Annotated in this window: 98 protein-coding genes and 2 pseudogenes (2 of these 100 cut by a window edge); 44 read left to right on the top strand and 56 right to left on the bottom strand. The window is 63.1% G+C overall.

Annotated features, from left to right (window positions below):
* Both C5F70_RS07645 and poxB read left to right on the top strand, forming a co-directional pair.
* Positions 1–693, top strand: partial view of an NADH:flavin oxidoreductase/NADH oxidase family protein gene (locus tag C5F70_RS07645; protein WP_104903033.1) — the 3' portion only. The gene continues 531 nt to the left of window position 1, outside the view; the window shows 693 of its 1,224 coding nt (coding positions 532–1,224); its start codon lies off the left edge, out of view; its stop codon occupies positions 691–693.
* A 77-nt stretch (positions 694–770) separates the two neighbouring features.
* Complete coding sequence (gene poxB / locus C5F70_RS07640) at positions 771–2,495, top strand: ubiquinone-dependent pyruvate dehydrogenase (RefSeq protein ID WP_104903032.1); 1,725 nt, start codon at positions 771–773, stop codon at positions 2,493–2,495.
* Positions 2,496–2,599: 104 nt separating this feature from the next.
* Here poxB and C5F70_RS07635 read toward each other — a convergent pair whose 3' ends face one another.
* Complete coding sequence (locus C5F70_RS07635; RefSeq protein ID WP_017846611.1) at positions 2,600–3,157, bottom strand: NADPH-dependent FMN reductase; 558 nt, start codon at positions 3,155–3,157, stop codon at positions 2,600–2,602.
* Between the two features lie 227 nt (positions 3,158–3,384).
* Between C5F70_RS07635 and C5F70_RS07630 the strand changes: the two genes are divergently transcribed.
* Entirely contained in the window at positions 3,385–3,621 is a 237-nt protein-coding gene (locus C5F70_RS07630; protein WP_046383133.1) for a hypothetical protein, read from the top strand.
* Positions 3,622–3,684: 63 nt separating this feature from the next.
* Here the strand turns inward: C5F70_RS07630 and C5F70_RS07625 are convergent, their stop codons facing one another.
* Both C5F70_RS07625 and gspG read right to left on the bottom strand, forming a co-directional pair.
* Entirely contained in the window at positions 3,685–4,029 is a 345-nt protein-coding gene (locus C5F70_RS07625) for a hypothetical protein (RefSeq protein ID WP_017846613.1), read from the bottom strand.
* Between the two features lie 103 nt (positions 4,030–4,132).
* On the bottom strand, positions 4,133–4,579 hold the full coding sequence (gspG, locus tag C5F70_RS07620) for a type II secretion system major pseudopilin GspG (RefSeq protein ID WP_104903031.1): 447 nt from the start codon (positions 4,577–4,579) through the stop codon (positions 4,133–4,135).
* A gap of 151 nt (positions 4,580–4,730) precedes the next feature.
* On the opposite strand from gspG, the gene C5F70_RS07615 reads away from it, so the two are divergent.
* Complete coding sequence (locus C5F70_RS07615; protein WP_017846615.1) at positions 4,731–5,624, top strand: LysR substrate-binding domain-containing protein; 894 nt, start codon at positions 4,731–4,733, stop codon at positions 5,622–5,624.
* A 5-nt stretch (positions 5,625–5,629) separates the two neighbouring features.
* Here the strand turns inward: C5F70_RS07615 and C5F70_RS07610 are convergent, their stop codons facing one another.
* The 5 genes from C5F70_RS07610 to C5F70_RS07590 form a co-directional block, all read right to left on the bottom strand.
* Positions 5,630–6,199: a GNAT family N-acetyltransferase gene (locus C5F70_RS07610; protein ID WP_102618072.1), complete on the bottom strand. Its 570-nt coding sequence runs from the start codon at positions 6,197–6,199 to the stop codon at positions 5,630–5,632.
* A 20-nt stretch (positions 6,200–6,219) separates the two neighbouring features.
* On the bottom strand, positions 6,220–8,475 hold the full coding sequence (locus C5F70_RS07605) for an Orn/Lys/Arg decarboxylase N-terminal domain-containing protein (RefSeq protein WP_017846617.1): 2,256 nt from the start codon (positions 8,473–8,475) through the stop codon (positions 6,220–6,222).
* A 202-nt stretch (positions 8,476–8,677) separates the two neighbouring features.
* Positions 8,678–9,418 carry a DNA polymerase III subunit epsilon gene (gene dnaQ, locus C5F70_RS07600; RefSeq protein WP_173677823.1) on the bottom strand — a complete coding sequence of 247 codons (741 nt, stop codon included), beginning with the start codon at positions 9,416–9,418 and terminating at the stop codon, positions 8,678–8,680.
* Between the two features lie 70 nt (positions 9,419–9,488).
* Complete coding sequence (gene rnhA, locus C5F70_RS07595; RefSeq protein ID WP_017846619.1) at positions 9,489–9,941, bottom strand: ribonuclease HI; 453 nt, start codon at positions 9,939–9,941, stop codon at positions 9,489–9,491.
* 87 nt (positions 9,942–10,028) lie between these two features.
* Entirely contained in the window at positions 10,029–10,787 is a 759-nt protein-coding gene (locus tag C5F70_RS07590) for a class I SAM-dependent methyltransferase (RefSeq protein ID WP_017846620.1), read from the bottom strand.
* Between the two features lie 65 nt (positions 10,788–10,852).
* Here C5F70_RS07590 and gloB point away from each other — a divergent pair, with 65 nt between their 5' ends.
* From gloB to C5F70_RS07555, 7 genes are all read left to right on the top strand, one after another.
* On the top strand, positions 10,853–11,620 hold the full coding sequence (gene gloB / locus C5F70_RS07585; RefSeq protein WP_017846621.1) for a hydroxyacylglutathione hydrolase: 768 nt from the start codon (positions 10,853–10,855) through the stop codon (positions 11,618–11,620).
* A gap of 98 nt (positions 11,621–11,718) precedes the next feature.
* Positions 11,719–13,131, top strand: a complete 1,413-nt coding sequence (locus C5F70_RS07580) for a lytic transglycosylase domain-containing protein (RefSeq protein ID WP_026139979.1) — start codon at positions 11,719–11,721, stop codon at positions 13,129–13,131.
* Positions 13,132–13,365: 234 nt separating this feature from the next.
* Positions 13,366–15,195, top strand: a complete 1,830-nt coding sequence (locus tag C5F70_RS07575; RefSeq protein WP_104903030.1) for an extracellular solute-binding protein — start codon at positions 13,366–13,368, stop codon at positions 15,193–15,195.
* The gene (locus C5F70_RS07570) at positions 15,192–17,024 is read left to right on the top strand and encodes an extracellular solute-binding protein (RefSeq protein WP_102618075.1); all 1,833 of its coding nucleotides are present in this window, start codon (positions 15,192–15,194) and stop codon (positions 17,022–17,024) included. The genes C5F70_RS07575 and C5F70_RS07570 overlap by 4 nt, the downstream gene beginning before the upstream one ends.
* Complete coding sequence (locus C5F70_RS07565; protein ID WP_017846625.1) at positions 17,025–18,098, top strand: microcin C ABC transporter permease YejB; 1,074 nt, start codon at positions 17,025–17,027, stop codon at positions 18,096–18,098.
* Position 18,099: 1 nt separating this feature from the next.
* On the top strand, positions 18,100–19,119 hold the full coding sequence (locus C5F70_RS07560; RefSeq protein ID WP_017846626.1) for an ABC transporter permease: 1,020 nt from the start codon (positions 18,100–18,102) through the stop codon (positions 19,117–19,119).
* Between the two features lies 1 nt (position 19,120).
* Entirely contained in the window at positions 19,121–20,725 is a 1,605-nt protein-coding gene (locus C5F70_RS07555; RefSeq protein WP_017846627.1) for an ABC transporter ATP-binding protein, read from the top strand.
* A 49-nt stretch (positions 20,726–20,774) separates the two neighbouring features.
* On the opposite strand, the gene C5F70_RS07550 is transcribed toward C5F70_RS07555, so the two are convergent.
* From C5F70_RS07550 to C5F70_RS07515, 8 genes are all read right to left on the bottom strand, one after another.
* Positions 20,775–21,242: an SCP2 domain-containing protein gene (locus tag C5F70_RS07550; RefSeq protein WP_017846628.1), complete on the bottom strand. Its 468-nt coding sequence runs from the start codon at positions 21,240–21,242 to the stop codon at positions 20,775–20,777.
* The gene (locus C5F70_RS07545; RefSeq protein ID WP_104903029.1) at positions 21,236–22,126 is read right to left on the bottom strand and encodes a U32 family peptidase; all 891 of its coding nucleotides are present in this window, start codon (positions 22,124–22,126) and stop codon (positions 21,236–21,238) included. Before C5F70_RS07545 ends, C5F70_RS07550 begins: the two co-directional genes overlap by 7 nt.
* 10 nt (positions 22,127–22,136) lie before the next feature.
* Positions 22,137–23,132 (bottom strand): peptidase U32 family protein, encoded by a 996-nt coding sequence (locus C5F70_RS07540; RefSeq protein ID WP_017846630.1) that lies wholly within the window; start codon positions 23,130–23,132, stop codon positions 22,137–22,139.
* Between the two features lie 9 nt (positions 23,133–23,141).
* Positions 23,142–24,374 carry a gephyrin-like molybdotransferase Glp gene (gene glp / locus C5F70_RS07535; RefSeq protein WP_046383124.1) on the bottom strand — a complete coding sequence of 411 codons (1,233 nt, stop codon included), beginning with the start codon at positions 24,372–24,374 and terminating at the stop codon, positions 23,142–23,144.
* On the bottom strand, positions 24,371–24,925 hold the full coding sequence (gene moaB, locus C5F70_RS07530; protein WP_046383123.1) for a molybdenum cofactor biosynthesis protein B: 555 nt from the start codon (positions 24,923–24,925) through the stop codon (positions 24,371–24,373). The genes glp and moaB overlap by 4 nt, the downstream gene beginning before the upstream one ends.
* Before the next feature lie 84 nt (positions 24,926–25,009).
* Entirely contained in the window at positions 25,010–25,657 is a 648-nt protein-coding gene (pdxH, locus tag C5F70_RS07525) for a pyridoxamine 5'-phosphate oxidase (RefSeq protein ID WP_102618078.1), read from the bottom strand.
* 100 nt (positions 25,658–25,757) lie between these two features.
* Positions 25,758–26,177, bottom strand: a complete 420-nt coding sequence (locus C5F70_RS07520; RefSeq protein ID WP_057005429.1) for a hypothetical protein — start codon at positions 26,175–26,177, stop codon at positions 25,758–25,760.
* A 9-nt stretch (positions 26,178–26,186) separates the two neighbouring features.
* Positions 26,187–27,377: an NnrS family protein gene (locus C5F70_RS07515; RefSeq protein ID WP_017846635.1), complete on the bottom strand. Its 1,191-nt coding sequence runs from the start codon at positions 27,375–27,377 to the stop codon at positions 26,187–26,189.
* A 161-nt stretch (positions 27,378–27,538) separates the two neighbouring features.
* On the opposite strand from C5F70_RS07515, the gene C5F70_RS07510 reads away from it, so the two are divergent.
* The 11 genes from C5F70_RS07510 to C5F70_RS07460 all read left to right on the top strand — a co-directional run bounded on the left by C5F70_RS07510 (position 27,539) and on the right by C5F70_RS07460 (position 41,833).
* Entirely contained in the window at positions 27,539–27,820 is a 282-nt protein-coding gene (locus C5F70_RS07510; protein WP_003208024.1) for a peptidylprolyl isomerase, read from the top strand.
* Between the two features lie 130 nt (positions 27,821–27,950).
* Complete coding sequence (locus C5F70_RS07505) at positions 27,951–29,810, top strand: extracellular solute-binding protein (RefSeq protein ID WP_104903028.1); 1,860 nt, start codon at positions 27,951–27,953, stop codon at positions 29,808–29,810.
* The gene (locus tag C5F70_RS07500; protein ID WP_104903027.1) at positions 29,810–30,871 is read left to right on the top strand and encodes a microcin C ABC transporter permease YejB; all 1,062 of its coding nucleotides are present in this window, start codon (positions 29,810–29,812) and stop codon (positions 30,869–30,871) included. Before C5F70_RS07505 ends, C5F70_RS07500 begins: the two co-directional genes overlap by 1 nt.
* The gene (locus C5F70_RS07495; RefSeq protein ID WP_017846638.1) at positions 30,871–31,893 is read left to right on the top strand and encodes an ABC transporter permease; all 1,023 of its coding nucleotides are present in this window, start codon (positions 30,871–30,873) and stop codon (positions 31,891–31,893) included. Before C5F70_RS07500 ends, C5F70_RS07495 begins: the two co-directional genes overlap by 1 nt.
* Before the next feature lie 10 nt (positions 31,894–31,903).
* A complete protein-coding gene (locus C5F70_RS07490) occupies positions 31,904–33,481 on the top strand; it encodes an ABC transporter ATP-binding protein (RefSeq protein ID WP_104903026.1) in 1,578 nt (525 codons plus the stop codon).
* A gap of 108 nt (positions 33,482–33,589) precedes the next feature.
* A complete protein-coding gene (locus C5F70_RS07485) occupies positions 33,590–35,005 on the top strand; it encodes a sigma-54-dependent Fis family transcriptional regulator (protein ID WP_104903025.1) in 1,416 nt (471 codons plus the stop codon).
* Between the two features lie 285 nt (positions 35,006–35,290).
* Positions 35,291–36,682 carry a GntP family permease gene (locus C5F70_RS07480; protein ID WP_017846641.1) on the top strand — a complete coding sequence of 464 codons (1,392 nt, stop codon included), beginning with the start codon at positions 35,291–35,293 and terminating at the stop codon, positions 36,680–36,682.
* 7 nt (positions 36,683–36,689) lie between these two features.
* Positions 36,690–37,463, top strand: coding sequence for a 3-hydroxybutyrate dehydrogenase (locus C5F70_RS07475; RefSeq protein WP_017846642.1), 774 nt, complete (start codon positions 36,690–36,692; stop codon positions 37,461–37,463).
* A gap of 158 nt (positions 37,464–37,621) precedes the next feature.
* A complete protein-coding gene (locus C5F70_RS07470) occupies positions 37,622–39,577 on the top strand; it encodes an acetoacetate--CoA ligase (RefSeq protein ID WP_104903024.1) in 1,956 nt (651 codons plus the stop codon).
* A 139-nt stretch (positions 39,578–39,716) separates the two neighbouring features.
* A complete protein-coding gene (locus C5F70_RS07465; RefSeq protein WP_104903023.1) occupies positions 39,717–41,525 on the top strand; it encodes an ATP-binding protein in 1,809 nt (602 codons plus the stop codon).
* A gap of 32 nt (positions 41,526–41,557) precedes the next feature.
* The gene (locus tag C5F70_RS07460; RefSeq protein WP_046383114.1) at positions 41,558–41,833 is read left to right on the top strand and encodes a peptidylprolyl isomerase; all 276 of its coding nucleotides are present in this window, start codon (positions 41,558–41,560) and stop codon (positions 41,831–41,833) included.
* Between the two features lie 105 nt (positions 41,834–41,938).
* On the opposite strand, the gene C5F70_RS07455 is transcribed toward C5F70_RS07460, so the two are convergent.
* The 8 genes from C5F70_RS07455 to C5F70_RS07420 form a co-directional block, all read right to left on the bottom strand.
* Positions 41,939–42,847, bottom strand: coding sequence for a sugar kinase (locus C5F70_RS07455; protein ID WP_104903022.1), 909 nt, complete (start codon positions 42,845–42,847; stop codon positions 41,939–41,941).
* Positions 42,848–42,964: 117 nt separating this feature from the next.
* Positions 42,965–44,173, bottom strand: a complete 1,209-nt coding sequence (locus C5F70_RS07450; protein ID WP_104903021.1) for an amino acid deaminase — start codon at positions 44,171–44,173, stop codon at positions 42,965–42,967.
* Between the two features lie 9 nt (positions 44,174–44,182).
* Positions 44,183–44,947 carry an IclR family transcriptional regulator gene (locus C5F70_RS07445; protein ID WP_026139982.1) on the bottom strand — a complete coding sequence of 255 codons (765 nt, stop codon included), beginning with the start codon at positions 44,945–44,947 and terminating at the stop codon, positions 44,183–44,185.
* Positions 44,948–45,113: 166 nt separating this feature from the next.
* Positions 45,114–45,503, bottom strand: coding sequence for a RidA family protein (locus tag C5F70_RS07440; protein ID WP_017846649.1), 390 nt, complete (start codon positions 45,501–45,503; stop codon positions 45,114–45,116).
* A 23-nt stretch (positions 45,504–45,526) separates the two neighbouring features.
* Positions 45,527–46,309, bottom strand: coding sequence for an amino acid ABC transporter ATP-binding protein (locus C5F70_RS07435; RefSeq protein ID WP_017846650.1), 783 nt, complete (start codon positions 46,307–46,309; stop codon positions 45,527–45,529).
* Positions 46,306–46,968 (bottom strand): amino acid ABC transporter permease, encoded by a 663-nt coding sequence (locus tag C5F70_RS07430; protein ID WP_079444097.1) that lies wholly within the window; start codon positions 46,966–46,968, stop codon positions 46,306–46,308. The genes C5F70_RS07435 and C5F70_RS07430 overlap by 4 nt, the downstream gene beginning before the upstream one ends.
* 11 nt (positions 46,969–46,979) lie before the next feature.
* Positions 46,980–47,642, bottom strand: coding sequence for an amino acid ABC transporter permease (locus tag C5F70_RS07425; protein WP_017846652.1), 663 nt, complete (start codon positions 47,640–47,642; stop codon positions 46,980–46,982).
* 52 nt (positions 47,643–47,694) lie between these two features.
* The gene (locus C5F70_RS07420; protein WP_017846653.1) at positions 47,695–48,543 is read right to left on the bottom strand and encodes a transporter substrate-binding domain-containing protein; all 849 of its coding nucleotides are present in this window, start codon (positions 48,541–48,543) and stop codon (positions 47,695–47,697) included.
* 372 nt (positions 48,544–48,915) lie between these two features.
* On the opposite strand from C5F70_RS07420, the gene C5F70_RS07415 reads away from it, so the two are divergent.
* On the top strand, positions 48,916–49,278 hold the full coding sequence (locus C5F70_RS07415; RefSeq protein WP_104903020.1) for a thioredoxin family protein: 363 nt from the start codon (positions 48,916–48,918) through the stop codon (positions 49,276–49,278).
* 5 nt (positions 49,279–49,283) lie between these two features.
* Here the strand turns inward: C5F70_RS07415 and C5F70_RS07410 are convergent.
* From C5F70_RS07410 to rpiB, 3 genes and pseudogenes are all read right to left on the bottom strand, one after another.
* A pseudogene (locus C5F70_RS07410) lies at positions 49,284–50,576 on the bottom strand (CBS domain-containing protein); the annotation flags it as partial.
* A 376-nt stretch (positions 50,577–50,952) separates the two neighbouring features.
* Complete coding sequence (locus C5F70_RS07405; protein WP_017846656.1) at positions 50,953–51,933, bottom strand: sugar-binding transcriptional regulator; 981 nt, start codon at positions 51,931–51,933, stop codon at positions 50,953–50,955.
* A gap of 63 nt (positions 51,934–51,996) precedes the next feature.
* The gene (rpiB, locus tag C5F70_RS07400; RefSeq protein ID WP_017846657.1) at positions 51,997–52,458 is read right to left on the bottom strand and encodes a ribose 5-phosphate isomerase B; all 462 of its coding nucleotides are present in this window, start codon (positions 52,456–52,458) and stop codon (positions 51,997–51,999) included.
* Positions 52,459–52,741: 283 nt separating this feature from the next.
* On the opposite strand from rpiB, the gene C5F70_RS07395 reads away from it, so the two are divergent.
* The 7 genes from C5F70_RS07395 (at position 52,742) to dhaL (ending at position 60,108) form a co-directional block, all read left to right on the top strand.
* Positions 52,742–54,229, top strand: a complete 1,488-nt coding sequence (locus tag C5F70_RS07395) for a sugar ABC transporter ATP-binding protein (protein ID WP_104903019.1) — start codon at positions 52,742–52,744, stop codon at positions 54,227–54,229.
* On the top strand, positions 54,226–55,212 hold the full coding sequence (locus C5F70_RS07390; RefSeq protein ID WP_017846659.1) for an ABC transporter permease: 987 nt from the start codon (positions 54,226–54,228) through the stop codon (positions 55,210–55,212). Before C5F70_RS07395 ends, C5F70_RS07390 begins: the two co-directional genes overlap by 4 nt.
* Positions 55,213–55,249: 37 nt before the next feature.
* Positions 55,250–56,257, top strand: coding sequence for a substrate-binding domain-containing protein (locus C5F70_RS07385; RefSeq protein WP_017846660.1), 1,008 nt, complete (start codon positions 55,250–55,252; stop codon positions 56,255–56,257).
* Positions 56,258–56,406: 149 nt separating this feature from the next.
* Positions 56,407–57,162, top strand: coding sequence for an SDR family oxidoreductase (locus tag C5F70_RS07380; RefSeq protein WP_046383107.1), 756 nt, complete (start codon positions 56,407–56,409; stop codon positions 57,160–57,162).
* A gap of 27 nt (positions 57,163–57,189) precedes the next feature.
* Positions 57,190–58,305 (top strand): alcohol dehydrogenase catalytic domain-containing protein, encoded by a 1,116-nt coding sequence (locus C5F70_RS07375; protein WP_046383106.1) that lies wholly within the window; start codon positions 57,190–57,192, stop codon positions 58,303–58,305.
* Positions 58,306–58,458: 153 nt separating this feature from the next.
* The gene (locus tag C5F70_RS07370; protein WP_104903018.1) at positions 58,459–59,460 is read left to right on the top strand and encodes a dihydroxyacetone kinase subunit DhaK; all 1,002 of its coding nucleotides are present in this window, start codon (positions 58,459–58,461) and stop codon (positions 59,458–59,460) included.
* A gap of 3 nt (positions 59,461–59,463) precedes the next feature.
* Complete coding sequence (dhaL, locus tag C5F70_RS07365; protein WP_104903017.1) at positions 59,464–60,108, top strand: dihydroxyacetone kinase subunit DhaL; 645 nt, start codon at positions 59,464–59,466, stop codon at positions 60,106–60,108.
* Between the two features lie 4 nt (positions 60,109–60,112).
* Here dhaL and C5F70_RS07360 read toward each other — a convergent pair whose 3' ends face one another.
* Entirely contained in the window at positions 60,113–60,985 is an 873-nt protein-coding gene (locus tag C5F70_RS07360; protein ID WP_104903016.1) for a LysR family transcriptional regulator, read from the bottom strand.
* Positions 60,986–61,135: 150 nt separating this feature from the next.
* On the opposite strand from C5F70_RS07360, the gene C5F70_RS07355 reads away from it, so the two are divergent.
* Positions 61,136–62,644 carry an MFS transporter gene (locus C5F70_RS07355; protein WP_104903015.1) on the top strand — a complete coding sequence of 503 codons (1,509 nt, stop codon included), beginning with the start codon at positions 61,136–61,138 and terminating at the stop codon, positions 62,642–62,644.
* Positions 62,645–62,698: 54 nt separating this feature from the next.
* Here the strand turns inward: C5F70_RS07355 and sohB are convergent, their stop codons facing one another.
* A complete protein-coding gene (gene sohB / locus C5F70_RS07350) occupies positions 62,699–63,724 on the bottom strand; it encodes a protease SohB (RefSeq protein WP_046383102.1) in 1,026 nt (341 codons plus the stop codon).
* A gap of 195 nt (positions 63,725–63,919) precedes the next feature.
* On the opposite strand from sohB, the gene C5F70_RS07345 reads away from it, so the two are divergent.
* A complete protein-coding gene (locus C5F70_RS07345; RefSeq protein ID WP_017846668.1) occupies positions 63,920–64,630 on the top strand; it encodes a histidine phosphatase family protein in 711 nt (236 codons plus the stop codon).
* 56 nt (positions 64,631–64,686) lie between these two features.
* Positions 64,687–65,001 (top strand): SCP2 sterol-binding domain-containing protein, encoded by a 315-nt coding sequence (locus C5F70_RS07340; protein ID WP_046487128.1) that lies wholly within the window; start codon positions 64,687–64,689, stop codon positions 64,999–65,001.
* Positions 65,002–65,180: 179 nt separating this feature from the next.
* Here the strand turns inward: C5F70_RS07340 and C5F70_RS07335 are convergent, their stop codons facing one another.
* Positions 65,181–67,811: a glucosidase gene (locus C5F70_RS07335; RefSeq protein ID WP_104903014.1), complete on the bottom strand. Its 2,631-nt coding sequence runs from the start codon at positions 67,809–67,811 to the stop codon at positions 65,181–65,183.
* 195 nt (positions 67,812–68,006) lie between these two features.
* Between C5F70_RS07335 and C5F70_RS07330 the strand changes: the two genes are divergently transcribed.
* Positions 68,007–69,383, top strand: a complete 1,377-nt coding sequence (locus C5F70_RS07330) for a VOC family protein (RefSeq protein WP_104903013.1) — start codon at positions 68,007–68,009, stop codon at positions 69,381–69,383.
* A 173-nt stretch (positions 69,384–69,556) separates the two neighbouring features.
* Here the strand turns inward: C5F70_RS07330 and C5F70_RS07325 are convergent, their stop codons facing one another.
* On the bottom strand, positions 69,557–69,781 hold the full coding sequence (locus tag C5F70_RS07325; protein ID WP_104903012.1) for a DUF465 domain-containing protein: 225 nt from the start codon (positions 69,779–69,781) through the stop codon (positions 69,557–69,559).
* 174 nt (positions 69,782–69,955) lie between these two features.
* Here C5F70_RS07325 and tkt point away from each other — a divergent pair, with 174 nt between their 5' ends.
* The gene (tkt, locus tag C5F70_RS07320) at positions 69,956–72,010 is read left to right on the top strand and encodes a transketolase (RefSeq protein ID WP_104903011.1); all 2,055 of its coding nucleotides are present in this window, start codon (positions 69,956–69,958) and stop codon (positions 72,008–72,010) included.
* A gap of 213 nt (positions 72,011–72,223) precedes the next feature.
* On the opposite strand, the gene C5F70_RS07315 is transcribed toward tkt, so the two are convergent.
* The 6 genes from C5F70_RS07315 to C5F70_RS07290 all read right to left on the bottom strand — a co-directional run bounded on the left by C5F70_RS07315 (position 72,224) and on the right by C5F70_RS07290 (position 82,095).
* Positions 72,224–74,743 carry an excinuclease ABC subunit UvrA gene (locus tag C5F70_RS07315; RefSeq protein WP_104903010.1) on the bottom strand — a complete coding sequence of 840 codons (2,520 nt, stop codon included), beginning with the start codon at positions 74,741–74,743 and terminating at the stop codon, positions 72,224–72,226.
* A gap of 249 nt (positions 74,744–74,992) precedes the next feature.
* Positions 74,993–78,085: an error-prone DNA polymerase gene (locus C5F70_RS07310; RefSeq protein WP_177410550.1), complete on the bottom strand. Its 3,093-nt coding sequence runs from the start codon at positions 78,083–78,085 to the stop codon at positions 74,993–74,995.
* Positions 78,061–79,476 (bottom strand): DNA polymerase Y family protein, encoded by a 1,416-nt coding sequence (locus C5F70_RS07305; protein WP_104903008.1) that lies wholly within the window; start codon positions 79,474–79,476, stop codon positions 78,061–78,063. The genes C5F70_RS07310 and C5F70_RS07305 overlap by 25 nt, the downstream gene beginning before the upstream one ends.
* A gap of 7 nt (positions 79,477–79,483) precedes the next feature.
* The gene (gene imuA / locus C5F70_RS07300; RefSeq protein ID WP_017846677.1) at positions 79,484–80,098 is read right to left on the bottom strand and encodes a translesion DNA synthesis-associated protein ImuA; all 615 of its coding nucleotides are present in this window, start codon (positions 80,096–80,098) and stop codon (positions 79,484–79,486) included.
* A complete protein-coding gene (lexA, locus tag C5F70_RS07295) occupies positions 80,098–80,715 on the bottom strand; it encodes a transcriptional repressor LexA (RefSeq protein WP_017846678.1) in 618 nt (205 codons plus the stop codon). Before lexA ends, imuA begins: the two co-directional genes overlap by 1 nt.
* A 792-nt stretch (positions 80,716–81,507) precedes the next feature.
* Positions 81,508–82,095 (bottom strand): NUDIX domain-containing protein, encoded by a 588-nt coding sequence (locus tag C5F70_RS07290; RefSeq protein ID WP_104903007.1) that lies wholly within the window; start codon positions 82,093–82,095, stop codon positions 81,508–81,510.
* 114 nt (positions 82,096–82,209) lie between these two features.
* Here C5F70_RS07290 and C5F70_RS07285 point away from each other — a divergent pair, with 114 nt between their 5' ends.
* Both C5F70_RS07285 and C5F70_RS07280 read left to right on the top strand, forming a co-directional pair.
* Positions 82,210–83,361 (top strand): GGDEF domain-containing protein, encoded by a 1,152-nt coding sequence (locus tag C5F70_RS07285; protein WP_104904540.1) that lies wholly within the window; start codon positions 82,210–82,212, stop codon positions 83,359–83,361.
* Positions 83,362–83,425: 64 nt separating this feature from the next.
* A pseudogene (locus C5F70_RS07280) lies at positions 83,426–83,764 on the top strand (alpha/beta hydrolase); the annotation flags it as partial.
* 193 nt (positions 83,765–83,957) lie between these two features.
* On the opposite strand, the gene C5F70_RS07275 reads toward C5F70_RS07280, so the two are convergent.
* Both C5F70_RS07275 and C5F70_RS07270 read right to left on the bottom strand, forming a co-directional pair.
* Positions 83,958–85,118: an alpha-hydroxy acid oxidase gene (locus C5F70_RS07275; protein WP_079444110.1), complete on the bottom strand. Its 1,161-nt coding sequence runs from the start codon at positions 85,116–85,118 to the stop codon at positions 83,958–83,960.
* A gap of 76 nt (positions 85,119–85,194) precedes the next feature.
* Entirely contained in the window at positions 85,195–85,404 is a 210-nt protein-coding gene (locus tag C5F70_RS07270; protein WP_017849308.1) for a DUF3079 domain-containing protein, read from the bottom strand.
* Between the two features lie 180 nt (positions 85,405–85,584).
* Between C5F70_RS07270 and C5F70_RS07265 the strand changes: the two genes are divergently transcribed.
* Genes C5F70_RS07265 through C5F70_RS07250 form a run of 4 tightly spaced genes read left to right on the top strand, consistent with a single transcriptional unit; the run spans position 85,585 to position 88,642 of the window.
* The gene (locus C5F70_RS07265; RefSeq protein WP_017849309.1) at positions 85,585–86,115 is read left to right on the top strand and encodes an iron transporter; all 531 of its coding nucleotides are present in this window, start codon (positions 85,585–85,587) and stop codon (positions 86,113–86,115) included.
* Complete coding sequence (locus tag C5F70_RS07260; RefSeq protein WP_017849310.1) at positions 86,115–86,438, top strand: cupredoxin domain-containing protein; 324 nt, start codon at positions 86,115–86,117, stop codon at positions 86,436–86,438. Before C5F70_RS07265 ends, C5F70_RS07260 begins: the two co-directional genes overlap by 1 nt.
* 15 nt (positions 86,439–86,453) lie before the next feature.
* A complete protein-coding gene (locus C5F70_RS07255) occupies positions 86,454–87,293 on the top strand; it encodes an FTR1 family protein (protein WP_046383091.1) in 840 nt (279 codons plus the stop codon).
* On the top strand, positions 87,290–88,642 hold the full coding sequence (locus C5F70_RS07250) for a 4Fe-4S binding protein (protein WP_104903006.1): 1,353 nt from the start codon (positions 87,290–87,292) through the stop codon (positions 88,640–88,642). Before C5F70_RS07255 ends, C5F70_RS07250 begins: the two co-directional genes overlap by 4 nt.
* 776 nt (positions 88,643–89,418) lie before the next feature.
* Here C5F70_RS07250 and C5F70_RS07245 read toward each other — a convergent pair.
* The 12 genes from C5F70_RS07245 to C5F70_RS07190 form a co-directional block, all read right to left on the bottom strand.
* Complete coding sequence (locus tag C5F70_RS07245) at positions 89,419–91,038, bottom strand: methyl-accepting chemotaxis protein (RefSeq protein WP_046383089.1); 1,620 nt, start codon at positions 91,036–91,038, stop codon at positions 89,419–89,421.
* Positions 91,039–91,108: 70 nt separating this feature from the next.
* Positions 91,109–91,804 carry an anaerobic ribonucleoside-triphosphate reductase activating protein gene (locus C5F70_RS07240; protein ID WP_169883988.1) on the bottom strand — a complete coding sequence of 232 codons (696 nt, stop codon included), beginning with the start codon at positions 91,802–91,804 and terminating at the stop codon, positions 91,109–91,111.
* Positions 91,801–91,956, bottom strand: coding sequence for an anaerobic ribonucleoside-triphosphate reductase (gene nrdD, locus C5F70_RS07235; RefSeq protein ID WP_017849317.1), 156 nt, complete (start codon positions 91,954–91,956; stop codon positions 91,801–91,803). The genes C5F70_RS07240 and nrdD overlap by 4 nt, the downstream gene beginning before the upstream one ends.
* 31 nt (positions 91,957–91,987) lie before the next feature.
* Positions 91,988–93,988: a ribonucleoside triphosphate reductase gene (locus tag C5F70_RS07230; RefSeq protein WP_046489186.1), complete on the bottom strand. Its 2,001-nt coding sequence runs from the start codon at positions 93,986–93,988 to the stop codon at positions 91,988–91,990.
* A gap of 260 nt (positions 93,989–94,248) precedes the next feature.
* Positions 94,249–95,235 (bottom strand): GTP 3',8-cyclase MoaA, encoded by a 987-nt coding sequence (gene moaA / locus C5F70_RS07225; protein ID WP_017849319.1) that lies wholly within the window; start codon positions 95,233–95,235, stop codon positions 94,249–94,251.
* A 1-nt stretch (position 95,236) separates the two neighbouring features.
* Positions 95,237–96,163 (bottom strand): peptidylprolyl isomerase, encoded by a 927-nt coding sequence (locus C5F70_RS07220; protein ID WP_104903004.1) that lies wholly within the window; start codon positions 96,161–96,163, stop codon positions 95,237–95,239.
* 10 nt (positions 96,164–96,173) lie between these two features.
* Positions 96,174–96,854, bottom strand: a complete 681-nt coding sequence (narI, locus tag C5F70_RS07215) for a respiratory nitrate reductase subunit gamma (protein ID WP_017849321.1) — start codon at positions 96,852–96,854, stop codon at positions 96,174–96,176.
* On the bottom strand, positions 96,847–97,602 hold the full coding sequence (gene narJ, locus C5F70_RS07210; RefSeq protein ID WP_017849322.1) for a nitrate reductase molybdenum cofactor assembly chaperone: 756 nt from the start codon (positions 97,600–97,602) through the stop codon (positions 96,847–96,849). The genes narI and narJ overlap by 8 nt, the downstream gene beginning before the upstream one ends.
* A 2-nt stretch (positions 97,603–97,604) precedes the next feature.
* Positions 97,605–99,143 carry a nitrate reductase subunit beta gene (gene narH / locus C5F70_RS07205; RefSeq protein WP_017849323.1) on the bottom strand — a complete coding sequence of 513 codons (1,539 nt, stop codon included), beginning with the start codon at positions 99,141–99,143 and terminating at the stop codon, positions 97,605–97,607.
* Position 99,144: 1 nt separating this feature from the next.
* The gene (locus C5F70_RS07200; protein WP_017849324.1) at positions 99,145–102,918 is read right to left on the bottom strand and encodes a nitrate reductase subunit alpha; all 3,774 of its coding nucleotides are present in this window, start codon (positions 102,916–102,918) and stop codon (positions 99,145–99,147) included.
* Between the two features lie 57 nt (positions 102,919–102,975).
* A complete protein-coding gene (locus C5F70_RS07195; protein ID WP_046489190.1) occupies positions 102,976–104,373 on the bottom strand; it encodes a NarK family nitrate/nitrite MFS transporter in 1,398 nt (465 codons plus the stop codon).
* Positions 104,374–104,375: 2 nt separating this feature from the next.
* A complete protein-coding gene (locus C5F70_RS07190) occupies positions 104,376–105,593 on the bottom strand; it encodes a nitrate/nitrite transporter (RefSeq protein WP_017849326.1) in 1,218 nt (405 codons plus the stop codon).
* 350 nt (positions 105,594–105,943) lie between these two features.
* Between C5F70_RS07190 and C5F70_RS07185 the strand changes: the two genes are divergently transcribed.
* The 3 genes from C5F70_RS07185 to C5F70_RS07175 all read left to right on the top strand — a co-directional run bounded on the left by C5F70_RS07185 (position 105,944) and on the right by C5F70_RS07175 (position 110,071).
* A complete protein-coding gene (locus C5F70_RS07185) occupies positions 105,944–107,746 on the top strand; it encodes a HAMP domain-containing protein (protein WP_017849327.1) in 1,803 nt (600 codons plus the stop codon).
* Entirely contained in the window at positions 107,743–108,390 is a 648-nt protein-coding gene (narL, locus tag C5F70_RS07180) for a two-component system response regulator NarL (protein ID WP_017849328.1), read from the top strand. The genes C5F70_RS07185 and narL overlap by 4 nt, the downstream gene beginning before the upstream one ends.
* Positions 108,391–109,390: 1,000 nt before the next feature.
* On the top strand, positions 109,391–110,071 hold the full coding sequence (locus C5F70_RS07175) for a Crp/Fnr family transcriptional regulator (RefSeq protein WP_046383082.1): 681 nt from the start codon (positions 109,391–109,393) through the stop codon (positions 110,069–110,071).
* A 13-nt stretch (positions 110,072–110,084) separates the two neighbouring features.
* Here the strand turns inward: C5F70_RS07175 and C5F70_RS07170 are convergent, their stop codons facing one another.
* The 5 genes from C5F70_RS07170 to nosZ form a co-directional block, all read right to left on the bottom strand.
* On the bottom strand, positions 110,085–110,600 hold the full coding sequence (locus C5F70_RS07170; protein WP_017849330.1) for a nitrous oxide reductase accessory protein NosL: 516 nt from the start codon (positions 110,598–110,600) through the stop codon (positions 110,085–110,087).
* A gap of 30 nt (positions 110,601–110,630) precedes the next feature.
* Positions 110,631–111,461 carry an ABC transporter permease gene (locus tag C5F70_RS07165; protein ID WP_046383080.1) on the bottom strand — a complete coding sequence of 277 codons (831 nt, stop codon included), beginning with the start codon at positions 111,459–111,461 and terminating at the stop codon, positions 110,631–110,633.
* On the bottom strand, positions 111,458–112,381 hold the full coding sequence (locus C5F70_RS07160) for an ABC transporter ATP-binding protein (RefSeq protein WP_104903003.1): 924 nt from the start codon (positions 112,379–112,381) through the stop codon (positions 111,458–111,460). Before C5F70_RS07160 ends, C5F70_RS07165 begins: the two co-directional genes overlap by 4 nt.
* A complete protein-coding gene (locus tag C5F70_RS07155; protein WP_017849333.1) occupies positions 112,381–113,619 on the bottom strand; it encodes a nitrous oxide reductase family maturation protein NosD in 1,239 nt (412 codons plus the stop codon). The genes C5F70_RS07160 and C5F70_RS07155 overlap by 1 nt, the downstream gene beginning before the upstream one ends.
* 208 nt (positions 113,620–113,827) lie before the next feature.
* Positions 113,828–115,343, bottom strand: the 3' portion of a protein-coding gene (nosZ, locus tag C5F70_RS07150; protein ID WP_046383078.1) for a TAT-dependent nitrous-oxide reductase. It continues 386 nt past the right edge of the window; the window shows 1,516 of its 1,902 coding nt (coding positions 387–1,902); its start codon lies beyond the right edge, outside the window; its stop codon occupies positions 113,828–113,830.

Here is a 115,343-nt window from a genome sequence, read left to right as displayed (position 1 = left end):
CAGTTTCTCTCGCCCTTGAGCAACCGGCGCACCGATCACTGGGGCGGCTCGCTGCCGAACCGCGCACGCTTGCTGATTGAAGTGATCAAGGCCGTTCGCGCCAGTGTCAGCCCCTCGTTTTGCGTGGGGGTGAAACTCAACTCGGCAGACTTCCAGCGCGGCGGCTTCGACGCGGACGATGCGCGTGCCGTGATTGAGCTGCTCAATGCCCTGCCCATCGACCTGCTGGAGCTGTCCGGCGGCAGCTACGAAGCACCGGCCATGCAGGGCGAAGCCCGGGACGGGCGGACCCTGGCCCGCGAAGCGTATTTCCTGGAAATGGCCCGCGAGCTGGCGACCCTCGCAAACATGCCGGTGATGGTCACCGGTGGCATTCGCCGCTTGCCGGTGGTGCAGCAAGTCCTCGACAGCGGCATCGCCATGGCCGGTATCGCCACCGCCCTGACCCTGGAACCGCAACTGATCAAACACTGGCGCGAAGGTCGCGACCCCAACCCGCAACTCACATCGATCAGTTGGCAGCGCAAGCCCCTCGCCGCCCTCGCCGTGGTGCGTCACCAGATGCGTTGCCTGAGCCGCGGCCATCGCCCCAATCCCAAGGTTGCGCCGTGCATGGCACTGGTCCGCGATCAATGGTTTATCGCCCGGCGCACTCGCCAATACCGCGCAACCATGACGCAATCTTCACATTAAGCACGGAGCATTCGCCGTGATCGAACTGTCCTCTATTGATCAGCCACTTTTAACCTCACTGACGATTGGAGTTCTTCATGGCGAAAATCAACCTGGCCCAGCAATTGGCAACCACCCTTGAACAGGCGGGCATCAAGCGCATCTGGGGCCTGACCGGCGACAGCCTCAATGGCCTCACCGACGCACTGCGCACCATGGACAGCATCGAGTGGATGCATGTGCGCCACGAAGAGGTCGCCGCGTTCGCCGCCGGTGCCGAAGCCGCCGCCACCGGCGAGTTGGCGGTGTGCGCCGGCAGTTGCGGGCCGGGGAATCTGCATTTGATCAACGGCCTGTTCGACTGCCATCGCAACCATGTACCGGTGTTGGCCATCGCCGCACAAATCCCGTCTTCCGAAATCGGTTTGAACTACTTCCAGGAAACCCATCCCCAGGAACTGTTCAAAGAGTGCAGCCACTTCATCGAACTGGTGACCAACCCCGAGCAGATGCCCCAAGTGCTGCATCGCGCCATGCGCGCAGCAATCCTCAATCGCGGCGTGGCGGTGGTGGTGATCCCCGGGGATGTGTCGCTGCTGGAAGTGGAAGACACGCTCAAACCCTGGCCGGCCCTGCATGCGCCGCGCACCCTGCCGGCGGAACAGGACCTGCAACGCCTCAGCGAAATCCTCGACAGCAGCCAGAAAGTCACCTTGCTGTGCGGCAGCGGTTGCGCCGGCGCCCATGCCCAAGTGGTGGCCCTGGCCGATGCCTTGGGCGCGCCAGTGGTACACGCCTTGCGCGGCAAAGAGCACGTGGAATGGGACAACCCGTTCGACGTGGGCATGACCGGCCTGATCGGTTTCAGCTCCGGTTACCACGCCATGCTCAATTGCGACACGCTGATCATGCTCGGCACCGACTTTCCGTACCGCCAGTTCTACCCCACCGACGCGAAGATCATCCAGATCGATCGCAACCCCCAGGCGCTGGGTCGACGTGCCACCCTGGACCTGGGCATCGCCGCTGACGTGAGCGAGACCATCGATGCACTGCTGCCGCGCCTGACCCGCAAGGCCGACCGCAGCTTCCTCGAAACGTCCTTGAAACACTACGAGAAAGCCCGCCAGGGCCTCGACGAGCTGGCGCAAGCGTCGAAGGCCAACCGGCCGATTCACCCGCAATACGTGGCGCGCCTGCTCAGCGAACTGGCCGACGACGATGCGATCTTCACCGCCGACGTCGGCTCGCCCACCGTGTGGGCGGCGCGCTACCTGAAAATGAATGGCAAACGGCGCCTGATCGGCTCGTTCAACCACGGCTCGATGGCCAACGCCATGCCCCAGGCCATCGGTGCCCAGGCAGCTTTCCCCGGGCGACAGGTGATCTCAATGTCCGGCGACGGCGGTTTTACCATGTTGATGGGGGATTTCATTTCGTTGGCGCAGTTGAAACTGCCGGTGAAGGTCATCGTGTTCGATAACGCATCACTCGGTTTTGTCGCCATGGAAATGAAAGCCGCCGGCTACCTTGAGGCCGGCACCGAGCTGAAAAACCCGGACTTCGCCGCCATGTCCAACGCCATGGGCATCCTGGGCATTCGCGTGGAGCAATCCGAAGACCTCGAACCGGCCCTGCGCCGCGCCCTGGCCCATGACGGCCCGGTGCTGGTGGACGTGGTGACGGCGACCCAGGAGCTGGTGATGCCACCCAGTATCAAGCTGGAACAGGCCAAGGGTTTCAGCCTGTACATGCTCAAGGCAGTGATGAGCGGGCGCGGGGATGAAGTGATCGAGCTGGCGCGCACCAACTGGTTACGCTGATGTGAACACAGACTGACGGGCTTGCTCGCGATTGCGCGGCTTCAGTGCATGCATCTTCAACTGATACATCGCCATCGCGAGCCAGCCCGTTTCCACATCGGCGATCAGCCGTGCTGTTTTTCTACCCACTTGCCGTAGGCATCGATAAACGCCTGCAGGAACGGCTTGGTTTTCTCCGACAGCTTGCCCGCCTCGTCGAACACACTGCCCGCGCCGCCCAGGTAGGCTTCCGGCTGCTGCATGCACGGCACGTCGAGGAACACCAGGGACTGGCGCAGATGGTGGTTGGCGCCAAAGCCGCCGACAGCCCCCGGCGACACACTGATAATCGCCCCCGGCTTGCCGCTCCAGGCGCTTTGCCCGTAAGGGCGCGAGCCCACATCGATGGCATTCTTCAGCGGGGCGGGCACGGAGCGGTTGTATTCGGGGGTCACGAACAGCACTGCGTCGGATGAACGCACTTGTTGACGGAAAGTACTGTAGGCTGCGGGCGGTGATGCCCCGTCGATGTCCTCGTTGTAGAGCGGCAAATCGCCAATTTCGACAATGTTCAATGTGAGGTTGGCGGGGGCCAGTTCGGCCAATGCCAGGGCGACCTTGCGGTTGATCGACTCTTTTCTCAAGCTGCCCACCAGGACGGCAATCGTGTAGACCTTGCTCATTGAGGTTTCCCGACGTCTGACTAAAGGAGCTTGTAGTTATAGAGCCTTCGCGACGCGTTCACCAGAAGGTTTTGATAATTCCCCCGGCGTCTGCCTCGCGACCACCCGCGTAGGAAGCGTCTGAAAACATCAACGAATAGTATTTTTTTTCCATAGGTAAACTACCCCGCTCCATGACGGTCTACAGAACCGCAAATCGAGTGTTTATCTCCAGAGGTTCTAAACAGATGGCAGCAGTACTTGTCGGACAGTTCCATGCCAGAGACGCAGAAGGACGCGTGTATTCGGTGCATGAGTTCCAGGAATCCACCCCGCCGCTAGACGGCCTGGCTGGCTCGGCGCCCACCACAACCTACAAGCTGGCCATTGGCGACCGTGTAGAAAAACTGGAAGGCGATGAATTCAAATTGATTCAGTCCGGGACCATTATCGTCCGCGAATCGGAAACCGTCCGCGCGCAATAAGCTTGAGCCCCCGAGCGTACCTGCTCAGTCCTGGCCATTGACGGCATTGACTGGGCCGGGCGATCACGGGCGGCGAACCTCCGTCACTTCAATCCCCGGGTCTCCCTCAACCTGTTTGAGCGTGACCATCAGTCGCCCCTTCTCGCCCTCGACGTCATACATCAAGCGCTTGTAGCCCGGCGTACCATACGCGGGATACGCCACCACCTGCCTGACCAGCGTGATGCCCAACACCGCACCCACCTGCGCGCCCACCTGTTCCTGGGAACGGATGAACGCATCGAGTGCGAGGTTTTCGGACGTAGTGTCGTCGGGATTGCTCAAGAGATAAGCGGCCACGCCTCCCACGGTCACCAGGACCAGCAGTTGCCTGGCCGTTACCCCGAAGAAGTTCGCGGGCATCGGCATTTGAGACCAGACCTGTTTTTGTTGTAAGTACCGGGTAACCGGCATTGGTCGTTGATGATCAGACCAACCATTCTAAACAGGTCGATGGGTAATGCCAGATGAATCAGTTGTCGCCGTAGGTAATATCCTTGTTATCCCCGACACCGCCCAACGTCCGATCCTTGCCGAAGGAGAACAGGTCGAACGGAACCTGAGGTTGGCTCGGCGGAAAGTGATACTGATAGGCAACACCCCACGGATCGGTCAGCAGCTCCTCGTTGACATAGGGGCCTTTCCAATTCGCGTCGGCGGCGGGCGGCTTGATCAACCCCTCCAGGCCTTCCTCATCGGTCGGATAGCGGCCAGTGTCTTGATGGAAGTGCTCGACGGCCTTGCCCAGCTCGGCGACCTGGGCCTTGGCCATAGCGATTTCCGTCAGGGTCATCTCGCCAAACAGCCGCGGCCACAATGCCAGGGCCAACACGCCGATGACGACGAGCACCACCAGCACCGCCCACCGCGTAAAGCCGCCGTGGGTGCGCCGGTTGCCGACTATGACTGGTGCAGACATTCTGAGCCCCCTTGTCGCTCGGTTGATACGCTCGTTATATGCCCTGCTTGTTGCAGTTGCGCAAGGCTAACGTAAGTCGATGCGAATCAACGCTCCCGCTGTTTTTTTCCAGGCCATTGAATCCCGGCCCTGCTGACCCTAGACTCCGGCCATGCGTTTACGTCATATCGAAGTGATTCAGGCCATCTTGCAGACCGGACACCTCGGCACGGCCGCCGAATGGTTGCAGCTTTCTGTGGGCGATGTGGACGCGACGCTCAAGGACGCCGAGCAGCAATTGGGCTTTATGTTGTTCGCCAGCGTGCGTGGACGCCTGCAGCCAACACGGGAAACCCTGGAGTTACAGGCGCAAATCGCCCATGTGTATGAAGCGCTGGAGCCGGTACAACGCTTGGCCAGCCGCCTGAAGCACCATCACGCGCCAACCCTGCGTGCCCTGTGTACGCCGCCCCTGGCCAATCAACTGCTGCCGCAAAGCATCGCCGTGCTGCGCCGACGCTTCCAGGACACGCCGTGCAACCTGTCGAGCCAGCCGACCCGCGAGATTGTCAGGAGCCTGTTGCTGCACGAGGCCGACGTGGGCCTGAGCCTGCATGACCCGGAACATCCGCAAATCCAAAGCAGCGTATTGGCCCAGGGCAAACTGCAACTGCTCGCGCCCCATGGCTGGCTCAAACCCAAGCAGAAGTACATCGCCCTGCAGGACCTGGCCGGGCAGTCGATGATCGGGCTGGAGGGCCAGGACCCGCTCAGTCGCCTGCTCGACGCCAAACTGCAAGCCCTGCGCCCGCTGCCGGTGGTGCAGACGCGGGTGCAGACTTACCAGATGATGCGCAGCATGGTGGAGGCCGGTGAAGGCCTGGCGATCGTCGATCCGTTCACCGCGTTCGGCGCCCGGGAGGCCGGGCTGGACGCGTGCCCGGTATCGCCGCCGATCATGGTCAGCCTGTATGCGCTGACCCTCCGGGAGGGCGTGACCTCACCGGCACTGAATGCACTGCTGGAGATTGTCACGCAGAAAGCCGAAGGCCTGCTCGCGAGCTGAACGCGTCAGACCGCTTCGACTTCCGCCTTGAACAAGCGATACCAGAAAATCGCCACCTCACGGGTTTGCGGGTCGATCCCGCGATAGCGCAGGTGGTCGATCCCGCCCACCACGTACCCACAACGCTCATACAGGCGGCAGGCGCCGAGGTTGTTGTTCTGGGTCTCCAACATCATGCCCGGCAGGTTTTTCTTGCGACTCCAGAACTGCGCCACGTCCAGCAGCGCCTTGGCCACGCCGTGACGGCGCGCGGGCAACGCCACGGCCAGCTCATCGACGTGCGCGAAGCCATTCCAATTGGTACTGACCACGACATGCCCGACCGGTCTGTCGTCCAGAAAGGCCATGAAGATCGCGCTGTCGGGCGCGTCGCGAAAGCTGGCGAACTCCTCCGGGTCGATGCCGTAACACTTGCGGTACGGCAGGATGCGCTCCACGAGCCACTGTTCGACCCGCTTGCCCAGCTCCGGCACGCCATAGGCGCTGACCTCAAAACTGAAATCATTGCCCCACACGTAGGCGTCGAAGCCTTCGTCGGCGACCCGCACACTGAGCCCTGGATACTTCGGGTTCATTACAGCTTGCATAAACATCCTTATCCCTTGATGCAATCGACGGTGTAACAACGACCACTGCCGTCGTCTTCGTGTTGCAACCCATGAACATCCGCGACAAAGCCGGGGAAACTGCTATCGAACGTGCGGGCAAAGGCCAGGTAGTCGATGATCGAACGCGTTGACTCGGTAAAGCGCTCACCCGGCATGATCAACGGAATGCCCGGCGGATAAGGCACCAGCATCACCGCGGCGATGCGCCCAGCCAAGGCATCGATGGACACCGCCTCGACGTCACCCCTGACCAATTGGTCATAGGCGTCGGCCGGTTTCATCGCGATTTCGGGTAACACGGTGTACATCCGCTTGAGGTGTTTGGCGGTGGCGTTGCTACGGTAACAGCTATGTAATTGGTCGCACAGGTCGCGCAGCCCCAGGCCTTGATAACGCACTGGGCCCTGGGCAAATACCGAAGGCAGGCAACTGGCAAGGCTGACATTGGCGTCGTAGTTGCGTTTGAATTCCAGCAATTCGGTGAGCAAGGTACTCCATTTGCCCTTGGTGATGCCCATGGAAAACAGCACGAGGAACGAATACAGGCCGGTTTTTTCCACCACCAGGCCACGCTCCCAGAGGAATTTGCTGACCACCGCAGCGGGAATCCCGCAGTCGCTCAACGCGCCGCCAGCAGTGAGCCCGGGCATCACCAACGTGACTTTGATGGGGTCCAGCAGCACGTAATCTTCGGCCACGTCGCCAAAGCCATGCCAGTCGTCCTCGGGCTGCAACAGCCAATCCGCCGTGGCGACCCGGTCGATGCCGGCCACGGACGGCGGCTGCCAGATGGAAAACCACCAGTCTTCGGCAGCGATGTGCTGGCGCAGGTTGGCCAGGGCACGGCGGAAGCTCAAGGCTTCGTCGAACATTTCCTGCAGCAGCGAGCGCCCCGCCGGGCCTTCCATCATCGCCGACGCCACGTCCAGCGAGGCGATGATGCTGTATTGCGGCGAGGTGGAGATATGCATCATGAACGCTTCGTTGAACCGATCGCGGTCCAACTGCCGCGCGCCGCCGTCCTGCACATGGATCATCGAGGCCTGGCTGAACGCCGCCAGCAACTTGTGCGTGGAATGCGTGGTGAACACCAGCGGGCTGTCCGGCGTGCGCGACGTGCCCATGCCATAGCGCCCGGCAAAGAACTCGTGGAACGCCGCGTAGGCGTACCAGGCCTCGTCGAAGTGCAGCACCTCGACACTGTTGCCCAATTGCTGCTTGATCAGCTCGGCGTTGTAGCACAGGCCGTCGTAGGTGGAGTTGGTGACCACCGCCAGCTTCACTTTCGCCGGCCGCCCGCGGGTCAATGGGCTGGCCTCGATCTTGGCGCGGATCGACGCGGGGCTGAATTCACTGAGGGGAATCGGGCCGATAATGCCCAGTTCGTTGCGCTCCGGGCACAAGTACAGCGGGATCGCGCCGGTCATGATGATCGAGTGCAACACCGATTTGTGGCAATTGCGGTCGACCAGCACCAGATCATCTCGAGCGACCATCGAGTGCCAGACGATCTTGTTGGCGGTCGAGGTGCCATTGATCACAAAGAAGGTGTGATCGGCACCGAAATTCCGCGCAGCACGCGCTTCGGCTTCGGCCAGCGGCCCGGTGTGATCGAGCAGCGAGCCCAGCTCCGGCACAGACACGGACAGATCGGAGCGCAGCGTGTTTTCCCCGAAGAACTGATGAAACGCCTGCCCCACCGGGCTTTTGCGATAGGCCACGCCGCCACCGTGACCGGGGGTGTGCCAGGAATAATTGGAGTCGGCGGTGTGTTGTACCAGGGCTTTGAAGAAGGGCGGCAGCAGGCCATCGAGGTACGTGCGCGCGGCGCGGGCGACTTGCCTGGCGAGAAACGGCACGGTGTCTTCGAACAGGTAAAGAATGCCGCGCAGTTGGTTGAGTTCGCTCATCGCATCAGCCGGGGCGTTTTCCAGGGTGACTTGTTCACCCAGGGCGAAAATCGGCAGGTTGGGCGCCCTCAGTCGCGCGAGGCGGATCAGTTCGACCATGTTTTGCAGCAGATGGGTGTTTTCCCCAGCACCTTCGGCGGCGATCAGCATGCAGGCCAGGCCATGGTGGGTCGAGGCCACCAGCCGGCCTTCGGCATAGTCCACCGCAGAAAAGATACTGAAGCCCTCTTGTTCCAACTCTTGAGCGATACCCCGAACCCGGTCGCCGGCAACGGTGTCGGCCTTGATGTCGCGATGCACGATAAGGATGGGGAACTTCAGGTCTTTGTACATGGGGGCTTTGAGTCCTGAGGATGATGCACTCAGGGTAGAAGCTGTGAGCGGATGTAGCGAATGAAGATTTTGAAAGCAGCGACTGACCAATGTGGGAGGGAGCTTGCTCCCGATAGTGGCGGGCCAGTCGACATTGATGCAACAGATCCACCGCTATCGGGAGCAAGCTCCCTCCCACATTGCTGGATTGCGCTCAGCCAGATTATTGCTGGGTCAGTTGGGTCCACAACGCCGGCGCACCCGCCGACTTGGCAATCGCTTCAAGCCGCGCCGCATGCTCGGCCAGGTCCTGCTCGCTGGCGCGGATGATCGGCGTCGGTTTGCGATCCGCCGGCAGGCGACGGATTTCCGAAGGGCGATTGCCCGAACCCTCCGCCGAACCGGCACCGTCGGAGGCATTGCCGGCCAGGGACAGGCTGGTCTGCCCGCCGGTCATGGTCAGGTAAACGTCGGCCAGGATCTCGGAGTCGAGCAACGCGCCGTGCAGCTCACGGCCGGAGTTGTCGACGCCATAGCGTTTGCACAAGGCATCCAGGCTGTTGCGCTGGCCCGGGTGACGCTCACGGGCCATCATCAGGGTGTCGAGGATCGAGCAGTGCCGGGAAATATCCGCGCGATCCGTCTGCCCCATCAGGGCAAATTCGTTATTGATGAAGCCGACGTCGAACGCCGCGTTATGGATGATCAACTGCGCGCCGTTGATGAACTCGAAGAACTCGTCGGCGACTTCCGCGAAGCGCGGTTTGCCTTTGAGGAATTCGTCGGTGATACCGTGGACGCCGATCGCGCCCTCGTCACTTTCGCGGTCCGGTTGCAGGTAGACGTGGAAGTGACGACCGGTGAGGCGACGGCCCATGAGTTCGACACAGCCGATTTCAATGATCCGGTGACCATCGGTCACCGGCATGCCGGTGGTTTCGGTATCGAGTACAACAGATCGGATGGCCATCAGGGTTCAGCTCTCAACGGTGTGGTGTATTTCAAGGGGCGCAATCTTAACACGTCAGCCGGCATCAGCCCTGCTTGTAGCCCCGCACTTCGTCGACGCCACGGTTGGCCAACTGGTCGGCACGCTCGTTGCCATGGTGGCCGATGTGCCCGCGCACCCATTTCCAGGTGATGTTATGGCGGTTGCATTGCTCATCAAGCAGTTGCCACAGGTCGGCGTTCTTGACCGGCTCTTTGGCCGCCGTCTTCCAGCCGCGTTTCTTCCAGTTGACCATCCACTCGTTGATGCCCTTCATCACATATTGCGAGTCGGTCACCAGCAGCACGTCGCAACGCCGCTTGAGCTCTTCGAGGCCGCGAATGGCGCCCATCAGCTCCATGCGGTTGTTGGTGGTGTTGGCTTCGCCGCCCCACAGTTCCTTCTCCACGCCCTTGCACACCAGCAAGGCGCCCCAGCCGCCGGGGCCAGGGTTGCCTTTACAGGCGCCATCGGTGAAGAGTTCAACGCTATCGGTCATCGGTTACATCCATCAAAACGGGTTGCCGGGCTTAGGCCGGCAGTATCCCGAGGCCGACTGATCCGGCCTGAAATCAAAAAGAGGGTTCTACGGTTGGCTTTGCTTGCGGTTGACCTTGGCCATCGGCATCGGCACCAGCTTGCCCATGGGTTGGCGTAGCACCTGACGCACCGGCCGCAGCCCGACCACGATCTTGCGTGCGACCAGTAAATAGAAGCCGCCACCCGACAGTTGCCAAGCCCCCGCCCGACGCTCCCAGCCGGCCAGACGGGCCTGCCACTTGGTCGACGCCAGCGGCGGACGATAGCACCCGAAGCGGCGTTTCTCCAGCGCGAAGCCCAGCAGGTTCAGCCAGTCCCCCACCCGCGACGGCGAAATGCAACGGGCCTGGCGCAGGCCGTCATGGGCGAACACATGGCGCAGGCCCCAGCTGCTCCAGGGGTTGATACCGACAATCAGCAAATGGCCACCTGGACGCACGCTGCTGGCGGCTTCGCGCAACAAACCATGGGGTGACAGGCAGAAATCCAGGCCATGCTGCAGCACCACCACATCGGCGGCGTGCTCGCTCAACGGCCAGGCCTGCTCTTCGCAGACGATCTCCACCCCCGGCAACGGCGCGCCCAGGCGCACATTGCGTTGCACCTGCGGCGCGGACGGCGGCGTCTGGGCCGACGGGCCGTAATGCACCAGGTAACCGCCAAAGAACCGGCCCAGCTCGTCTTCGAGCATGCGCCGTTCTTCATCCAGCAAAAATTGCCCGATCGGCCCGGACAGCCAGTCACGGGCCGCGCTGATCAGGGCCAGCCATTCAGGATCGGCCTGGGCGAACGCTTTATCAGTCATTGCATTCTCCAACTCGCCTAGACGTTCTAAGATGCACCAATGTGTTCAGCTTGGCGAATCGAAGAATGATACAGATCAGTGCCCTGCCCGCCTTCACCGATAACTACATCTGGTTGTTACAGGAACCCCAGTCCCGCCGCTGCGCCGTGGTCGACCCCGGCGATGCCGCCCCCGTGCTGGCCTGGCTCAAGCAGAACCCGGGGTGGACGCTCAGCGACATCCTCGTCACCCACCATCACCATGATCATGTGGGCGGCGTCGAAGCGCTGAAACGCGTGAGCGGCGCCACGGTCTACGGTCCGGCCCACGAAACGATCCCGGCGCGGGACGTTGCCCTGCAGGACAACCAGCGCATCAGCGTGCTCGGCTGGGACTTCGCGGTGTACGCCGTACCCGGCCACACCCTCGGCCATATCGCCTTTTACCACCCAGGCGTGCTGTTCTGCGGCGACACGCTCTTCGCCGGCGGTTGCGGCCGCCTGTTCGAAGGCACGCCGGCACAAATGCATGCCTCGCTGCAACGCCTGGCCGCCCTGCCCGCCGACACGCGGGTGTACTGCACCCATGAATATACACAGAGCAATCTCAGGTTTGCCCAGGCAGTGGAACCGGACAACGCCGATATCGCCGAACGGGTGGAAAACGTCAACCGACTGCGCGCCCGTGGCGAGATCACGCTGCCGTCCAACCTGGCCCTGGAAAAACGCACCAACCCGTTCCTGCGTACCGCTGAAACATCCGTTAAACAAAAAGCGGACGAACGGAACGGCCGCGACAACCGCTCTGGGGACGAGGTATTTGCTAGCTTGAGGGCTTGGAAAGATAAGTTCTAACGTGACGCAATCTGATACGTAATTTCTGAATGGTTGACCGGAACCAAAGCGCTTTCTAGAATCGCCCGACATTTTTGCCCGGAACTTACTTCCAGCCAATGTCGTCATCTACTCGTAAATCCAATCATTCAGACGCATTGACCCGCCTGGCTCAAGCCGTGGCGGTGGCTGTCTCCGCAACTCTGGCGGGCTGCCAATCAACAAATTTCGCTGCACAATCCACCGTGCAACCCAAACCGAATCTTGCTGCCAAGATCAAGCAAAAACCTATTTGGCTCTCAGAGAAGCCGAGCCCCGAAGCGCCCCAGGATGTCTGGGAACGCATGCGTCGGGGCTTTCAATTGCAAGACGGTCTCGGCGTCAACCCGCGTATCGAGCAACAACGCCTGTGGTTCGCCAGCAACCCGTCCTTCCTGGAGAACGCCGGCGAACGCGGCAGCCTCTACATTCATTACATCGTCGAACGCCTTGAAGAACGCAACATGCCCCTGGAGCTGGCGCTGCTGCCAGTGATTGAAAGTGCCTACAACCCAATGGCCTATTCGCGCAGCGATGCCGTCGGCTTGTGGCAGTTCATTCCCTCCACCGGGCGTTACTTCAACCTGCGCCAGACCCGCGCCTACGACGGTCGTCGCGATATCACCGCGTCCACCACCGCCGCCCTGGACTATCTGACACGTCTGCATGACATGTTCAACGGCGACTGGCTGCTGGCCCTGGCCGCGTATAACGCCGGCGAAGGCACGGTAAGCCGGGCGATCGAACGCAACGAGAAGCTCGGCCTGCCGACCGACTACTGGAACCTGCCCCTGCCCCAGGAAACCAAGGACTACGTGCCCAAGTTCCTGGCGCTGTCCCAGGTGGTGCTGGCCCCCGAGGCCTACGGCATCAACCTGAACCCGATTGCCAACACGCCGTACTTCAAAATGGTTGAAGTCAAGCAAAGCATGGACCTGTCACGGGTCGCCGCGCTGGCCGAGATCGACGAAGACGAACTGTTCCAGCTCAACCCGGCGCTGAAACAACGCACCACCCTGGACGGTCCCCAGCATTTGCTGGTGCCCAGCTCCAAGGCACAACTGCTGACCAGCAGCCTTTCGGCGATGAAGCCTGAAGAATTGCTGGCATTACGCCCTAAAAAGCCGGTTTTCGACGAAGTCGAGAGCAAATCCGTGGCCGGTCGCAGCCGTAGCTACAAAGTGCGCAACGGCGACAACCTGACGCTGATCGCCAAGGCCAACAAGGTCGACGTGCATGACCTGCAGCGCTGGAACAAGCTCAACGGCCAGGCACTCAAGGTCGGCCAGACCCTGGTGATGCAGGACACGCGCAAGCTGGTGGCCAAGGCCGACAGCAAGAAGCCGGTGCAGTACAAGGTCAAGAAAGGCGACTCGCTGTATATCGTCGCCAAGCGTTTCAACGTCGAGATGCAACATCTCAAGCGCTGGAACCCACGCACTGGCATGGCGCTCAAGCCTGGGCAGATGCTGGTGGTTTCCGGGCCAAGATAAACCGCAGGCAAGCGCGCTCCTGTGGGAGCTGGCTTGCCTGCGATGCAGACACCGAGGTGTATCAGTTACATCAGGGTGATGCCATCGCAGGCAAGCCAGCTCCCACATTTGATCTCTACGCCGCTCAATACCTCGCCAGCCTCCTGCCACCCTTCCCAACAGCCTTTTTCCAACGGGAACAAGCTGTTACTGTACCGATCATAAAGCCCAAGCTGCCTGGATCGGATCTCTGACTTGACGCGTCCCCTCCTTCTACTAATAAGTCTGGCCTTGAGCTTTGCTGCGCACGCGACGATTACCGAAAGCCACGGTTATGCGCAGTTCGGCACGCTCAAGTACCCGACCAAATTCACCCACTTCGATTGGGTAAACCCTGCAGCGCCGAAAGGCGGGACGTTGCGGGTCATGGCGTTTGGCACGTTCGACACCCTCAACCCTTATACCTTCAAGGGTTCGAGCCCGGTTTCCACACCGAACTTCCTGCAATACGGCGTCAATGAGCTGAACGAACCGTTGATGGTCGGCACCGGCCAGTACGCGCCGTCCGGCGATGAGCCGACCTCCAGCTACGGGCTGATTGCCCAATCGGTGGAGTACAGCGAGGACCGCAGCTGGGTGGTGTTCAACCTGCGCCCGGAAGCGCGCTTTCATGATGGCAAGCCGATCACCGCGTATGACGTGGCGTTTTCCTATCGCACCCTGCTGACCGAAGGTCATCCGCAGTACCGCACCAACCTGCAGGAAGTCGCGCGGGTCGACATCCTCAACCGCCACCGTATCCGTTTTGTGTTCAAGCGCGCCGGCAACCCGTTGCTGATCCTGCGCCTGGGCGAACTGCCGGTACTGCCCCAGCATTACTGGAAAAACCGCGACTTCAAGGCCACCACCTTCGAACCACCGCTGGGCAGCGGGCCCTATCGCCTCAGCAAGGTCACCCCAGGCCGGCAACTGGTGTTCGAGCGGGTCAAGGACTATTGGGGCAAGGACCTGCCGGTCAACCAGGGTTTCTATAACTACGACAAGGTCGAAGTGGAGTTCTACCGCGACAGCGACGTCGCCTTCGAAGCCTTCAAGGCCGGCGAGTTCGATATCTATATCGAGCATCAGGCCAAAAACTGGGCGAATGGTTATGACTTCCCGGCGGTCAGCCGCGGCGACGTGATCAAGGCGCAGATCGCCCACCAGATCCCGACCCAAAGCCAGGGCCTGTTCATGAACACGCGGCGCCCGACCTTCAGCCAGGCCAAGGTGCGTGAAGCCCTGGGGCTGATGTTCGACTTTGAATGGACCAACCGCACCCTGTTCAGCAACGCCTATAAACGCACCTTGAGCTATTACCCCAACAGCGAATTTTCGGCGACCGGCGTCCCGGTCGGCCATGAATGGTTGATGCTCTCGCCCTACCGCGACCAACTGCCGGCCAATCTCTATACCCGACCGTTCAGCCTGCCCCAGACCGACGGGCACGGCATCCCTCGCGAGACCTTGCGCCGTGCCCTGGCCCTGCTCGGCGAAGGCGGCTGGAAGCTGTCCGGGCAGCGCCTGCTCAACAAGGACGGGCAACCGCTGCGCTTCGAGATCCTGCTGGTCAACCCGAACCTGGAGCGCATCCTGCAGCCCTACGTGGAAAACCTGAACAGTGTCGGTATCGACGCGCGCCTGCGCACGGTCGACCGGGCGCAGTACAAACAACGCCTTGATCAGTTCGACTTCGACATGATCCTGATGACCCTCAACCAGACCCTCAGCCCCGGCCTTGAGCAGTGGCAGTACTTCCACTCCAGCCAGGCGGCGATCAAGGGCAGCAAGAACTACGCCGGCATCGCCAACCCGGTGGTCGACCGCCTGCTCGAACAACTGCTGGCGGCACACACCCGCGACGAACAACTGGCCGCCGGCCGGGCCCTGGACCGGGTCCTGCTGTGGCAGCATTACAGCATTCCCAACTGGTACCTCAACTATCATCGCCTGGCCTACCGCAACCGGTTCGCCTTTGTCACCACGCCGCCCTACAGCCTGGGCCTGAGCGCGTGGTGGCTGAAAGCTTCGGAGAAAGCCCAATGATGTCTTTGCGTACAGCACTGCTCGGCAGTCTGTTGCTCTGCACGGCGGCCAACGCCGCCCCGCAACATGCGCTGACCCTCTACGACGAGCCACCCAAGTACCCCGCCACCTTCAAGCACTTCGACTACGTCAACCCCGATGCCCCCAAGGGCGGCACCTTTCGCGAGTCGAGCATGGGCGGTTTCGACAGCCTCAACCCCTACATCAGCAAGGGCGTGCCGGCGGACAATATCAGCCTGATCTACGACACCCTGGCCATGCAAAGCCTGGACGAACCCATCACCGAATACGGCCTGGTGGCCGGCAAGATCGAAAAAGCCCCGGACAACAGCTGGGTGCGCTTCTACCTGCGCCCCGAAGCACGCTTCCACGATGGCCACCCGATCCACGCCGAAGACGTGGTGTTCACCTTCCAGATGCTGATGAAGGAAGGCTCGCCGCTCTACCGCACTTACTACGCCGACGTCGACGAAGTGGTCGCCGAAGACCCGCTGCGGGTGCTGTTCAAGTTCAAGCGCACCAACAACCGCGAATTGCCGCTGATCCTCGGGCAACTGCCGGTATTGCCCAAGCATTGGTGGGCCACCCGCGACTTCACCAAGGGCAACCTGGAAATCCCGCTGGGCAGCGGGCCGTACAAGGTCGCCGAGGTCAAGGCCGGGCGCATGATCCGCTACGAGCGGGTCAAGGACTACTGGGCCAAGGACCTGCCGGTCACCCAAGGTTTCTACAACTTCGATCAGCGCATCACCGACTATTACCGTGACAGCACGGTAGCCCTGGAAGCGTTGAAGGCCGGGCAGTTCGACTACTGGCTGGAATTCAGCGCAAAGAACTGGGCCAACGCCTACAACATTCCGGCGGTGGCCGAGGGGCGCCTGGTCAAGGAAGAGATCCCCAACGGCAACCCCACCGGCATGCAGGGTTTCGTGTTCAACACACGCAAGCCGATGTTCCAGGATGTGCGCGTGCGCAAGGCCATCAGCCTGTTGCTGGATTTTGAATGGAGCAACAAGCAGCTGTTCAACGGCGCCTACACCCGCACCCGCAGCTACTTCGAGAACTCGGAGATGGCCGCCACCGGCCTGCCCGGCCCGGACGAACTGGCGATCCTCGAACCGCTGCGCGACAAGATCCCCGCCGAAGTCTTCACCCAGGCCTTCGAACCGTCCAAGACCGACGGCAGCGGCATGATCCGCACCCAGCAGCGCGAGGCCTACCAACTGTTGCAGGAAGCCGGCTGGCGCATCGTCGACGACAAGATGGTCGACGCCACCGGCAAACCGGTGAGCATTGAATTTTTGCTGGCGCAGACCGAGTTCGAACGCATCCTGCTGCCCTTCAAGCGCAACCTGGCAGACCTGGGCATCGACCTGGTGATTCGCCGGGTCGACGTCTCGCAATTCGTCAATCGCCTGCGCTCGCGGGATTTCGACATGCTGGTGGGCAGCTTCCCGCAGTCCACCTCGCCGGGTAACGAACAACGCGAATTCTGGAAATCCTCCAGCGCCGACAAGCCCGGCAGCCGCAACTACATGGGCCTCAAGGACCCGGCCGTCGACCAATTGGTCGAAGAACTGATCGACGCCGACTCGCGCAAAAGCCTGATCGCCCATGCCAAGGCCCTGGATCGCGTGTTGCAATTTGGCTACTACGTGATCCCCAACTGGCACATCAAGACCTTCCGCGTGGCGTACTGGGACCATCTCGGTCATCCCAAAGTGCCACCGCGTTATGACGTCGGCACCGCCACCTGGTGGGCCAAACCCGACGTCAAACCTGCCACCACCCTGGACACGAGCGCCGACCCGGCGAGCGGAGGCGATTAAATGCTGGCCTATATCATTCGCCGCCTGTTGCTGATCATCCCCACGTTGTTCGGGATTCTGCTGATCAACTTCGTCATCATCCAGGCCGCCCCGGGTGGCCCGGTGGAGCAGATGATCGCCAAGCTCGAAGGCTTCGAAGGCGCCACCAGCCGCATTGCCGGCGGCGGCGCCGAAGTCGCAGTGGCCGGCTCCAGCTACCGTGGCGCCCAAGGCCTGGACCCGGCGCTGATCAAGGAAATCGAAACCATGTACGGTTTCGACAAGTCGGCACCGGAACGCTTGTGGATCATGGTCAAGAACTACGCCCGGCTGGATTTCGGCGACAGCTTCTTTCGCGACGCCAAGGTCATCGACCTGATCAAGGAAAAGATGCCGGTGTCGATCTCCCTCGGGCTGTGGAGCACGCTGATCATGTACCTGGTCTCGATCCCGCTGGGGATCGCCAAGGCCACGCGACACGGCAGCCACTTCGACGTATGGACCAGCTCGGCGATCATCGTCGGCTACGCGATCCCGGCGTTCCTGTTCGCGATCCTGCTGATCGTGGTGTTTGCCGGCGGCAGTTACTTCGACTGGTTCCCCTTGCGCGGGCTGACCTCCAACAATTTCGATGAGCTGAGCTGGGGCGGCAAGATCCTCGACTACTTCTGGCACCTGGCCTTGCCCATCACCGCGCTGGTGATCGGCAACTTCGCGACCATGACCCTGCTGACCAAAAACAGCTTTCTCGACGAGATCAACAAACAGTACGTGGTCACCGCCAAGGCCAAGGGCCTGACCAACCACCGCGTGCTCTACGGCCATGTGTTCCGCAACGCCATGCTGCTGGTGATCGCCGGTTTCCCCTCGGCGTTCATCGGGATCTTCTTCACCGGCTCGCTGCTGGTGGAAGTGATCTTCTCCCTCGACGGCCTCGGCCTGATGAGCTTTGAAGCCGCGATCAACCGCGACTACCCGGTGGTGTTCGGCACGCTGTTTATCTTCACCCTGCTCGGGCTGGTGGTGAAGCTGATCGGTGACCTCACCTACACCCTGGTCGATCCGCGTATCGACTTCGCCAGCCGGGAGCATTGAGATGAATCTATCCCCCCTCAATCGCCGCCGGTTCGAGCGGTTCAAGGCAAACAAACGTGGCTGGTGGTCGTTGTGGCTGTTCCTGATCCTGTTCGGCCTGAGCCTGGGCGCCGAGCTGATCGCCAACGACAAACCGCTGGTGGTGCATTACGACGGCGACTGGTATTTCCCGGCGCTCAAACGCTACCCGGAAACCACCTTCGGCGGCGAGTTCCCTCTGGAGGCCAACTACAAGAGCCCGTATATCCAGGAGCTGCTCAAGGCCAAGGGCGCGTGGACGCTGTGGGCGCCGATCCCGTTCAGCTATCAGAGCATCAACTACGACCTGAAGGTGCCAGCCCCCGCGCCGCCGTCTTCGGTCAACCTGCTGGGCACCGATGACCAGGGCCGCGACGTCTTGGCGCGGGTGATCTATGGCTTTCGCGTGTCGGTGCTGTTTGCCCTGACCCTGACCGTGCTCAGCTCGATCATCGGCGTGATCGCCGGGGCCCTGCAGGGCTTCTATGGCGGCTGGGTCGACCTGGCCGGGCAACGCTTCCTGGAGATCTGGTCGGGCTTGCCGGTGCTGTACCTGCTGATCATCCTCGCCAGTTTCGTGCAGCCCAACTTCTGGTGGCTGCTGGGGATCATGCTGCTGTTCTCGTGGATGAGCCTGGTGGACGTGGTCCGCGCCGAGTTCCTGCGCGGGCGCAACCTGGAATACGTGCGCGCGGCCAGGGCGCTGGGCATGCAGAACGGCGCGATCATGTTCCGCCATATCCTGCCCAATGCCATGGTCTCGACCATGACCTTCATGCCGTTCATCCTCACCGGCGCCATCGGCACCCTGACCGCCCTGGACTTCCTCGGCTTCGGCCTGCCGGCGGGTTCGCCGTCGCTGGGGGAACTGGTGGCCCAGGGCAAATCCAACCTGCAAGCGCCGTGGCTGGGCATGAGTGCCTTTGCCGTGCTGGCGATCATGTTGAGTTTGCTGGTGTTTATCGGCGAGTCCGCTCGCGATGCCTTCGACCCGAGGAAATGAGATGAATCAGGACAATCTGATCGAAGTCCGCGACCTCTGCGTCGAGTTCGTCACCGGCGAGCATCACCACCGCGTGGTGAACCACGTCAGCTTCGACATCAAGCGCGGCGAAACCCTGGCGCTGGTCGGCGAAAGCGGCTCCGGCAAATCGGTGACCGCCCACTCGATCCTGCGCCTGCTGCCCTACCCCTTGGCGCGGCACCCCGCCGGCACCATCGAATACGTCGGCCAGGACCTGCTGACCCTCAACGAAAAAACCATCCGGCATATTCGCGGCAACCGCATTGCGATGATCTTCCAGGAGCCGATGACCTCGTTGAACCCGCTGCACTGCATCGAGAAGCAGATCAACGAAGTGCTCGGCCTGCATAAAGGGCTGACCGGCAAAGTCGCGACCCGGCGCACCCTCGAGTTGCTCGAACTGGTGGGCATTCCCGAGCCGCATAAACGCCTCAAGGCGCTGCCCCACGAACTGTCCGGCGGCCAGCGCCAACGGGTGATGATCGCCATGGCCCTGGCCAACGAGCCGGAGCTGTTGATCGCCGACGAACCGACCACCGCCCTCGACGTGACGGTGCAGTTGAAGATCCTCGAGCTGCTCAAGGAACTGCAGGCGCGCCTGGGCATGGCGTTGCTGCTGATCAGCCACGACTTGAACCTGGTGCGGCGCATTGCCCACCGTGTGTGCGTGATGCAACAGGGTTGCATCGTCGAGCAAGCCGATTGCGAAACCTTGTTCCAGTCGCCGCAGCACCCTTACACTCAGGAGCTGCTCGCCGCCGAACCCAGCGGCGGGCCGGCCGCCACCGCCGTCGGGCCACCGTTGCTGGAAGTGGACGACTTGAAAGTCTGGTTTGCGATCAAGAAAGGCTTTTTGCGCAACACCGTCGATTACGTCAAGGCGGTGGACGGCATCAACTTCAGCCTGCCCCAGGGACAAACCCTGGGCATCGTCGGCGAAAGCGGCTCGGGCAAGTCCACCCTCGGCCTGGCGATCCTGCGCCTGATCGCGAGCAAAGGTGGGATTCGCTTCGAAGGCCAGCAACTCGACCGCCTGAGCCAGCAACAGGTGCGCCCGTTGCGCCGGGAAATGCAGGTGGTGTTCCAGGACCCGTTCGGCAGCCTCAGCCCGCGCATGTGCGTCAGTGAGATCGTCGGCGAAGGCCTGCGCATTCACAAGATGGGCAGCCCGGCGGAGCAGGAAGCGGCGATTATCGCAGCGCTCAAGGAAGTCGGCCTCGACCCGCAGTCGCGGCATCGCTACCCCCACGAGTTCTCCGGCGGCCAGCGCCAACGCATCGCCATTGCCCGCGCCCTGGTGCTCAAGCCACGCCTGATTCTGCTCGACGAACCGACCTCGGCGCTCGACCGCACGGTGCAGCGCCAAGTGGTGGAATTGCTGCGCGGTTTGCAGGCCAAGTACAACCTGACCTATCTGTTCATCAGCCATGACCTGGCGGTGGTCAAAGCGTTGAGTCACCAGTTGATGGTGGTCAAGCATGGGCAGGTGGTGGAACAGGGCGACGCGCCGGCGATTTTCGCCAACCCGCAGCATGCCTATACCCGGCAGTTGCTGGAGGCGGCGTTTCTGGTGCCGACGCCTTAGCCCAGGGCCGTGACCTATCCGTTCAGCGCGAAAGGATAGGTCGCTCGCCTCAGGCCGCCAGCCCGCGCCCGGCCCGCTCCAGGTTGCGCCACAACCAGCCCGGCAATACGTCCGGGTCCAGGCTGTCGATCAGGTTCTTCAAGCCCAGCCCCAACTCCGTGTCGCCTTCAATCACCAAGCGACGCCGGAAGAACAAGGTGTCTGGATCTTCCTGGCGACTGGCCAGCAACAAGAACTCGCGCCAGTTACCACTGATGGTCACCTGGGCCTCGGCTTTTTCAGCGATGCGCAAGCCATCCCGCGCCAGCGTCAGGTACCAGCACAGCCCAAGGTCGGGGATGCGCAGGCACATCCAGCGCCCGCGCAGCAGGTCGAAGCCACCGTCGCGCAACGGCTCGGCCAGGCAGCGGTTGAGGCCTTGCTGCAAGGCCAGGCGCTGCACCCGGAACGGCACGTGGCGCACCAGCGGCAACAAGCGATCGGCGCCCTTGAGCAGCCATTGTTTGCGACTCAACACAGGCCCACCTCCTCGACCCGCAGCATGCCGGCCTGGCCATGCCAGTAACCGTTGCAGCCGTCGACGCACAACGGCGGCATCGCGCCCTGGCGCACCTGGTCGAACGCCTGGACCACGCCGACCATCCCTTCGGCGCGTGGGCTCAGGCGCAACAGGTCAGCGCCACACGCGACCAGGCCGGGGTAATCGGCGAGCAGGTTGGTGACATCGGCCGACATCGTCTGAATCCCGTTCAAGGTGAACAACGGTTGCCCTTCCTGGCTGGTCAGGGCCATGCCGTCGGGGTAGTTGATGCAACAGAACTGGCAATCGTCCTTGGGCCGGTTTTCCGCGCGGGCGGTGAAGCAACGGGCCGAGTACGCCAGGGGCAAATGCCCATAGGCGAAGATCTCCACTTCGGGCAGCGGCCGGCCGAGTTCGCGCACCTGTTCCAGCACATCGGCGATCAGGCTCTGCGAGCACTCCACCGGCGGCACCCAGCGCTGCATGCCCGCATCGAGCAATTGCGCCAGGGCGTGGCCGTTGTACAGGTTGAGCGCCGGGCCGCCGACAAAGGGCAACTTGCGCTCGATCAGCAACTGCACCGCGCCCATGTCGTTGGCCTCGACCAGCACCTCGCCGTTGTCGCACAGGCGGCGCAGGCTCGACAGTTCAGAGGCGGCTTCGATCAAGGTCAGGCTCGACAGCACGATCTGCGCCGGGCTGCACGACTGCAACTCGCGGCCCAGGCCCAACCATTGATCCAGGGAAAACGCGCGGCGTTTGGAGCACACGGTTTCCCCCAGGTAAATCACGTCCAGGGGCAAGCCGGCCATGTCTGAATAGAAGCGCCCCAAGTGTTCCTTATCCCAATAAAACAGCACCGGTCCCAGGCTGAGCTTCATCTGTGTTTCCTCATTGCCATGCGCGATGGTAAGCACCCAGGGTGGTCTGGCTGCCTTCGGAAAGTCCGGCCAGCACCTGGCGCCACTGGTCCTTGACCACAAAATTGGCCGGGGCGCTGCGGTGGGCGTCGAGGGCGGCGCGCCAGACTCGGGTGACTTGTTCCACATAGGCCGGGCTGCGTTGCCGGCCTTCGATCTTCACCGCCTCCACGCCGATGGCGCTGAGTTCGGGCAACAGGTCCAGGGTGTCGAGGCTGGTCGGTTCTTCGAGGGCATGGAAGCGCTTGCCGCCGACCAGGAAGCGGCCTTTGCACAAGGTCGGGTAGCCGGCCGGTTCCTCCGGGGTGTAGCGGTCGATCAGCACTTCACTGAGGCGCGCGCTGAGGCCATCGGCGTCGTCGCTCCAGCGCACCGCCTTGGCCGGCGAGCACACGCCGCACAGGTTGGGCGACTCACCGGTGATATACGACGACAAGTGGCAACGCCCTTCGGCCATGATGCACAGGCTGCCGAAGCCGAACACTTCGATCGGCACCACGCTGCTCGCCGCCACCTGTTTGACCTGGGCCAGCGACAGCACCCGCGGCAGCACCGCGCGGCGGATGCCATAACGTTCGACGTAGAACTTCAGCGCCGCCGCATGGGTGGCGGAGCCCTGCACCGACAAGTGCAACGCCATCTGCGGATGGTGCGCGGCAGCATAGCCGAGCACACCCGGGTCGCCGGCGATCAGCGCATCCACGCCATGATCGGCCGCACGGTCGACGGCGCGTTGCCAGCGTGACCAGATCTTCGGTTGCGGGTAGGTATTGACCGCCACATACAGCTTGCGCTGGTGCTGGCGGATATGGGCGACGGCGGCGTCGAACTGCTTGTCGTCCATGTTCAGCCCGGCGAAATGCCGGGCATTGGTGTCATCGCGAAAACCGACATACACCGCATCGGCGCCTTGGCGCACCGCGGCTTTCAGCGCAGGCAGGTTGCCTGCCGGGCAGACCAGTTGCATGGAGACTCCTCATTGAAACTCGGCGAAAGACAAGAAAGGCACCGGTGCATCCTTGAGCAGCAGTTGCTCGCGCTCGACAATCACCAGGCCATCGGCCCAGCAGGCGGCGGTGAGCATCGCCGAGCTTTGCTGGGGGTGCAGGACGGCGCGCAATTGCCCATCCGCGCCGGGGCTCAAGCGCGCGCGCAGGTACTGGCGGCGCTTGTTGGGGGTAGGCCATTCAAAACCGGCCGGCACCTGGACCGGCACCGGCAACACGCGCTCGACGCCCTGGGCGCGCAACAGGAACGGGCGCACCACCACCAACGCAGTGATCAGCGCGGCAGACGGGTTGCCGGGCAGGCCGATCCACGGTTTGCCCGCGACTTCGCCAAACGCCAGGGGCTTGCCGGGCTGGATCGCCAGGCGCCAGAAATCCACGCGACCGAGTTCCTGGATGGCTTGTTTGAGATGATCCTCCTCGCCCACCGACACGCCGCCGGTGGTCAGCAGCAGGTCGCATTCGGACGACGCGAGGATCAACGCGTCGCGGCTGGCGGCCAACGCGTCGGCCATCACCCCGTAGTCGAGCACCTCCACGCCCCAACCGCGCAATAACGCGGTCACCAGGTGGCGGTTGCTGTTGTAGATCTGCCCCGGCGCCAGCGACTCGCCCGGCTCGCGCAGTTCATCGCCGCTGCTCAGCAGGCACACGCGCAGGGGGCGATAGACCTTGACCCACGGAATGCCGGCCGACGCCAGCAGGCCGACTTCCTGGGCGCGCAGGCGCTGGCCGACACGCAACAGGCGTTGCCCGCGCTGCATTTCTTCACCGCGCTTGCGCACGTGTTCGCCCAGGCGAAGCGGCGGGCACCAGATACGCTGGCCGTAGACGCGGCAACGCTCCTGGGGCACCACGCTGTCGGCGCCGGGCGGCAGCGGCGCACCGGTGAAAATCCGTACTGTCTGCCCGGCCTGTAAAAGCTCATCGCTGCTGTGCCCGGCAGCAATCCGCCCGGCCAGCACCAAGTAGCCGCCCTGCTCCGGCACATCGGCGGCGCGCAGGGCGTAGCCGTCCATGGCGCTGTTGTCCCAGCACGGCAGGTCGAGAGGTGAAAACAGTTCTTCGGCGATCACCCGACCTGCGGCCTGGCCGAGGGGGATGACTTCGGTGGGCGGCGCAGGTGGCGCCTGCGCCAGCAGTTGCTCGATCGCCTCGTCCACCGGCATCAATTGCCCGCTGTCGCACACGCGGGTGTTCATGACCGCGCCTCGCAGGCGCTGAGCGCTTGTTCGAACTGAGGCTTGAGGTGCGCAACGAAGTTGCACGGGCCGGTGCGGCTGTCCAATTGGCTGAGCAGAATCTGGTCCCAGGCAGTACGGCACGCGCCGGGCGAACCGGGCATGCAGCACACCAGCACGCCATTGCTCATGCCCGCCAGGGCGCGGGACTGCAAGGTGGACATGCCGATTTCCGCCAGGGACACCTGGCGGAACAGCTCGCCGAACCCGTCCACTTGTTTATCCAGCAGCGGCAACACCGCTTGCGGCGTGTTGTCGCGAGCGGTGAAGCCGGTGCCGCCGGTCATCAGGATCACTTGCACCTGAGGGTCGGCGATCCACTGCGAAACACGGGCGCGGATCTGGTAGATATCGTCCATCACCAGGCCACGGTCGATCAGCACATGGCCGGCACCTTCAAGGCGCTCTACCAGGGTCTGCCCGGAGGTATCGGTGTCAAAGGTGCGGGTGTCGCTGATGGTCAGTACGGCGATGTTCAGGGAGACAAAACTGCGTTGGGTCAAATGGGCCATGATCAAGGCTCCAGGCAGGTAAAAAGATGCGCTCAGCCTGCGCCGCAACGGGCGCAGGGCCTATTCCTCGAAGGAGGTACCTCGTCAGGGCGCCAGCCGTGTGCGCTGCCAGGCGCCGTTTCGCAGGCGGTAGTCGAGGCGGTCATGCAGGCGATCGGGGCGGCCTTGCCAGAACTCGATGCGGCGCGGTTGCAGGCAGTACCCGCCCCAGTGCTCGGGTCGTGGCGGTTGCTGGCCGGCGAACCGCTCGGTGACCTCACGCAGCAAACCTTCCAGCTCGCTGCGGTGGGTCAGCGGCTGACTCTGCGGCGAGGCCCAGGCACCGAGTTGGCTGGCGGCCGGGCGGTCGAGGAAATAGGCGTCCGACAGCGCCGGATCGAGGCGCTCGACCGCGCCTTCAATACGCACCTGGCGCTCCAGGCCGGGCCAGAAAAACGTCATCGCGGCATGGGGGTTGCTCGCCAGCTCCTCGCCCTTGGCGCTCTGGTAATTGCCAAAAAACACAAAACCTTCGGCGCTGAAGCCCTTGAGCAGCAGGATGCGGCAATGGGCGTACCCTTCGCTGTCGACCGTGGCCAGGGCCATGCTGTTGGCCTCGGCGGGAGGCGCTTCGGTCTTGCGCGCCTGGCTCAGCCACTGGCCGAACAACACCAGCGGATCGTCTTGCTCGCCGTCGTCCCGCAGGCCGTAGAGGGTGTAGTTGCGGCGCAGTTGCGCGAGGGACAGGGGCATGGGACGAACCTCCAGAGAATTCGCCACAGTGTGGGAACTGCGCAGGTTTTAGCCCTTGACCGCGATCAACAATCCGCCGCGTCATGGCGCCGCAGGCGGCTCACCACAATGACTTCGCCAGCACCACAATCACCACCATGTGCGCGAGAATGCTGCGCCGTATCCACAGCGCACGCTTGGGGCTCAGGCGCTCGCGGGTCAGCCAGTAGGCCAGCAGCAGGTAGTGCCCGATGATGCTCAGGGCGAGGAAGATTTTCAGGCTCAGGAACAGTCCGAAATGACTGTTCCATGGCAGACCGCGGTAATGCCAGGCCAGGCCGATACCCGCGCCATACAGCAGCACCACCACGCCATGCAGCACCCGCCGCGAACGCCGGGCGATCGCGTGTTCCGCGGTGAAACGCGCCGACCAGGCCAGCTCCTCGCGGGCGCTGTGCCAGATCACCACTTCAAAGAACAGCGTGCCGATAAAGGCGATCGCCGCCAGCAGATGCACGATCAACAACCACGAATACAGCATGCAATGCTCCTAACCGGGGTGCCCGTCGACCCGCGCCCGCCACAACATCGGGCCATACCGCCACAGGTACAAGCCCAGGCCGACCGACCAGCACAGCCCCGCCAGCCACAAGGCCGCCACGGGCCAGATCAACACCAGTGCCACCCGGCACACAGCCGCCAGGTTCAACAGGGCGAACGCCAGGGTCATCCCGCCCGGCGGCTGCAACGGCCGACCGGTATGGCCCAGGCTGACCCGCGCCACCATCGCCAGGATCAGCCCGGCCATGGCGCCGATCGTCAGCGCATGCACGGCCAGGCTCGGGTTGAGCGGCGCGCCGAAATGCCACAGCGCCATGCCCAGGCAGGCCACGGCCAACCATGCGTAGGCCAGGTGCAGCGACCACAGCAGCGGCACGCGCCACAGGCCACGGTCATGCCAGCGCGCCAGGCGCAGCAAGTGGCCCAGGCCAAGCACAGCGAACAGTACGCCGCTCCACCGGCTGGGGAACACCGCCAGCCCGCTGGCGTAAAGCAACGCCACCAGGATCGAACCGCCCAGCAACACACGGTCCAGCCACGGCCACGGCTTGACCGCATCGACCCGGCCCAGGCCACGTTGGGTGAAAAATGGAATCACCCGACCGCCGATCAGCCCCATCATCGCCGCCACCAGCCACAACCCCGTGAGCACCGCCTGGCGCTCCACGCCTTCGTCATGGGTCAGCAACCCATACAACGCCAACGCGTCTGCCACGGCGAGCAAGCCCAGCACCAGTACAATCGGGTAGTTACGGGTTTGCCTGACCTTCCACAGCGTCCAGCCCATCACCCCGGCCACCGCCAGCGGAAAACTCAGTTCCAGCACCGCCAGCAGCGGCCACGGCAGGTTCAGCAACCAACCCAGGCGCGCCGCCAGCCATAACCCGGCGAGCAACGCCAGGGGCGCGCCGCTGAGGCCGGGGCGGCCGGTCCAGGTCTGCACCGCGGTCAGCAAAAAGCCGGCGATGATCGCCACGCCAAAGCCGAACAGCAGCTCATGCCGGTGCCAGGCCAGCCAGCCGCCGGCCGGTTGCCAAGTACCGGTGGCGCCGCCCAGGGCGAACAGCCACAGAGGAATGACCAGCACCGCCAACAGGCAGGCACCGAGGAAAAACGGGCGGAATGCCAGGCGAAACAATGGGGGAATAGCCATGGCCTTGCGTCGATCGAGCACTTGCATAGCACGGCTCCTAAACAGATGAATGCGACAATCTTGCGCTGCAGCCTGCGCTTTGCCCTTGTCGTAGATCAAGCACGCCCGCCACAGACAGGGGAACTTTGCCAGGAAATAACCGCCTGAATCCGGTACGCTCAGCGTTTTTACTCAAGGAGTTAATTCCCATGGCCAAAGCCACCGCCCGTCACATCCTCGTTGCCACCGAAGACAAGTGCAACGAACTCAAGGCCCAGATCGAAGGCGGCGCCGATTTCGCAGAAGTCGCCAAAGCCAATTCCAGCTGCCCATCCAGCCGTCAAGGCGGCGACCTGGGCTCGTTCGGTCCAGGCCAGATGGTTAAAGAATTCGACACCGTCGTGTTCAGCGCCCCGGTCAACACCGTGCAAGGCCCGGTGAAAACCCAGTTCGGTTATCACCTGCTGGAAGTCACCAGCCGTCAGGACTGATTCAGTCCACGCTGATGCTTGAAACAACGGCCCGCCTTTTGGTGGGCCGTTGTGCATGGGATGACTGGCGATGCTCAGGCCGTTAGCGTACAAATCCCTATTCTCCTTCACCCGGCGCTCAAGGCAGATAATGCGACTGGCTTTTTCGACTCTATTCAGCTCCACCCTGGCCCTGCTGCTGGCCAGCACCGCTGTGATCGCGGCCCCGCAAACCTACCTGACCGTGTATGGCGAACCGGCCAAATATGGCGCCGGCTTCAGCCATTTCGACTATGCCAACCCCAACGCGCCCAAGGGCGGCAGCCTGCGGCGTTCGGCCATCGAGATCGGGCGCTTCGACCATGTGCTGCCCTATATCGACAAAGGCATCGGTGTGTCCCAGATCGACGGCTGGTTGTATTCGCCGCTGGCCCTGCGCTCCCTGGACGAGCCGTACACGGTCTACGGCCTGGTCGCCGAGAAGATGGAACGCGCGGACGACGGCCTGTCGCTGCGCTTCTACCTCAACCCCAAGGCACGGTTCGCCGATGGCACACCGATCACCGCCGAAGACGTGCGCTACAGCTTCGATTTGCTGATGACCCAGGGCAGCCTGCGCTTTCGCACGCTGTTCGCCGACGTCAAACACGTCGAAGTCGAAGGCGAGCGGCAGGTGCGCTTCGATTTTTCCAGCGATGAAAACCGCACCCTGCCGCTGGATATCGCCACCCTGCCGGTGTTCCCCGAGCACTGGTGGAAAACCCGCGACTTCGCCAACGGCGGCGGCTACGAAGCGCCGCTGGGCAGCGGCCCGTATAAGGTCAGCAAGATCGACGCGGGCAGCACCATCACCTTTACCCGCAACCCTGACTGGTGGGGCAAGGACTTGCCGGTCAGCCGTGGCCTGTACAACTTCGATCACCTGAGCCTGGAATATTTTGGCGACACCGAAGTGGCGCGCCAGGTGCTGCGTGGCGGCGCGTATGACTTCAACCGCGAGTTCTCCGCCACCGGTTACTCCATCGGCTACAACGGCCCGGCGCTGGACGACGGGCGCCTGCAACGCGCGCACCTGGCCAAAGAGATGCCGCAACCGGCCCAGGGCTATGTGTTCAACGTGCAGAAACCGATGTTCCAGGACCGCCGCGTGCGCCAGGCCCTGGCGATGCTGTGGGATTTCGAATGGGCCAACCGGCAGATGATGCGCAACCTGTACATCCGCCAACAGAGCTACTTCTCCAATAGCCCGCTGGCCGCGAGCGAATTGCCGACCCCGGAAGAGCTGGCGATCCTCGAACCCCTGCGCGGCCAGGTGCCCGACGAGGTGTTCAGCCAGGTCTTCAAAGCCCCCGTCACCGACGGCAGCGGCATGATCCGCGACAAGCAACTGCAAGCCTTGGCCCTGCTGGAAGAAGCCGGCTGGAACCCCGACGGCGACAAGCTGGTCAACGCCGAGGGCGAGCCGCTGGAGTTCACCTTCCTCTATGCCCAACCCGGCCTCGAGCGTCTGTTGCTGCCGTACAAGCGCAACCTGGCGCAGATCGGCATCACCCTGATCATCCGTCGCATCGACTCCTCGCAGTACGTCAACCGGCTGATGACACGGGACTACGACATGATCGTCACCGGTTTCCCGGTCACCACCTCGCCGGGGATGGAGCTGTACAACTACTTCGGCTCCGCCGCCGCGTTCGACCCGGGCGCCAACAACTACACAGTGCTCAAGGACCCGGCCGTCGACAGCCTGATCAAGGGCCTGGTGAAAGCCAACACCCAGGCGCAGATGCTCACCTACGCCCACGCCCTGGACCGGGTGCTGCAATGGAACTACCTGTGGATCCCCAATTACTACCCGCCCGGCACGTCCGCCGCGTGGTGGAACCGCTTCGGCCGCCCGGCGATCGAGGCGAAGAATGACGAAGCCCTGGAAACCTGGTGGGAAATCAGCCCCACGCCACTGACGAACGCACAAATGAGCGCGGAGCTTAAAAAACGCGGAGGGATGCGCTGATGTTTGCCTATATCGTGCGGCGCCTGCTGTTGATCATCCCGACGCTGGTGATCATCCTGCTGGTCAATTTCGTGATCGTGCAGGCCGCGCCCGGCGGGCCGGTGGAACAGGCGATCGCCCACCTGCAAGGGATCGGCGGCGGCAGCATCGGCGGTTCCGCCGGCGAAGGCCTCGGCAGCGGCTCGCGGGCCAGCCGCGGCCTGGACCCGAAACTGATCAAGGACATCGAAAAACAATACGGCTTCGACAAACCGGCACCGGAGCGCCTGTGGCTGATGCTCAAGAGCTACGCCCGGCTGGACTTCGGCAACAGCTTTTTTCGCGGCGCGACCGTCACCGACCTGATCCTGGAAAAGATGCCGGTGACCATCTCCCTCGGCCTGTGGGCCACGCTGATCACCTACCTGGTGTCGATCCCATTGGGCATTCGCAAGGCAGTGCGCCATGGCAGCAGCTTCGATGTGTGGAGCAGCACCGCAATCGTGATCGGCTATGCGATGCCGGCGTTCCTGTTTGCGATGTTCCTGATCGTGGTGTTCGCCGGCGGCACGTCGCTGAACTGGTTCCCGGTGCGCGGCCTGGTCTCGGAAAACTTCGACGAACTGAGCACGGTGGGCAAGATCGCCGACTACTTCTGGCACCTGGTCCTACCGGTCACGGCGCTGGTGATTGGCGGGTTCGCCACGCTGACCATTCTGACGAAAAACTCGTTCCTCAATGAGATCACGCGCCAATACGTAGTCACCGCCCGCGCCAAAGGCTTGAGCGAACGGCAGGTGCTGTACGGGCATGTGTTCCGCAATGCGATGCTGCTGGTGATCTCGGGGATTCCCCAGGCGTTTATCAGCGTGTTCTTTGCCGGCTCGCTGCTGATCGAGGTGATCTTTTCCCTCGACGGCCTCGGGCGCATGAGCTACGAAGCCGCGGTGTCCCGCGACTACCCGGTGGTGTTCGGTTCGCTGTTTATCTTCACCCTGTTCGGCCTCTTGATAAAACTGATCGGCGACCTCTGCTACACCCTGGTGGACCCGCGTATCGACTTCGCCGCGAGGAACGCCTGATGTTCAATCTATCTCCCGTGGCCCGTCGGCGTTTCGAGCGGTTCAAGAAGAACCGCCGCGGCTGGTGGTCACTGTGGCTGTTTATCGGCCTGTTCATCCTGACCCTGGGCGGCGAGTTGATCGCCAATGACAAGCCCTTGGTGTTGAGCTTCAAGAACGAGCTGTATTTTCCAGTGTTCAAGCGCTACACCGAGCAGCAGTTCGGCGGGCAATTGCCGTTCCAGGCCGACTATCGCAGCGACTACGTGCAGAAGCTGATCAAGCAGGACGGCGGCTGGATGCTGTTCCCGCCAGTGCCGTTCAGCGACGACACGCCCAACTACGAACTGACCCGCCCGGCCCCCAGCCCGCCCTCGGCGGTGAACTGGCTGGGCACCGACGACCAGTCGCGCGACGTGGTGGCGCGGGTGATCTTCGGCGCGCGGGTGTCGATCCTGTTTGCCCTGGCGCTCACCGCGATCAGTGCGAGCATCGGCATCGCCGCGGGCGCGTTGCAGGGTTACTACGGCGGCTGGGTCGACCTGATCGGTCAGCGGGTGCTGGAAGTGTGGTCCGGGTTGCCGGTGCTGTACCTGCTGATCATCCTGTCCGGCTTTGTCGAACCGAACTTCTGGTGGCTGCTGGGGATCATGGCGCTGTTTTCCTGGCTGGCCCTGGTGGACGTGGTGCGCGCCGAGTTCCTGCGCGGGCGCAACCTGGAGTACGTCAAGGCGGCGCGGGCCCTGGGTTTGAGCGACGCCAAGATCATGCGCCGACACATCCTGCCCAATGCCATGACGGCCACCCTGAGCTACCTGCCGTTTATTTTGACCGGCGCGATTTCCACCTTGAGCGCCCTGGATTTCCTCGGTTTCGGCATGCCGGCGGGCAGCGCGTCGCTGGGTGAGTTGATCGCCCAGGGCAAGCAGAACCTGCAAGCGCCATGGCTGGGCCTGACGGCGTTTTTCACCTTGGCGCTGATTCTGTCGCTGCTGGTATTTATCGGCGAGGCGTTGCGCGATGCCTTCGACCCCCGTGCATGAGTGAGTCTGTATGAGCGACAACCTGATCGAGATCCGCGACCTCTGCGTCGCCTTCAGCGGCCAGACCGTGGTGCGCAACCTGAGCCTGGATGTGCGCCCCGGCGAGTGCCTGGCGCTGGTCGGCGAGTCGGGCTCGGGCAAGTCGGTGACGGCCCTTTCGATTCTGCAACTGCTGCCCGAAGCCGGCACGCAAACCAGCGGCTCCGTGCGCTATCGCGGCCAAGAGTTGATCGGCGCATCGGCGGCCACCCTGCAAAAGCTGCGTGGCGACCGCATCGCCATGATCTTCCAGGAGCCGATGACCTCCCTCAACCCGCTGCACAGCATCGAAAAGCAGATCGGCGAAACCCTGCTGTTGCACAAAGGTATGGGCGGCAAAGCAGCACAGGCGCGCATCATTGAACTGCTCGAACTGGTCGGCCTCCAGAACCCCCAGGAACGGCTCAAGGCCTATCCGCACCAACTCTCCGGCGGCCAGCGCCAACGCGTGATGATCGCCATGGCCCTGGCCTGCGAGCCGGAACTGCTGATCGCCGACGAGCCCACCACCGCGTTGGATGTGACCGTGCAGCGCAAGATCCTGTTGCTGCTCAAATCCTTGCAGCAACGCCTGGGCATGTCGCTGCTGCTGATCAGCCACGACCTCAACCTGGTGCGCAGCATGGCGCAGCGCGTGTGTGTGATGCATACCGGCGAGATCGTCGAACAGGCCGACTGCGAAACCTTGTTCAACGCGCCACAACACCCCTACAGCCGCTTGCTGCTCGACGCTGAACCGGCGGGCGAGGTGCTGTGCGGCGAAACGCGCGAAACGGTGTTGCAGGTCGACGACCTGAGCGTGCAATTCCCCCTCGGCGGCGGCCTGTTTCAGCGCAAGACCTACCTGCGCGCGGTGGACGGCATCAGCCTCAGCGTGCAGCGCGGCAAGACGCTGGGCATCGTCGGCGAGTCGGGCTCGGGTAAATCCACCCTGGGCCAGGCGATCCTGCGCCTGCTGGACTCCACCGGCAGCATCCGCTTCCAGGGCGTCGCCCTCGACGCGCTCAACCACAAACAGATGCGCCCGTGGCGCAAACAGATGCAGGTGGTGTTCCAGGACCCTTACGGCAGCCTCAGCCCGCGCATGTCGGTGCAGCAGATCATCAGCGAAGGCCTGGAAGTCCACGCACCGTGCAGCCTCGCCGAGTGTGACGCGCAGGTGATCCAGGTGCTCAAGGACGTCGGCCTCGACCCGGCCAGCCGGTATCGTTACCCCCACGAGTTTTCCGGTGGCCAGCGCCAACGCATTGCCATCGCCCGCGCGCTGGTGCTCAAGCCGGCGCTGATGCTGCTCGACGAACCCACCTCGGCCCTCGACCGCACGGTGCAGAAGCAAGTGGTGGCGTTGCTGCGCGAGCTGCAGGACAAGTACGGCCTGACCTACCTGTTCATCAGCCATGACCTGGCCGTGGTGCGCGCCATGGCCCACGACATGATCGTGATCAAGGACGGCAAAGTGGTGGAGCATGGCGCCAGCCATGATGTGTTTGAATCGCCGCAACACCCGTACACCCAGGAACTGCTGGCCGCCGCACACATCCCCTTGTAGGAGCGAGCTTGCTCGCGAAAAGCGCAAGGACACCGCGTTCAACCAGCAGGCCCGCGTCATCGTTAACGTTTTTCGCGAGCAAGCTCGCTCCTACAGGATTCTGCACGCATGAACACCAGCCTCAAGGACTACCAACAGGTTCGCGGCCTGGCCATCCAGTCGCTGTTCGAGATCATCGAGCAGTCCAGCGAAGGCACGGTGATTGTCGACCGCGACGCGAACATCGTGTGGATGAACGAGCGCTACGCCAAGCGCTTCGGCCTCAAGAGCGCCGACGAAGCCATCGGCCAACCCTGCGAACAGGTCATCGCCAACAGCCTGTTGCGCCAGGTGGTGCGCAACGACCAGCCGATCCTGCTGGATATCCAGGACACGCCCAAAGGCCCGTTGGTGGTGATGCGCCTGCCGATCCACAACGACGCCGGCGCGGTGATCGGCGCCATCGGCTTTGCGCTGTTCGATGAGCTGCGCAACCTGTCGCCGCTGATCGAGCGTTACCTGAGCATGCAGCAAGAGCTGGCGTCCACCCGTTCGCTGCTGCGTTCACGCCAGAGCAAGTACACCTTTGCGCACTTTATCGGCACCAGCGCCACCAGCCTCGAAGTCAAACGCCGCGCACGGCGCAGTGCGAGTGCCGAGTCGCCGGTGTTGCTGCTCGGCGAGACCGGCACCGGCAAGGAGTTGCTGGCCCAGGCGATCCACGGCGCCTCGACGCGGGCGCACAAGGCATTTGTCAGCATCAACAGCGCGGCCATTCCCCATGACCTGCTCGAAGCCGAGTTCTTCGGCACCGCGCCCGGCGCGTTTACCGGCGCCGACCGCAAAGGCCGCCCCGGCAAGTTGCAGATCGCCCAGGGCGGCACGCTGTTTCTCGATGAAATCGGCGACATGCCCCTGCCGCTGCAAAGCAAGCTGTTGCGGGTGTTGCAGGAGAAGGAATACGAACCGGTCGGCTCCAACGAGATGCGGCACAGCGACGTGCGGGTGATCGCCGCCACGTCCATGGACCTGGAAGCGGCGATCAAACGCGGCGAGTTTCGCGCCGACCTGTATTACCGGCTGAATGTGCTGCCGATCCAGGTGCCGCCGTTGCGCGAACGCCTGGAGGATATTCCGGCGCTGAGCGAAGCGATCCTCGAAGACCTGCGCAGCCACCACGAACTGGACCGCGAGGCCCTGGCGTTGTTGGCGCGGCATGCATGGCCGGGGAATATCCGTGAACTGCGCAACGTGCTGGAACGCGCGGCGTTGTTGAGCGATGACCGGCTGTTGGGCGCGGCTGAGATTCGCGCCGCGATCGGCACGTTCAGCCCGGTGGCGCACGAGGCGATGGAAACGTTCGAAGGCGAGACGTTCGAAGGCGAGACATTCGCGGCGGCGCGGGAGCGCTTCGATCGGCAGCTGATCACGGCGGCGCTCAAGGCCTGCAGCGGGAATGTGGTGGCCGCGGCCCAGCGCTTGGGGCTGGGCAGGTCGACCTTGTACAAGAAAATGGTCGCGCTGGGGCTGGCTACATCTCAATAAAGAGACAAAATTCTCAAAACAAAGACAATCCTTGTGGGAGGGGGCTTGCCCCCGATGGCAGTGCCTCAGTCAGCCTATTCTTTACAGATCCACCGCTATCGGGGGCAAGCCCCCTCCCACCTTTGATGTGTTTTTGTCTCTGAATTGAGACCAGATCTGAAAAGCTTGTTCATGGATACAATAATATCTATGTATTTCAATAGGTTATGAACATGGCACGCATCTCGCTATAGCCCTCCTCCAACGCATCACCCCACAAAAATAACAATCTGATGGAGACACACCATGAGTGTGATCATTGCCTTGGCAGCCCTCGCGCTGCTGATGCTGGCTGCCTACCGTGGCTACAGCGTCATCTTGTTTGCCCCCATTGCCGCCCTCGGCGCTGTCCTGCTCACCGACCCGTCCGCGGTCGCCCCGGCGTTTACCGGGGTGTTCATGGAGAAAATGGTCGGTTTCATCAAACTGTATTTTCCGGTGTTCCTGCTCGGTGCCGTGTTCGGCAAGCTGATCGAGCTGTCGGGTTTCTCGCGCTCGATCGTGGCGGCCGCAATCCGCTTGCTCGGCACGCGCCAGGCGATGCTGGTGATCGTGCTGGTCTGCGCCCTGCTCACCTACGGCGGCGTGTCGCTGTTCGTGGTGGTGTTTGCGGTGTACCCGTTCGCGGCGGAGATGTTCCGCCAGAGCGACATCCCCAAGCGCCTGATCCCGGCGACCATCGCCCTCGGCGCGTTCTCGTTCACCATGGACGCGCTGCCCGGCACGCCGCAGATCCAGAACATCATCCCCAGCACGTTCTTCAACACCACCGCCTGGGCTGCGCCGTGGCTGGGGCTGATCGGCACGATCTTCGTGTTCTGCACCGGCATGCTCTACCTGGCGCACCAGCGCAACAAGGCGCAACGGGCCGGTGAAGGCTACGGCACCGAACTGCGCAACGAGCCGGAAACCGCCGAGAACCTGAGCCTGCCCAACCCCTGGATCGCGCTGTCGCCGCTGCTCCTGGTGGGCGTGATGAACCTGCTGTTCACCCACTGGATCCCGCAGTGGTACGGCAAGACCCACAGCCTCAGCCTGCCGGGCATGAGCGCGCCGGTGACCACCGAAATCGCCAAGCTCACCGCGATCTGGGCGGTGCAGGCGGCGTTGCTGGTGGGCATCGTCATGGTGCTGGTGTTCGGCTGGTCGGCGATCAAAAGCAAGCTCGCCGAAGGCAGTAAGAGCGCGGTCAGCGGTGCGCTGCTGGCGGCGATGAACACCGCCTCGGAATACGGCTTCGGTGCGGTGATCGCCTCGCTGCCGGGCTTTCTGGTGCTGGCGGACTGGCTCAAGGGCATCCCCAACCCGCTGGTCAACGAAGCGATTACGGTGACGCTGCTGGCCGGTATCACCGGCTCGGCGTCCGGCGGCATGAGCATCGCCCTGGCGGCGATGTCCGAGAGTTTCATTGCGGCGGCCCATGCGGCGAATATTCCCCTTGAAGTGCTGCACCGGGTCGCGGCCATGGCCAGCGGCGGCATGGACACCCTGCCCCACAACGGCGCGGTGATCACCTTGCTGGCGGTCACCGGGCTGACCCACCGCGAAGCCTACAAGGACATCTTCGGCATCACGATCATCAAGACCCTCGCGGTGTTCGTGGTGATCGGTACTTTCTACGCCACCGGCATTGTGTGAGGTTTTCATGACGAACTTGAACGGCAAGACCGCCCTGGTCACCGGCTCCACCAGCGGTATCGGCCTGGGCATAGCGCTGAGCCTGGCCGAGGCCGGCGCCAACCTGATCCTCAACGGCTTCGGCGACGCCAGCGCGGTGATCGCCCAGGTACAGGCGTTCGGCGGCAAGGTCGGGCATCACCCGGCGGACGTCAGCGACCCGGCGCAGATCGCCGACATGCTCGCCTACGCCGAGCGCGAATTCGGCGGTGTGGATATTCTGGTCAACAACGCCGGCATCCAGCATGTGGCGGCGGTGGACGAGTTTCCGGTGGAGCGCTGGGATGCGATCATCGCGATCAACCTGTCGTCGGTGTTCCACAGCACGCGCCTGAGCCTGCCGGGCATGAAGGCCAAGGGCTGGGGGCGTATCGTCAATATCGCCTCGGTGCATGGCCTGGTGGGTTCGGTGGGCAAGGCCGCCTACGTCGCGGCCAAGCATGGCGTGATCGGCCTGACCAAGGTAGTCGGCCTGGAAACCGCCACCAGCAACGTGACCTGCAACGCGATCTGCCCCGGCTGGGTGCTGACGCCGCTGGTGCAGAAGCAGATCGATGATCGCGCGGCCAATGGTGTCGACCCGCAGCAGGCGCAACATGATTTACTGGCAGAGAAGCAGCCGTCGCTGGAGTTCGTCACCCCGCCGCAACTGGGTGAGCTGGTGTTGTTTTTGTGCAGCGAGGCCGGTGCCCAAGTGCGCGGCGCGGCATGGAACATCGATGGTGGTTGGCTGGCCCAATAGACCAAACACAGAAAATCCAATGTGGGAAGGGGCTTGCCCCCGATGGCAGTGGGTCAGTACCGCATGTGCTAGCTGATACTCCGCCATCGGGGGCAAGCCCCCTCCCACATTCGAACTCCACTGTTTGGAAGACCTGTACAAGAATAAGAGACGTGCTTATGTCCGAGATCCTCTGGCAACCCTCCCCCGAACGCATCCGTCACACCCGGATGGACCAGTTCCGGCGCTTTATCAATGACCGCTATAGCGTGCAGCTCGACGACTACCCGGCGTTGCACCAGTGGAGCATCGACCAGCGCGCCGACTTCTGGCAGGCGATCGTGGCGTTTTTCGACGTGCAGTTTCGCAGCCCGCCCAGCGCGGTATTGATCGAAGGCGCCGCGATGCCCAGCGCCGAGTGGTTCCCCGGCGCAACCCTGAACTTTGCCGAGCACCTGCTGCGCCGTCGCGACGCTCACCCCGCCGTGGTCGCCATCAGCGAAGACGGCCAGCGCGAGCAACTGAGCTACGCCGAACTGGCCGCCCACGTCGCCGGCCTGCAACGCAGCCTGCGGGCGGCTGGGGTCGGGCTGGGCGATCGGGTTGCCGCGTGCATGCCCAACACCTGGCAAACCCTGGTCGGCATGCTGGCCACCACCAGCCTGGGCGCGATCTGGTCGTGCTCATCGCCGGACTTCGGCACCCAAGGCGTGATCGACCGTTTCGGCCAGATCGAACCCAAGGTGCTGATCGCCTGCGCCGGTTACCGCTACGCCGGCAAAACCATCGACCAGAGCGCCAAGCTCAACGAGATCCTCGAACGCCTGCCCTCCCTGCAGCACCTGATCGTCGTGCCGTATGCCCGGCCCCAGGCGCGGGTCGAGGACTATCGGAGCGACGCCAATGTCGCGCTGTGGAGTGACTTCTACCAACCCGGCGGCACGCCTGAGTTCGTCGCGGTGCCGTTCGACCATCCGCTGTATATCCTCTATTCCAGCGGCACCACCGGCGTGCCCAAATGCATCATCCACGGCACCGGCGGCGTGCTGCTCACCCACCTCAAGGAGCACGGCCTGCATGCGGACCTGTCCCGCGAGGATTGCCTGTTCTACTACACCACCTGCGGCTGGATGATGTGGAACTGGCTGGTTTCGGTACTCGCGCTCGGCGCCACCGCCGTGCTGTACGACGGTTCGCCGTTTCACCCTGGCCCCGAGCGCTTGATCGACCTGATCGACGCGGAACGGATCAGCGTGTTCGGCACCAGCCCCAAGTTCCTCGCCACCCTGGAAAAAGCCGGCCTGCAGCCGCGCCTGAGCCATGACCTGAGCAGCCTCAAGGGCCTGATTTCGACTGGCTCGCCGCTGTCGCCGCAGAGCTACGACTACGTGTACCGCGAGATCAAGGCCGAGGTGTGCCTGTCATCGATGTCTGGCGGCACCGATATCGTCTCCTGCTTCGTCATCGGCAACCCGGTGCTGCCGGTACGCCGCGGCGAAATGCAGTGCAAGAGCCTGGCGATGGCCATCGAGGTGTGGGACGACCAGGGGCGGCCGTTGCTCGGTGAAAAAGGCGAACTGGTGTGTACCCGGCACTTCCCCGCCATGCCCATCGGCCTGTGGAACGACCCGCAGCAGAAAAAGCTGCGCGCCTCCTATTTCAGCCAATTCCCCGGCGTGTGGGCCCAGGGCGACTACGCCGAACAGCGGCTCAACGGCAGCCTGCTGATTCACGGGCGCTCCGACGCGGTGCTCAACCCTGGCGGCGTGCGGATCGGCACCGCCGAGATCTATCGGCAGGTGGAAAAAGTCCCGCAGGTGCTGGAAAGCCTGGCCATTGGCCAACGCTGGCAGGACGATGTGCGAGTCGTGCTGTTCGTGCGACTCGACGATGGCGTCGAGCTGGATGACGCCCTTGAACAGCAGATCCGCCAGGTGATCCGCGCCAACACCACACCACGCCATGTGCCGGCGAAGATCCTCGCTGTCAGCGATATCCCGCGCACCATCAGCGGCAAGATCGTCGAACTGGCGGTGCGCAATGTGGTACACGGCGAACCGGTGAAAAACACCGACGCGCTGGCCAACCCGGAGGCCCTGGCACAGTTTCGCGACCGGCCTGAGCTGGCGCTTTAAGATGAAAGGTTTCAGCGCCAACGCACTCATTTGCAGAAAAAAACCCAATGCATGCTATTTTTCGGGGGTAGTCACCCACCGCTATCCCACCGGATAATCGCTGTTGTCATTTTTCAAAGCGTTACGCTCAGGGCTTTTTATGAAGGAAACATCCACCGGTAGCGAAGCCGCCGCATTGATTGCGCGGCTGGACTGGGCCAAAAGCCCCCTCGGTGAGGCCAATGATTGGCCGCAAAGCCTGCGTACCGCCGTGGATATCGTCGTCCACTCGCCGATGCCGATGCAGCTGTTGTGGGGCCGCGAACTCATCCAACTCTACAACGACGCCTTCGCCCTGCTGGCGGGCAACAAGCACCCCGACGCGATGGGCCAGCCGGCGCACCAGACCTGGCCGGAATTGCACAGTTTCACCGCGCCGATCTATGACGCGGTCTTCAGCGGCCAGGTGCGCGCCTTCAGCGAGCAGCGCTTTGTGCTGCAACGCAACCAGCGCGACACCGAGATCTGGCTCGACCTGACCTACAGCCCGATCCGCGATGAACGCGGCAGCGTCGCCGGCATCCTCGTCACCGCCATCGAAACCAACGAACGCCGCCAGTTCACCCAGGAACTGCAACAGCGCTCCGAAGCCAGCCTCAAAGCCCAGCAAAGCACCGAGCAACGCCTGCGCCACCTCAACGAAAACCTCGAAGAGCGTGTGGCCCAGCGCACCCTGGCACTGGCCGAGGCCAACCAGCGCCTGCAAAACGAGATGGTCGAACGCGAACGCGCCGAAGACGCCCTGCGCCACGCGCAAAAAATGGAAGCGGTGGGCCAGCTCACGGGCGGCATCGCCCATGACTTCAACAATATGCTCACCGGCATCATCGGCAGCCTGGACCTGATGCAACGCTACATCGCCGCCGGGCGCAGCGACGACATCGGCCGCTTTGCCGACGCCGCGGTGGCCTCCGCCCATCGCGCCGCCGCCCTCACCCACCGCCTGCTGGCGTTCTCGCGGCGCCAGTCACTGGACCGCCGCCCGCTCGACCCGAACCAGTTGGTGGCCTCGCTGGAAGACTTGTTCCAGCGCACCAAGGGCGCGCACATCACGCTCAAGGTGCAACTGGGCCACGATATCTGGCCGGTGAACAGCGACGCCAGCCAGCTGGAAAACGCCCTGCTCAACCTGGTGATCAACGCGCGGGATGCGATGCCCGATGGCGGCGAACTGCTGATCGAAACCGCCAACAGCTACCTCGACGGCACCGACATCACCACCCCGGAACCGGTCAAGGCCGGTGATTACGTGATGCTCGGCGTGCGCGACAACGGCACCGGCATGGCACCGAAAATCCTGGCCAAAGCCTTCGATCCGTTTTTCACCACCAAGCCCATCGGCCAGGGCACCGGCCTGGGGCTGTCGATGATCTATGGCTTCGCCCAGCAATCCGGCGGCCATGTGACCCTTCACAGCGAACCGGGCCAGGGCACCTGCGTGCGCTTGTATCTGCCGCGCCTGCACGGCACTTCCCTGGCAAGCAGCTTGCCGGCCAGCCTCAGTGAGGCCGCGCCCGTGGCCCTGGCCGGAGAGGCCGTAGTGGTGGTCGAGGACGACCCGGCGGTCCGCATGCTGGTGGTCAATGTCCTCGATGAACTGGGCTACACCGCGCACCAGGCCGCGGATGCACGCACCGCCTTGCCGCTGCTGGAATCAGACTTGCGCGTGGATTTGCTGGTGACCGACGTCGGCCTGCCGGGCATGAACGGCCGGCAACTGGCGGAAATCGCCCGTCAGCACCGCCCGGGCCTGCGCATCCTGTTCATGACCGGTTATGCGGAAAAAGCCGCCGAACGCCAAGGCTTTCTGGAAGACGGCATGGACATGGTGGCCAAGCCGTTTTCCATCGACGTGCTCGCCACCAAAATCCGCAGCATGATCAGCGTCGACGATCCAGTTCAGGCATAATCGCGCGCCGTCGCACACCCCGGTAGAGAACCATGAAAGCCCAAGCCCGCCATATCCTGGTGAAAACCAGTGAAGAAGCCGAACAGCTCAAGCAGCGCATCGCCAAGGGCGAAGCGTTCGATGTGCTGGCCAAGAAGTACTCCACCTGCCCGTCCGGCAAGCGCGGCGGCGATCTGGGCGAGATCCGGCCGGGGCAGATGGTCGGCGCGATTGATGCGGTGATCTTCAAGAAGCCGCTGCGGGTGGTGCATGGGCCGGTCAAGAGCAAGTTTGGATATCACTTGGTGCAGGTGTTTTATCGGGATTGAGGGGTTGGCTTTAGGGCGCTATCGGGGGCAAGCCCCCTCCCACATTCGACCGCATTGCGCTCACTGTGGGAGGGGGCTTGCCCCCGATCCGCCGCAGGCGGCCATTCACCCCCTAGGAATCAACGCCCCCGCCACCTGGATCACCCGGCTCGCCAACCGATGCCCGGCCAAGGCCGCCTCTTGCGGCGAGCCGCCCTTGAGCCGACTGGCCAGGTACGCCGCGCTGAACGAGTCCCCCGCCGCCGTGGTGTCTACCACCGTCTCGACCTTCAACGCCGGCACGACAAAACGCTGGCCTGCGCAACGAATCAAACAGTCCTCGGCGCCGCGCTTGAGCACGACTTCCGCGACTGCCGGATACGCTGCGAACACCTGCTCGCTGTCGGCATGACCAAACAACGCGCGCTCGTCATCCTCGGTCAGCAAGGCCATATCCACCTCGGCCAACACTTTGTGATAGGCCGCACGCGCCGCCTCGATACTCGCCCACAAACGCGGCCGGTAGTTGTTGTCGAACACCACCCGGCCGCCGCGCCGACGGGTTTCGATCAAGGCCTGCAACAAGCGCTCGCGCCCGACTTCACCGAGCACCGCCAGGGTGATGCCGCTGAAATACACCACGTCATAGCCCGGCAACGCTGCCAGGATCGGAGCGGCGGCGGGCGTGGTGAAGCAGTCGCGCACGGCCGCTTCGTTGCGCCAGTAGAGGAATTTGCGCTCGCCGTTGGCGTCGGTCTGGATGCAGTACAAGCCCGGCAACCGCCCGGGCAGGCGCTGGACCATGCTCAGGCCCAGGCCTTCGTCGGTCCACTGTTGGCACATGGCGTCGCTGAAGCTGTCATCGCCCAGGGCGGTGACGTAGTCGACGTGGCCGAGCGCCCCCAACTCGCGGCGCAGGTACACCGCGGCGTTCAGGGTGTCGCCGCCGAAGCTCTGGTGCAGGCTGCCGTCGGCGCGGTGTTGCAGTTCGATCATGCATTCGCCGATGAGGGCGATGCGGGGTGTGGTGTTCATGCCTGTTGTCTCCGGTGCGGCTGATGGCCCCTTCGCGGGCGAGCCCGCTCCTACCTTTGAATGTGTTCACACATCCAAAGGGCGCAGCGGTTTTGCCTGCGATGGAGGCGACGCGGTCTAGAAGCAGGTATGCAGTGACTCGATCACCTGCAGTTGCTCATCCACCAGGCAACCGACCTGCCACTTGTCGAACGTCAGGCACGGGTGGGAAGTGCCGAAGGAAATAATGTCGCCGATGCGCAGCTCAACCCCTGGCGCAACGCTCATGAACGCATGCTGGTCCATCACCGCGGTGACCTTGCACGCGCTCACATCATCGCCTTGCGCCGGCACGATCCCGGCCTTGTAGCGCTTGAGCGGCACCGGCAAACCGGCGTCGTAGGCCACATCGCGCTTGCCCAGGGCGACCACCGCGAAGCCAGGCTCAGGCAACGATTGCACGTGGGCCCAGACTTCCAGCGCCGGGCGCAGGCCTTCGCTGAGGTCGCTGCGTCGGTCGAGCACGCAGCATTGCGCGTCTTTGTAGATGCCATGGTCATGGGCCACGTAGCTGCCGGGACGCAGCACGCTGAGGAAACGCCCGGCGGCGTTTTGCGCTTCGAAGGACTCGGCGATCAGGTCATACCAGGCCGACCCCGACGCGGTGACGATGGGCTTGGCCAGGTCGAACGAGCCGTTGTTCTGCAGGTCCACCGCCAGGCGCACCAGGCTCGCGGCGAAGTCGCGGATGCCACTGATGGCGTGTTCGCCGTGGATCACGCCTTCGTAGCCTTCGATACCGGTCAGGGCCAGCGCCGGCTGGGCCTTGATCGCAGTGGCCAGGTCGCGCACCTCTTGCTCGCTGCGGCAACCGCAACGGCCGCCGACCACGCCGTACTCGATCATCACGTTCAGGCGCAGGCCACGGGCGGCGAAGAACAGGCCCAGGTCGGCGACGTTGTCCGGGTGGTCGACCAGGCAGTGGAAGTCGAAGTCTGCGTCGGCCAGCAAGTCGGCGATCAACGCCATGTTCGGCGCGCCCACCAGTTGGTTGGCCATCAACACACGGCGCACACCGCCGGCATAGGCGGCGCGGGTCTGTACCGCGCTGGCCAGGGTGATGCCCCAGGCACCGGCGGCGATCTGGCGCTGGAACAGGGCCGGCATCATGCTGGTTTTGCCATGGGGCGCAAGCTCGGCGCCGCTGTTGCTGACAAAGGCCTGCATCCAGCGGATGTTGTGTTCGAGGGCGTCGCGGTGCAGCACCAGGGCCGGCAGGCTGACGTCACGGACCAGATGGGCGCCGACAGCGGCGGCGCCCTTTGCAACGGCGTTGATGGCAGGCATGAGCTGCTCCTATTCGTTGATGCGACGGGCCAGGTTGTTGGCGCTTTCGATCAACACCCGGCGATAGTCGTTGTAGTTTTTACTGGCATCGGCGCGGGGCGCGACGATGCACAGGGTCGCAATGCTGATGCCCTGCGCGTCCCGGACCGGGGCGGCAAAGCAATGGGTAAAGGTGTCGGCCACGCTGTCGAAGGAAAAGAAGCCATCGACGCTGGCCTGACGGATCTGTGCGAGGAAGGTCTCCAGCGGCAAGCGCTGGCCGTCCGGCAGGATGAAATCGTCGGGGTCGATCAGGTCGACGATCTGCTGGTCGCTCAAATGCCCCAGCAACAGGCGCCCGGACGCGGTCCACGGGATCGGTGCGTTTTCGCCGATGTCCGAGGAAATCCGGAAATGCCGCTCGCCTTCACGCATCAGCGCCACCGTATATTTGCGCCCGTTGAGCAGGCACATCTGCGCGGTTTCGTGGGTCTGGCTGACGATCGCCTGCAAGGCGTGGTCGGCCTCGCGGGTCAGGTCGAAATGGCGCAGGTGCGCCTGGCCGAGGAAGTACAGCTGACGGCCGAGGTAGACGTGCCCGTCCTTGCCCACGGTTTCCAGGATGCGGCGTTCCAGTAAGGAGGCGACCAACTCGTAGACCGTGGACTTGGGGCTGCCGATGCCGCTGGCGATATCATTCGGGCGCAGGGGCTGGCCGACTTCCTTGAGGAAATCGAGGATATCGAATGCACGGTCCAGGCCTTTGGCGCGGCGTTTGATGGTGTCTTCGGTCATGGCAGTTTCGGTCCGCTCGAAATGGTAGGGCTGGCGCAGGTCCACTGTGGGAGGGGGCTTGCCCCCGATGGCGGTGTGCCAGTGGACACATCTGTTGCTGATACACCGCTATCGGGGGCAAGCCCCCTCCCACATTGGATTTACTGTGGTTTCAAGAGTGGGGCATTTAGCCCTTTTTCTTGTAGGCCACGCAATCGATCTCGACCTTGCAATCCACCATCATGTTGGCCTGCACGCAGGCGCGTGCCGGGGCGTGTTCGGGGCTGAAGTATTCGCCGAAGACTTTGTTGAAGCTCCAGAAATCCCGTGGGTCTTCCAGCCACACGCCGACGCGCACCACGTCGTTCAAGGCGTAGCCAGCCTCTTCGAGAATCGCCACCACGTTGCGCATCGTCTGGCGGGTTTGCTCGACGATGCCGCCGCTGATGATTTCACCGTCCACCGCTGGCACCTGGCCCGAGACGTAGAGCCAGCCGTCCGCTTCCACCGCGCGGGCGAAAGGCCGAGGCTGGCCGCCGCCGGCGGTGCTGCCGGTGCCGTAACGAGTAATGCTCATAAATAGTGCTCCTTGACTGACAGTTAAAAACGAATGTTCTTCAGGAATTCCGCCAGGCGTGGCGACTGCGGGCGTTCGAAGATGTCCTTCGCCGAGCCCTGTTCTTCAATGCGCCCCTGGTTCATGAAGACGATTTTGTCCGAGACTTCGTAGGCAAAACGCATCTCATGGGTCACCAGCAACATGGTCATGCCCTCTTCCGCCAGGCCCTTGATCACGCTGAGCACTTCGCCCACCAGTTCCGGGTCGAGGGCCGAGGTGACTTCGTCGAACAGCATCAGGCTGGGGTTCATCGCAATCGCACGGGCGATGGCCACGCGCTGTTGCTGGCCGCCGGACAACTGGCCGGGGAAATGATTGCGGCGCTCCAGGAGCCCTACACGGTCCAACCATTTTTCCGCCAAGGCCACGGCTTCGTCCTTAGGCATTTTCTTAACTTTCAACAAGCCCAGGGTGACGTTCTGCAGCGCCGTCAGGTGCGGGAACAGGTTGAACTGCTGGAAGGCCATGCCGGTCATGGCGCGGTGCTGGGCGATCACCCGCTCCGGGTGGCGCACGCGCTTGCCCGCGATGTCGCTGTAGCCGATGGACTCGCCATCCAGGCTGATCTGACCGCCCTGGAACTCTTCGAGCAGGTTGACGCAGCGCAGCAGCGTGGTCTTGCCCGAGCCGCTGGAGCCGATCAACGTCACCACGTTGCCGCGCTGCATGGACAGGTCGACGCCCTTGAGCACTTCCACCGTGCCGTATTGTTTGCGCAGGCCGCGAATGTCCAGCAGCGGTTGGGTCGTTTGAGGTTGGTTCATGGCAAGGCCACCCGCTTTTCAATGTAGCGCCCGAATAACTCGATGGCGTAGTTGATGACAAAAAACAGAACACCCGCGAACAGGTAGAACTCCAGGGTCATGAAAGTGCGCGCGATCACCTGCTGGGTACTGAGCAGCAACTCGGCGACACCGATCACCGACAGCAGGGTCGAGGCCTTGACGATTTCCGTGGAGGAATTGACCCAGGTCGGCAAAATCTGCCGCAGCGCCTGGGGCAACAGCACGTAGCCCAGGGACTGGTAGAACGTCAGGCCAATCGCCTTGCCCGCTTCCATTTGCCCGCGGGGAATGGCTTGCAGCGCGCCGCGCACGATCTCCGCGACGTGGGAGCCGCAGAACAGCGTCAGCCCGACCGCACCGGCCTGGAACGCGCTGATCTGCCAACCGAGCGCCGGCAGCATGTAGAAACACGCCAGCACCAGCACAAACACCGGCGTGCCACGGATCAGGTCGACATACAGACGAAACGGCAGGCGCATCCAGAATCTGCCGTAGGTCAGGATCAACCCGGCGACGATGCCGATCAGGGTGCCGAAGATAATCGCCAGCGCCGAGACATAGACGCTGGCCTGGAACCCGGCCCAGAGGGTGTCCCGGGCGATCCACAACTCATGCAGCCAGCTGGGGGATTGGTACATGCGAGCCTCTTCTAACGACGGATCGCCAGACGCTGTTCCAAGTAACGGAGCAGCATGGCGATCAGGTAACAGGCGGCCACGTAGAGCGCGGTCGTGACCAGCCAGGTTTCAATCACCCGGTAGCTTTCGACGTTGATCTTGCGGGCGTAATAGGTCAGCTCCGGCACCGCGATCGCGGCGGCCAGCGAGGTGTCCTTGAACAGCGAAATGAAGTTGTTCGACAGCGCCGGCAGCACGTTGCGCAGCATCACCGGCACGGTGATATAGGCGCGGATCCGCCACTCGCCCAGGCCGATGGCCAACCCGGCTTCGCGCAAGCCCTTGGGAATATTCAGCAGCCCGGCGCGGAACACTTCGGTCAGGTAGGCACCGGCGTACAGCGACAGGGTGATGATGAACGACGGGATCTTGTCCAGGCGGATACCCAGGCTGGGCAAGGCGAAGTAGATCAACAGGATCAGCACCAGGATCGGCGTATTGCGCACCACCGTCACATACACCGAGGCCAACAGGCGCAGCGCGCGGTGCTTGGACAGCATGGCAAACGCCATCAGCAGGCCGATCACGCAACCGATGGCGATCGACAGCAGCGCCAATTCGAGGCCGAGCCCCAGCCCCGCCAGCAAGGTGTCGAAGTCGCGCCACACGGCGGCAAAGTTCAACTGATAGTTCATGGTCGACAGTACCTGATGGGGGCGCCGTTCGCGGCGCCCCGGTTTTCACGAATCACTTGAACTCGACGGGGAAACCAATCGCCGGCTCCGGCAGGTCGACGCCGAACCATTGCTTGAACGAGGCCTTGTAGGTGGGGAATTCGACACCGGTCATGGCTTCGTGCAGCGCGGTGTTGACGAAGTTCAGCCAGTCCTGGTCGCCACGCTTGACCGCGCACGCGTAGGTTTGCGGGCTCCAGGCATACGCCGGGCTGCGGTAGCGGCCGGGGTTCTGCACCATCAGGTACTTGACCGAAGACTGGTCGGTGGCGGCCGCATCGGCGCGGCCGGAGTTCACCGCCTGGTACATCAGGTCGACGCTGTCGTACTGGTCGACCTTGGCCTTGGGCAGCGCCTGGTGGACCAGTTCTTCGGCGTAGACGTTTTGCAGCACGGCCACGGTGACGCCGTCGCCGGCGGCCTGCAGGTCTTCGATCTCCTTGTACTTGCTGTTGTTCGGCAGCAGCAGGCCGACGCCTTCGCGGTAGTACGGCAGGGTAAACGCCACCTGCTGCGCACGGCTGGCGGTGACGGTAATGAACTGGCAACTCATGTCGACTTTGTCGGTCAGCAGGTTGGGAATCCGCGCGTCGGAGGACTGCACCACAAACTCGACCTTGCTCGGGTCGTTGAACAAGCCCTTGGCCACGATGCGGCCGATGTCGATATCAAACCCCTGCAACTTGCCATCCGCTCCCTGGAAGTGCCACGGCGCATTGGTACTGCCTGTACCCACGATCAGATGCCCACGCTTGAGCACATCATCGAGCTTGCTGCCCGCCGCCTGCACAGTGCTTGCGAGGGAAGCCGATGCGGCGAAGAGAAAAACACACGCTTTGAACACGGAAGGTCGGTGATGCATGACAAGCACTCCAGGAGTTGTGTATTCCGCTATACCGGAACTTAGTATGTAACAACGGAATAGACAGCAGAAAGTGTGCCATACGCACGAGCGGGAAAATAGGTTGAGAATAAACTTGTTTTAAATCAGTGATATAAACATTCACGCGGCACAAGGCGTATCGCCAGCAGGTGCAACCCCTTTGCTACCCAAGGCCCCACACTGTGGTGACAGGCTCACCTGGGCGCACCAGCCTGGCGTTACCGCGCACCATGGCAGTGCGCGCACTTGAACGGGTTCTGACGGGCGTGCGAGCGACCTGTGAAGATTGACAGTAGACGCAGGCGTTCTTCCCACCTAGCGTAAGCGCAGGTACAACAGGGAGAAGCCCTCGTGAACTATGTCAACGCGGTGGTGGAGGACAAGGCTGCGTTTGAACGGGAACTGAATACCCCGCAGCCTGTGTTTATCGTGTTCATGTCACATGACTGCACCGCGTGCAGTGACGCGATGCCGCGCTTCATGCGAATCAGCGAGCGTTACAAGGACCAGGCCAAAGTCTTGATCCTTGACTGCGTCAACACGCCCAGGCATCCGCGTGTCGACCGCATTCCGATGCTGCTGATCTACCGCGACCAGGTACTGCTCGACGCCCTCCCCGGCCTTGCCGAAGACGCGCTGGAAAGCGCCTTCAAGCGGTACACCCAAGCCTATCCGGTCACGCCTGTGGCACCAGCCCCCGGAAAACCTGCATGAACCATGGCGTCCGGCAACTCACCGGCAATGGACTCAAGAATATCGGTCATGCTCAACACGCCGATGAACTCACCGCACTCGTTGATCACGAAGGCGATGTGGGTCGAGGCCTGGCGCATCTGTTCCAGGGCGTTGAGGATCGAGCAACTCGCCAGCAAGTTGATCGCCCGACGCGCCAGTTGCTCAAGGTCCGGTTCGTTGCCGGCCAGGTAGTCCTTGAGCAACTCCTTCTTATGCACAAAACCTAATGGCTCATCGACAGCACCGTTGCGGATCAACGGCAGGCGCGAGTAGGACGAACGCATCAGTTTCAGGCGGATAGTGTCGCGATCGTCCGCCAAATCGATAAAGTCGACCTTGGCCCGCGGCGTCATCAAGCTGCGGATCGGCCGCGCGGCCAGTTGCAGCACGCCGCTGATCATTACGCGCTCACGTCGGTCGAACAGCGGGCCCTGAGTCACATCCGGCTCACCCAGCAGGTCAGCCACCTCTTCGCCCACCTCATCCTCCGCCAGGCTGCGACCGCCGAGCAAGCGCATCACCGCATGGGCGGTGCGCTCACGCACGGGCAACACGCCTTGCGCCGACTTCTTGCGTCGGGCCCGGGCAATCTGGTTGAACACCTCGATCAGGATCGAGAAACCAATCGCCGCATACAGGTAGCCTTTCGGAATATGAAAGCCCAGGCCTTCGGCGGTCAGGGCGAAACCGATCATCATCAAGAAGCCCAGGCACAGCATGATCACCGTCGGGTGCGCGTTGACGAAGCGGGTCAGCGGTTTGCTCGCAACGATCATCAGGCCGATGGAAATGACCACCGCGATCATCATCACCGCCAGCTCATCGACCATGCCCACGGCGGTAATCACCGCGTCGAGGGAGAACACCGCGTCGAGCACCACGATCTGCGCGACGATCGGCCAGAACATCGCATAGGCCACATTGCCCGAGCGTTGCGCCACATGGCCTTCAAGGCGTTCATGCAATTCCATGGTGGCCTTGAACAACAGGAACACACCACCGAACAGCATGATCAGGTCACGCCCGGAGAAGCTCTTGTCGAACACCTCGAACAACGGCTGGGTGAGGGTCACCAACCAGGAAATACTCGCCAGCAAGCCCAGGCGCATCAGCAAGGCCAGGGACAAGCCGATCAACCGCGCACGGTCGCGCTGCTCCGGCGGCAACTTGTCCGCCAGGATCGCGATAAACACCAGGTTGTCGATGCCCAGCACCAGCTCCAACACAATCAACGTCAACAGGCCAAGCCATGCCGTAGGGTCCGCTAACCATTCCATTTATAGAGTCTCTTTATCAGTGTTCAGAATGCCGGGCACGGCAAAGCGCGGTCAGGGGACCGGGAAAGGGTTAACCATTGGAATACGAGGTGCTTCAGCGGGAACAGCAACAACGGTTGTCTTGGGGAAAGACGACTGGGGGGCTCCGAAAGGGCGTTCATGCAAGTCCTGAAATAACAAAAGGACCTCAATCCTACATTCGAAATACAAATTCCCTACAACACAAAACCATTACAAAACCTGTCCCCAAACCCCATGTGCGAGGGGGCTTGCCCCCGATGACGGTGTATCAGCCAGCATATATGTAACTGAAAGACCACTATCGGAAGCAAGTCAAATCGTCGCACCGCCCTCCCACACCTTGACCTGTGGCGTGTCAGGCTTTACGGGTCGCTTCATCCAGCGCCAATATGGTATGAGCATTAGTGACCGTGGTCGCAAGAGTGTTGATCACCCCCGACCGCAACGCCCCCAACGTGGCCGCCGCCTTGGTGTTCTCGCTGGCAATCGCCACCACATCCGGAATCCGGAACAACTCCTGCACCGTCAGCCCGATCACCCGCCCCTGGATGGCGTTGACCGCCGGCTGCCCGTGGATATCGATAAAGTCATACCCCATCATGTCGCCCACCGTGCCGGACAACCGCGCCTGGGCAATCTCCTGGGGCGAGAACCAGCCCATGCGTACCATGTTGCTGTTCTCGCTCATGTCGCCGATGCCGATCAGCGCAATGTCGGCACGCCGCGCCCGATCGAGGGTCGAGCGCACCGTGTCGTTATTGATCAGCACGCCGCGCAGTTCCGGGTTGGCCACCAGGGCCGGCGCGTACAGGCTTTCACTCTCGCCGCCAAAGCGCAGGGCCAGGCGCCGGCAGATATGGTCGGGGTTCATGTATTCGCCAGCCTTGAGCGAACCGCCGATGGCGCAGACAAATGTGCAATTGCGCGTCACCGGCAGGAACACGTTATCGGCCACCGCGCCAACATTACGCCCCATGCCCACGGCGACGATCATGCCGTCGCTCAAAGTCTTGTTCAGGTAATTGGCCACCAGGCTGGCGACGGCCGAGCGCTGGGTGTCGGGGTCGCTGTGGTCGACGGCGATCAGGGCGCGGTCGAGCTTGAAGCGCTCCACCAGGGCGCGTTCCAGCTCATTGTTCATCGCCGGGTGCTGCAACACGCGCACTTCGACAATGCCTTCATCGCGCGCACGTTTGAGCAGGCGGCTGACTTTTGCCCGCGACAGGTCAAAGCGCTTGGCAATAGCTTCCTGAGTGACGTTTTCGAGGTAATAGAGCATCGCCACTTCGGTCATCTGATCGATATCACTGGCAATGCGCTGGCTACTGTCACTCATGGGGACGGGCTTCCGTTTCGGCGTCAAAGGCACATTCTCCCGACTCTTGCCCCGCCACGTCCACTACTGATGCCCATCGCGCTCGATCGCATTGATGCGCGCGACCTTGGCCCCGGAACGCGCCGCCTCGAACTCCGAGGCCAGGAACGCGGTGACGATGCTCTTGGCCAGCTCGGCGCCGATCACCCGTGCGCCGATGGACAGGATCTGCGCATCGTTGCTCTTGCGCGCGCGCTCCGCCGAGTAGGTGTCATGGGCCTGGGCCGCGCGAATCCCCAACACCTTGTTCGCCGAGATGGCCATGCCGATCCCGGTGCCGCACACCAGCACGCCCAGGCGCTGCTGCCCGGCATTGATGGCATTGGCCACGGCCAGCGCGATGTCCGGGTAGAGCACCGGCGCGGTGGAATGGGTGCCGAAGTCGGTCACCGGGTAGCCCAGCGTCTCGATATGGCGCTTTAACAGCTCTTTGAGCTCAAAACCCGCTTCATCGCATCCGATAGCCACCGGGAAAGGTGTGTTCATGGCGTCTGGCTCCGCTGCCGAGGTCGTACTTATGACTGATCAGATGATCACTCAGTGAAATATCGTTCAGTCATTTCGCGGGCATCACCCCCTCTCTGTCAAGCATGATTTAACTGACCCGGCAGTCAAAGCGGTCTAGAAAGGCGTTATTGGCGAAAAACACCAGAATCCTAGCTTTTACATGAAAGAGATTGACTGATCAGAATTTCATTTGATACACATATGCTCACAGCGAAACATGACTGTGCGACCTAATAAGAATTCACAGCACGAGGACACGCCGATGGCCACGCCATTACTGCTCCAGGCTGAACACGTCGCCAAGGCTTACGCCGGTATCCCTGCCCTGCGTGACGGGCGCCTCTCTCTGCGTGCCGGCAGCGTCCACGCCCTGTGCGGCGGCAATGGCGCGGGCAAGTCGACGTTCCTGAGCATCCTGATGGGCATCACCCCGCGCGACGCCGGCACCATCCTGCTCAACGGCACAGCGGTGCAGTTCAACCGCCCGAGTGAAGCCCTGGCATCGGGGATCGCAATGATCACCCAAGAGCTGGAACCCATCCCCTACATGACCGTCGCCGAAAATATCTGGCTGGGCCGCGAACCACGCCGCGCCTGCTGCATCGTCGACAACAAGGCCCTGAACCGGCGCACCCGCGAGCTGCTCGAAAGCCTGGAGTTCGACGTCGACGCCAGCAGCCCGATGCACCGCCTCAGCGTGGCGCAGATCCAACTGGTGGAAATCGCCAAGGCGTTCAGCCATGACTGCCAGGTGATGATCATGGACGAACCCACCTCGGCCATCGGCGAGCACGAAGCGCAGACCCTGTTCAAGGCGATCCGCCGCCTCACCGCCCGTGGCGCCGGCATCGTGTATGTGTCGCACCGCCTGAGCGAACTGGCGCAGATTGCCGATGACTACAGCATCTTCCGCGACGGCGCCTTCGTGGAAAGCGGGCGCATGGCGGATATCGACCGCGACCATTTGGTGCGCGGCATCGTCGGCCAGGAACTGACGCGCATCGACCACAAGGTCGGCCGCGAATGCGCCGCCGCCACCTGCCTGCAGGTCGACAACCTGAGCCGTAAAGGCGAGTTCCACGACATCAGCCTGCAACTGCGCCAGGGCGAGATCCTTGGCATCTATGGCCTGATGGGTTCGGGGCGCAGCGAGTTCCTCAATTGCATCTACGGGCTGACGGTGGCCGATTCCGGCAACGTCACCCTGCAAGGCAAGCCCATGCCGGTCGGGCAGCCCAAGGCAACCATCGATGCCGGCATGTCGCTGGTCACCGAAGACCGCAAAGACAGCGGCCTGGTGCTGACCGGCAGCATTCTGTCGAACATCGCCCTGTCGGCCTACAAACGCCTGTCGAGCTGGTCGCTGATCAACGCGCGCAAGGAAACCCGCTTGGCCCAGGACATGGTCAAGCGCCTGCAGATCAAGACCACCTCCCTGGAACTGCCGGTGGCCTCCATGAGCGGCGGCAACCAGCAGAAAGTCGTGCTCGCCAAATGCCTGTCGACCGAACCGGTGTGCCTGCTGTGCGACGAGCCCACTCGCGGCATCGACGAAGGCGCCAAGCAGGAGATCTACCACCTGCTCGACCAGTTCGTGCGTGCCGGCGGCGCCGCCATCGTGGTGTCGTCGGAAGCCCCGGAACTGCTGCACTTGAGCGATCGCATCGCCGTATTCAAAGGCGGCCGGCTGGTGACCATCAGCACCGACACCGCCCTTTCCCAGGAAGCCTTGTTGAGTCTTGCCTCATGAATGCCAAAACCCTGTCCACCCCCGCCACCTCCATCACCGCCGCGCCGCGCAATCGCCTGCGCCTGTCCCTCGACCGCTTCGGCCTGCCGCTGGTGTTCATCCTGCTGTGCGTGGTGATGGCGTTTTCCAGCGAATACTTCATGACCTGGCGCAACTGGATGGACATCCTGCGCCAGACCTCCATCAACGGCATCCTCGCCGTGGGCATGACCTACGTGATCCTGACCAAGGGCATCGACCTGTCCGTGGGTTCGATCCTCGCGTTTGCCGGGCTGTGCAGCGCGATGGTCGCGACCCAGGGTTACGGCCTGCTGGCGGCGGTGAGCGCCGGGATGTTCGCCGGGGCGATGCTCGGCGTGGTGAATGGCTTCATGGTCGCCAACCTGTCGATCCCGCCGTTCGTGGCCACCCTCGGCATGCTCAGCATTGCGCGCGGCATGACCTTCATCCTCAACGACGGCAGCCCGATCACCGACCTGCCGGATGCCTACCTGGCGCTGGGCATCGGCAAGATCGGCCCGATCGGCATCCCCATCATCATCTTTGCCGTGGTCGCGCTGATCTTCTGGATGGTGCTGCGCTACACCACTTACGGCCGCTATGTGTACGCGGTGGGCGGCAATGAAAAGAGCGCGCGCACCTCCGGCATCGGCGTGCGCAAGGTGATGTTTTCGGTGTACGTGGTCTCGGGCCTGCTCGCCGGACTGGCCGGCGTGGTGTTGTCGGCGCGCACCACTTCCGCCCTGCCCCAGGCTGGGGTGTCCTATGAGCTGGACGCGATTGCCGCCGTGGTGATCGGCGGCACCAGCTTGTCGGGCGGCACCGGCAGCATTGTCGGCACGCTGTTCGGCGCGCTGTTGATCGGCGTGATCAACAACGGGCTGAACCTGCTCGGCGTGTCGTCCTATTACCAGCAGGTCGCCAAGGGCCTGATCATCGTGTTCGCAGTACTGATCGACGTGTGGCGCAAGAAAAAACGCTAGAGAACGACCCAACTACAACAATAACGGAGTTCCCCTCATGAAACTTGGTACCACCTTGGCCGCCGTGGCGGCCCTCTCCCTGCTCGCCAGCAGTATCGCCGTGGCCGCCGACGGCAAGACCTACAAGGTCGGCGCAGCCGTCTACGGCCTCAAGGGCCAGTTCATGCAGAACTGGGTCCGCGAGCTCAAGGAACACCCGGCGGTCAAGGACGGCACCGTGCAATTGACCGTGTTCGACGGCAATTACGACGCCCTGACGCAGAACAACCAGATCGAAAACATGGTGACCCAACACTACGACGCGATCCTGTTCGTGCCCATCGACACCAAGGCCGGCGTCGGCAGCGTGAAGCAGGCCATGAGCAACGACGTGGTGGTGATCGCCTCCAACACCAAAGTGGCCGACGCCGCCGTGCCATATGTAGGCAACGACGACGTCGAAGGCGGCCGCCTGCAGGCCCAGGCCATGGTCGACAAGCTCAACGGCAAGGGTAACGTGGTGATCATCCAGGGCCCGATTGGCCAGTCGGCGCAGATCGACCGGGAAAAAGGCGAGCTGGAAGTGCTGGGCAAGCACCCCGGCATCAAGATCATCGAGAAAAAAACCGCCAACTGGGACCGCGCCCAGGCCCTGGCGCTGACTGAAGACTGGCTCAACGCCCACCCCAAAGGCATCAACGGCGTGATCGCGCAGAACGACGACATGGCCCTGGGCGCCGTGCAGGCCCTGAAGTCCCACGGACTGACCTCCAAGGACGTGCCCGTCACCTCGATCGACGGCATGCCGGATGCGATCCAGGCGGCGAAGAAAGACGAAGTCACCACCTTCCTCCAGGACGCCCAGGCCCAGTCCCAAGGCGCATTGGACGTGGCATTGCGCGCCCTCGCCGGCAAGGACTACAAACCGCAATCGGTGATCTGGGAACGTTATGCCAAGGACGTGAAATGGGCCGACGGCACCGCCAAGACCTACATCCTGCCGTGGGTGCCGGTGACCAACGCCAATGCCGACGCGCTGTACCAACAAGTCAGCGGCGGCAAGTAACTACTGGCTTGAAACACACTCAAGTGTGGGAGGGGGCTTGCCCCCGATAGCGGTGCACCAGTGATAGATCAGGTGATCTGACACTCCGCCATCGGGGGCAAGCCCCCTCCCACATTGAATCTCCAGTGTTATTTAAAGAGGAGTCATTCATGTCTGGATTCTGGAACCAAGCCTTCGACCTCACCGGCCGTTGCGCGGTGATCACCGGCGGTGCCGCCGGCATCGGCCTGGCCTGCGCCAGCCTGCTGGTCGAACGCGGCGCGCGGGTGGCGCTGCTGGACCGCGACCCGGCGGTGGTGGCCGTGGCCGCCGGCCTCGGCGCCGAGCATCTGGGCATTGCCGTCGATCTCAGCCAGATCGACCAGGTGCAACACAGCGTCGACCGGGTTTTCGCCCACTTCCAACGCCTCGATTACCTGATCAACAGCGCCGGCGTGGCCTTGCTGGACAAGGCCATCGACGTCAGCGAAAGCGCCTGGGACACCACCCTCGACATCAACCTCAAGGCCAGCTTCTTCGTCGCCCAGGCCTGCGCCCGGCACATGCTCGCCCAGGGCGGCGGGCGCATCGTCAACCTGGCCTCCCAGGCCGCGGTGATCGGCCTGGACCGGCATGTCGCGTATTGCGCGAGCAAAGCGGCCATCGTCGGCATGACCAAGGTATTGGCCATGGAATGGGCGCCACAGATCAACGTCAACGCCATCTCCCCCACCATCGTCGAGACCGCGCTGGGCAAACAGGCCTGGGCCGGCGAAGTCGGCGAACGGGCCAAATTGCAGATCCCGGCGGGCCGCTTTGCCCAGCCGGAAGAAATCGCCGGGCTGGCGCTGTACCTACTCAGCGACGCGGCGCAAATGATCACCGGCGCCAACATGGTGATCGACGGCGGCTACAGCATTCAATAATTCATCTATTTGTCGTGAGGTTTTGTCATGTCCACCGTTACCGAACGCACGCCCGAGCAACTCACCCCGATCATCCCGAAAACCATGCAGGCCGTGGTCTGCCATGGCCCGGAAGACTACCGCCTGGAAACCGTCGACGTGCCCACCCCCGGCCCCGATGAAATCCTCACCAAGGTCGAGCTGTGCGGCATTTGCATGGGCGACATCAAGACCTATCGCGGCGCCCCGTCGTTCTGGGGCGACGCCGAGCAACCGCGCTACGTCAAGCCGCCGATGATCCCCGGCCACGAATTCGTCTGCCGCGTGGTGGCCCTCGGCCCCGGCGCGGAAAAGCGTGGGGTGAAGGTCGGCGACCGGGTGATCTCGGAACAGATCGTGCCGTGCTGGGGTTGCCGCTTCTGCAACCACGGCCAGTACTGGATGTGCCAGAAACACGACCTGTATGGCTTCCAGAACAATGTGCAGGGCGCCATGGCGCAGTACATGATCTTCACCAAGGAAGGCATCATCCATAAAGTGCCGGACTCGATTGCGCCGGACGAGGCGATCCTGATCGAACCGCTGGCCTGCTCGCTGCACGCGGCGGAGCGCGCCAATGTGGATTTCGACGACGTGGTGGTGGTCGCCGGCGCCGGTACGCTGGGCCTGGGGATCATCGGCGCGGTACGCATGCGCAATCCGAAAAAACTGATCGTGCTCGACATGAAACCCGAACGCGCCGCCCTCGCCCTGCGCATGGGCGCCGACGAAGTGTGGAACCCGGCCGAGGTGGACGTGCTGGCGAAGATCCGCGCAATCACCGACGGCTACGGCTGCGACATCTATATCGAAGCCACCGGTCATCACAAGGCCGTCAACCAGGGCCTGGCGATGCTGCGCAAACTCGGGCGTTTCGTTGAGTTCAGCGTGTTCAACGACGAGGCTACGGTGGATTGGTCGATCATCGGCGACCGCAAGGAACTGGACATCCTCGGCTCGCACCTGGGGCCGTACATGTACCCGCGCGCCATCGACTTTATCGGCAACCGCAAGATCGACATGCGTGACGTGGTGACCCACAAGTTCGCCCTGGCGGACTTCAAGGAAGCGTTTGCGGTGATGGAACGAGGCGACAAATCACTCAAGGTCGTCCTCGAACCCTAAACACACCACGCATCCCAATGTGGGAGGGGGCTTGCCCCCGATAGCGGTGGCTCAGTAATTGATGAGCTCACTGTCACGCCGCCATCGGGAGCAAGCCCCCTCCCACACTGAACAGCTGTGAACCCATAAAACAAGAACACAGGAACCCGCGTTATGAATCGAGTCATCAACGATCCGGACCACGTGGTCGAGGACATGCTGCGCGGCATCCTGGTCGCGCATCCGCAATTGCGCCAGTACGAAACCAATCCACGGGTCATCGTCAAAGCCAAACCGTCGGGCCAAGGCTGCGTCGGCATCGTCACCGGCGGCGGTTCGGGCCATGAGCCGGCCTTCCTCGGCTACGTCGGCCCCGGCCTGGTCGACGCCGTGGCCGTCGGCGAGATCTTTTCCTCGCCCACCGCCAAGAGCTTCTTCGATGCGTTCCGCGCCGCCGACCACGGCGCCGGCGTGGCCTGCCTGTACGGCAACTATGCCGGCGACAACATGAACGTGAAGCTGGCAATGAAAATGGCCGCCAGCAAAGACATGCGTATCCGCACCGTGGTCGCCAACGACGACGTGGCGTCCGCGCCCAAGGCCGAGATCGCCAAGCGGCGCGGCGTGGCCGGGGAAATCTTCATGTGGAAGATCGGCGGTGCCGCCGCTGCCCAGCACTACGACCTGGACGGTGTGATCCGCGTCGCCCAGAAAGCCGTCGACCACTGCCGCTCGATCGGCATCGGCCTCACCCCCTGCACCATTGCCGCCGTGGGCAAGCCGAACTTCGAGATTGCGGACGGCCAGATGGAACTGGGCATCGGCCATCACGGCGAACCGGGCATCGAAGTCATCCCGATCGAACCCGCCGCCGCCATGGCCGAGCGCATGCTCGCGTCGATCCTCGCCGACCGCGACTTCAGCCAGGACGACAGCGTGGTGGTGCTGGTCTCCGGCCTCGGCGCCACGCCGGTGATGGAGCTGTATATTTTCTACGCCGAGGTGGAACGCCAACTCACCGCCAAGGGTTTGAAAATCCACCGTTGCTACGTGGGCAACTACTTCACGTCCCTGGAAATGATGGGCGTGACCCTGACCCTGCTCGGCCTTGATGCCGAGCTGAAAACCCTGATCGACCAACCCTGCCGTTCCATCGGCATGACCCAGGCGGAGTGAACCATGAGCGAGCATTTTTCCACCCGCGACGGCAGCGCCATCGTCGCCGACCTGGTCAGCGTGATCGTGGCCAACCGTGAGTACCTCAGCGAAATCGACGGTGCGATTGGCGACGGCGACCACGGCATCAACATGGCCAAGGGCTTCGCCCATTGCGGGCGTGCGATCGAAGGCCGCCAACTGAGCCTGGCCGAAGCCCTGGACGAACTGACCCTGAGCCTGATGGAAGGCATCGGCGGCTCCATGGGGCCGTTGTACGGCAGCCTGTTTATCGGCATGGCCGATGAAGTGCGCGGCTGCGAAGACATCGACGCGGCCACCTTCGCCCACCTGCTGCGCGGCGGCCTGACCTCGTTGCAGGACATCACCGAGGCCGGCGTGGGTGACAAGTGCCTGATGGACACCTTGATCCCGGCGGTCGAAGCGTTCGAGCGGGCCCACGCACAGAGGGCGTCCTTCGGCGATGCGCTCGACGCGATGAAAACCGCCGCCTCACAGGGGCGCGACTCGACCAAGGACTTGGTGGCCAAGATCGGCCGCGCCAGCCGCCTGGGCGAACGCTCACTGGGCGTGCTGGATGCCGGCGCGGTGTCGTGCTGCCTGATCCTCACCCGCCTGGCCGATTCCGTGCAGCCGCGGCTGGTGTAACGCTTCAGGCTGGCGCTTGCTTGACCTGCTGGATATACCGCACCACCGCCGGCGCTTGCTCGAAGCGCCGGTGAATCAACGACAGCCACGACGCCGCCTCACTGCCCTGGATACTGCGATAGACCACGCCCGGCAGACTCACATGCCCGACCACCGACGCCGGCACCACGGCCACGCCCTGCCCCAACGACACCAATGCCACCACCGCGACCAACCCGCCCGGCTGCGGCCCCAGGCGCGGCGCATAACCGCCTTGGGCGGCGACGTGCAACGTGCCGCTGATCTGCTCCGGCAGGATAAACGTCTCGTTTTGCAGATGCTCGCAACCGATGCCCTTCAAGCCCAGTAACCAGGAATCCTGGGGCAGCGCCAACACGAAACCTTCGCGGTGCAGGCGTACCGCCTCCACGCCGTCGGGCAACGTCATCGGCGAACGGATGTAGCCTATGTCGTAGCGCCCATCCGCCACCGCGCCGGGCAAGGTCGCCATCGCACATTCGCGCACGTTCACGCTGACGTCGGGAAACGCCTGGCTGAACCCGTGCATTTGTCGCTGCAACAACCCGGAATACACCGCCGAAGCCACGTAGCCCAATTCGATGTGGCCGGTCTCGCCACGCCCGGCACGCTGGGCACTGCGCTGGGCAAATTCGAATTGACGCACGGTGGCTTCAGCCTCGACCAGCAGCGCGGCGCCGGCTTCGGTCAGGCTGACTTCGCGCTGCTGACGGATAAACAAGCGCGTGCCCAGGCTGGTTTCCATGTCCTGGATCTGCCGGCTCAAGGTCGGCGGGGCGATGCCCAACTGCTCGGCGGCGCGAGTGAAGTTGCGCTGTCGGGCCACGGCCAGGAAGTAGCGAAAATGGCGGATGTCCATACGAGGATTAGCTCAAAGGTAATGAAGTGCTTCGCCGTGGCTAACAAAGGCAGCAGCGTGCGGGGATAAGCTCAAGGTACTTCAACAGTAGAGAGCCCTTGCGATGTCCGTCAACTGTCTTTTCCATATTGCCTGTAGGGTAATTACAGCATGAGCCGGGTCAGTCCACGCCTGACACTGCTGACCGCTTCCGGCGTCTGCTCGCTGATCGTGCTCGACACCAATATCGTCGCCGTCACCCTGCCGAGTATCGCCCGCGACCTGGGGGCCAACTTCGCGGATATCGAGTGGGTGGTCAGCGCCTATATGCTCGCCTTCGCCGCGCTGTTGTTGCCCGCCGGCAGCGTCGCCGACCGCTTCGGCCGCAAGAGGAGCCTGACCTGGGGCCTGGGTATTTTCATCCTCGCCTCCCTCGGCTGCGGCGCCGCGCCCAGCGCGCTGTGGCTGGATATCGCGCGCGCCGTCAAAGGCGTCGGCGCTGCGCTGCTGCTCACCTCGGCGCTCGCCTCCATTGGCCACACCTTCCACGACGAAGTGGAGCGGGCCAAGGCCTGGGCGTTCTGGGGCGCGTGCATGGGTGTGGCAATGACCGCCGCACCGACCCTCGGCGGCTTGATCACCGAGTACCTGGGCTGGCGCTGGATTTTCTACCTCAACCTGCCGGTGGGCCTGGGGTTGATGGCGCTGGTGCTGCACGCCATCCCCGAGTCCCGCGATACCCTGGCTGCGCGGCTCGACCCGTGGGGCAGCCTGGCGTTCAGCGCCAGCCTGCTGTGTTTGATCTGGGGGTTGATCGAGGCCAACCGCATCGGCTGGGACAACCCGCTGACCTACGCGCGCCTGCTCGGTGGCGGGTTGCTCCTGGGCGTGTTCGTACTGGTCGAGCGGCTGCAGCAGCGGCCGATGGTCGACCTGCAACTGTTCCGTCACCCGCGCTTTATCGGCGCCCTGCTGGGCATGTTCGCCTACGCCGGCTGCGCCCAGGTGATGATGACGTTGCTGCCGTTTTACCTGCAGAACGGCCTGGGCTTTTCCGCGATTGCCTCGGGCCTGGGCATGCTGCCGTTCGCGCTGACAATGCTGATTGGCCCACGGATCGGCGCACGCCTGGCGCAACGCTTGGCGCCGGCGACCATGATGGCCAGCGGTTTGACCCTCGTCGGCTGCGGCAACCTGTTGAGCGCCTGGGCGCTGAATGTCGGCGGCTACCTGCCCTTCGCCCTGGCGATTGCAGTCACCGGGGCCGGTGCCGGTTTGCTCAACGGCGATACGCAGAAAAACATCATGGCCTGCGTGCCACGGGAGCGTGCGGGGATGGCCTCGGGCATGAGCACCACCATGCGCTTCAGCGCGATCATGTTGGCCATCGGCGTATATGGGGCACTGCTGAGCAGCCACAGCGAACAGTTGTTGCGCGCAAGTATCGACCCGCAATGGCAGGCGCAGGTGGCGGGAATCGCTTCGCGGGTGGTGGCGGGTGATATGCCGGCGGCGCTGAACCTGGTGCCTGAGTCGGCACGGGTGATGGTACAACCGCTGGCGCGGCAGGCGTTTGTGGACGGGTTCAGCGGGGTGTTGTGGGTGGCAGGGTTATTGGGATTGCTCGGAGCGCTGGTGGTGGGGAGGCTGATGCGCAAGCCGATACCCACACCGAACTAAATGTGGGAGGGGGCAAGCCCCCTCCCACAGGTATTACCTATACCCCAAAGAGGCTTACCAGAACCGCTGCTGGGTCAACCGGCTCCACCAGGTCAGCAGCACGCGGTCCACCGAACCGCTGGCCGCCAGGCCCACGCGCTCTTGCAGGCTCTTGCGCTCAGAGTAATGCAGGTGGAATACCTCGGCGGTCTTGGCCTTGGTGGCCAGGTATTCGTCGCTGGTTTGCAGCTCGTCGACCAGTTGCTTGTCGAGGGCTGCAACACCCAGCCACACTTCCCCGGTCGCCACTTCGTCGATCGCCAGCTGCGGGCGATAGCGCGACACGAAGTTCTTGAACAACTGGTGAGTGATGTCCAGGTCTTCCTGGAACTTCTCCCGGCCCTTCTCGGTGTTTTCGCCAAACACGGTGAGGGTGCGTTTGTATTCGCCAGCGGTCAGCACTTCAAAGTCGATATCGTGCTTTTTCAACAGGCGGTTGACGTTGGGCAACTGCGCCACCACCCCGATGGAACCGAGGATCGCGAACGGTGCGCTGATGATCTTCTCGCCAATGCACGCCATCATGTAGCCGCCGCTGGCCGCGACCTTGTCGATGCACACGGTCAACGGCACGCCCGCCTGGCGAATCCGCGCCAGTTGCGACGACGCCAACCCGTAGCTGTGAACCATGCCGCCGCCGCTTTCCAGGCGCAGCACCACTTCGTCCTTGGGCGTGGCCAGGCTCAGCAAGCCAGTGATTTCATGACGCAGGCTCTCGGTGGCCGAGGCCTTGATGTCGCCGTCGAAGTCGAGCACGAACACCCGTGGCTTGGCCTCGGGTTTCTTTTTGCTGTTCTTCTTTTCGGCTTTGCTTTCAGACTTGCGCAGGGCCTTGAGCTGATCCTTGTCGAGCACGGTCGATTCAAGGCGCTCGCGCAGGCCTTTGTAGAAATCATTCAGCTTGCTGACCTGCAACTGGCCAGCCGATTTGCGACGACCTTTGCTGCGCAGTGCCGCGAAGCTGATCAGTACCACCAGAATCGCGACCACCAGGGTGACGGTCTTCGCCAGAAAGCTCGCGTATTCAGCCAAAAAATCCATGTGTCTCCTTAACAATGCACGGCGCCAGGCGCGGATCGCCCAAGCATACCGACGGGACCGCCGGGGAGCCAGTGCTCAAACCGCCAGCAGGCAGGCGCTCTAACACGCTTTTAAAACAAGCGTATGTTTTTTCATTGACAGCTCGCAGGCATCCTCATAACCTCGCCAGACTTTCAACGTACCGGGAAAACGGACGTGGGCAGCATCTATCTGATTCGACATGGCCAGGCCTCCTTCGGTGCAGACGACTATGACGTCCTGTCGCCCGTCGGCGTGGAACAAGCGCAAATCCTCGGTCGCCACCTGGCAGACATGGGCGTGACGTTCGACCGCTGCGTCGCCGGCGACCTGCGCCGCCAGCAGCACACCGCCACGGCCGCGTTCGATCAATACAGCGCCCTCGGCCTGGCGGTTCCAGCCCTGGAAGTCGACAGCGCCTTCAACGAATTCGACGCCGACGCGATCATCCGCGCCCTGCTCCCCGACCTGCTCACCCGCGAACCCGACGCCCTGGACATCCTGCGCAACGCCGCGCAGAACCGCAGCGAATTCCAGCGCATCTTCGCCCTGATCATCGAGCGCTGGGTGGCCGGCACTTACGATACGCCGGGGCTGGAAAGCTGGCTGGGGTTTGTCGAGCGCGTCCAGGGTGGCCTGCAGCGTCTGCTGGAAGCGGCCGACAACACGCACAAGATCGCCGTGTTTACCTCCGGCGGCACTATTACCGCCCTGCTCCACCTGATTACCCGGATGCCGGCCGCCCAGGCCTTCGAACTGAACTGGCAAATTGTTAACACCTCGCTCAACCAGCTGAAATTCCGCGGTCGCGAGGTGGCACTGGCTTCCTTCAACAGTCATACCCACTTGCAACTGTTGAAGGCGCCGCAGCTCATCACTTTCCGATGAAGTGCGGCCAACCGTGACCCCAAGGTCGCTGGACTCTACCCTAAAGGATCGAAACCATGACTGACGTAGCTAAAGCCGTAGAAGCAATGAAAGCCAAATTCAACCCAGCCGCTGCTGCCGGCCTGGACCTGGTATTCGGTTTCTGTATCGATGACAGCAAACACTTCTCGCTGATCGTCAAAGACGGCACCTGTGAACTGCAGGAAGGCGAAAACCCAGACGCCCAGGTGACCCTGGTCATGAACGGCGAAACACTGGAAGGCATCGTCAGCGGCGACACCGACGGCATGCAGGCCTTCATGAGCGGCAACCTGCGCACCGAAGGCGACATGATGCTGGCGATGAAGCTGAGCGATCTGTTCCCTTCCTGAGAACGCTGGCTGTAACGCACGCATTGAAACGACAAATCCCGCCAATGGCGGGATTTGTCGTTTCTCGGCCGGCGATCAGCGGCGTCGACTTTCTTGAACTGCTCCAAATCTGGTGGGGGATGGCAGCGTTCGCCATGATCTACATCCCTGTAAAAGTCGGGGCGGCGAATTTGCCCGATTCAAGGCGTGGAGGGTACATGCAACAGCAACGCCACCAACGCACTCCACCCCGTCTGGTGTGACGCCCCCAACCCGCGCCCGGTCTCCCCATGGAAATACTCATGGAACAACACCAGATCACGGCTGGCCGGGTCCGCCTCCAACTGCGCATACCCGGCCATCGACGGACGCAGGCCATTGTCATCCCTGAGGACCAATCGGCTCAGGCGCTGGCTGAGGCTGTCGGCGACTTCCTCCAGGGACGACAGATAACCACTGCCCGTCGGGTACTCCACCGAGAAGTTATCCGCGTAGTACCGATGAAACTCGCGCAACGATTCGATCAGCATGTAATTCACCGGCATCCACAACGGCCCGCGCCAGTTGGAATTGCCGCCGTACAAACGCGAATCGGATTCACCGGGTTGGTAGCGCGCGCACAACGTGTCGCCGTTCATCTTCAGCGCCAGGGGCTGCTCGGCAAAGGCCTTGGACATTGAGCGCACGCCAAACGCCGAAAGAAACTCATCGTCATCCAGCATGCGCCGCAGCAAGTCCTTGGTGCGCTCGCCGCGCAATAACGCCAGCAACAGGCGATTGCCCTGCCCCGGTTCGTTCCAGCGCGAGACCAGCTTGGCCAGGTCCGGCCGGTGGTGCATGAAGCCCAACAACCGCTCACGCAAGCCTTCGAGGCCCTCATGCTCGCGCTGTTCCAGCACCAGCACGGCGAACAGCGGCATCAGGCCGACGATGGAACGCAGGCGCACCGGTTCGTTCTGACCGTCGGGACGGTGCAGTACGTCATAGAAGAACAGGTCCTGTTCGTCCCACAGGCCCTCGGCGCTGTCGTCGACACGGTTGATCGCGCCAGCGATATACAGGAAGTGCTCGAAAAACTTCACCGCGATATCGACGTACACGACATTGCGCTTGGCCAGTTCCAGCGCGATACGCATCAGGTCCAGCGCATACGCCGCCACCCACGCCGTGCCGTCGGCCTGATCCAGTTGGTAGCCCGGCGGCAGTGCGGCCGAGCGGTCGAACAAGGCGATATTGTCCAGGCCGAGGAACCCACCCTGAAACAGGTTGCGCCCTTCGGCATCCTTGCGGTTGACCCACCAGGAGAAATTCAACAGCAACTTGTGGAAGATCCGCTCCAGGAAATCCATGTCGCCGACGCCGGTCAACGCCTTGTCCTGCTGATACACCCGCCAACAGGCCCAGGCATGCACCGGCGGGTTGGCGTCGTCGAAGCGCCATTCATAGGCCGGTAACTGGCCGTTGGGGTGCATGAAGCGGTCCTTCACCAGCAGCAACAGTTGTTGCTTGGCATACCCCGGATCGATCAGCGCCATGGCCACCGCCTGAAAGCCCTGGTCCCAGGAGGCGTACCACGGGTATTCCCAGGTGTCGGGCATGGAGAGGATGTCGAAGTTGGACAGGTGCCGCCAATGGCTATTGCGCCGTTGCAGGCGTTCGGGCGGCGGCGCGGGTTGGGTCGGGTCGCCGTCGAGCCATTGGTTCACGTCGAAGTAATAGAGCTGCTTGGACCACAGCAAACCGGCCAGGGCCTGGCGCTGCACATTGCGCGCATCGGCATCGGCGATACCCTGTTGCAACGCGGCGTAGAAGTCATCGGCTTCCTGGCGGCGCTGTTCAAACAGCTTGCGCGCATTGACCTCGGGCGCGTCCTTGGGCGAAAAACGCAGATACACGACTTTGCGCTCCAGGCCCGCCAACTCCAGGATGAAACGCGCGGCCGCCTTGGTACCGCTGTCGCGGCGAATCGCGGTTTCCTGCCCCGCCACCACGTAATCGTTGATCCCATCCTTGAACGGCCCCGGCGCCGGTTGCCCGTCCAGCTTGGGGGCGTTGCTTTCGTTTTCGCAGAACAGCCATTCGACGCCGTCCTGGCCCCAGGCGCTGAGGTGGCGGTCCGGCAATTCATGATGCCGCGCCAGCACGCGCTCGCCGTCCAGCCGCAACTGCGGTTTCGGCGCGCCGACGGCCCAGCTCCAATCATTGCGCGCCCACACCTGCGGCAGCACTTGCAGGCGTGTCGGCTGATCGGAGCGGTTGTGGACGCTGACGCGCATGAAGATATCGTCGGGCTGGTGCTTGGCGTATTCGACGCTGACGTCGCAATACCGGTTGTCTTCGAACACGCCGGTATCGAGGATTTCGTACTCGGCGTCCGCCAGCCCGCGCTGGGCGTTTTCGGCGATCAGGTCGGCGTAGGGAAACGCCGCGTGGGGATATTTGTAGAGCATACGCATGTAGGCATGACTCGGCACACCGTCGACGAAAAAGTACAGTTCCTTGACGTCCTCACCGTGGTTGCCCTCGGCGTTGTTCAGGCCGAACAGGCGCTCCTTGATGATCGCGTCACGCTCGTTCCACAGCGCCAGGCCCAGGCACCAGCGTTGCGCCTTGTCACTGAACCCGGCCAGGCCATCCTCGCCCCAGCGGTAAGCGCGGCTGCGCGCCTGTTCGTGCGGGAAGTAACGCCAGGCATCGCCGTCGGCGCTGTAGTCCTCGCGCACCGTGCCCCATTGGCGTTCGCTCAGGTAAGGGCCCCACTCGCGCCAGCACTCGGCGGAATCGGCGGCCAGGCGCTGGCCTTCAGTGGTTTGCACAATAGTGGCGCTCATCCAATCCTCCCTCAGCCATCGCGTAAGGCCAGTGTAGAACCCATTCCCGGCGGGATGCACATGAAGACGGTTTTACCCCACTCATTCGTTTGCAGAATGAAGTCCAGAGGAATCTTCGTTTGCGCGGGCCTGCGGCGCCCAACAGAATCAGGGGTAACGGCATTCATTACTCTTACCGCAGCCAGGAATTTTTCTATGCCCAGCACCGCGTTTATCAGCCCCGACGACATCCGCAAAGGCTTTTCCAAGGCCATGTCCGACATGTACCGCGATGAAGTGCCCCTGTACGGCGCGCTGATGGAGCTGGTGGCCGACATCAACCGCCGCGTGCTCGACGCCGACCCGAGCCTGGCGCAACAACTGCAACGGACCGGCGAAATCCAGCGCCTGGACATGGAACGCCACGGCGCCATTCGCCTGGGTACCGCCGCCGAACTGGCGACCATCCGCCGCCTGTTCGCGGTGATGGGCATGCAACCGGTGGGCTACTACGACCTGACCCCGGCCGGCGTGCCGGTGCATTCCACCGCATTTCGCGCCGTGCATGAATGCGCGCTGCAAACCAGCCCGTTTCGCGTGTTCACCTCGTTGCTGCGCCTGGAACTGATCGAGAACCCCGAACTGCGCGCCTTCGCCGAAGCCGCCCTGGCCAAGCGTTCGATCTTCACCCCCGGCGCCCTCGCCCTGATCGAACAAGCGGAACGCGATGGCGGCCTCAACGCTGACGACGCCGAGGCATTCATCCGCCAGGCCCTGGAAACCTTCCGCTGGCACCACACCGCCACCGTCACCGCCGCGCAGTACCGGCAACTGAGCGACCAGCATCGCCTGATCGCCGACGTGGTGGCCTTCAAGGGCCCGCACATCAACCACCTGACCCCGCGCACCCTGGATATCGACCAGGTCCAGGCCGCCATGCCCGGCAAAGGCATCACCCCCAAAGCCGTGATCGAAGGCCCGCCGCGCCGCCACTGCCCGATCCTGCTGCGCCAGACCAGCTTCAAGGCCCTCGACGAAACCATCGCCTTCACCGACGCCCAAGGCAGCCACAGCGCACGTTTCGGCGAAATCGAACAACGCGGCGTCGCCCTCACACCCAAAGGCCGCGCGCTGTACGACCAACTGCTGAATGCCGCCCGCGACGCACTCGGCGCCTTCCCCAACGAAGCCAACGCCGCGCATTACATGCACTTGATGGAACAGCACTTCCAGGCCTTCCCGGACGACCACACACAAATGCGCGAACAAGGCCTGGCCTACTTCCGCTACTTCGCCACCGACAAAGGCCTGGCGGCACGCGGCCAAGCCGACCAACCGCGCACGCTGGACGCGCTGATCGCCGCCGGTCACGTCGATGTAGAACCGCTGGTGTATGAGGATTTTCTGCCGGTGAGTGCCGCGGGGATTTTCCAGTCGAACCTGGGGGATGCCGCGCAAAGTCACTACACGGCCAATTCGAACCAGGCCGAATTCGAACAGGCGCTGGGGCGCAAGACCCTTGATGAGTTGGCGCTGTATGCCGAGACGCAACAGCGCTCGATGGATGAATGCACTCACACGCTACTGGCCTGAAACAAACTGCCCGCCCGGCTCAGCAGCGCAATCCTCGCGCCCTATAACCCCCAGAGCCGGGTGGACGGCGGGCATCATAAGTATCGGAGGGAAGGATGTCGTTCAGCCAAATCTGAAAAAATGTGCAAGGGAGCGACTGACGCGCTCCCTCCGTGGTGAATGGATCGCGCGCTTTACTGCAGCAAATCCTTGATCTCATCTTTAACCAACAAGCGCTTTTCCTTTAACTTCTTCAGCTCCTCATCGCTGCCGGCTGCCTTTTCAGCGCTCACCACCAATTCGTCGACGGCGTTGTATTTATCAAACAGCGCGTTCAGACGCGGATTTTTCGCCCGGTGTCCATCGACTTCGTCCTTGCTCAAACCCAAGTCCTGATACAGGTCGTGTTTCACTGGCATGGCCTACCTCCGCAAGTTGATCAATGATTACGCCCTTGAAGCTAGCCCATTCCAGGGGGTCTTGTCATGTTTGCGGGCAAACCAGTTCCGTTCGTCGCTACACCGGCGATGGAATCAAACCTTTGCCGCGCCCTGCCCTCCACTGTAGATCGCCACCCGAGGGAGACCGGTTTCATGAATCACGCCGCCACCGCTGTCGACACCCAATGCATCAACACCCTGCGCACCCTGGCCATGGATGCCGTGCAGAAGGCCAATTCCGGCCACCCCGGCACGCCCATGGGCCTGGCGCCGGTGGGGTATACGTTGTGGAGTCGCTTCCTGCGTTATCACCCGGAGCATCCCGACTGGCCCAACCGCGACCGTTTTGTGTTGTCGGTGGGGCATGCATCGATGCTGCTGTATTCGTTGCTGCACCTGGCCGGCGTGGTCGAGATCGATGCCCAGGGCCAGCGCTCGGGGCTGCCGGCGATCAGCCTGGACGATATCCAGCAGTTCCGGCAGATGGGTTCCAAGACCCCAGGCCACCCCGAGTACCGCATGACCACCGGCGTAGAAACCACCACTGGCCCCCTCGGCCAGGGGTGCGCCAACAGCGTCGGCATGGCCATGGCCGGGCGCTGGTTGGGCGAGCGCTTCAACCGCGACGGCCAGGTGCTGTTCGACTACAACGTCTACACCCTGTGCGGCGACGGCGACATGATGGAAGGCATCAGCAGCGAAGCCGCCTCCCTGGCCGGGCATTTGCGGTTGGACAACCTGTGTTGGATCTATGACAACAACACCATCAGCATCGAAGGCCACACCGAACTGGCCTTCAGCGAGGACGTGATCCAGCGCTTCCAGGCCTATGGCTGGCACACCTTGCACGTGACCGATGCCAACGACCTGCACGCTCTGAGCACGGCGCTGCAGACCTTCCAGCGCAATACCGGTGCGCCGACCCTGATCGTGGTCGACAGCGTGATCGGCTACGGCTCGCCGCACAAACACAACACCGCCGCCGCCCATGGCGAGCCGCTGGGCGAGGCGGAGATCCGCCTGACCAAGGCCGCGTATGGCTGGCCGGAAGACGCCAGCTTCCTGGTGCCCGAGGAGGCGCGCACGGTGTTGCGTGATGCATTGCACGCGCGCGCCGAGCCGTTGTACCGACAGTGGCAGCAAACCCTGGCGTCCCTCGACCCGCAACTGGCCGACGAACTGCAACGCATGCGCGCCGGCAACATGCCCGAGCAATGGCAGGCTGAACTGCCCAGCTTCGACCCCGACGCCAAGGGCGTGGCCAGCCGTGCCGCCGGCGGCGCGGTGCTGAATGCCTTCGCCCGGCAGATTCCCTGGCTGCTGGGCGGTTCGGCGGATTTGTCGCCGTCGACCAAAACCAACCTGACCTTCGACGGCGCCGGACGTTTCAGTGCCGATGACTACAGCGGGCGCAACCTGCACTTCGGCATCCGTGAACATGCCATGGGGGCGATCGCCAATGGCATGGCGCTGTCCTACCTGCGCCCGTACACCTCGACGTTCCTGGTGTTCAGCGACTACATGAAGCCGCCGGTCCGCCTCGCGGCAATCATGGAATTGCCGGTGGTGTTCGTGTTTACCCATGACTCGATCGGCGTCGGCGAAGACGGCCCGACGCACCAGCCGATCGAACACCTGAGCCAACTGCGCGCCACGCCGGGGTTGCTGACCCTGCGTCCCGGCGACGCGAATGAAACCCTGGAACTGTGGAAGGTTGCCCTGGCCCAGACTCACCGGCCGAGCTGCATGGTGTTGTCGCGCCAACCGCTGCCGACTCTGGACCGCACGCAGTACGCAGCCGCGTCCGGTGCCGCCCAGGGCGCCTATGTGCTGGCCGGCGCCGCACACCCCGAGGTCATCCTGCTGGCAACCGGCAGCGAAGTCAGCCTGGCGGTGGCAGCGTATGAACAGCTCAAAGGCGAAGGCATTGCCGCGCAGGTGGTCTCGATGCCCAGCTGGGAGCTGTTCGAAGAGCAGCCCACCGCCTACCGCGACAGCGTACTGCCGCCAGCGGTGACCGCGCGGGTGGTGGTGGAACAGGCCGGCCCCTTGGGCTGGGACCGCTATGTCGGGCAGACCGGCGCCAAAGTGGTGATGAACAGCTTTGGCGCATCGGCGCCCCTGGCCAAGTTGCAGGAGAAGTTCGGGTTTACCGTGGAGAATGTGGTGAAGCTGGCCAAGCAACAGATCCAACGGCAGGAACATTGATCACAACGGTGACTGACACTCCGCTATCGGGGGCAAGCCCCCTCCCACATGGGAGAGTGGGGCTCACCGCCGGCACCCGAGCATGAGCAAATGCCACTAACCCCGCCGATCAACCAAGGGAATGCGGTCAATGTGGGAGGGGGCTTGCCCCCGATAGCGGTGCATCAGTCACTGCATGAGTACCCGAACCACTGAAGTACGCCCCATTGATGGTCAGACCAGCTCCCGAGCGAGAAACGGCGCGGTGCGGCTTTTCTTGCTCTTCGCCACCTGTCGCGGCGTGCCGCTGGCAACCACCTTGCCGCCCAGGTCCCCAGCGCCCGGCCCGATATCGATCACCCAGTCACTCTGGGCCACTACGCGCATTTCATGCTCCACCACAACCACCGTATGCCCGGCGTCGACCAGATGGTTCAGCTGGCGGAGCAAGCGGTCCACATCCCGTGGGTGCAGGCCGGTCGTCGGCTCGTCCAGCACATACAAGGTGGCGCCCCGGGCATTGCGTTGCAGTTCGGTGGCCAGTTTGATGCGCTGTGCTTCGCCCCCGGACAGTTCCGTCGCCGGTTGGCCGAGGCGCAGATAGCCCAGGCCGATGTCGCGCAGCACCAGCAACGACCGCAGCACCCCCGGCTGCTCGGCGAACACCGCCACCGCCTGCTCGACGGTCAAGCCGAGCACTTGGGCAATGTTCAAACCTTGCCATTGGATCGCCAGGGTCTCGGGGTTGTAGCGCGCCCCGTGGCAGGTCGGGCACGGCGCATACACGCTGGGCATGAACAGCAACTCAACGCTGACGAACCCTTCGCCCTCGCAATTCGCGCAGCGGCCCTTGGCGACGTTGAAAGAAAACTGCCCCGCATCGTAATCACGCTGCTTCGCGGCCGCTGTGGCGGCGAACAGTTTGCGCACGTTGTCGAACAGCCCGGTGTAGGTCGCCAGGTTGGAGCGCGGGGTGCGGCCGATGGGTTTCTGGTCCACCTGCACCAGCCGGTGAATCCGTTCCAGCCCGGCGCTGATGCACCCGCCGCTGGTGGGCGGGGCGTCATCTTCCAGGCTCGGCTCGTCGTCGTTTTCGGGCACGCGGCCGAGGCCGCTGCCCACCAACTCCAGCAGCGCCTGGCTGACCAGGCTGGATTTGCCCGAGCCGGAAATACCGGTCACCGCAGTGAAGCAACCCAGCGGGAAATCGACACTCAAATCCTTGAGATTATTACGTGTCACGCCCTCCAGGCTCAGCCAGCCGGTCGGCTCGCGGCGCCGGGGATTGGCCGGGCGCCGTTCGGCAAACAGGTACTCACGGGTCTGCGACGCTTCAACCTGCGCCAAACCCGCCGGCGGTCCGCTGTACAGCACTTGCCCGCCGTGTTCACCGGCCGCCGGGCCGACGTCGATCAGCCAGTCGGCGCGGCGCATGGTTTCCAGGTCGTGCTCCACCACAAACAACGAATTGCCGGCGGCTTTCAAACGCGCCAACGCAGTGAACAGCGCTTCGCCATCCGCCGGGTGCAGCCCCGCCGACGGCTCATCCAGCACATAGATCACGCCGAACAATTGCGAACCCAATTGCGTGGCCAGGCGCAAGCGCTGCAATTCGCCGGACGACAAGGTCGGCGTGCTGCGCTCCAGGGACAGATAGCCCAGCCCCAGCTCGGTCAGGGTGCTGACCCGCTCGAGCAGATCCTCGGCGATGCGCTGGGCAGCCAGGCGCTTTTCCAGCGACAGTTTCATCGTGTCCTGCCCCGCCGCCACCGGCCGCAGCAGCTCGGCCAATTGGGTCAGCGACAGTTGCGAGAGTTCGCCGATGTCCACCCCGGCAAACTTCACCGACAACGCCGCCTGGGTCAGCCGCTTGCCGTCGCACAACGGGCAGGCGCTGCCCTGCATGAACTGCGCGACACGCTTTTTCATCAGCGCACTTTGGGTGTGGCTGAAGGTGTGCAGGATATAGCGCCGCGCGCCGCTGAACGTGCCCTGGTAGCTCGGCTCCAGCTTGCGTTTCAGCGCCTCGCGGGTCTGCTCCGGGGTGAAACCGGCGTACACCGGCACGGTCGGGGTTTCTTCGGTGAACAGGATCCAGTCGCGCTGCTTCTTCGGCAAATCACGCCACGGGATGTCGACGTCATAGCCCAGGGTCACCAGGATGTCGCGCAGGTTCTGGCCTTGCCACGCCAAGGGCCAGGACGCGACCGCACGCTGGCGGATGGTCAGCGAGGGATCGGGCACCATCAGCGCCTCGGTCACCTCATACACGCGGCCCAGGCCGTGGCATTGCGGGCAGGCACCCTGGGGCAGGTTCGGCGAAAAATCCTCGGCATACAGCATCGCCTGCCCCGGCGGATAACTGCCGGCGCGCGAATAGAGCATGCGGATCAGGCTGGACAACGTCGTGACACTGCCCACCGACGAACGCGCACTCGGCGTGCCGCGCTGTTGTTGCAGGGCCACGGCAGGCGGCAGGCCTTCGATGGAGTCCACATCGGGCACGCCGACCTGATCGATCAGGCGTCGCGCATAGGGCGCCACCGATTCGAAATAGCGCCGCTGGGCCTCGGCATACACCGTGGAAAAAGCCAGGGACGACTTGCCGGAACCCGACACGCCGGTAAACACCACCAGGGCATCCCGCGGGATATCCACATCGACGTTACGCAGGTTATGTTCGCGAGCGCCGCGAACCCGGACGAACCCAAGGTGTTGGGTGGTGATCTGAGGGATGTTGCGCGATGAAGTCATGGTCAACCTTGTGGCGCGGCAAGCACGCGGCGCACCCGATGCGTCTGGGTTTCGGGGTTATAGGGCTTGCTCAGCAGATGAATGTCGGGGCTCAGCAGGTGCGGAATTGGCTAAAAAATGCATCGGTTGGCTCTTGGCGAAGAGAAGCGTGGGTAGGTGGTGCAGCACCACGCATAGAAAATAGGAGCCTGCCAGCAATCATTCGTTTCATTGCATATAGCTTATCCACGCAGGCCAGGGCAACTGCGCTCAGTGAAAATCCCGGCTGCGCACAGCGATGCCTTGCAGCAGCGGCGACAGGTCGGTGAGGCGCCCGGCGATCAGGTGCCGCACCTCGCCCACCGCCTCCCAGCGCCCGTCCACCTTGAGCAGGCGCGAGCCGACCAGGGCCTGGCGCTGACGTTCTGCCAGGTCGCGCCAGACCACCACATTCAGGTTGCCGAATTCATCCTCCAAGGTGACAAAGGTCACACCGCTGGCGGTGCCGGGGCGCTGGCGACCGGTCACCAGGCCGGCGACGCTGACAGTGCGGCCATGCTCCACCGCCATCAGCTCACGGGAACTGCGGCAGCGCCGTTTGCGCAATTCATCGCGCAACAACGCCAATGGATGCGGGCCCAGGGTGGTACCGAGCGTGGCGTAATCGGCCTGCAGGTCTTCGCCCACCGTGGGTGTCGGCAACTCCACCCGCGCTTCGTCGGGGCTGGGCAGGCCGGCGAACAGCCCTAGTTGTTTGTGTACCCCCGCCACTTCCCAGCGCGCCGTGTGCCGGTTGCCGGCCAACGCCCGCAAGGCTCCGGCATCCGCCAGCAAGGCTTGGGCGCGGGGATCCAGCCCGGCGCGTCGGTCGAGGTCGGCAATGTCGCTGAATACACGGTGCTCGCGCGCCGCTTCGATCCGTCGCCCATCCTCTTCGCGAAACCCCGCGATCATGCGCAACCCCAGGCGAATCGCCGGTTGCGCGCCGGTGATGGGTTCCAGGCTGCAATCCCAGTCACTGGCCTGCACGTCCACCGGGCGGATCTGCAAACGATGGCGCCGCGCGTCCTGCAGGATCTGGTCCGGGCTGTAGAACCCCATGGGCCAACTGTTGATCAACGCACAGGCGAAGGCCGCCGGTTCATGGCATTTGAGCCAGCAACTGGCGTAGGTCAACAAGGCAAAACTGGCGGCGTGGGATTCCGGAAAGCCATAGCTGCCAAAACCCTTGATCTGCTCGAAGATCTGCGCGGCGAAGGCTTCGCTGTAGCCGTTTTTGAGCATGCCGGTGCGCAAGCGTTGCTGGTGCGGTTCAAGGCCGCCGTGACGCTTCCAGGCCGCCATGGAACGGCGCAACTGATCAGCTTCGCCAGGGCTGTAATCGGCGGCAACCATGGCGATCTGCATCACCTGTTCCTGGAACAACGGCACGCCGAGGGTGCGTTCGAGCACCGCTTCAAGCTGCGGCGACGGATAGGTGGTGGGCTCCTCTTTGTTCCGCCGCCGCAGGTACGGATGCACCATGCCGCCCTGGATCGGCCCCGGGCGCACGATGGCGACTTCAATCACCAGGTCGTAAAAGGTCTGCGGCTTGAGCCTGGGCAACATCGACATCTGCGCCCGCGACTCGATCTGGAACACGCCGAGGGTGTCGGCCTTGCTGATCATTGCGTAGGTGGCCGGGTCTTCCTTGGGGATCGTCGCCAGGCACAGGTCGTGGCCACGGTGGCGACGCAGCAGGTCGAAACAGCGGCGGATCGCGCTGAGCATGCCCAGGGCGAGGATATCCACCTTGAGCAGGCCGACGGCGTCGAGGTCGTCCTTGTCCCACTGGATGATGGTGCGCTCGGCCATCGCCGCATTTTCCACCGGCACCAGGGTGTCCAGCGGGTGTTCGGAAATCACGAAGCCGCCGGGGTGCTGAGAGAGGTGCCGGGGGAAACCGATCAGTTGCTGGGTCAGCGCGAGTATGCGGCGCAGCACCGGGCTGTCGGGGTCGAAACCGCCTTCACGCAGGCGTTCCAGGGGTGGCGCTTGGTCACTCCAGCGCCCGCAGCACTCGGCCAGGGCATTGACCTGGTCCGGCGGCAACCCCAGGGCCTTGGCCACATCCCGCACCGCGCCGGCACCGTGGTAGCTGCTGACCACCGCCGTCAGTGCTGCGCGGGTGCGGCCGTAGCGCTGGAATACGTATTGCAGCACCTCTTCGCGGCGTTCGTGCTCGAAGTCGACGTCGATGTCCGGCGGCTCGTTACGCTCCCGGGACAGGAAGCGCTCGAACAGCATGTTCATCAGGCTCGGGTTGATCTCGGTGATGCCCAAGGCGAAACACACCGCCGAGTTGGCCGCCGAACCCCGGCCCTGGCACAGGATCGAACGGCTGCGGGCAAAGCGCACGATGTCATGCACCGTGAGGAAATAGCTTTCATAGCCCAGCTCGCTGATCAGTTCCAACTCGCGGTCGATCTGCTGCAAGGTCTTGACGTCGGCCCCTTGCGGCCAGCGCCGGGCGATGCCTTCTTCGGTGACGGCGCGCAGCCAGGATCGGGCGTCATGGCCGGCGGGCACCAGCTCACGCGGATAGTGGTAGCGCAGTTGGCTGAGGTCGAAGGTACAACGGCGCGCGATGGCCAGGGTTTCGTCGAGCAACGACGGCGGATACAACGCCTGTAACGCCGACAGGCTGCGCAGATGCCGCTCGCCATTGGGATGCAGGCGCGTGCCGGCTTCGGCCACCGGTACGTGATGGCGGATGGCGGTCATGGTGTCTTGCAGGGCGCGGCGGCCGCGGGCATGCATATGCACATCGCCGCAGGCCACCGCCGGGAGCTGCAGGCTGGCGGCCAGGGCCAGGCGTTGCTCCAGGTGACGCGCATCGTCCTGCCCGCAATGCAGATGCACCGCCAGCCACAGGCGCTCGGCGAAGGTACGGCGCAGCCATTGGATCGAGGCCTGGGTGTCGCTGTCTTCGGCAATCCAGAGCGCCAACAGGCCGGGCAGCGGTTGGTCGAAGTCTTCTGGCAGCAGGCGATAACGGCCCTTCTCCGCCCGCCGCCGGGCCAGGGTGATCAAGCGACACAGGTGTTGGTAGCCGCTGAGGTCTTCCACTAGCAGTAGCAGTTTCGGGCCGTTTTCGACGCGCATCTCACTGCCGATGATCAGCGGCAAACCCACCGCTTTCGCCGCCTGCCAGGCGCGCACGATGCCGACCAGGGTGCATTCGTCAGTGATCGCCAGGGCGCTGTAGCCCTCGCGCTTGGCCCGCTCGAACAACTCCAGCGCCGTGGAGGCACCGCGCTGGAAGCTGAAGTTGGACAGGCAATGCAGCTCGGCGTAACTCATGCGAACCAGCCTTGCAGCCACAACCCGTCGCATTGCCCCACGGTGCGGTAGGCCCAGCCTTGCTGGCCGGCGCGGGTCTGGATCAGGTAATAGTCGCGGCGGATATCGGCGCCATCCCACCAGCCCGATTCGATGCGCTCCGGGCCCTTCAGGATCTGCACGCCCGCCTCGGCCAGCAAGGTCGGCTCGGCGAGCAGCCAGCCGGGGCGTTGCACGTTGTTCAAAGTGGGGCACGGGTTTTTATCGGTCGCCGCTTGCCAGGCGCATTCGGGGCGGTGGTCGGCGTGAAAGCGCAGGCCGTGTACCGCCTCATCGCCAAGCCGGGCGCGCAGGCGTTCGCGCAGTTGCGCCCAGGGCAGGGTCTGTTGCGGGCGGTCGTCGAACAGGTCCTGGCGTTGCGGCACGAACACCGGCAGGTCCTGGGCCACCAGGCGAACACCGCGCACGGGGGACGTCACTTGCACCTGCTCCAGACGCCCGCGGGCCAGTTCGAACAGCATCGGCGCTTCACGCTCGGCGCTGAGCAGGCCGACCGGGATCACGCTGTCGGGGGCCTGGGTGTGTTCCAGGTGCAGGGCGAAACGCTGGACGCCACTGTCGCGGCCACAGAGGAAGGCGGACAGGTCGCCGGTCAGGCGACGCAGCGGGAATAACAGGGCCTGGTGGGATTGCACGTCGTAGTTCAGCTCGATGCGTACATCGAAGCGGTCCGGCGGCTGATAGAAGCCCAGCGCCAACGGCCGCTGCCCGCTCAGGGCATCCAGATGCTTGAGCAACGCCGCATCGAAGCGCCGCGCCAGGGTGTGCCGAGGCAACGCCTGCACCTGGGCCAGGCTGCGCAAGCCCATCCGCGACAAAGCGATGGCGGCCTGCGGGTCCAGGCCGGCGCGGTCGATGGGCAGTGGCGCCAAGGCCTGCATCAACGCGTGATCATCGGCCACGGCCAGGCCATCGTAGCGGTTCGCCAGCACCCGCGCCGCCACCGGGTTGGGCGCGGCGACGATGCGATGACGAAAGCCCAGTTCGCTCAGTTCTTTGCGCAGACGGGCCTCGAAGCGCGGCCAGGGCCCGAACAGGCCCAGGCTCGACTCGATCTCAAACAGCAAGGCGCGCGGGTAAAACACGCTGACCTGGGAACTGAACTGGTAGGCCCAGGCCGCCAGAAACTGCTGCCAGCGTTCGATCTCCACGGGGTCGTATTCGGCGCAGGCAAAGGTTTTGACCAGCGCATGCGCCGCCGTCAGCGATTGACCGGGGCGCAGGCCCAAGGCATGCGCGGCCGCGTTGACGGTTTGCAGGACGCGCCGCTGCGGCGTGCCGGCCAGCAGCGCCAGCGGCTCGTGCGGCGTCGGATGCATACGCTGCACCGCGTCCAGCGCCAATTGCGGGAAGACAATACACACCCAGCGCATGCCAACCTCAGTGCCCGGCCAGCGCAATCGGCGCCGGGTGGGCCAGCCCGCCCCGGCACTTGAGCACCCGCACTTGCGCGGGCCGGGCGTCGACCGCCAGGCGCAGAGCGGCCGGCGAGGCGTTGAGCGCGTCACTCAGGGCGCGCCAGGCAAACGCCAGGGTCTGCCCGGTTTCCGCCGCCACCTGCAAGCGCCGCAAGGCACGATCATCGGCCTTGCGCGGCCAGCACAACACCGCACCGCAACTGCCCGAACGCAGGCACTGCTCGACCGCCCACAACGCATCCCGCTCCTCGGCCCGGACCACCGCGAGCTGACGCAAATCCACCCCGGCGTTCTGCCAGGCGTGGGGGTACGGCGTGTAGGGCGGCGCCACCAGCACTATGCGCTCCCCCGCCGCCGACAAACGCGCCAGGGTCGGCAACACCAGTTGCAGTTCGCCCACGCCGTCCTTGGCCATGAGGATTTCGCTGAGGGCCGACTCCGGCCAGCCGCCCGTGGGCAGCACCGCATCCAGCGCCGCCAGCCCCGTGGGGTGGACACTGGCCGGTGGCGCGGCGGGCCGGCCCTTCCACACACGCCCGCCATTGAACAGCGCGTCCAGGGCAACGACGGCGCCCATCAGCCTTGCCTCACCAGGCCGCAGAACACGCCTTCGATGGCCAGGTCCTGATCGGGCCCGACCACGATGGGTTGATACGCGGGGTTGCGCGGCAGCAGCCGCACGCTGTCGCCATTGCGTTCGAAACGCTTGATGGTGACTTCACCGTCCAGGCGCGCCACCACAATCTGCCCGTTCACGGCTTCGGCACTGCGGCGCACGCCCACCAAATCGCCGTCGAGGATGCCGTCTTCGATCATTGAGTCGCCCTGCACCCGCAACAGATAGTCCGGGGTTTTCGCGAAAGTGGCCGGGTCGAGTTGCAGGCGGCTGTGGACTTCGGCATCGGCGCCGATGGGCAAACCGGCGGCGACACGGCCCAGGACCGGAACGTCCAGCCATTCGGGCCGCGCTGGCGGGTTGAGCAGGCGAATGCCACGGGCCTGGTTGGGGTTGACTTCGATGAAGCCGGCTTCGGTCAGGGCCACAACGTGTTTGCGGGCGACGCTGCGGGAGGCGAAGCCGAATGCCTCGGCGATCTCGGCGAGGCTGGGGGATTGGCCTTGTTGCGCGATGCGGTCGCGGATGAAGGTCAGGATGGCGGTGCGGCGGGGGGTTAGGGTTGTCATGGAGTACATTTGTACTCTTGCGGGGGATTTCTGACAAGAGCCGGTAGTCGGGGGGTGGGGTTGGGGTTGGGGTTGTGTGTATATCCGTTATTTAGGTAACGGCAGCTATTGGTTCCGCTCTTACAGCGGGTCACTTTGGAAAAGCCCCAAAGTAACCAAAGGGCTCTTGCCCCACCACTCGGCACCTCGCTAGTGCTCGGTGTGCCCTCACTCCGGCTTGAATCCGTGGGCCGCCGTCATGGGCCATCCCTGGCCCAGGACGGCTAACCCGGCGTCCTGCCGGGTTACCCACGGATTCAAGCCTGCGTTCGGCCAGCGTGGTTTTACGGGGCGCCTAAGATCAAGATCAAAAGCCAGAGCCAGAGCAGAACGAGTTCTATCTGATCCATGGAGATCAAAATGTAGGAGGGGCCTTGCCCCCGATGGCGGTGGATCAGCCATGCATGTAGTGACTGACACACTGCCATCGGGGGCAAGCCCCCTCCCACATTTTTGACCGAGTTCGGCTTGCAGGATCAGGTTGGCTATAAGGCCGCGCCCAAGAGCAAGAGCAAGAGCAGAACGAGTTCTATCTGATCCATGGAGATCAAAATGTGGGAGGGGGCTTGCCCCCGATGGCGGCTTGTCAGCCAATACATGCATGGCTGATCCACTGCCATCGGGGGCAAGCCCCCTCCCACATTTTTGACCGGGTTCGGCTCGCAGAGTCAGGTCGGCTACAAGGCCGCTTTGCTTTTGATCTGAGGCACACCGGGCCTAGCTTTGGCTACTTGAGAAAACGGATATCGACACGCCCCACTCTCACCATCCCTCTTTCAACATCCGCAATTCCAGATGCTGCAACAGCATGATGGTCTTCCCATCCACGATCTCACCGCTCGCCACCATCGCCAACGCCCGCTCGAACCCCAGTTCCAGTACCTCGATGTCCTCGCCTTCCTCTTCGATCCCGCCGCCCATTCCCACCCGATCCTCCGGTTGGTATTCGCCGAGGAAAAAGTGAATCCGCTCCGTCACCGATCCCGGGCTCATGAATACCGCATAGATCTTCTCCACATGCCCCACGCGATAGCCCGTCTCTTCTTCGGCTTCCAGACGAATGCGTTCCTCAGGGCTGGCGTTGTCCAGCAACCCGGCCGCGGCTTCGATCAGGTAACCGGGGTAGTCGTTGACGAAGGTGGGCATGCGGAACTGTCGGATCAGTAGCACAGTGCGCTGGGCGCGGTTGTACAGCAGGATGGTCGCGCCGTTGCCCCGGTCGTACACTTCGCGGGTCTGGGCCTGCCAGCTGCCGTCGCGGCGGCGCAGGTCGAAGCTGTATTTTTTCAGCAGGTACCAATTCTCCGAGAGCGTCTCTTCGGCGGTGATACGAACGGGGCTGTTGTCCATGGTCGGGCCTTTGCTCAAAGGAGCAAGAGCATGTCGCGCCAGCAACGCCAACGTCAAGCCGGTCGCATACCGCTACAATCGGGCCCCACAAAAAGTCTCTGCAAGGGCAAGGCAATGTCGCTGCATATCCCGACGCTATTGATAGTCGCCGTGTTCGTGTTCTGCCTGATGGGCCTGCTCACCGTGCATGCCTGGAGCCGTGGCCGTGAACCGACCCTGGGCTATCTCGGCATCATGCTGCTGCTCGCCACCCTGGGCACCGGGCTGATCGCGGTGCGCGGCGTGGGCCTGGACTTTGTCGCGTTGATCCTCGGCAATGTCGTGCTGTTGCTCAGCGCCGCGATGAACTGGACCGCCATGCGCGCTTTCGTGCAGCGCAAGCCAAGCCTGCCGGGGATCTTTGCCGGGTGTGGCGTGTGGCTGTTGATGTGCCTGTTGCCGCAGTTCTATGGTTCGCTGTCGGCGCGGGTCACCCTGTATTCGCTGCTGGCGGCCGGTTATGGCGTGCTGTCGGCCCTGGAGCTGTGGCGCAACCGCGCGACCCTGGAAGTCGCCTACGCTCCCGCGCTGGCGCTGATCCTTTGGCACACCGCGTTCTATGGCATACGCGCAATCACCGACGCCGGCCTGCCGCTGAAAAACGCCCAGGCCTCGGGGGGTGAAGGCGCGCCGTTTTTCTCGTTCATGCTGTTTGAATCGATGCTGTATGCCATCGGCATTGCCTACATCACCCTGGCGATGGTCAAGGAGCGTGCCGAGTTGCGCTTCAAGGCCGCCGCCTTCAGCGATGCGCTGACCGGCGCCGGCAACCGCCGCGCCTTTATGCTCAGGGGCGAAAAACTGCTGGCCGACTGCAACCGTCGCCAGCGCAGCACGGCCCTGCTGCTGTGCGACCTGGACCACTTCAAGCGCCTGAACGACAGCTTCGGCCACCCCATGGGCGACCAGGCGCTGATCGCCTTCAGCCAGATGACGCGGACCATGCTGCGCAGCGGTGATGTGTTTGCGCGTATCGGCGGTGAAGAGTTCGCCTGCCTGCTGGCCGACAGCGATGCGGCCGGAGCATTTGAAGTGGCCGAGCGCATCCGCCGCGGGTTTGCCGAACTGGACCTGCTGACGCCGGGGTTCTTGAGCGTGAGCATCGGCATCGTCACCACCACGGCGGCAGGCCACGACCTCTCGCACTTACTGTCCCAGGCCGACCAGGCGCTGTACCAGGCCAAGGCCTATGGACGCAATCGCGTGCAGGTGGTGGCGCTCGCCTGAGCGGACGACGCTTGAATGCCGCAATACTTTGCAAGCAATCAGTAAACGCCTGATCTACGGGCATTCCCTGGCGGATGTGGCCACCGCCGTGGCGGATACCGCCTTGCCGGTGCGCTGGCTGCTGTCGCAGAAATTCGATTCCATCGACAAGATTGCCGACATCCATATGCCACTGCTGGTGGTCCACGGCCTGGACGACCGCTACGTTCCCCCACGGTTCAACGAGCAATTATTTGCTGCCGCCCAGGAACCCAAGCGCCTGTTGCTGGTGCCCGGCGCCAGCCACAACAACAGCATGAGCCTGGCCGGGCGCAGCTATCGCAAAGCGCTGGACAACCTGATGCAAGCGAAGATGCCGACACAGGTTGTCACCCACTCAACCGGGCGCGCCAACGACTCATAAAATGTGTTTTCGGCACTGGGTTCGCGCGGGGCTGTCAAGCGCAAACCCAGCCTATGCTGGCCCGCGCCAGAAGTTGATCAAATATTGACCTTGGGTTGAATCGCCAACCCCTGCCGGGCCCTCGCAAAGTTATCCACAGAGATACCCACGGTTTTCGTGGACAACTCTTTTTATTTTTTTACGATTTTTTTGCTCAGCCCGCGCCTTGGGGAAAGGTGCCAGGCAGCAAAATTTCGCGATTCACATCGCGTATATCGTTATACCCGCACAGCGCCATCGACACGTCCAACTCGCGGGCGATGATCTCCAGCGCCTTGGTCACCCCCGCTTCACCCATCGCGCCCAGGCCGTACAAATGCGGGCGGCCGATCAGGGTGCCTTTGGCGCCCAATGCCATGGCCTTGAGCACGTCCTGGCCGGAACGGATACCGCCATCGAGCCACACTTCAATACGCTCGCCCACCGCCTCGACGATCGCCGGCAATTGGCTGATGCTCGACGGCGCGCCATCCAACTGACGACCGCCGTGGTTACTCACCACTAACGCATCGGCGCCGGCATTCGCCGCCAGGCGCGCATCTTCCACATCGAGGATGCCCTTGATGATCAACTTGCCGCCCCAGCATTTCTTGATCCACTCCACATCGTCCCAACTCAGGCGCGGGTCGAACTGCTGGGCGGTCCACGCCGACAGCGAACTCATGTCCGCCACACCTTTGACATGCCCGACGATATTGCCGAAGCCATGACGCTTGGTGCCGAGCATGCCCATCACCCAGCGCGGCTTGGTCATCATGTTGAGGATATTCGGCAGGGTCAGTCTGGGCGGTGCCGACAGGCCGTTGATCAGGTCCTTGTGACGTTGGCCGAGGATCTGCAGGTCCAGGGTCAACACCAACGCATCGACACCGGCGGCCTTGGCGCGCTCGATCAACTGCTCGATAAAGGCGCGGTCGCGCATCACATAGAGTTGAAACCAGAACGGCTGGCCGACCTGTTCGGCGATGTCTTCCAGGGAGCAGATGCTCATGGTCGACAAGGTGTAGCGCAGGCCAAAGGCAGCAGCGGCACGGGCGGTGAGAATTTCACCATCGGCATGCTGCATCCCTGCCAGGCCGGTGGGCGCCAGAGCGACTGGCATGGCCATGTCCTGGCCGATCATGGTGGCGCGGATCGAACGTTTATCGATATTGCGCGCCACCCGTTGGCGGAATTTGATCTGGGCAAAATCGCTTTCATTCGCCCGGTAAGTGCTTTCAGTCCAAGAGCCAGAATCGGCGTAGTCGTAAAACATCCTTGGAACACGTTTTTGCGCCAGCTTGCGTAAGTCTTCGATGGTTGTGATCAACGACATCTGCGTCACCTCTCCCTGAACTGAGTAGGAAGAGTAACCGCCCATCCGCCGTACAACCAGCCATTGCGTTGATTGATCAGGCCGCTGACGGTTCGTCCGTGGCAGGTGGCTCGGGGGTGAGTCCCCAGTCGCCGTGCTCGTACCAGTCATCGCCGATCATCTCGGCCGGGTGCATGGTGCGGTCGGCGCCGTTGCCACAGGCCAGATCGGTCGTGGCGCAATAGCGGTCGCAGCCCCAGCAGATGCGTTCGGGGTGCTTGGGGTGCAGCGGAAAAGGCTTGGCCATGATGAGGTTCCCTACCGGCGAACAATAGAGTCAACCTAACCTGCTCGAGGGGGCATGGCCTTGACTGCGGTCAAGGTTGGCCAACATGAAATATCGCAGAAACTTGACAAGAATCATTATTATTTACGATCAACCTTCCTAGACTCGGGATCTTTCCCCCTCACCCGTCAGGAAGCCTCCATGCGTATCCCTTCTACTGTGTCCCTGGTCCTGCTGTTGTCCACCTCTGCGGCGTTCGCCAAGGAGTACCCGATCGGCGAGCCGCAGCACTGCCCAGGCCTGGAAATCGGCGCGGTGTACCTGCAACCGATCGAGATGGCACCCGCCGGCATGATGCGCGCCACGGCCGACTCCGACGTCCACCTTGAAGCCGATGTGCGCGCCACGGCGGACAATGCCCAAGGCTTCCAGGAAGGCAGTTTCGTGCCGTACCTGAACCTGTCCTTTACGTTGAAAAAGCAAGGCAGCGACACGCCGATCACCGGTGATTTCCACGCCATGGTCGCCAATGACGGGCCGCACTACGGCGACAACGTCAAGCTGCAAGGCCCAGGCAAATACACCCTGACCTTCAGCGTATTGCCGCCCAGCGGCCACCAGTCCCTGGGCCGCCATACCGACAAGGAAACCGGGGTCGCACCGTGGTTCGAACGCTGCGAAGTCCACTACGAATTCGTCTATGCCGGCATCGGCAAGAAAGGCGGTTACTGATGCGTCGCGCCTTGCTGCTGGGCAGCTTGCTGCTGAGCGGCGCGGCCCTGGCGGCGCCGTTGCCGACCTATGAACTGACCCTGCAGGACGGCCACTTCATCCCGCCGCAACTCACGGTCAAGGCCGGCGAGCGCTTCAAGATCGTGCTGCACAACCTCGGCCAAGGCCCGGCCGAATTCGAGAGCACGCCGCTGCGCGTGGAGAAAGTCTTGTCCCCCGGCGTGACCACCTTCGTCGTGATCCACCCGCTCACGCCGGGGTTGTATCCGTTCTTTGACGAGTTCAACCCACAGTTGCCCGAAGGCAGCATCCTTGCCCAATAGCCCCGGGAGCCGTTGATGAATCAATCGATGTTTATTGTCTGGCGCGAAAGCGTCGAGGCGCTGCTGGTGATCGGCATTCTGCAAGTCTGGATCAGCCGCCAGACTGCGCACTCGCGCCTGGGGCGTTTCCTGTGGGCCGGGGTGGTCCTGGGCTTGTTCTGCTCGGCCGGCCTGGCCGGCTTGATGCTGTGGGCCGGTGAGGCCATGACCGGCCCCCAGGGCGAATGGCTGCAAGCGGCGCTGACGTTATTGGCCAGCGGCCTGATGGTGCAGATGGTGTTCTGGATGCATCGTCACGCGGCCACACTCAAAAACACCCTGGTACGCGAAGCCGATGAACGCCTGGCGCGCCAGGGCGGTTGGGGCGTGTTGCTATTGACGCTGTTGGCGGTGAGCCGCGAAGGCAGTGAAACCGTGGTGTTTCTGTACGGTGCCGGCGCGCGTCTGCAGGGCCCGGCGCTGAACCTGTTCGCGATCGGCGGCGTGCTGGGCCTGGTGTTGGCGGGGCTCACGGTGCTGTTGTTGCGCAGTACGCGGCGCTTCATTTCCTGGTCGCTGTTTTTCGCCCTCAGCGAAGCGCTGTTGCTGCTGCTCGGCGGGGCTTTGCTGGTGGCGGCCGTGGACCGTATCAGCGGGCAATTGCTGGCGATGGACATGCCCGAGTGGGTCTATTCGAGCTTCGGTGAAAGCCGCTGGGACAGCAGTACCCTGCTCAGCGACAGCCACGGCCTGGGCGCGATGTTGGCTGACTTTGTCGGCTACCGCGCCGCGCCGAGCCTGGTCACCGTGCTGGTGCTGCTCGGCTATTGGTTGTGGGTGGGCAACGGCCTGCGCCGTTCGCGGCACGCGGCATGAGCTGGCTGCAGCGCCTGGGCGATGGCATGCGCCGCCATGGGCGCTTGATCCGTGCCGTGCAATGGGCGGTGGTGCTGGTCTACGCCGTGCTGCTGGTGCTGCCGGCGCTGCTGCCGTTGCCGGACAGCCAGGCGCGCCTGGTGAACAACCTGACGCTGCTCGCGCAATTCATCTTTTGGGGCCTCTGGTGGCCGTTCGTATTGCTGTCGATGGTGTTGTTCGGCCGCCTGTGGTGCGGCGTGCTCTGCCCGGAAGGTTCCCTGAGCGAATGGGCCAGCCAGCACGGGCGCGGCCTCGGTATTCCGCGCTGGCTGCGCTGGGGCGGCTGGCCGACGTTGGGCTTTTGCCTGACCACCCTCTACGGCCAATTGATCAGCGTGTATGACTACGCCCAGGCGGCCCTGTTGATTCTCGGCGGCTCGACCCTCGGCGCGGTGATCGTCGGCCTGTTGTTCGTGCGCGGCAAGCGCGTGTGGTGTCGGTACCTGTGCCCGGTCAGCGGCGTCTTCGCCCTGCTCGCCCGCCTGGCGCCGGTGCATTTCGCGGTGGATGAGCAGCGCTGGAAAGCCAACGACGCACCGCGCCTGCCGCTGCCCAACTGCGCGCCGCTGCTGGATATCCGCCGCCTGCAAGGGGCCAGCGAGTGCCATGCCTGCGGCCGTTGCAGCGGGCAACGCGGCGCGGTGCAACTGATCGCCCGCTCGTGCAATCAGGAGATCCTGCAGGCGCCCCATCAGCAAGGCTCGGCGTGGGACGCGCGGCTGTTGCTGTTTGGTGTGATCGGCCTGGCGATGGGGGCGTTTCAATGGACCGTCAGTCCGTGGTTTATCGCGCTCAAACAAACCCTGGCGACGTGGCTGGTCGGCCATGACTGGCTGTGGCCGCTGCAAGACAACGCGCCGTGGTGGTTGCTCACTCATTATCCGCAGCTCAATGACAGCTTCAGTTGGTTGGATGGCTTGTGCATTGTGTTGTATCTGGGGGGGAGTTCGTTGGTATTGGGGGGCGGCTGCTGGCTGCTGCTGCGGTTGGCCGCGTGGGTGGCGGGTGATCGCGCACTGTTTCGGCCCTTGGCGCTGACGCTGACGCCCCTCGGTGGTGCGGGTTTGTTCCTGGGGTTGTCGGCGACCACGGTGAAGTTGTTGCGGTATGAGGGGTTGGGGTTGGCTTGGGTGCAATCGGCGCGGGCCGTGTTGTTGATGGCGGCGGTTGGGTGGTGCTTGTGGTTGGGGTGGCGGCAGCTTCAGGGGGTTGGGGGGCTGCGGCGTTGGGGTGGGTGGTTGTGTGTGGGGTTGAGTGTTGGGTTGGTGGGGGGTGGATGGTGGTTGCAGTTTTGGGGGTGGGGTTGAGTGCCGTTTTTTCGGTGATTGCGGCGGCGGCTGAGTACATATCCGTTATGGTTCCGCTCTTACAGCGGGTCACTTTGGAAAAAAAAGCCTCAAAGTAACCAAAGGGCTCTTGCCCCACCACTCGGTGCCTCGCCTAGGCTCGGCATGCCCTCACTCCGGCCAGCGTGGTTTGACGGGGCGCCTAAGATCAAGATCAAAAACCAGAGCCAGAGCCAGAGCCAGAGCCAGAGCCAGAGCAGAATGAGTTCTATCTGATCCATGGGGATCAAAATGTGGGAGGGGGCTTGCCCCCGATAGCGGTGGATCAGTCATGCATGTAGTGACTGACACACTGCCATCGGGGGCAAGCCCCCTCCCACATTTCTGACCGAGTTCGGCTTGCAGGATCAGGTTGGCTATAAGGCCGCGCCCAAGAGCAAGAGCAGAACGAGCTCTATCTGATCCATGGAGATCAAAATGTGGGAGGGGGCTTGCCCCCGATAGCGGTGGATCAGTCATGCATGTAGTGACTGACACACTGCTATCGGGGGCAAGCCCCCTCCCACATTTCTGACCGAGTTCGGCTTGCAGGATCAGGTCGGATATAAGGCCGCGCCCAAGAGCAAGAGCAGAACGAGTTCTATCTAATCCATGGGGATCAAAATGTGAGAGGGGGCAGCCCCCTCCCACACTTTTTTGACCGCGTTGGGCTTTCAGGATCAGATCGGCTATAAGGCCGCCGCGCGTTGGTTACTTTTCGGGTTGGCCATTACCGAAGAAACGCATCGCCACACCACCTAAACCTTAAACCGCGCCACCGTCTGATGCAGTTCCCCCGCCATCCCTGCCAGATCATGCCCCGCCGTTTCGGTATGCAAGGCCCCTTGCAATACCTGTTGCGACAGGTTCCGAATCCCCACCAGGTTGCGATCCACTTCCCGCGCCACCAGTGCCTGTTCTTCGGTGGCGCTGGCAATCATCAAGTTGCGCTCATTGATCTGCGAAATCGAGCGGGTGATTTCATCCAGCGCCTCCCCCGAGCGTTGCGCTACGCCCAAGGTCGCCTGCACCCGTTCGCTGCTGCTGTGCATGGCGGCCACGGCGTGTTCGGTGTCCTGGCGGATGTTGCCGATCATCTGCTCGATCTCCTGGGTCGAGGTCTGGGTACGATGGGCCAGGGCGCGCACTTCATCGGCGACCACCGCAAAACCGCGCCCGGCATCGCCGGCCCGGGCCGCTTCGATCGCGGCGTTGAGGGCCAGCAGATTGGTCTGGTCGGCGATGCTGCGGATCACGTCCAGCACGCCGCTGATGTCTTGCACGCGGCCGGCGAGTTGCTGGATGCGTTCGGAGGTTTCCACCACGCCGGTGGCCAGGGTGTTGATCGAGGCCACGGTTTCCTGCACCTGCGCCCGCCCAAGCTGGGCGGTCTGTTCCGACAGGCGCGAGGCTTCGCTGGTGCTCACCGCGTTGCGCGCGACTTCATCGACGGCGGCGGTCATTTCGTTCACCGCGGTGGCGGCCTGTTCGATTTCCTGGCCCTGCAACTGCAGGCTGCTGCTGGTCTGGCTGCTGACCGCGCTCAACTCTTCGGATGAACTGGCCACGCCATCCACCGAAGCGGCGATCTGCCGGACCATCTGGTTGAGGTTCTGCTGCATCTGGTGCAGGTTGCGCATCACGCTGCCGTCGGCACTGTTGCCCAGCGGCACCTCGATGGTCAGGTCGCCCTGGGCGATATGGCTGAGCACCCGCGCCACCTCGTCCGGCTCGCCGCCCAAAGGCCGGGTGACGCTGCGCGTGACAATCACGGCGGCCGCCACGACCAGGCTCACGCATAGCAGGAATAATCCGATCATCGTGCGGCGCGCATCGTCGTAGAGAATTTGCGCAGCCTGCTCGCGCTCGACGAACAGTCGGCCTTGCATGGCCATCAACGCATCGAGGCTCTTGAACACCTCAAGCTCGGCCGGCACCACCTGCTGTTTGAGCTGGGCCAGGCCCTGCTCGCGGGCGCCCTGCTTGATCAGCGCCTGCACCTGGGTAAAGGCCGCGACGTAGGTTTCCCGATGGGTTTTCAACGCGGCATAGGCCGCCTTGCCTTCGGCGGTATCGAACAGTGGCTCCAGGGTGGCGAACGCCTGGGTAATGCGCTGCCGGGTGGTGCCAATGGCCTCTTGGGCCTGCTGGTTATCCTGGTCGATCAGCAGGTCGCGGGTGTTGCGCCCGTTATCGCGCACGCCGGTGGCGATCACCATGATCGGTGCGATTTTCGGCCAGTCCTGCTGCACGATCTGTTCGGACTGTTGCTTGAGGGTTGCCAGGTCGTGCAAGGCGTAAAACACCAAACCGACCAGAGCCAGCGGCGCAATCGCGAAGCCGATGACAATGCGTTGTGCCGTGGTTAACTGCGTCATTCTAAACATTCCTTGATGAATACCTGCCCGAAACGGGCAGCATCTTTAAAAATCCTGGAAGGGCGATCGGTCACCCTCGTAATACAAAAGCCGGAAACAACTCGCGCATGTGGCCCCACAACTCCGGCAATGCCATCTGTGCCGGGGCAATCGGCAATTGCTCATCGAGCATGCTTGCCGTGCGGACCATCTGCACGGCGAAGCGCTTGACACCACTGGCTTGCAAACGCTGGGCCAGGCGCAACAGGCGCGACGTATCGATCAGATGCCAATGCACCGTGGTGCGACACTCGTAGTCCACGCCACTGGCCAGCAAGGTCTCCAAACTGCGCCAATTGGCGGCGCCGCTGCCTTTGACCTGGGTGACCAGTTGATAGTCCTCGACCAGGGCCTTCACATCGAAGCCCACCCAGTCGGCATGGCGCAGCGCATTGGCAAAGCCTGCCGGTTTGATCCCCGCACTGTGCAGGCCCACGCGAAAGCCCATGGCGCGTACCTCGTCCATCGCCGCTGGCAAACCTTCCTGCAAGGTCGGCTCACCGCCGCTGAACACCACCGCGTCCAACAGGTCCTGGCGGCGCTGCAAAAACAGCAAAACCCGGCGCCAATCGATCTCCGCGCTACCGCGCGGTGCAATCAGGTCCGGGTTATGGCAGTAACGACAGCGCCAGGCACAACCCTGGCAGAACAGCACACAAGCGAGCATGCCGGGGTAGTCGAGGGTGGTCAGGGGCACCATGCCCCCAACCCGTAGCATTCGACTCATTGGCGCCCGGCCGCGCAAGCCGCTTCGGTAAAGTGAACACGCTCCTTGTGTTCGGACTGTTTGCCGGGGTTGAACGCGGACACCGGCCGGTGGTAACCCATCACCCGGGTCCAGACTTCGCAGCGCTGACGTTGTGGCTGGGATGTTTGCATGGTGAATCTCCTTGCGGGTTGAAAAACAGGTTCAAGACTGGGCGGCAAGCGCGAGGATCTCATCGCACTTGGGGCAGAACTCGTGTTCGCCGGCGAGGTAGCCGTGTACCGGACAGATCGAGAAGGTCGGGGTCACGGTCAGGTACGGCAGGCGGAAACGCCCCAGCGCTTTGCGCACCAATTGCTTGCAGGCCTGGGCCGAGGAAATCTGTTCGGCCATGTACAGGTGCAGCACAGTACCGCCGGTGTATTTGCATTGCAGTTCGTCTTGCAGCTCGAGGGCTTCGAAGGGGTCTTCGGTGAAGCCCACCGGCAGTTGCGACGAGTTGGTGTAGTACGGCGCATCCAGGCTGCCGGCTTGCAGGATGTCCGGGTAGCGCTTGCGGTCTTCCTTGGCGAAGCGGTAGGTGGTGCCTTCCGCCGGGGTGGCTTCGAGGTTGTAGAGGTGACCGGTTTCTTCCTGGAAGCGCAGTAAGGTGGCGCGCACATGGTCGAGCAGGCGCAGGGCGAACGCGCGGCCTTCTTCGGTGTGCGTGCCCTGCGTGTCATCCGTGAAATTGCGCAGCATCTCGTGCATGCCGTTGAGGCCGATGGTGGAGAAGTGGTTGCGCAACGTCCCCAGGTAACGCTTGGTGTAGGGGTACAACCCGGCGTCCATGTGGTGCTGGATCACCTTGCGCTTGACCTCCAGGCTTTCCATGGCCATTTCCATCAGGCTGTCCAGGCGTTGCAGCAAGCCGCCGGTATCGCCCTTGAACAGGTAACCGAGGCGCGCGCAGTTGATTGTCACCACGCCCAGCGAGCCGGTCTGCTCCGCCGAACCGAACAGCCCGCCGCCGCGCTTGAGCAGCTCGCGCACGTCCAGTTGCAGGCGACAGCACATGGAGCGCACCTGGTTGGGTTGCATGTCCGAATTGAGGAAGTTCTGGAAATACGGCAAGCCGTAGCGCGCGGTCATCTCGAACAGGCGGTCGGCGTTCTCGCTGTCCCAGGGGAAATCATGGGTGATGTTGTAGGTCGGAATCGGGAAGGTGAACACCCGCCCCTTGGCATCCCCGGCCTGCATCACTTCGATGTAGGCGCGGTTGATCAGCTCCATTTCCGTTTGCAGGTCGCCATAGGCAAATGGCATTTCCTCACCGCCGATCACCGGCACCTGCTCGCGCAAGTCTTCCGGGCAGACCCAATCGAAGGTCAGGTTGGTGAATGGCGTCTGGGTGCCCCAGCGCGACGGCACGTTGAGGTTGTAGATGAACTCCTGCACCGCCTGGCGCACCTCGGGGTAGCTCAACTGGTCTTTGCGCACATAAGGCGCAAGATAGGTGTCGAACGAGCTGAACGCCTGGGCGCCGGCCCATTCGTTTTGCAGGGTGCCGAGGAAGTTGACCATCTGCCCCAGGGCACTGCTCAAATGCTTGGGCGGCCCCGCTTCGACGCGACCCGGCACGCCATTGAGGCCTTCGTGCAGCAACGAACGCAGCGACCAACCGGCGCAGTAGCCGGCGAGCATGTCGAGGTCGTGGATATGCAGATCCGCCTCACGGTGTGCGCGGCCGATCTGCTGGCTGTAGACCTCGTCCAGCCAGTAATTGGCAGTGACCTTGCCCGATACGTTCAGCACCAGCCCGCCGAGGGAATACCCCTGGTTGGCATTGGCCTGCACGCGCCAGTCTTCACGGTCGAGGTATTCGTTCATCGAGGTGGCGACTTCCACCAGGGTCTTGCGGTCGCGGCGCAGGCGACCGTGCTGTTCGCGGTAGACGATATACGCGCGCATCGACAAGAAGTAACCGGCATCCATCAACACCCGCTCGACGCTGTCTTGGATCTGCTCCACATCCAGCCGTTCGATGCCGCGCAGCCGCGCCAGTACCGCACCGAGCAACAGGTCGACCTCGGCCTCCCGATACTCGCCGGTGGCATTGCCGGCGGCGATCAGAGCCTGACGGATTTTTTCGGCGTCGAAGGCAACGAGGCTACCGTCGCGTTTGTGCAGGCGGTTACTGACCAGCGGGCTGAGCATGCTTTGCATTGGAAGGCTCCAGACACTACATATAGATTTAATAAATCTTTGAAACACAATATGCAGTGATATTACGGTCAAGCGTTTGGGCTGCCATTGATCAAGGTCAAGTCTGAACGAAGATCAAAATGTGGGAGGGGCGGTGCGACGATTCGCACTTGTTCCCGATAGCGGTGGATCAGTCGTGCATGTATTGGCTGACACACTGCTATCGGGGGCAAGCCCCCTCCCACAGTAAGTTCCCTGCCACAGCAAGTCCCCTGCCACATTCAACCGCCGCTCATATTCATGAAGCGCACCACCTGCACCTCCCCTGCCCCGGTGAAATCATGGCGCAGCGGCTTACCCCGCAATCCCTTGTGCAACGCCTCGATCAACGGCGCGTCGTCCAACGGGTAACGCCGCAGCAAAGCGCGGAAGTCCACCGCGTTGTCCTGCCCCAGGCACAGCAGCAACTGCCCTTCGACGGTCATCCGCACGCGGTTGCAACTGCCGCAGAAGTTGTGGGAGTTGGGCGAGATAAAGCCGATGCGCGTGCCCGGATGCCGCGCCAGGCGCACATAGCGCGCCGGGCCGCCGCTGTTTTCGGTGCTGTCGAGCAAGGCATGGTGACGGGCGATCACGCTGCGTACTTCATCACTGGCACAGAACGTCTCGCCGCGGGAGCGGCCCACGTCGCCCAGGGGCATTTCCTCGATAAAGCTGATGTCGATGCCTTGGTCGATCGCGTACTGCACCAGCGCCGGCACTTCATCGAAGTTGCGCCCTTTCATCACCACGCAGTTGAGCTTGACCCGCTCGAACCCGGCCTCTCGCGCCGCCTCGATACCGTCCAGCACCTGGCGCAGATCACCGTTGCGGGTGATCGCGCGAAAGCGCTGCGCATCCAGGCTGTCGAGGCTGATGTTCATGCGCTTGACCCCGGCGTCCACCAGCGGCTGCGCGAGGCGCGCCAACTGCGAGCCATTGCTGGTCATCACCAGTTCGCGCAAGCCCGGCAGTGCCGCGATATTGCGGCACAACCCGACAATGCCCGGGCGGATCAACGGCTCGCCGCCGGTCAGGCGGATCTTGCGCACGCCCTGGCCGACGAACAGCGCGGCCAGGCGTTCCAGCTCTTCCAGGGTCAGCACCTGCTGGCGCGGCAGGAACGTCATGTTTTTCGCCATGCAGTACACACAGCGAAAATCACAACGGTCGGTCACCGACAAGCGCAGGTAATCGATCGAACGGCCCACCCCATCCACCAGGCTCATGTCACTGCACCAGCGGCGAGTCGGCGCCCTGCAGCGCGATGCCACGAATGTCCGCCGCGCCGATCAGGGTTTGCAGGTACTGCACCAATGCCTTTTGCCACACGCCTTGCTGCAACTGGGTGCGGATCGCCACCGCCACCGCTTCATACGGCAGCGGTTGGCCTTCGATACGCTGATCGACATAGATCACATGCCAGCCATAACGACTCTCCAGCGGCTTGCCGGCCAGGCCCGGCGCGAGGGTGAACAACTGACGCTCCAGCTCGGGCACGGTCTGGCCCTTGCTCACCTGGCCCAGCGAACCGCCCTGGGCCTTGGACGGGCACGCCGAATACTGCAGGGCCAGCTCGGCGAATTGGCCGGGCTGCTCGTTCAGGTTCTGCAGCAGCACTTCCGCCTGGCCGTGCGCCAGATGGCGCGCCTCGGCGTCGTCCGGCGCGCATTCGAGCAGAATGTGCCGCACCGCCAGCAACGGCGCGCTGTGAAAGCGCCCGCGGTTGTTCTCGAAGTAGCGCACACAGGTGGCCTCGTCGCACTCAGGCACCTTGACCTCACGCTCGAGCAGCAAGCGCGTGGCGGCTTCTTCTTCGTTCTCGCCGGCGGCGATCTCCACCGCCAGGCCCAGCTCGGCGATCCGCTGCTGCAACAGCTCGCGGATCACCAGCGCACGGGCGGCCAGATACACCGCCTCCTCGCGGCTTTCGGCCGGGTGATATTGCAACTCCAGGGCCATGGCCTCCGGCGTGACGGGCACGCCGTTGACGCTGATGATCGGCCATTCCTGTTCACTGCTGGCGATCAACTCAGGCGCCGTCAGTTCCTCGAACAGAGCCGGGGCCGCAACCTCGGCCACCACCGGTTCTTTGACCGACGAGCCGCAACCGCCGCTGCCGCCATTACCGCCACCACATCCGCATCCAGTTGTCATGACGCTCTCCTCAATACTTCTGCCGCACGATTTGATAACGACGCCCCAGGTACCAGATCGGCGCGCTGACCATATGCACCAAGCGGGTAAACGGGAACAGCACGAACAGGGTCAAGCCCAGCGCCACATGCGCCTTGTAGATCAGGCTGACCGGCTCGATCGACGCCGCCGCGTCCACTGGTCGCAACAGCACCACGTTCTGCGCCCAGTCGGCGAGCATCACCATGACCGAACCGTCCATATGCCCGGTGGACGCGACGATGGTCAGCAAACCGAGCACCAACTGCGCGAGCAGCACCAGCAGGATCAGGATGTCCGACGGGCTCGACGTGGCCCGCACACGCGGGTCGCCCAGGCGGCGCTTGACCAGCATCAGCAAACCCACCAGGCACAGCAGGCCGAAGACGCCACCGGAGACCATCGCCAGCAACTGCTTGTGCTCAGTGCTGATCACATGGTGATAGACCGACGCTGGGGTCAGCAGGCCGACAAAGTGCCCGGCCAGCACGAACAGCACGCCAATGTGGAAGAAGTTGCTCGCCACGCGCATGCCACGGTTGTTGAGCATCTGGCTGGAGCCAGCCTTCCAGGTGTACTGCGACAGGTCGAACCGCGCCCAACTGCCCAACAGGCAGATCGCCAGGGCGACATAGGGGTACACCCCGAATACCAGCAAATTCCACTTAGACATTACCCACCTCCGTGGCCGGCACTGCGGCCTGCCCTTCTTGCTGAAAATCCACCCAGTGCAACGGCACCGCGCTTTCTTCGCGGGCTTTGCCCGGTGCGCTGGGCATCGAGCTGCAACGGTCCTGTTGTTCGGCCTGCATAAAGTCCACCGCTTCCTCTTCCCAGATCTTGTCCAGGGCTTCGAGGGAGTCGTCACGCGGCTCGGCGGCGACCTGGGCGCGCAGTTCGGCCACGGCCTGGTGTGGCTCGGCACCCGAGATCTGCAGCAACGCACGGAAGCAACTGGCGTAGCCGCTCTCGCGCTCGTCCAGGCGTGCGGCGAGCAGCGCCAGCAAATGCGCCACATCCGCCAGGCCCTCGCGGGCCTCGATGTCTTCGCGGGTCGAGAGGAACTCCAGGTACAGCGGGATATAGTCCGGCAGCTCCTTGACGCCGATGGCAAACCCGGCCTCTTCGTACTGGGCCATCATGTCGACCATGGCCTGGCCACGGTCGCGGGACTCGCCGTGGACGTGTTCGAATAACAGCAACGACAGCGAGCGCCCACGGCCGAACAGCGCGCCGTAGTGTTCCTGGCCGTCCATCAGGTCATTGGCGCAGATCAGCTCGAGCAACTCGAACAACGCGCCGCGCTGCTTGGGGCTGATTTCCCGCGACTCGATGATCGCCTGTTCCAGTTCGTCGCGGCCGTTCACCAGGGTTTCGGTGGGGTAGTCCAGCAGCAACGAAATCACTTTGAGAATACGCATGCTCAGTCCTCCCAGATCTGTACGGTTTTCAACACGTCGCGACGGTTGGCCTTCTTGGCGCCGAACATGTTGGTGTCGGAGCTGCCGCTGCAACCGCTGCCGAAGCTGAAACCACAGCCGGAGCGTTCGGCGAACGCGTCGCTCATGGCGTCTTCACGGTGCGCGCTCGGCACCACAAAGCGGTCTTCGTAGTTGGCGATCGCGAGGTAGCGGTACATCTCTTCCACCTGTTCCACGCTCAGGCCGACGTCTTCGAGCACTTGCAGGTCCTGCACGCCGTCGACTTGCTGGGAGCGTTTGTAGGCACGCATCGCCAACAGGCGTTTGAGCGCACGCTTGACCGGTTTTTCATCGCCAGCGGTGAGCAGGTTGGCCAGGTAACGCAGCGGAATGCGCAGGCTGTCGACATCCGGGATCACCCCGTTCATGCCCACGGTGCCGGCGGCGGCAGCGTTCTGGATCGGCGACAGTGGCGGTACGTACCAGACCATCGGCAAGGTGCGGTATTCCGGGTGCAGCGGCAGTGCGAGTTTCCAATCGACGGCCATTTTGTAGACCGGTGAGCGCTGGGCCGAGTCGATCACCGACTGCGGCACGCCATCGGCCAGGGCCTGGCGAATCACCGCCGGGTCATTCGGGTCGAGGAAAATTTCCAGCTGTTTCTCGTACAGGTCTTGTTCGTTGGCGGTGCTCGCCACTTCGCTGATGCGGTCGGCGTCGTAGAGCAGCACGCCAAGGTAGCGAATCCGGCCGACGCAGGTTTCGGCACACACGGTGGGCATGCCGGCTTCGATGCGCGGGTAGCAGAAGATGCACTTCTCGGATTTGCCGCTCTTCCAGTTGAAGTAGATCTTCTTGTACGGGCAGCCGCTGATGCACATGCGCCAGCCGCGGCACTTTTCCTGGTCGATCAGCACGATGCCGTCTTCTTCACGCTTGTAGATCGCACCGCTCGGGCACGAGGCCGCGCACGCCGGGTTGAGGCAGTGCTCGCACAGGCGCGGCAGGTACATCATGAAGGTGTTTTCGTACTCGCCATAAATGTCGGCCTGGATCTGGTCGAAGTTCTTGTCCTTGCGGCGCTTGGCGAACTCGGTGCCGAGGATTTCTTCCCAGTTCGGGCCCCACTCGATTTTCTGCATGCGCTTGCCGGACACCAGCGAGCGCGGACGCGCGGTCGGTTGGTGCTCGCCCAAAGGCGCGGTGTGCAGGTGCTGGTAGTCGAAGTCGAACGGCTCGTAGTAGTCGTCCAGGCTCGGCAGGTCAGGGTTGGCGAAAATGTTCGCCAACACGCGGAACTTGCCGCCGATGCGCGGGTTGATCGAGCCGTTGGCGTTGCGCACCCAGCCGCCCTTCCACTTGTCCTGGTTTTCCCATTCTTTCGGGTAACCGATGCCGGGCTTGGACTCGACGTTGTTGAACCAGGCGTACTCCATGCCTTCACGGCTGGTCCAGACGTTTTTGCAGGTGATGGAACAGGTGTGGCAGCCGATGCATTTGTCCAGGTTCAGGACCATGCCGATCTGTGAGCGAATCTTCATCTCAGTTCTCCTCGATATCAGTCGGCAATGGGCGCGGCAAGTCATCGCCGGTGGAACCATCGAGCCAGTCGACCTTGGCCATTTTGCGCACCACGACAAACTCGTCGCGGTTGCAACCGACTGTGCCGTAGTAGTTGAAACCGTAGGCCTGCTGGGCATAGCCGCCGATCATGTGGGTCGGTTTGAGCACCACGCGGGTCACCGAGTTGTGGTGGCCGCCGCGGGTCTTGGTGGTTTCCGAACCCGGCACGTTCACGATGCGTTCCTGAGCGTGGTACATCATCACCATGCCTTCCTTGACGCGCTGGCTGACCACCGCACGGGCGGTCAGTGCGCCGTTGACGTTGAAGCACTCGATCCAGTCGTTGTCCTCGATCCCGGCGCGCTTGGCGTCGATCTCCGAGAGCCACACAATCGGCCCGCCGCGGCTCAAGGTGAGCATCAGCAAGTTGTCGCTGTAGGTGCTGTGGATGCCCCACTTCTGGTGCGGAGTGATCCAGTTCAGCACGATCTCGGTTTCGCCATTGCTGCGCTTGCCCTTCACGCCTTCGATGGTCTTGGTGTTGACCGGTGGCCGGTAGCTCATCAACTGCTCGCCGAACGCCTGCATCCACGGGTGATCCTGGTAGAACTGCTGGCGGCCGGTGATGGTGCGCCATGGGATGTTTTCATGGACGTTGGTATAGCCGGCGTTGTAGCTCACGTGTTCGTCTTCCAGGCCGGACCAGGTCGGGCTGGAGATGATCTTGCGCGGCTGCGCCTGGATATCGCGGAAGCGAATCGCTTCATGGGCCTTGGAAATCGCCAGGTGGCTGTGGTCGATGCCGGTGAATTCCGACAGCGCGGCCCAGGCTTTCAAGGCCACCTTGCCGTTGGTTTCCGGGGCCAGGGACAGGATCACCTCGGCGGCATCAATAGCCGTGTCGATTTTTGGCCGGCCATGGCTGATCCCGGCATCGTTTTCGTGATGGTTCAGTTCGCCGAGGAACTCGACTTCTTCATCAGTGTTCCAGTTGATGCCCTTGCCGCCGTTGCCGAGCTTTTCCAGCATCGGGCCCAGCGAGGAGAACTGTTTGTAGATGTTCGGGTAGTCGCGTTCCACCACTGCGATGTTCGGCGCGTTTTTGCCGGGTACCGGGGCCACGCGTGCGCTTTTCCAGTCGGTGCCGCCAAACGGTTGGGCCAGTTCGCCGACGCTGTCGTGCATCAGCGGTACGGTGACCAGGTCTTGTTCCACACCCAGGTGACCGACCGACATGGCCGAGAACGCCTTGGCGATGCCTTTGTAGATTTCCCAGTCGGAACGCGATTCCCACGCCGGGTCGATAGCCGCCGACAACGGGTGGATGAACGGGTGCATGTCCGAGGTGTTCATGTCGTCTTTTTCGTACCAGGTGGCGGTCGGCAAGACGATGTCGGAATACACGCAGGTGGAGGACATGCGGAAGTCCAGCGTGGTCACCAGATCGAGCTTGCCGATGGCGCCGTCCTCGACCCATTCGGCCTCGGTGGGCTTGCATTCGGTGCTGTGGCCGATGTCTTCGTTCATCACGCCGTTCTTGGTGCCCAACAGGTACTTGAGCATGTACTCATGGCCCTTGCCCGACGAACCGAGCAGGTTGGAGCGCCAGATGAACATGTTGCGCGGGAAGTTCACCGGGCTGTCCGGCTGTTCGCAGGCAAAACGCAGGCTGCCGTCCTGCCAGGATTTGACCACGTAGTCTTTCGGCGTCATGCCGGCTGCGGCGGCCTCACGGCAGATGTGCAGCGGGTTGGTGTTGAGCTGCGGCGCGCTGGGCAACCAGCCGGCGCGTTCGGCGCGGATGTTGTAGTCCAGGGCGTGTTCGGGGAACTGCGACTTGTCGGCCAGAGGCGAGAGCACATCGTGCATGCTCATTTTCTCGTGGCGCCATTGCGAACTGTGGCCGTAGAAGAAGCTGGTGCCGTTCATCTGGCGCGGTGGGCGGTTCCAGTCCAGGCCGAAGGCCAGGGGCAGCCAGCCGCACTGCGGGCGCAGTTTTTCCTGGCCGACGTAGTGGGCCCAGCCGCCGCCGGTCTGGCCGACGCAACCGCAGAGCATGAGCATGTTGATCAGCCCGCGGTAGTTCATGTCCATGTGGTACCAGTGATTCATCGCCGCGCCGACGATGATCATTGAGCGACCCTTGGTCTTGTCCGCGTTGTCGGCGAACTCACGGGCGATCTGGATGGCTTTCTCGCGGCTGACGCCGGTGATCGCTTCCTGCCACGCCGGGGTGCCCGGCACGCTGGCGTCGTCGTAGTCCTTGGCCACGTTGTGGCCGCCCAGGCCACGGTCGATGGCCAGGTTGGCCGCCGACAGGTCGAACACGGTCGCCACCTTGGCCACGCTGCCGTCGGCCAGGGTCACGTTGTGGACCGGCACGCGGCGGTACTGCACCGCCTCGCCAGCGACGTGCTGGAAATGCTCCTGGACTTCGCCGGCGAAGTACGGGAACGCCACTTCGGCGACGTCGTCACCGATCAGGCTGAGTTTCAGGTCGATCGCGCGGCCTTCACCGCCCTCTTTGGCGAGGATGTTCCACTTGCCCTTCTCGCCCCAGCGATAGCCGATGGAGCCTTGCGGCGAGACCAGTTCACCGCTCTCGTCGAGGGCGATGGTTTTCCATTCCGGGTTGTTGTCCTGGCCGAGGTTGCCGGTGAGGTCGGAGGCGCGCAGGAAGCGGTCCGGCTGGAAGCCTGCGCCGGGAGCGAAACCGGTCATCGGCTTGAGCATCACCAGCACCGGCAAGTCGGTGAAGCGCTTGGCGTAGTCGGTGAAGTAGGCGCTCGGCTTGTCCAGGTGAAATTCTTTGAAGATCACATGGTTGAAAGCCTGGGCCAACGCGGCGTCGGTGCCCTGCTTAGGGTTGAGCCACAGGTCGGTGAGCTTGGCCACTTCCGAATAGTCGGGGGTGATCGCCACGGTCTTGGTGCCCTTGTAGCGCACCTCGGTGAAGAAGTGCGCGTCCGGGGTACGGGTCTGCGGAACGTTGGAACCCCAGGCGATGATGTAGTTGGAGTTGTACCAGTCGGCCGATTCCGGCACGTCGGTCTGCTCGCCCCACACCATCGGCGAGGCCGGTGGCAGGTCGCAGTACCAGTCGTAGAAGCTCAGGCACACGCCGCCGATCAGCGACAGGTAACGCGAACCCGCCGCGTAGCTGACCATCGACATGGCCGGGATCGGCGAGAAGCCGACGATGCGGTCCGGGCCGTATTGTTTGATGGTGTAGACGTTGGAGGCGGCGATGATTTCATTCACCTCCTCCCAGTTCGAGCGAATGAAACCGCCCATGCCGCGCTTGCTCTTGTAGGAGTCGGCCTTGGCCTTGTCCTCGACAATGCTCGCCCAGGCTTCCACCGGCGCCAGGGTCTGGCGCGCTTCACGCCACAGCTTGAGCAGCGGCTTGCGGATCTTCGGGTACTTGAGCCGGTTGGCGCTGTAGATGTACCAGCTGTAGCTCGCACCGCGCGGGCAGCCACGGGGTTCGTGGTTGGGCAGGTCGTTGCGGGTGCGCGGGTAGTCGGTCTGCTGGGTTTCCCAGGTGATCAGGCCGTTCTTCACGTAGATCTTCCACGAGCAGGAGCCGGTGCAGTTCACGCCGTGGGTGGAACGCACGATCTTGTCGTACTGCCAGCGCGAACGGTAGACGTTTTCCCAGTCGCGGGACTCTTTACGGGTCTCGCCGTGGCCGTCGGAAAATTCGTTTTGTTTGCGGTTGAAGAACCGCAGTTGATCCAACAAATGACTCATGGTGCTTTCCTCATCAGGCGTGCTGCGGGGTGCGTTGCCCCGCGAATTCAGGTCGGACTAGCAGGGGGTGGCGCAACCTTTGCGGGCATACCACCACCAGGTCACGACAATGCAGCTCAGGTAGAAACCGACAAACATGTAGAAGGCCATCGCCGGGCTACCGGTGGCGGCCATGGAGGTGCCGAAGGACTTGGGAATGAAGAACGCACCGAAGGCGCCCATGGCCGAACTAAACCCCAGTACGGCGGCGGATTCCTTGCCGGCATTCTTGATGGCCTGCTCGCGCTCGGCGGCGGATTTACCGGCGCTGGCTTTCTCGTGCTGGGTGCGGAAGATCACCGGGATCATGCGGAAGGTGGAGCCGTTGCCCACGCCTGTGGTGATGAACAGCAACATGAACAGGCCGAGGAAGCCGTAGAAGTTGCCGCCCTGGCCGTTCTGCGGCAGGAAGTGCAGCACGCCGAATACCATCACGATCATCAGCACGAAGTTCCACAGGGTCACTCGCGCGCCGCCCAGTTTGTCCGCCAGCCAGCCGCCCAGTGGGCGCACCAGGGCGCCGACCAGCGGGCCGAGGAAGGCGAACTTCAACGCCACCACGTCCGGAAACGAGGTTTTGATCAGCAGCGGGAACGCCGCCGAAAAGCCGATGAACGAACCGAAGGTCGCCAGGTACAACCAGCACATCAGCCAGTTGTGCTTGCGTTTGAAGATCACCGCCTGCTCGCTGAACGAAGCGCGGGCGCTGGACAGGTCATTCATGCCGAACCAGGCCGCCACGGTGACGGTGAGGATGAACGGCACCCAGATGAACCCGGCGTTCTGCAGCCACAGCTGGCTACCGTCGGGCAGGGTTTGCGCTTGCCCGCCGACCATGCCGAACACCCCGAAGGTGATCACCAGCGGCACGCAGAACTGCATCACCGACACGCCCAGGTTACCGAGGCCGGCGTTCAGGCCCAGGGCCGTGCCTTGCTGCGCCTTGGGGTAGAAGAAGCTGATGTTGGACATGCTGGAGGCGAAGTTGCCGCCGCCAAAGCCGCACAACAAGGCGATCAGCACGAACACGCTGTAAGGGGTGTTGGGGTCTTGCACCGCGAAGCCCATCCACAGCGCCGGCAGCAACAGCGACGCGGTGCTCAGGGCAGTCCAGCGACGCCCGCCGAAGATCGGCACCATGAACGAATAGAACACCCGCAAGGTCGCGCCGGACAGGCCGGGCAACGCCGCCAGCCAGAACAGCTGGTCGGTGGTGAAGCTGAAGCCGATGGCGTTGAGGCGCACGATCACCGTGCTCCACACCATCCACACGGCGAAGGCCAGCAGCAGCGCGGGAATCGAGATCCACAGGTTGCGGGTAGCGGTCTTTTTGCCGCTGGCCCCCCAGAACGCGGGGTCCTCGGGGCGCCAGTCGTGAATCACCGGGCCCGAATCGGGCTTTTGCGCGATGGACATGTTCATTCTCCTTGGAGACGTTGGGCGGTGTTGCCCAGCAGCGGTTGTTTGCGGATTTCGCTGAGGTACATCCAGGTCAGGGACACCCAGACCACGCCGTACATCAACATGAAGCAGGACGAGCGCACGCCGGTGAGGTCCACCAGGGCGCCAAACAGAATCGGCAGCACAAAGCCCCCCAGGCCACCGGCCAGACCGACGATGCCGGACACCGCGCCCATGTTCTGCGGGTAGTCATTGGCGATGTACTTGAACACCGAGGCTTTGCCGAACGCGAAGGCGATGCCCATCACGAACAGCAGCACGGTGAACAGGGTGGGGTTGAGGCCGATGTGCAAATCCAGGGGACCGTTGACGGTCTGCACCTGCAATTGAGTCTGCGGGTAGCTGAGCAGGAACAGGCAGACCCAGCTCACCCACAACACCCACCAGGTCACGCTCTGGGCGCCCCAGCGGTCGGACATCCAACCGCCGACCGCGCGCAGCACACCGCCGGGCAGGGAGAAACAGGCGGCCAGCAGCGCCGCGCTTTGCAGGCTGAAACCGTATTCCTGTACGTAGTACTTGGTCATCCACAATGCCAGGCCGACGTAGCCGCCGAAGACAATCGAGTAGTACTGGCAGTAGCGCCACACGGCCGGGTCTTTCAGGCACCGCAGTTGCTCGCGCAAGGTGGCGCCGCCGGCACTGCGGTGGGCCTTGTTCTCGCTGGTGAGGAACCAGAACAACAGCGCGGTGATGAACAGGATCGCGCCGAACACCTTGGGCACCAGGTGCCAGGTGCCGAGGGCGATCAGCGCCGGGGCGAGGAACTTGGTGACCGCGGCCCCGGCGTTACCGGCGCCGAACACGCCCATGGCGAAGCCCTGGTTGTCCTTGTCGAACCACTTGGCGACGTAGGCGATGCCCACCGAGAACGAACCGCCGGCCAGGCCGACAAACAGGCCCAGCACCAGGAACTGCCAATAAGCGGTGGCGTAGGTGATCAGGTACAGCGGCAGGACGCAGGCCAGCATCAACAGGAAGAACACGATGCGCCCGCCGAAGCGGTCAGTCAGCAAGCCCAGGGGCAGGCGCACCAGGGAACCGGTCAAGACCGGCGTGGCGGCCAGCAGGCCAAACTGGGTTTCGTTGAGTTGCAGCAGCTCTTTGATGGGCACGCCCAACACGGCGAACATCATCCACACCATAAAGCAGACGGTGAAGGCCAGCGTGCTCATGCCCAGCACCAAGCCTTGTCTTATACGGGGTTGAGTCACGGTATGCGCTCCGAAAGGTGATTTCATGAGCGCAGGTTAGGGGCGACACCCCCTTGGAACTTGACGCAGATCAACGTCGGCCAGGTGGGTATAAGGCTATGCTGATCCCATATACCTCTAAGGAGGTAGTTCCTATAACAAGAGAAAGTCTTTATTTATCAATGGATTGATCTCTTGTGCCGGCGTTTTCCCGTGGGAGGGTTTGCCGGCAACTCTTTAGAGGTAGTGCGCCAGGGATCGCCGTTTTCCAGCTCGTTTTTCCTTTTCAGGTGCCGCCATGCAGGCTTTCTCCCCCCTCCGACTACGCCGTGATGTTTAGCTGGCTACGCAGCTCCCTGCCCGCACGCGCCGGCTTGGCTGTGATCCTGATCGCTATCCTGGCCCTTGCCAGTTCCTTGAGTGCGGGGCTGATCGCCTGGTTCAGCCAGGGCGACGCCGCCGCAATCAACACCGCCGGCTCCGTGCGTATGGAGACCTACCACCTCAGCTGGCGGCTCGCCGCCGCCGCGCCGGCCGAAGAGATCGACAGCATCACCCAGAGCCTGCAAGGGCGCCTCGACAGCGACTCGCTCAAGGCGGTGCTGGAAGACGGCCCGAACAGCGCCCTGCTGCAGAGCTACCAACAGATCCAGCAACGCTGGAACGACGAGCTGCGCCCGGCCCTGACGCGCGGTGATACGGCACAGTTCCAGGCCAGCGCGCCGACATTCGTCGAGCAAATGAATCAATTCGTCAGCCTGTTGCAGCAACAGAGCGAACGCAAACAAAGCTGGCAGCAAGGCATCCAGGGCCTGGCGCTGTTCAGCACGTTGATCATCCTGTTGATCGGCCTGTATGAGTTGCAGTACGGCGTGGTCAACCCTTTGCAGGAACTGGTACAGGCCACCCGGCGCTTTCGCGACGGCGATTTCAAGACCCGGGTCAACCACCGCTCCGACGATGAGCTGGGGCAACTGGCCCTGAGCTTCAACACCATGGCCGAGACCATCGAGGCGTCCCACCGCACCCTGGAAAGCCAGGTGCGCCTCAAGACCCTCAACCTGCAACAAGCCAACGCCGCCCTCGAACTGCTGTACCAGAGCAGCAGCAGCCTGGCCACGCGCCTGGCCAATGCCGAGGGCCTGGACGAATTGATCCGGCGCTTCCAGAAACGCCTGCCGGGGTTGCGCCTGTCGTTGTGCCTGCAAGGCCACTTCCTCGCACCGGCCCAGCAGATGCTCGCCTTGCACGGCGGCGACAGCCGTAACATCTGCGCCATCGGCGATTGCGCGAGTTGCCATAAACACAAAGTGGCGCCGCCGCAAATATTCAGCATCAGCAACCAGGGCTCGGAACTGGGGGAACTCAAGGCCCACTTCGACGATGGCCACCCTCCGCAAGACTGGGAAAAGCAATTGATCCAGGCCCTGGCCAACCTGATCGGCACTTCGCTGTCGCTCAAACGCCAGCGCGAACAGGACCATCGTTTGCTGCTGCTCGACGAGCGCACCATCATCGCCCGGGAACTGCACGACTCCCTGGCGCAGGCGCTGTCGTACATGAAGCTGCAAGTCAGCCGCATGCAAACCCTGATCCGCCGTGGCGAACCCGTGGAAACCCTGGCCACCGTCACTGCCGAACTGCGCGACGGCCTGAACAACGCCTACCGTCAACTGCGCGAGCTGCTGACCACCTTCCGCCTGCAAATCCACGATGCCGGGTTGGTACAGGAGCTATCGGAAACCGCCGAAGAGTTCTCCCGGCGCGGCGAATTCCAGGTCCACCTGCACGTCGACGCCCTCGCCTTCCAATTGTCGGCCAGCGAACAGATCCACTTGCTGCAGATCACCCGCGAAGCCCTGTCCAACTGCCTGCGCCACGCCCATGCGCAAAACGCCTGGCTGCAACTGCGCCAGGAGGGCGAGACCGTGAGCCTGAGCATCGAGGACGACGGCCGTGGCTTTTGCGGCGCCGTCGACCAACGCGAACACCACGGCCTGACCATCATGGACGAACGCGCGCGCAGCCTGCACGGCCAACTCGACATCAGCCCCCGCGAGCCCCAGGGCACACGGGTGCATTTACGTTTTCAACCGGAATTTCTCGGGCAACCTCTACAAGGTAACCTCCCATGAGCACACTCCCCCGCCACCGCATTTTGCTGGTCGACGATCACCCGATGATGCGCCACGGCATGCGTCAGATACTCGAACTCGAAGACGATCTGCAGGTGGTCGGCGAAGCCGGCAATGGCCAGGAAGCCCTGGACCAGATCGAAACCCTGCAACCGGACCTGGTGCTGCTGGACAACAACATGCCGCAGATGAACGGCCTGGAAACCCTGCGCCGCCTGCGCGCCATGAACTATGCGGGCAAGGTGCTGCTGTTTACCGTGTCCGATGCCGAGGATGACATTCGCGATGCACTGCGCCTGGATGCCAACGGGTATCTGCTCAAAGACATGGAGCCGGAGTTGGTGGTGGAGTTCATCCGTGATGCGTTGCATGGAGCGCTGGTGATCAGCCCCGGGTTGACGCGGGTGCTGGCCCAGGCACTGCGCTCGCCGCAACCCCATGCGGCGGTGGACTTGACGGAGCGGGAACGGCAGGTGCTGCGCACGATTGCCAGTGGCTATAGCAATAAGGTGATCGGGCATAAGTTGGGGATTACCGAAGGGACGGTGAAGGTGCATGTGAAGAATCTGCTGCATAAGTTGGGGTTGCGGTCACGGGTGGAGGCGGCGGTTTGGGCGATGGAGCACTTGCGGCAGGCGGGTTGATGGTTTTTCTGGGGATTGGGTACATATCTGTTTCTTCGGTAGCGGCGGCTGGTGGCTCCGCTCTTACAGCGGGTCATCTTGGAAAACTCCCAAAATAACCAAAGGGCTCTTGCCCCAACACTCGGCACCTCGCTAATGCTCGGGCAAGAGCAAGAGCAAGAGCAAGAGCAAGAGCAAGAACAGATCAAAAGCAGAGCAAGGTCTATCTGATCTATGGAGATCCAAATGTGGGAGGGGGCTTGCCCCCGATAGCAGTGTGTCAGCCACTACATGCATGACTGCTCCACCGCCATCGGGGGCAAGCCCCCTCCCACATTTTGACCGAGTCCAGCTTCCAGGATCAGATTGGCTATAAGTCCGCGCCTAAGAGCAAGAGCAAATACAGAATGAGGTCTATCTGACCCATGGAGATCCAAATGTGGGAGGGGGCTTGCCCCCGATAGCAGAGTGTCAGCCACTACATGCATGACTGCTCCACCGCCATCGGGGGCAAGCCCCCTCCCACATTTTTGACCGCGTTCGGCTTGCAGGATCAGGTTGGCTATAAGGCCGCGCCTAAGGGCAAGAGCAAATACAGAATGAGGTCTATCTGACCCATAGAGATCCAAATGTGAGAGGGGGCTTGCCCCCGATAGCAGTGTGTCAGCCACTACATGCATGACCGCTCCACCGCCATCGGGGGCAAGCCCCCTCTCACATTTTTGACCGCGTTCGGCTTGCAGGATCAGATTGGCTATAAGGCCGCGCCTAAGAGCAAGAGCAAATACAGAATGAGGTCTATCTGACCCATGGAGATCCAAATGTGGGAGGGGGCTTGCCCCCGATAGCAGTCTGTCAGCCACTACATGCATGACTGCTCCACCGCCATCGGGGGCAAGCCCCCTCCCACATTAAGGCCGCCTCTTTAACCCAAGCTGACCGAACGTGGGAAGAGGTACCCCCTTCGAGGCATATCCCCAAACCCCGGGCCGCCCTACCCTGATGAACCGCGGAGGCCCTTATGCTCACCCATCCCAACATCGTTCTAACCCTGCGCAGGCATCACCTGTTCAGCCGGCTGCCTGAAAAAACCTTCCAGGATGTCTGCACCCTGGCCAGTCTCAAGCGTTTGCCCAATCACACCCCGCTCATGCACCAGGGCGATCCCGCCGATCGGTTCTTCCTGCTGGTCAGCGGCCAGATCAAGCTGCACCGGGTCACTGGCGAAGGTCAGGAGCATCTGGTGGAAGTCATCCGCCCCGGCCAGACGTTTGCCGAAGCGCTGCTGTTCACCCAGGCCAAGGCGTACCCGGTGAGTGGCACCGCGCTCAAGGACAGCGTGCTGGTGAGTATCGAAGGCCAACACTATCGCCGCGCCCTGGAAGACCAACCGGCCATTTGCCTGGCGATTCTGGCGAGCATGAGTATTCACCTGCATCAGCGCCTCCAGGACATCGACACCCTGACCCTGGCCAATGCCAGTCGCCGGGTGATCAATTTCCTGTTCCAGGAGCGCGACGACGTCAGCGGTGAGGTGGTGTTGCAGGTGCCCAAGCGCCTGGTGGCGTCGAAGCTGGGGATTCAGCCGGAGACGTTTTCGAGGATTCTGCATCGGCTGGTGGAAGGCGGGTTGATCGAGGTGCGCCAACGCACCATTCGAATCCTGAACGCAGAACAGTTGATGGGGTATCAAGCCGGTTGATACCCCCTCGCGGTCAATGCCCGCTGTGCATCATCGGCATCGGTTGCTGCAACAGCGCCAGGTCGATCTGCTCGAAACGCAACAGCCGACCACCGGTGTCCGCCGCGACTTTCTGCGCTTTGGCCTCATCGGCAAACGAAGCCAGGACCACGCCCATGGCGCCCTTGAGCCCGGTGCCGATCACGTAGTACGCAGTGCGGGCGTCGATCAGGTGCTTGTCGTCCGGGGCATTCCATTGGCTGCGGCCCATGTCGTGTACGTACAGCTTCGCGTCGTCGTGCCGGTTTTCCGGTTGCAGCCACCAGCCGAGCATTTCGGCGGTAGAGCAGAATTTCTTCACCCCGCCCCGCTCCACCACTTGGCCCTTGGGCCCGGGGAATTCGTTGATCACCATACCGCACACGTGGCACTCGTCGTTGGGATGAAACGCCACCGGCGCGTCACTGAAGCTCGACTCCGGCGCCTTGTCGCAGGCGCTCATCAACAAGCCGACCAACAAGGCCGCCACTACCCGTGTCTTGAAACCCATTTCACTCACTCCAGCAGTCATAAAAAATCCTCACGCCGCACGGCGGCGGAACAGCCCGTAGGCCAGCGCCAGCGGCACGGCCACCCACGCCAGCAGGCACGCCCACAGGGCCAGCGGCGGCACGTCCAGGTCCGAACCCAGGGCCATGACCCCGACGGACTGGGTGCCCGTACCGAAACCCGAGAGGTTGATCAACCGATACACGTCGGTGGGGTTGAGCAGCAGTAACCAAGGCAGCCCCTGCGGGTTGAACTGGCCTTTGCTGAGCACCAGCAAGGCCAGCAGCGCCAGGTCGAAGACCAGCACGAAGAAGAACCACACGCCGAGCGCCAGCCCGGCGGCGGTGGATTTTTCCGCGCACAGGCTGCTCAGGCCATAAGCCAGCCCGAGAAAGCACCAGCCAAGCAGGGCCGAGGTCAGCATGAACCGGCCAAAGGCCCAGAGCAGCATGGCGAAGTCCACGTCGTCGACCAGCAACGCAATGGCGAGCATCGCGCAGCCGAAGCCGAGGACCGTGGCCAGCGCGAGGATCAGCCCATGGCCGACGAACTTGCCGAGCAGGATCTGCCCGCGCCCCAACGGATAGGTGAGCAACAGCAACAAGGTGCCGCTCTCGTCTTCGCCGACGATCGCGTCGTAGGCCAGCAACAGCGCGATCAGCGGCATCAGGAACGTCGCCAGGCTGGCCAGGCTGGCGATGGTCGCCGGGATCGAGGTGAAGCCCAGTTGCCCGGCGGCGGCGGCGCCCAGCCAGGCGATGCCGATGGCCAGCACCGCGAACAACAGGCTGATCGCCAACAGCCAACGGTTGCGCAGGCCGTCGCAGAACTCTTTGCGGGCCATGTTCCAGATCGGGTTCATAAGGCCGCCTCCTGTGCCATGACCATCGCGCTGTCCATGTAATGCCGGTAGATGTCTTCAAGGGACGGCGGCAGGATTTCCACGTCGCTGGGGCTGTCCTCGGCCAGCAGTTGGCGCAGCAGTTGCACCTTGCTGCCGTTGTGCGCCGCCACTTGCAGCCCTTCGACGCCCCAGCGCCGGGTGACATGGCCGGCGGCGCTCCAGCGTTGTTGCAGCGATTCGACGCGCTGCAAGCCGCAGGTGCGGATCAGCGTCGGCAAGCCGGCCTCGGCGCGCAACTGCGCCAGGCTGCCCAAGGCCAGCAGGCGGCCCTGGGTCAGGATCGCCGCACGGTTGATGTGCGCCTCGACGCCCGGCAGCACGTGGGAACACAGGATGGTGCTGGTGCCGGCCGCACGCAGGCGGTCGAGCAGGCGATACAAGTCCTGGGTAGCGAACGGGTCGAGGCCCACGGTGGGTTCGTCGAGCAGCAACAGGCGCGGCTCGCCGAGCAAGGCCTGGGCCAACCCGAGGCGCTGGCGCATGCCCTTGGAATAGGTCTTGACCCGCCGCCCTGCCGCCGCAGTCAGGCCGACGTCGTCCAGCAGGCTGTCGACCTGATGCATCGGCGCGCCCTTGAGCCGGGCGAAGTGACGCAGGGTTTCGACGCCGCTCAACTGTGCATAGAACGTGACGTTTTCCGGCAGGTAACCGAGCCAGCGGCGCACGTGGGGATCACTCGGCGCACGGCCGAACACCCGCACCTCGCCGGCGCTGGCGCGCAGCAGGCCGAGCACCAGTTTCATCGCCGTGGTCTTGCCCGCGCCGTTGTGCCCGAACAACCCCAGGACTTCGCCGGGGGCCAGGCTCAGGTTCAGGTCGTGCAGCACCGTGGCACGCCCATAGCGCTGGCTGACGCCTTCGATCTCGACGACATTCATCATGCAGGTTCCTTCTGAGTGGGGGCTTGCATCAGGGGGTGGCTGTCCATCACACCCGGCGACTTCATCACCGGAAACGCACGTTGCACCCAGCGCAGCAACTCGATGCCGGGGCTGTTCATCAACAGCCGCACCTGGGGGTACAACCACAGCAGGCGGTCGACGTTGTCGTTCGGCTCATACGCCACATCGCCGAGGCCATCGCCGTTGCGGTCCCAGCCGAGGTAGTCGCTCCAGTAGTTGCCCCGGCCGTCCGCCGACCATTCCTGCAAGCGGCTGGCGACGTATTTGACCTGGCGCTGGTTGTCGATGAAGGCGTTGCCGGCGATGCGGTTGTCTTCGGAGCCGGCGGTCAGGTGAATGCCCACCGCGCTGCGCGCGAAGCGGTTGTTTTCGATGCGGTTGAACAGCGAGTTGTAGATGAACAGTGCCTTGCCTTCGCCGCCGGCGATCATGGTGTCGCCGGTGGAGCCGTCGCGCACATCGGTGACGACGTTGTCCTGCAAGGTCGAATAGGTGATGTAGTTCATCAGGATGCCGTAGTTCTGGTCCTGCTCGGAGCGATTGCCGATCACCGTCAGCTTGCGGCTTTGCATCAACGCATAGCCGGTGCGGGTGCGGCGGGTGGTGTTGCCCAGGACCTGGTTGTCGTTGGCAAACATGTAGTGGATGCCGTAGCGCAGGTCTTCCAGGGTGTTGCCTTGCAGCAGGTTGCCGTTGGAGGTGTCGATGTAGATGCCGTCGCGGGTGTCGCGCACGTGGTTATCGATGACGCGGGCACCGTGTACCGCGTACAGGTGAATGCCGTTGCCCCGGTCCTGCGAACGTACCGAGGTGTCACCCTGGATGCGGTTGCCGATCACGCTCACGTCCTGGGTACCATCGACCCAGATGCCAAAGCCCTGGCCTTGCAGGCGGTTGCCCAGCACTTGCGCGCCACGCGCCTGGGGCTGGATGAACACAGCGGCGTTCATGGCCGTGAGGTCGGCGCCCCAATCGAGGAACGTGCAGCCTTGGACGCTGACATCCGGCGCGCTGATCAGCAGGCCGTTGCCCTGCCCTTCGGCCTGGAAGATGGCGCCGGGGGCGCAGGTCAATTGCAGCGGTTGGTCGATGCGGAACGAGCCCCGGTACTCGCCGGCAGGCAAGCGCCAACGGTTGGGGCCGTCGGCTTGCAGGGGTAAGTCGGTGATGGGGCGAACGGCGGCGACCGCTCCCGCCGAAGCCACTATCAGCATCACCAGGATGACGAGTGATCGAGCCACGATGATGTCCTCTTAAAGGAAATGCGGCTAAAAGTGGGAGGGACGGTGCGACGATTCGACTTGCTCCCGATGAGGGTGTGTCAGTTGATGCATCTGTGACTGATTCACCGCCATCGGGAGCAAGTCGAATCGTCGCACCGTCCCTCCCACATTTGCCTTGTGTCGTTTCTCAAACAGCGTGTCAGGCGGGCTCGACCTTCATCCGCCCGACCATTTCCATGTGCAGGGCATGGCAGAACCAGCTGCAGTAGTACCAATGCAGCCCGGGCTTGTCGGCAATGAACGTGATCGACGAGGTCTGCTGCGGGCTGATTTCCATGCTCGCGCCGTGGTTGACCATGACAAAGCCGTGGGTCACGTCTTCGATCATGTCGATATTGGTGATGGTCACGGTGACTTCATTGCCCTGTTTGACGGTGAACTCCGAAAGCCCGTAGGCCGGGGCCATGGAGGTCATGTACACGCGCACCTTGTTGCCGTCGCGGATCACCTTGCTGTCGGTTTCCAGGTTGATCCCGTCCTTCTTGGCGATGGCCACCGTTTCGGCGAAGAATGGATCGTTGCGCTCCCAGATTTTCTTGGTCTTGATCTGGTCGCGGCGCGCCATCACACAGTCATGGGGTTCGGCGAAGGCCGGGCCGTCGTGGACCAGTTTCATTTCATCGCCGGAGATGTCGATCAACTGGTCGTTTTCCGGGTGCAGCGGGCCGGTGGGCAGGAAGCGGTCCTTGGAGAACTTGCTCAAGACCACCAGCCACTGGCCGTCGGCGTCGCGGGTTTCGGTCAGCGACGCATGGTTGTGACCGGGCTGGTACTGCACATCGAGCTTCTGCTTGATGTAGTTGACCTTCTCGCCGCCATAGGCGCGGATGGCCTCGGCGATGTTCCACTTGACCACCTGGCTGTCGATGAACAGCGTGGTGTAGGCAAAGCCGCGTCCGTCGTAAGTGGTGTGCAGCGGGCCCAGGCCCAGCTCCGGTTCACCGACCACCACACCGCGCGGGTCGCTGATCTTGCCGCTGAACAGGTCGTCGAGTTTTTCGATGGCGATGATGGTGCAGGTCGGAGACAGCTTGCCGTTGGCGATGAAGTACTTGCCATCCGGCGAGGTGTTGCAGCCGTGGGGGTTTTTCGGCACCGGAATGTAGCGGGTGAACTCGCTGTCCTTGCCGTCCTCGGATTTGCGTCCGTCCACCACCGGCACCTTGACGCCGTCCACATTGATGAACTTGCCGGCCTTGATCGCCGCTTCGATGCGCGGGATGTTGAACACCACCACCCAATCGCGCTCATTGCGCATCATGCCGGCCAGGTCGGTGGCCTTTTCCGAGTTGTAGCAGGTGGCCGCTGCGTACTTGCCGGTGTAGTCCATGTCGGCGTTGTCGAGGTTGCCGTCGACGATCACCTGGAAGGCCATCTCCATTTTTTCCGCATCGATGGCGTTGAACATGGTGAAGCTGTTGCGATCCTGCAGGTCGAAGTTTCGGCCGTCATTGGGGTGCGGGATGATGAATTCGGCGTTGCAGAACACGTACTTGGTGTAGGGCACCTTTTGCAGGCGCAGGCCGTGGATGGCCTGAACGTTCGGTACGGTGAGGATTTTGTCGCACTTCATGATGTCCAGGCGGATGCGCGCCACCCGGCTGTTGGCCTTGTCATTGATAAACAGGTACTTGCCGTCGTAGTGGCCGTCGGTG

Source organism: Pseudomonas sp. LH1G9, from assembly GCF_002949975.1.
Lineage (GTDB): Bacteria > Pseudomonadota > Gammaproteobacteria > Pseudomonadales > Pseudomonadaceae > Aquipseudomonas > Aquipseudomonas veronii.
The sequence above is the reverse complement of the archived record's forward strand: the minus strand, read 5'-3'. Positions and strand labels throughout refer to the sequence as shown.

Bases quoted from the DNA above. Each gene is read 5' to 3' on its own strand.
- poxB (WP_104903032.1), top strand. From the start codon at position 771: ATGGCGAAAATCAACCTGGCCCAGCAATTGGCAACCACCCTTGAACAG.
- C5F70_RS07635 (WP_017846611.1), bottom strand. From the start codon at position 3,157: ATGAGCAAGGTCTACACGATTGCCGTCCTGGTGGGCAGCTTGAGAAAA.
- C5F70_RS07630 (WP_046383133.1), top strand. From the start codon at position 3,385: ATGGCAGCAGTACTTGTCGGACAGTTCCATGCCAGAGACGCAGAAGGA.
- C5F70_RS07625 (WP_017846613.1), bottom strand. From the start codon at position 4,029: ATGCCGATGCCCGCGAACTTCTTCGGGGTAACGGCCAGGCAACTGCTG.
- gspG (WP_104903031.1), bottom strand. From the start codon at position 4,579: ATGTCTGCACCAGTCATAGTCGGCAACCGGCGCACCCACGGCGGCTTT.
- C5F70_RS07615 (WP_017846615.1), top strand. From the start codon at position 4,731: ATGCGTTTACGTCATATCGAAGTGATTCAGGCCATCTTGCAGACCGGA.
- C5F70_RS07610 (WP_102618072.1), bottom strand. From the start codon at position 6,199: ATGAACCCGAAGTATCCAGGGCTCAGTGTGCGGGTCGCCGACGAAGGC.
- C5F70_RS07605 (WP_017846617.1), bottom strand. From the start codon at position 8,475: ATGTACAAAGACCTGAAGTTCCCCATCCTTATCGTGCATCGCGACATC.
- rnhA (WP_017846619.1), bottom strand. From the start codon at position 9,941: ATGACCGATAGCGTTGAACTCTTCACCGATGGCGCCTGTAAAGGCAAC.
- C5F70_RS07590 (WP_017846620.1), bottom strand. From the start codon at position 10,787: ATGACTGATAAAGCGTTCGCCCAGGCCGATCCTGAATGGCTGGCCCTG.
- gloB (WP_017846621.1), top strand. From the start codon at position 10,853: ATGATACAGATCAGTGCCCTGCCCGCCTTCACCGATAACTACATCTGG.
- C5F70_RS07580 (WP_026139979.1), top strand. From the start codon at position 11,719: ATGTCGTCATCTACTCGTAAATCCAATCATTCAGACGCATTGACCCGC.
- C5F70_RS07570 (WP_102618075.1), top strand. From the start codon at position 15,192: ATGATGTCTTTGCGTACAGCACTGCTCGGCAGTCTGTTGCTCTGCACG.
- C5F70_RS07565 (WP_017846625.1), top strand. From the start codon at position 17,025: ATGCTGGCCTATATCATTCGCCGCCTGTTGCTGATCATCCCCACGTTG.
- C5F70_RS07560 (WP_017846626.1), top strand. From the start codon at position 18,100: ATGAATCTATCCCCCCTCAATCGCCGCCGGTTCGAGCGGTTCAAGGCA.
- C5F70_RS07555 (WP_017846627.1), top strand. From the start codon at position 19,121: ATGAATCAGGACAATCTGATCGAAGTCCGCGACCTCTGCGTCGAGTTC.
- C5F70_RS07545 (WP_104903029.1), bottom strand. From the start codon at position 22,126: ATGAAGCTCAGCCTGGGACCGGTGCTGTTTTATTGGGATAAGGAACAC.
- C5F70_RS07540 (WP_017846630.1), bottom strand. From the start codon at position 23,132: ATGCAACTGGTCTGCCCGGCAGGCAACCTGCCTGCGCTGAAAGCCGCG.
- glp (WP_046383124.1), bottom strand. From the start codon at position 24,374: ATGAACACCCGCGTGTGCGACAGCGGGCAATTGATGCCGGTGGACGAG.
- moaB (WP_046383123.1), bottom strand. From the start codon at position 24,925: ATGGCCCATTTGACCCAACGCAGTTTTGTCTCCCTGAACATCGCCGTA.
- pdxH (WP_102618078.1), bottom strand. From the start codon at position 25,657: ATGCCCCTGTCCCTCGCGCAACTGCGCCGCAACTACACCCTCTACGGC.
- C5F70_RS07520 (WP_057005429.1), bottom strand. From the start codon at position 26,177: ATGCTGTATTCGTGGTTGTTGATCGTGCATCTGCTGGCGGCGATCGCC.
- C5F70_RS07515 (WP_017846635.1), bottom strand. From the start codon at position 27,377: ATGCAAGTGCTCGATCGACGCAAGGCCATGGCTATTCCCCCATTGTTT.
- C5F70_RS07510 (WP_003208024.1), top strand. From the start codon at position 27,539: ATGGCCAAAGCCACCGCCCGTCACATCCTCGTTGCCACCGAAGACAAG.
- C5F70_RS07505 (WP_104903028.1), top strand. From the start codon at position 27,951: ATGCGACTGGCTTTTTCGACTCTATTCAGCTCCACCCTGGCCCTGCTG.
- C5F70_RS07500 (WP_104903027.1), top strand. From the start codon at position 29,810: ATGTTTGCCTATATCGTGCGGCGCCTGCTGTTGATCATCCCGACGCTG.
- C5F70_RS07495 (WP_017846638.1), top strand. From the start codon at position 30,871: ATGTTCAATCTATCTCCCGTGGCCCGTCGGCGTTTCGAGCGGTTCAAG.
- C5F70_RS07490 (WP_104903026.1), top strand. From the start codon at position 31,904: ATGAGCGACAACCTGATCGAGATCCGCGACCTCTGCGTCGCCTTCAGC.
- C5F70_RS07485 (WP_104903025.1), top strand. From the start codon at position 33,590: ATGAACACCAGCCTCAAGGACTACCAACAGGTTCGCGGCCTGGCCATC.
- C5F70_RS07480 (WP_017846641.1), top strand. From the start codon at position 35,291: ATGAGTGTGATCATTGCCTTGGCAGCCCTCGCGCTGCTGATGCTGGCT.
- C5F70_RS07475 (WP_017846642.1), top strand. From the start codon at position 36,690: ATGACGAACTTGAACGGCAAGACCGCCCTGGTCACCGGCTCCACCAGC.
- C5F70_RS07470 (WP_104903024.1), top strand. From the start codon at position 37,622: ATGTCCGAGATCCTCTGGCAACCCTCCCCCGAACGCATCCGTCACACC.
- C5F70_RS07465 (WP_104903023.1), top strand. From the start codon at position 39,717: ATGAAGGAAACATCCACCGGTAGCGAAGCCGCCGCATTGATTGCGCGG.
- C5F70_RS07460 (WP_046383114.1), top strand. From the start codon at position 41,558: ATGAAAGCCCAAGCCCGCCATATCCTGGTGAAAACCAGTGAAGAAGCC.
- C5F70_RS07455 (WP_104903022.1), bottom strand. From the start codon at position 42,847: ATGAACACCACACCCCGCATCGCCCTCATCGGCGAATGCATGATCGAA.
- C5F70_RS07450 (WP_104903021.1), bottom strand. From the start codon at position 44,173: ATGCCTGCCATCAACGCCGTTGCAAAGGGCGCCGCCGCTGTCGGCGCC.
- C5F70_RS07445 (WP_026139982.1), bottom strand. From the start codon at position 44,947: ATGACCGAAGACACCATCAAACGCCGCGCCAAAGGCCTGGACCGTGCA.
- C5F70_RS07440 (WP_017846649.1), bottom strand. From the start codon at position 45,503: ATGAGCATTACTCGTTACGGCACCGGCAGCACCGCCGGCGGCGGCCAG.
- C5F70_RS07435 (WP_017846650.1), bottom strand. From the start codon at position 46,309: ATGAACCAACCTCAAACGACCCAACCGCTGCTGGACATTCGCGGCCTG.
- C5F70_RS07430 (WP_079444097.1), bottom strand. From the start codon at position 46,968: ATGTACCAATCCCCCAGCTGGCTGCATGAGTTGTGGATCGCCCGGGAC.
- C5F70_RS07425 (WP_017846652.1), bottom strand. From the start codon at position 47,642: ATGAACTATCAGTTGAACTTTGCCGCCGTGTGGCGCGACTTCGACACC.
- C5F70_RS07420 (WP_017846653.1), bottom strand. From the start codon at position 48,543: ATGCATCACCGACCTTCCGTGTTCAAAGCGTGTGTTTTTCTCTTCGCC.
- C5F70_RS07405 (WP_017846656.1), bottom strand. From the start codon at position 51,933: ATGAGTGACAGTAGCCAGCGCATTGCCAGTGATATCGATCAGATGACC.
- rpiB (WP_017846657.1), bottom strand. From the start codon at position 52,458: ATGAACACACCTTTCCCGGTGGCTATCGGATGCGATGAAGCGGGTTTT.
- C5F70_RS07395 (WP_104903019.1), top strand. From the start codon at position 52,742: ATGGCCACGCCATTACTGCTCCAGGCTGAACACGTCGCCAAGGCTTAC.
- C5F70_RS07390 (WP_017846659.1), top strand. From the start codon at position 54,226: ATGAATGCCAAAACCCTGTCCACCCCCGCCACCTCCATCACCGCCGCG.
- C5F70_RS07385 (WP_017846660.1), top strand. From the start codon at position 55,250: ATGAAACTTGGTACCACCTTGGCCGCCGTGGCGGCCCTCTCCCTGCTC.
- C5F70_RS07380 (WP_046383107.1), top strand. From the start codon at position 56,407: ATGTCTGGATTCTGGAACCAAGCCTTCGACCTCACCGGCCGTTGCGCG.
- C5F70_RS07375 (WP_046383106.1), top strand. From the start codon at position 57,190: ATGTCCACCGTTACCGAACGCACGCCCGAGCAACTCACCCCGATCATC.
- C5F70_RS07370 (WP_104903018.1), top strand. From the start codon at position 58,459: ATGAATCGAGTCATCAACGATCCGGACCACGTGGTCGAGGACATGCTG.
- dhaL (WP_104903017.1), top strand. From the start codon at position 59,464: ATGAGCGAGCATTTTTCCACCCGCGACGGCAGCGCCATCGTCGCCGAC.
- C5F70_RS07360 (WP_104903016.1), bottom strand. From the start codon at position 60,985: ATGGACATCCGCCATTTTCGCTACTTCCTGGCCGTGGCCCGACAGCGC.
- C5F70_RS07355 (WP_104903015.1), top strand. From the start codon at position 61,136: ATGAGCCGGGTCAGTCCACGCCTGACACTGCTGACCGCTTCCGGCGTC.
- sohB (WP_046383102.1), bottom strand. From the start codon at position 63,724: ATGGATTTTTTGGCTGAATACGCGAGCTTTCTGGCGAAGACCGTCACC.
- C5F70_RS07340 (WP_046487128.1), top strand. From the start codon at position 64,687: ATGACTGACGTAGCTAAAGCCGTAGAAGCAATGAAAGCCAAATTCAAC.
- C5F70_RS07335 (WP_104903014.1), bottom strand. From the start codon at position 67,811: ATGAGCGCCACTATTGTGCAAACCACTGAAGGCCAGCGCCTGGCCGCC.
- C5F70_RS07330 (WP_104903013.1), top strand. From the start codon at position 68,007: ATGCCCAGCACCGCGTTTATCAGCCCCGACGACATCCGCAAAGGCTTT.
- C5F70_RS07325 (WP_104903012.1), bottom strand. From the start codon at position 69,781: ATGCCAGTGAAACACGACCTGTATCAGGACTTGGGTTTGAGCAAGGAC.
- tkt (WP_104903011.1), top strand. From the start codon at position 69,956: ATGAATCACGCCGCCACCGCTGTCGACACCCAATGCATCAACACCCTG.
- C5F70_RS07315 (WP_104903010.1), bottom strand. From the start codon at position 74,743: ATGACTTCATCGCGCAACATCCCTCAGATCACCACCCAACACCTTGGG.
- C5F70_RS07305 (WP_104903008.1), bottom strand. From the start codon at position 79,476: ATGCGCTGGGTGTGTATTGTCTTCCCGCAATTGGCGCTGGACGCGGTG.
- imuA (WP_017846677.1), bottom strand. From the start codon at position 80,098: ATGGGCGCCGTCGTTGCCCTGGACGCGCTGTTCAATGGCGGGCGTGTG.
- lexA (WP_017846678.1), bottom strand. From the start codon at position 80,715: ATGTACTCCATGACAACCCTAACCCCCCGCCGCACCGCCATCCTGACC.
- C5F70_RS07290 (WP_104903007.1), bottom strand. From the start codon at position 82,095: ATGGACAACAGCCCCGTTCGTATCACCGCCGAAGAGACGCTCTCGGAG.
- C5F70_RS07285 (WP_104904540.1), top strand. From the start codon at position 82,210: ATGTCGCTGCATATCCCGACGCTATTGATAGTCGCCGTGTTCGTGTTC.
- C5F70_RS07275 (WP_079444110.1), bottom strand. From the start codon at position 85,118: ATGTCGTTGATCACAACCATCGAAGACTTACGCAAGCTGGCGCAAAAA.
- C5F70_RS07270 (WP_017849308.1), bottom strand. From the start codon at position 85,404: ATGGCCAAGCCTTTTCCGCTGCACCCCAAGCACCCCGAACGCATCTGC.
- C5F70_RS07265 (WP_017849309.1), top strand. From the start codon at position 85,585: ATGCGTATCCCTTCTACTGTGTCCCTGGTCCTGCTGTTGTCCACCTCT.
- C5F70_RS07260 (WP_017849310.1), top strand. From the start codon at position 86,115: ATGCGTCGCGCCTTGCTGCTGGGCAGCTTGCTGCTGAGCGGCGCGGCC.
- C5F70_RS07255 (WP_046383091.1), top strand. From the start codon at position 86,454: ATGAATCAATCGATGTTTATTGTCTGGCGCGAAAGCGTCGAGGCGCTG.
- C5F70_RS07250 (WP_104903006.1), top strand. From the start codon at position 87,290: ATGAGCTGGCTGCAGCGCCTGGGCGATGGCATGCGCCGCCATGGGCGC.
- C5F70_RS07245 (WP_046383089.1), bottom strand. From the start codon at position 91,038: ATGACGCAGTTAACCACGGCACAACGCATTGTCATCGGCTTCGCGATT.
- C5F70_RS07240 (WP_169883988.1), bottom strand. From the start codon at position 91,804: ATGAGTCGAATGCTACGGGTTGGGGGCATGGTGCCCCTGACCACCCTC.
- nrdD (WP_017849317.1), bottom strand. From the start codon at position 91,956: ATGCAAACATCCCAGCCACAACGTCAGCGCTGCGAAGTCTGGACCCGG.
- C5F70_RS07230 (WP_046489186.1), bottom strand. From the start codon at position 93,988: ATGCAAAGCATGCTCAGCCCGCTGGTCAGTAACCGCCTGCACAAACGC.
- moaA (WP_017849319.1), bottom strand. From the start codon at position 95,235: ATGAGCCTGGTGGATGGGGTGGGCCGTTCGATCGATTACCTGCGCTTG.
- C5F70_RS07220 (WP_104903004.1), bottom strand. From the start codon at position 96,163: ATGACAACTGGATGCGGATGTGGTGGCGGTAATGGCGGCAGCGGCGGT.
- narI (WP_017849321.1), bottom strand. From the start codon at position 96,854: ATGTCTAAGTGGAATTTGCTGGTATTCGGGGTGTACCCCTATGTCGCC.
- narJ (WP_017849322.1), bottom strand. From the start codon at position 97,602: ATGCGTATTCTCAAAGTGATTTCGTTGCTGCTGGACTACCCCACCGAA.
- narH (WP_017849323.1), bottom strand. From the start codon at position 99,143: ATGAAGATTCGCTCACAGATCGGCATGGTCCTGAACCTGGACAAATGC.
- C5F70_RS07200 (WP_017849324.1), bottom strand. From the start codon at position 102,918: ATGAGTCATTTGTTGGATCAACTGCGGTTCTTCAACCGCAAACAAAAC.
- C5F70_RS07195 (WP_046489190.1), bottom strand. From the start codon at position 104,373: ATGTCCATCGCGCAAAAGCCCGATTCGGGCCCGGTGATTCACGACTGG.
- C5F70_RS07190 (WP_017849326.1), bottom strand. From the start codon at position 105,593: ATGAGCACGCTGGCCTTCACCGTCTGCTTTATGGTGTGGATGATGTTC.
- C5F70_RS07185 (WP_017849327.1), top strand. From the start codon at position 105,944: ATGTTTAGCTGGCTACGCAGCTCCCTGCCCGCACGCGCCGGCTTGGCT.
- narL (WP_017849328.1), top strand. From the start codon at position 107,743: ATGAGCACACTCCCCCGCCACCGCATTTTGCTGGTCGACGATCACCCG.
- C5F70_RS07175 (WP_046383082.1), top strand. From the start codon at position 109,391: ATGCTCACCCATCCCAACATCGTTCTAACCCTGCGCAGGCATCACCTG.
- C5F70_RS07170 (WP_017849330.1), bottom strand. From the start codon at position 110,600: ATGGGTTTCAAGACACGGGTAGTGGCGGCCTTGTTGGTCGGCTTGTTG.
- C5F70_RS07165 (WP_046383080.1), bottom strand. From the start codon at position 111,461: ATGAACCCGATCTGGAACATGGCCCGCAAAGAGTTCTGCGACGGCCTG.
- C5F70_RS07160 (WP_104903003.1), bottom strand. From the start codon at position 112,381: ATGAATGTCGTCGAGATCGAAGGCGTCAGCCAGCGCTATGGGCGTGCC.
- C5F70_RS07155 (WP_017849333.1), bottom strand. From the start codon at position 113,619: ATGCTGATAGTGGCTTCGGCGGGAGCGGTCGCCGCCGTTCGCCCCATC.